This is a genomic window from Caulobacter sp. 05T431 (genome assembly GCF_056665975.1).
The window spans coordinates 1-114159 of the sequence record NZ_JBFTKU010000017.1; the positions used below are offsets into that span (position 1 = coordinate 1).

The window sequence follows — 114159 nt, forward strand, 5'->3', positions numbered from 1 at the left end:
TCTGAGCCCCGCTTCCCGCAACGATCCGATCGCCAGGCCGGCTCGGCCCCGCTCGGTTCCATCCCCATCGCCTGCTTGGGCCGGTACCAAGAGCCCTCCCCGTGATGGTGACGGGTTCAGTATGTGGGCGGTTCAAACCCTGGCGCGTTCGTGACGCTGCTTTTTCTGCAGGGCGTTGGGATTGTTGGGGTTCTTGGCGGCGTTCGCGGGGATAGAGGCGGCTCGATCCCCCTAAATCCCCTCTCTCTTAGAGAGAGGGAGGGGCCCGCCGCGAAGCGGTGGGAGGGTGAGTGGTTTCACCGCCGGCCGGCAAACCCCAAGACGTTCGACCTCGTTTTCGAGGCGTCAGAGGTAGCACGCCATGCCTAGCCGTCGTGAATCTTGGCGAACAGACGAAGGCCTGCCGAACGACCGCGCTTCATTCGGTGAGAGTGTAACCACTCACCCTCCCATGGCTTCGCCATGGGCCCCTCCCTCTCTCTAAGAGAGAGGGGTTCGGTGGACGTTCTTCAACATCCGCTCTGGGCCGAAAGCCGCCCTCCGCCCCACTTCACCACCCCAACCTCACCCAAAACCTAGCCACCGCCGCCACTTCCCCCTATACCGCGCGGCATGTTTGAAGGCCTCTCCCCCCTCGCCCGCGACGCTCGCGCCTGGCCGTTCGAGCAGGCGCGCGCCCTGCTCGCCCGCATCCTGCGCCTGCGTCTGACCGACGCCGAACGCGACCTCGCCTCCACGCTGATCAACAGCGGCAAGACCGACGAGGCCGTGAAGACCTTTCCGGCCCTGKCCAAACCGGTGATTCTGGAGACCGGCTACGGTCCGTCGGGCCTGCCGCACCTGGGCACCTTCGGCGAGGTGGCGCGCACGACCATGGTGCGCAGCGCCTTCCGCGCCCTGACCGACGACGCCATCCCCACGCGCCTGATCGCCTTCAGCGACGACATGGACGGCCTGCGCAAGGTTCCCGACAACATCGAGAACAAGCAGCCGCTGATCGAGGACCTGGGCAAGCCGCTGACCGTGGTCCGCGACCCGTTCGGCACCCACGACAGCTTCGGCGCCCACAACAACGCCCGCCTGCGCGCCTTCCTGGACGGCTTCGGCTTCGAGTACGAGTTCGTCTCCTCGACCGAGTGCTACAAGGGCGGCCTGTTCGACGCGACCCTGCTGACGGCCCTGGAGCGCTTCGACGCCATCCAGAAGGTGATGCTGCCGACGCTGGGCGAAGAGCGCCGCGCCACCTATTCGCCGTTCCTGCCGATCAGCCCCTCGACGGGCAAGGTGCTGCAGGTCCCGACCCTGGAGCGCAACGTCGACAAGGGCACGATCGTCTTCGAGGACGAGGACGGCTCCAAGGTCGAGGTCCCGGTGACCGGCGGCCACGTGAAGATGCAGTGGAAGCCCGACTGGGCCATGCGCTGGACGGCCCTGGGCGTCGACTACGAGATGAGCGGCAAGGACCTGATCGACTCGGTCAAGGCCAGCGCCCAGATCTGCAAGGCGTTGGGCGGCGTGCCGCCCGAGGGCTTCAACTACGAGCTCTTCCTCGACGAGAACTCGCAGAAGATCTCCAAGTCCAAGGGCAACGGCCTGTCGATGGAAGACTGGCTGCGCTACGGCGCGCCGGAGAGCCTGTCGTACTACATGTTCCAGAGCCCCAAGAGCGCCAAGAAGCTCTATTTCGACGTCATCCCCAAGGCGACGGACGAGTACCTGCAGCAGCTGGACGCCTATCCGCGCCAGGAGCCGGTCAAGCAGCTGGACAACCCCGTCTGGCACGTCCATTCGGGCCGCCCGCCGCAGTACGGCTCGCCGGTGTCGTTCAGCCTGATGCTGAACCTGGTCTCGGCCGCCAACGCCTCGGACAAGGCGATCCTGTGGGGCTTCCTGTCGCGCTACATCCCGGGCGCCACGCCCGAGAGCCAGCCGCTGCTGGACCGCCTGGCCGGCTACGCGATCAACTACTACGACGACTTCGTGAAGCCGACGAAGGCGTTCCGGGCGCCCGACGACAAGGAACGCGCGGCGATCGTCGACCTGCTGGCCCGCCTGAAGGCCCTGCCGGCCGACTGCCAGGACGCCGAGTTGATCCAGAACGAGGTGTTCGCGGTCGGCAAGGACCACGGCTTCGACCCGCTGCGCGCCTGGTTCCAGGCCCTGTACGAAGTGCTGCTGGGCCAGAGCCAGGGGCCGCGCTTCGGCTCGTTCGCGGCGATCTTCGGCCTGGACAGGACGACGGCGCTGATCGAGGAAAAGCTGGCCGGCTGACGCCCGCCGGACGAGCGAACCGGACAGGAGCGCCCGCGCGCTCCCGGTTCGGCGTTGACGACGACCGCGCCAGCGTCCACCCGCTGGGCTGAGCTGATCGGGGGAATAAGGGACTTGGGCGACACCATTCTCGTTGCGGGCGGCGCCGGATACATCGGCTCGCACACCTGCCTCCGCCTCGCCGAGGCCGGCTACACCCCCGTCGTCTACGACAACCTGTCGAACGGCTGGGAGTCGTTCGTCCAGTGGGGTCCGCTGGAAGTGGGCGACATCCGCGACGCGGCGCGGCTGGACGCGGTCCTGGCCAAGCACAAGCCTGTCGCGGTGATCCACTTCGCCGCCTTCATCGAGGTGGGCTTCTCGGTCGCCGAGCCGGGCGCGTTCTACGAGAACAATGTCGGCGGGACCCTGACCCTGATCGAGGCCGCTCGTCGGGCCGGGATCGACAAGCTGGTGTTCTCCTCGACCTGCGCCACCTACGGCGCGCCGGTCTATGTGCCGATGGACGAGAAGCATCCCCAGGCGCCGCTGAACCCCTACGGGCGCAGCAAGCTGATGGTCGAGCAGATCCTGCAGGACCTCGACCGCTACAAGGGCTTCCGCTCGGTGGCCCTGCGCTACTTCAACGCCGCCGGCGCGGACCCGGAAGGGCGGATCGGCGAGAAGCACGAACCCGAGACCCACGCCATCCCGCTGGCCATCGCCGCCGCCCGCGGCGAGCGGGACAAGTTCATGCTGTTCGGCGAGGACTACGACACCCGCGACGGCACCTGCGTGCGCGACTACATCCACATTCTCGACCTGGCGGACGCCCATGTGCTGGCCTTGAAGTGGCTGCTGGACGGCAAGGGCAGCGAGGTCTTCAACCTGGGCACCGGCACGGGCACCACGGTGCGCGAACTGGTCGGGGCTATCGAGCGGCGCTCCAACCGCCCCTTCCCCCTGGAGCCCGCGCCACGCCGCGACGGCGACGCGCCCAGCCTGGTGGCCGACAACACCAAGGCGCGCGACCGCCTGGGCTGGAGCCCCCGCTACGACCTGGACCAGATCATCGACCACGCCTGGGCCTGGCACGCCAACGGCGCCCTGGACTTGAAGCGCTGAGCCCAAGGCTGATCGGGGCCTGCGACACCATGCCCCGATAGATGAACAAGAGTTAAATTGTCGGTTAAGGGTCTGTCCGCAATTTGGAGTCTAGTCTGGTTGCGTCAAAACCAAGGTTAGTCTCATGGCTTGCTTCACCCTTCGCCCTTCGGACCGCTCGGAATTCGACTCGTTGCTCGGCGAACTGGCCGCCCAGTTCCCCGCCGCGCACGTCGAAGCCGCCCACAACGACAACTGGAAGTCCTATCGCGTCGACATCTCCTGCGACGCCCCGTGGGAAGGCGATCTGACCGCCTGGCTGCAAAGCAAGCACGCCAGCTGCCCGCGCACCTGATCTGAGATCCTGGGGCCTACTGGCTGGCCCACAGGATCCGGGCGATCCACACCACCTCGGCCAGGTCCAGCGCCTGGACCCGGCCGTCGCCGCCCAGGCAAGCCAGCTCGACGCTGCGGGCCGTGATCCGCGCCAGCTCCTTGATCAGCAAGTCCCCGCCGTTGGTCCGGACCACCACCCGGTCGCCCCGGCGCGGCTCGACCGACGGCGAGACCAGCAGGCGGTCGCCGTCGCGATAGACCGGCGCCAGGGCCTCGCCGGTGATCTCCAGGGCGTAGACGCCCTCGTCCCCCAGACCCGGAAAATCGATCTCGTCCCAGCCGGCCCCGGTCGGCGCCCCGGACTCGTCGAACAGGCCCTCGGCCCCGGCCTGGGCGAAGCCGATCAGCGGCACGACGCGCGGGCTGGGTCGCGGCGCGCGCTCGGTCAGGGCCGCGAATTCCGAAAAGCCGACCCCCGTCGCCTCCAGCACCTTGGCCAGGCTCTCGGTCGAGGGCCAGCGCGGGCGGGAGTCGCCCTCGCCGCGCTTGGAGCGGTTGAACGCGGTGGGATCCAGGCCCGCCATCTTGGCCATGGCCGACGGGCTCATGTCGAAACGCTCGGCCAGAGCGTCGATCGCGGTCCAGATCTCGGTATGCGACAGAGACGACATGGCTTGGGCCTCCTCGCCGTGATCCCGGAAAATATGCCTCAACTCTAGGAAAGTAAACCTATCGCCCTAAGGCCAAGTTGACGTTTACGTAAACGTTGACGACAGAATGTCGCGGGCATATGGTGATCGACGATAACCAACCGGCTCGGCCGCAGAAGTCGGGCCTGCCCAGGGAGGGTTCGAATGTTGGCAGACCTGCGACGCCCAGAGCGCACCTTTACAATCCGTCAGCTGTGCAACGAGTTCAAAGCCACGCCTCGCGCGCTGCGCTTCTATGAGGACAAGGGCCTGCTGACCCCGGCCCGCGAGGGCCTCAACCGCGTCTATTCCCACAAGGACCGCGTCCGCCTGCAGCTGATCCTGCGCGGCAAGCGCGTGGGCCTGTCGCTGTCGGAAATCCGCGAACTGCTGGACCTCTACGACGAGAACGACGACGGCGCGGCCCAGATGGCCCGGTCGCTGAAGAAGTTCCGCGAGCGCGCCACCGCGCTGGAGCAGCAGCGCGAGGACATCGACGGCGCCCTGATCGAACTGCGCGAAGCCTGCGCCCGCCTCGAGCGGCGCCTGGCCGAGATCCGCCCCGACCTGCTGCCCCGCGCGGCCGACTACGACCAGGTGCTGCGCGCCCGGCTGGACGGTCACGGCGATGCGGCAATGGGCAAGTAGACAAGATTCCGCGTTCTTCCTCCAAGACCGGAGCAAGACGCGGAGCCACCTCTCTCCTCCCCCGCTGATCCGCCACCGCCGATCTGACTGACCAGGACCGTTTCATGACCTACCAGCCGCCCGTTCGCGAACACGCCTTCATCCTGCGCGACGTGCTCAACATCGATCAGCACGGCAACCTGCCGGGCTTCGCCGACGCGCCGTTCGAGACCGTCGAGCAGATCCTCGAGGCCGCCGCCCAGTTCACCGGCGAGGTCCTGGCCCCGCTCAATCACGTGGGCGACAAGCAGGGCTGCGTCTGGAACAGCGACTTCACGGTCAAGACGCCGGACGGCTTCAAGGAGGCCTACAAGCAGCTGTGCGAAGGCGGCTGGACGGGCCTGGGCTCGGACCCGACCTATGGCGGCCAGGGCCTGCCCCACGTCGTCAACCTGGCCTTCAGCGAGATGTCGAGCTCGGCCAACATGGCCTTCTCGATGTATCCGGGCCTGGCCCACGGCGCCTATTCGGCCATCCACACCGGCGGCACCGACGAGCAGAAAGAGACCTACCTGCCCAAGATGATCTCGGGCGAGTGGACCGGCACCATGAACTTGACCGAGCCGCACTGCGGCACGGACCTGGGCCTGCTGCGCACCAAGGCCGTCCCGCAGGCGGACGGCACCTACAAGATCACCGGCCAGAAGATCTGGATCAGCGCCGGCGAGCACGACATGTCGGACAACATCGTCCACCTGGTGCTGGCCCGCATCGAGGGCGCTCCGGCCGGCGTGAAGGGCATCAGCCTGTTCATCGTGCCGAAGTTCTTCCCCAAGGCCGACGGCTCGGTCGGCGAGCGCAACGAGGGCGTCAAGTGCGTCGGCCTCGAGGAGAAGATGGGCATCCACGGCAACGCCACCTGCGTGATGCAGTATGACGACGCCGTCGGCCATCTGATCGGCGAGGAGAACAGCGGCCTGAAGCTGATGTTCGTGATGATGAACGAGGCCCGCCTGGGCGTCGGTCTCCAGGGCATCGCCCAGGCCGAGGCCGCCTACCAGGCCGCCGCCGCCTTCGCCAAGGACCGCCTGCAGGGCCGCTCGCTGACCGGCCCGAAGAACCCCGACGGCCCGGCCGACCCGATCCTGGTCCATCCGGACGTGCGCCGCATGCTGCTGCAGAGCAAGGCCCTGATCGAGGGCGGCCGCGCCTTCCTGTTCTGGACCGCCCTGCACGGCGACCTCGCCCACCACCATCCGGACGAGGCCGTGCGCACCAAGGCCGAGGACTATATGGGCCTGATGACGCCGGTGCTGAAAGGCTACCTGACCGACAAGGGCTTCCAGATCTGCTCGGACGCCATGCAGGTGCACGGCGGCAGCGGCTTCACCGAGCACTTCCCGGCCAGCCAGTACCTGCGCGACGTCCGCATCGCCCTGATCTACGAGGGCACCAACGGCGTCCAGGCGCTGGACCTGGTCGGCCGCAAGCTGGCGTCCAAGGGCGGCCGCGGCGTGATGACCTTCTTCCAGGAGATCGACCAGTTCATCGGCGAGAACGACGGCGACGCCGAGCTGAAGCCGTTCGTCGACGCCCTGGCCGGGGTGAAGGCCCAGCTGCAGGACGGCACCATGTGGCTGATGCAGAACGGCCTGCAGAACCCCGACAACGCCGGCGCGGCCTCGACCGACTACATGCACCTCTTCGGCCTGACGGGCCTGGCCTACATGTGGGCCCTGATGGTCAAGGCGGCCAACGCCAAGATCGCCGCCGGCTCGACCGATCCGTTCTTCACGACCAAGATCGTCACGGCGAAATTTTTCATCGAGCGCATCTTGCCTGACGCAGGGGCGCATCTGGCCAAGCTGAAGACCGGTTCGGCGACCCTGATGGCGCTGCCCGCGGAGGCCTTCTGATCATGAGCGTGCTCAACGTCGAAAAGCCGGCCTTCATGGCCGAAGAGGACATCGCGATCTTCGAGGACGCGGTCGGCAAGTTCTTCGACGAGCACGCTTCTGAAACGACCGTCGCGAAATGGCGCAAGAACCACTGCGTCGACCGCGATATGTGGACCAAGGCGGGAGAGGCCGGGCTGCTCGGCCTCTCCACGCCCGAGCAATACGGCGGGGCCGGCGGCGACTATCGCCACGAGGTCGTGCTGATGGAGCAGCTGGGCCGCAAGGGCGTCGACGGCTTCGGCATCAGCCTGCACAACGCCATCGTCATGCCGTACATCACCCACTACGGCACCGAGGAGCAGAAGCAGCGCTGGCTGCCGCGCCTGGCCACCGGCGAGCTGGTGGCGGCCATCGCCATGACCGAGCCGGGCGCCGGTTCGGACCTGCAGGCCATCAAGACCACGGCCAAGAAGGTCGGCAACCAGTACGTCATCAACGGCTCCAAGACCTTCATCACCAACGGCCAGACCGCCAACCTGATCATCGTGGTGGCCAAGACCGACGCGACCGCCGGGGCGCGCGGAACCTCGCTGCTGGTGGTCGAGACCGACGGGGCGGAAGGCTTCGAGCGCGGCCGCAACCTCGACAAGCTGGGCCAGGAGGCCCAGGACACCTCGGAGCTGTTCTTCAACGAGGTGAAGATCCCGACCGAGAACCTGCTGGGCACCGACGAGGGCCAGGGCTTCTTCCAGCTGATGGGCCAGCTGCCGCAGGAGCGGCTGAACATCGCCGTCCAGGGCATCGCCACTATCGAGCGGGCCCTGGAGCTGACCATCGCCTACGTCAAGGAGCGCAAGGCGTTCGGCAAGGCGATCCTCGACTTCCAGAACACCCAGTTCGTGCTGGCCGAATGCAAGACCGAGGGCACCGTCGCCCGCGTCTTCGTCAACCACTGCATCGAGCAGCACCTGGCCGGCAAGCTGGACGCCGCCACCGCCTCGATGGCCAAGTACTGGGTCAGCGACCTGGAGAACAAGATCGTCGACCGCTGCCTGCAGCTGTTCGGCGGCTTCGGCTTCATGAACGAATATCCGATCGCCCGGATGTACCGCGACAGCCGCGTGCAGCGCATCTACGGCGGCACCAACGAGATCATGAAGCTGCTGATCGCGAGGACGCTCTAGGCATGCTGATCGAAGCCGCCGTCGTCCTGTGCCTGACCAACGCGACCGATACGGCCGTGTCCGGACTGGTGCGCGACGGCCGCTCCAAGCTGACCTCGGCCAAGCTGGAAGGCACCAGCCTCAACTATCGCGAACCCCTGGCCGAGACCGCGTTCCCGGCCGTGGACGCCGGCCAGACCGGTTGCGCCGACGTCGACGGCATGACCCTGGCCAAGCCCCAGCTGGTGATCCGCGGCGGCCAGTCGGTCGGCGGCGGCCAGCATCACGGCGAGACGATCTGCCGCCCCACCCGACCGCTGAAGCCGGGCGAGCGCCTGACCTTCATCTACCGCAAGAGCTTCCTGGGCCCGCTGACCTGCAAGGAGACCCGCTGATGCCGTTGATCGTCGCGCCGCCGCCGCAACCGCCGCCCGCCCAGCACGCCGCCGCCCCGGCCGCGCCAGGCGCAGACAACCGCTCGGCGGTCGTCTGCGTGCGCGCCTCCGGTCCGCGTCCGTTGTTCTTCTCGGGCAAGCTGGTGGGCAAGAAACCCGGCGCGAAATTCCCCGGCGATTTCGAGCTGCCGCTGAAGGCCAATGTCGACCAGTGCAACAACCTGCTGCGCTCGAAGGTGGCCGACTGGTCGCTGCAGGTGACCACGCCCGGCTTCAAGGCCTGCTACCTGCCCGCACCCGAGTTCGGCCAGCGCGTCACCTACAGCGCCAAGGCCACGGCCCGCGGCCTGGCCTGCGCGCCGATCGCCAAGTCGCCCATCGGGACCTGGAAATAGGGAATGAGCCTGGGCCTAAGCCTTGTTGACGCTGTTCGCCTTGATCTGGGCCGCGCCGCGCGCGTCCAGGTCCTTGCGCGTGGCCTCCAGGCTGAGCGGGCCCAGCAGGGTGGCGTTGACCGCGTCCATGCCCGGGGCGGCGACGCCCGGCTTGCGAGCGATCAGGTAGCGCAGGGAGAGTCGCTCGTTGTCGGCCGCGTCCGGCTGGGTGCCGTGCAGGGTGCAGGCGTGCCACATGGCCGCGTAGCCGGTCTTGCCGGTCAGCAGGTGCTGGCGGGTCTGGACCTCGTGGCCGCGCCCGTCGCGGTACAGCCAGCCGGTCTCCCCGTTTTTGGCGGCGTTCTTGGTCAGGTCGTGCGGGAACAGCGTCCCGCCCAGCTTGTGGCTGTCCTCCAGCAGGAACAGCGGGGCGTCGTGCGTCCCCACGTCGTGCAGATAGATGTACAGCGTCAGGAAGTCGGCTTCCCGGTCCTTGTAGTCGATCAGGTCCTGGTGGAAGTCGATGCCGTAGAAATAGGTGATGTCGCGGAACGGCGGCCGCACATAGGCGCCCAGGTTGTTGACCGGGTTGCCGGCGATGCGGGCCTTCAGCCAGTCGGGCACGACGCTGGCCGGCACGCCGCAGATCAGTTTCTTGAGCAGAATCTCGTAGTCGTCGCCCAGCAGGGCCGTCACGGCCTCGACGATGGCGGGATCCTTCTCGACGAAGGCCAGGTCGTCCTCGAAACGCTCCAGCAGGTTCCTGCCGGGCGCGGGGTTCACCCCTATATATTGCGGGTCGGCGTCGAACTCGGCTTCCGACAGGAAGAGGTCCGCATCGAACGTCCGCAGCGCGCGGATCTTGGCCAGCAGGGCGCTCGCCGCCGMCGGGTCCACGCCGCCGCCGAACACATGATAGCCGCGCGCGATGAAGTCGCTCACMGCCGGGTGGGCCGCGTTCGCCGAGCGCTCAGCTGCCGTCATCGTCCTGATCTCCAATCCCCCGGAATCAGACGCCTTTTTGGTTAACGAACCATCCAAGCCTACGCAGGAAGGAGCCATACAATGGCCGACGCTTATATCTTCGACGCCGTGCGCACGCCGCGCGGCAAGGGCAAGAAGGACGGATCTCTGCACGAGATCACGGCCCTGTCCCTGGCCACCCAGGTTCTGGAAAACCTGCGCGACCGCAACGGCCTGGACACGTCCAAGGTCGACGACGTCGTCCTGGGCTGCGTCGCCCCCGTGGGCGAGCAGGGCAGCGACATCGCCCGCACCGCCGTCCTGACCGCCGACTACGCCGAGAGCGTCGCCGGCGTGCAGATCAACCGCTTCTGCGCCTCGGGCCTGGAAGCCGTGAACATGGCCGCGGCCAAGGTCGCTTCCGGTGAAGCCCAACTGACCATCGGCGGCGGCGTCGAGAGCATGAGCCGCGTGCCCATGGGCAGCGACGGCGGCGCCTGGCCGACGGACCCGTCCTCGGCGTTCAAGACCTACTTCATGCCGCAAGGCGTGTCGGCCGACCTGATCGCCACCCTCTACGGCTTCTCGCGCGACGATGTCGACGCCTACGCCGTGGAAAGCCAGAAGCGCGCGGCGGCCGCCTGGGCCGACGGCCGCTTCAAGAAATCGGTGATCGGCGTGAAGGACCAGCTGGGCCTGACCATCCTGGACCATGACGAGACCGTGCGCGGCGCCACCACCATGCAGACCCTGGCCTCGCTGAACCCGTCGTTCACGGGCATGGGCGAGATGGCCTTCGACGCGGTGGCCGTCCAGCGTTACCCGCAGGTCGAGCGCATGAACCACGTGCACCACGCCGGCAACAGCTCGGGCATCGTCGACGGCGCCGCCGGCGTGCTGATCGGCACCAAGGAAATGGGCGAGGCCCTGGGCCTGAAGGCCCGCGCCCGCATCAAGGGCGCGGCCTCGATCGGCAGCGAGCCCTCGATCATGCTGACCGGCCCGTCGCTGGTCACCGAGAAGCTGCTCAAGAAGCTGAAGATGGAGGTCAAGGACATCGACCTCTACGAGCTGAACGAGGCCTTCGCCGCCGTCGTCCTGCGCATGATGCAGGCGCTGGACATCCCGCACGACAAGATGAACGTCAACGGCGGCGCCATCGCCATGGGCCACCCGCTGGGCGCCACCGGCGCGATGATCCTGGGCACCATGGTCGACGAGCTGGAGCGCTCGGACAAGGAAACCGCCCTGATCACCCTGTGCGTCGGCGCCGGCATGGGCACCGCCACGGTCATCGAACGCGTCTAAGATCCAGGAACTAGAGACATGGAAAACTTCAAGATCGACGTCGATAGCGACGGCATCGCCCTGGTCACCTTCGACGTGCCCGGCCGCACGATGAACACCCTGACCGCCTCGGTGATCAAGGAAGTCGGCGAGGTGGTCGAGACCATCAAGTCCGACGCCGCCATCAAGGGCGCGGTGATCACCTCGGGCAAGACCAMTGGCTTCTGCGCCGGCGCCGACCTGGGCGAACTGGGCGGCGCGGGCGGGCTGGGCGGCGGCGCGGCGGGCGAAGAGGGCCTGAAGGCCGCCTTCGAGGCCGGCTTCGCCCTGAACAAGGCGTTCCGCGCCCTGGAAACCTGCGGCAAGCCGGTGGCCGCGGCCATCAACGGCCTGGCCATGGGCGGCGGGCTGGAGATCACCCTGGCCTGCCACTACCGCGTGGTGGCCGACAATCCGAAGATCCAGCTGGCCCTGCCGGAAGCCAAGGTCGGCCTGCTGCCGGGCGCCGGCGGCACCCAGCGCCTGCCGCGCCTGATGGGCGTGATGGCCGCCGCGCCGTACCTGCTGGAAGGCAAGTCGATGAAGCCGGCCGAGGCCCTGGCCAACAAGGTCGTGCACGAGGTCGTGCCGGCCGGGACCGAGGTCGAGGCCGCCAAGACCTGGATCAAGACCAAGGGCGACCCCGTCGCGCCGTGGGACAAGAAGGAGTTCAAGCTCCCCGGCGGCGGCCCCTACACGGCCGGCGGCAGCCAGGTGTTCATCATGGGCAACGCCATGCTGCGCAAGCAGACCTACGGCAATTATCCCGCCCAGCTGAACATCATGAAGGCGGTCTATGAGGGCACGCAGGTGCCGTTCGACGCCGCCCTGCGGATCGAGACCCGCTACTTCCTCAAGACGATGATGTCGCCCCAGGCCAAGGGCATGATCCGCACCCTGTTCCTGTCCCTGCAGGAACTGGGCAAGGGCTCGGGCCGTCCGGCCGGCGTGCCGCACTACGACGTCAAGAAGGTGGCCGTGCTGGGCGCCGGCATGATGGGCGCGGGCATCGCCTATGTCCAAGCCATGGCCGGCATCGAGACCGTGCTGATCGACCAGTCGCAGGAAGCCGCCGACAAGGGCAAGGGCTACGCCGAAGGCCTGGTCAAGAAGGCCGTCTCGCGCGGCAAGCTGACCCAGGAGAAGGGCGACGCCATCCTGGCCCTGATCCACCCGACCGCCGACTACGCCAACGTCAAGGGCAGCGACCTGGTCGTCGAGGCCGTGTTCGAGAACCGCGACGTCAAGGCGTCGGTCACCAAGCTGGCCGAAGCCCAGCTGGCCGACACCGCGATCTTCGGCTCCAACACCTCGACCCTGCCGATCACCGGCCTGGCCAAGGCCTCGGTCCGTCCGGCCTCGTTCATCGGCATCCACTTCTTCTCGCCGGTCGACAAGATGGGCCTGGTCGAGATCATCATGGGCGAGGAGACCAGCCAGGAAGCCCTGGCCAAGTCGATCGACTACGTCCTGAAGATCAAGAAGACCCCGATCGTCGTCAACGACAGCCGCGGCTTCTACACGTCGCGCTGCTTCGGCACCTTCGTGCAGGAAGGCATGGAGCTGCTGGCCGACGGCTACGCCCCGGCCATCATCGACAATGTCGGCCGGGCCACCGGCATGCCGCGCGGTCCGCTGGAAATGCACGACGACGTCGCGCTGGACCTCTCCTACAAGATCGCCCAGCAGACCAAGAAGGACCTCGGCGACAAGTACGAGGAGCGCCCCTTCACCACGATCATCGAGAAGATGGTCGAGGGCGAGGGCCGCTACGGCCGGAAGAACGGCAAGGGCTTCTACGACTATCCGGAGAACGGCCCCAAGACCCTGTGGCCGGGCTTGGCCCAGCTGGCGCCGACCAAGATCGCCGAGGTCGACAAGGCCGGCATCGAGGAAATCCGCACCCGGCTCCTCTACCGCCAGGCCGTGGAAGCCGCCCGCTGCTTCGAGGAAGGCGTCATCACCGATCCGCGCGAGGCCGACGTCGGCGCCATCCTGGGCTGGGGCTTCGCGCCCTGGACCGGCGGCCCGGTCAGCCTGATCGACGGCGTGGGCGTGGCCAAGTTCGTCGAGGCCTGCGACGCCCTGGCCCAGAAGTACGGCGCGCGCTTCGCCCCGCCGCAGCTGCTGCGCGACATGGCCGCCAAGGGCGAGACCTTCTACAGCCGCTTCGGCGTCAAGACGAAGGCCGCCGCCTAGCAGTCAGGTCCAGCGACAAACGGAAAGGCCCGGCGGCGACGCCGGGCCTTTTTGCTGCGCGAAACCGTTCGCGCACGGAGGGTGCGACAGTGCGCCGCGTAAGCTTTGCTGTAAGGAAGATGCGTTAGACCCTATGGTCTTCGGACCATGGGGGTCGGGGACGGACGATAAGAAGAATCCCGTTTTCTAGGTGGGAAACAGAAATTTCGCCGCTCCGCTTGGGGGCAAGAGACGCGGCGCGCTCACAGCATCGACGGACCGACCACGCGGCCTCGCGGGGGACGCCGGACAGCGCGCGCGACCGCGAATGGAGACGTTTTGACTTCGACCGAGATCTCGGAACGGACGCGAGGCAAGGCCTTCGGACTCTTCGCCGCCGGCGCTGCGCTTCACGCCGCGGCCCGCCCCGTCGCTCCGTCGCAACGCATCGCCATCTTGATCCACGACCTGCGCGGCGGCGGCGCCGAGCGCGTGGCGCTCAATCTCGCGAAGGGCATGATCGACGCCGGTCGGCAGGTGGACCTGGTGCTGGTCCGCGCCCAGGGCGAATACATGGACCAGATCCCAGCCGGCGTGCGGTTGATCGACCTGGACCAGCCGAACGTCTTTCGCGCCGTGCCGAGCTTGGTGGGTTATCTGCGTCGCGAGCGGCCCAAGGCGCTGCTGTCCAGCCTGACCCACGTCAACGTCGTCGCCCTGGTCGCCAAGACCCTGGCCGGAGGCCCCACGCGCGTCGCTGTCACCGAGCACAGCCAGATCAGCGACAAGGCCGCCGCGCTCAAGCGACCGCGTAGCCGGTTGCTGTACGGCTCGGTTCCCTTCATCTACCGCTTGGCGGACGCCGTGATCGCCGTCTCGCAAGGCACCGCCGACGACGTCTCCAGGTTCGCCCGCCTGCGCCGGAGCCCGGTGCGTTGCATCTACAATCCGGTCTACAGCGACGGCCTGGCCACGGCCGCGCAGGCGCCCGTCGATCACCCCTGGATGCAGCCGGGCGGAATCCCCGTGATCCTCGGGGCGGGACGCCTGCATCCGCAGAAGGGGTTCGACCTTCTGATGCGTGCGTTCGCGAAGGTCCGCGAAACCACGCCCTGCAAGCTCATCATCATGGGCGAAGGCGCGGAGCGGCCGAGACTCGAGGCGCTCGCCCGCGAACTCTCGATCACCGACGACGTCTCGCTGACGGGCTTCGTCGGCAATCCCTATGCGATGATGTCGCGCGCCTCGGTCTTCGCCATGAGTTCACGCTCCGAGGGCTTCTCCCTCGTCCTGCTCGAAGCCCTCGCCTGTGGAGTTCCCGTCGTCGCCACCGATTGCCCCAGCGGTCCCAGCGAGATCCTCGAAAAGGGACGCCATGGCCTGCTGGTGCCGATCGATGATCCCGAAACCCTGGCGGCGGGCATTCTGGCGGCCCTGAGCCACAAGCGCGGCGCGGGGATCGAGCGGGCCAAATCGTTCAGCACCCAGGTCGCGACACGCGCCTATCTCGACCTGCTGGGCGCCTAGCTGACCTCGCGCGCCAGGGCGGCCGCTTTCCGCGATCGCGACAGGGTGTTGATCCAGCGGCGCGCCGGCTGCTCAACAAGATAGAAGCTGGCGAGACCGAAGACGATCGCGAGGCCGAGCATCGCCAGCTTCGGATAGTGGTCGCGCAGCTTGTAGAACGGCTGCTGCCAAAGATAGAGCGAGAACGACCAGAGGCCGATCCGCACGATCAGCGGATGTTCGAGCACCGCCAGGACGAGGCGGTGAGCGGAGGGCAGGGTCACGACGGAGATCGCCAGGCACAGGGTGCCGCCCGTATATTTCACGATGTCGGGCACTGGCGCAGTGCTCAGCAACAGGCCCAGCAGACCCATCGCCACCGGCAGCCAGGCTGGCGTCGCCCTGGCCCGCAGATGCAGATAGACCGCCGCCCCGATGAAGATCGAAGCCACCCGCACGTCGGTGCGCCAGTAGACCTCGTAGTAGGAACCGCCCAGCATCGTCTGGACCGCGCCGTTGACGGCGCAGGCGATCGCCAGGGCGGCGATCAGCCATTTGACGTCCCAGCGCCCCCGCCGCGCGAAGACGGCCACGACGCCCAGCAGGACGTAGGCCCACTCCTCCACGCACAAGGACCAGATATGGTCGTAGATCGGCAGCCGAAGGTCGGGCGCGCCCAGGTAATTGATCGTGAAGGTCAGGGCGGCCACGATGTGCAGCAGGTCCACCCGCAACAGTCCCGTCAGGCCGAAGAGCAAGGCCGAGGCCAACACGAAGACGAACATCGCCGGCCAGATCCGCGCCACGCGACGTTTGAAGAATTCCGCCAGCGGGAAGCGTTCCACGAACAGAATCTCGGCCATCAGCCGACCGCTGAGGACGAAGAACAGCTCAACGCCGAACCGCGCGATCTGAATGCCGGGAATGCCGAAGTAGTGCCCGACAAAGACACTCAGGATCGCGGCCCCCCGCCATCCGTCCAGGAACAGCACCCTTTGCCGCCCATGAACCGCAGCGGGGATTGCGTTCGAGACGCTGTCGCTCATGCCGACTCCTGGGTTGGATCGCCCCCGGCGATTTCATCTCCTTAGATCAGCATGACTACCCGCGATAGCCGACGCGGCCCATTTCGAAGCCCCTTTTCAGAATTCATCCCCGGGCACGACGCTAAAGAGCGCGGCGGACTTAATTTGTAACCGTCGTATGTCAGTTTCAAATTCCGTCGCGTGCATTCTTATTGCTAAGCTTGTTTACGAGACCGGAACGGCTTCTCACTGGAAAGATTCATGGCCCAGCGAACCCGCCTAGGATGCGCCGTCCTGTTATTGATGCTGGCGGGATGCGATCGGCCGTCCTCGACCGCCTCAGACCCTATGCCCGCGCCGGTCGCCGAGGCCGCCCCCCTGGGCGACGCGGTCACCCAGGCGATCATGGGCTCGGCGGAACGCTCGCTGCAAAACCGCCACCCCGGCGCCGTGCTCGTGTTCGCCGATCAAGCGCTGAGCACGACGTCCCAGGAACGGACGATCTGCGGGCGATACGTCATCGTCAAACGTCACTGGCAGGGTCGACGCAGTTTCATCGCCAACGGCGCCGAGGTCAGCGTAGTCAGCCCCACGACCACGCGATGGAAGCAAACCTGCGACGGCGCCGAGCCCTTGCCGGGCGCGCTCACGGGATCGGCGGTCGACACGGCGGTCAACGCCGCCATCCCGCTGGCCGGACCTTGAGTGTCCGGTTTCACGCCGCGCAAGTCATCCCGGCGCCGTCCTCGCGGCTCGACTGAGTTTCCGTGGGCTCCCCATGACGTTTCGACCATCATCGTCGTCAGCCACGCGACGGCGCCTCGACGCTAAAGAAGTTTCTGAAGCAACCAGAAGCTTTCCAAGTCGCCATCAGCGTCAAGCTTAGGTMGCGACTTGCGGTGGAAGGATCTTAGGCTTTGCGCATATTGATGGGCGCTTTGGGATTTTTCGCTTTGTGGCCTGCCTTACCAGCGTCATAAGGCAAGGATAAAGGGTGGGAAACGTTGTCGCAGGGCGGTGAACATATTCACCCCAGCGACGCAACAATCAGGAATGGGCGGGCGTGGACGCCGTGGGCGACCTTCAGGTCGCGGCGAGGTTTCACGCCGATCATGCAGGCAGACCGCCTGCCTGGAACGCCCGGCACGGCGCGACAGGTCGCTGGCCGCAGTATTGAGGGTGAGAGACAGTATGCCGACGAACGCCCGGACGCCTGCCCCGCAAGCGCCTCTCGACACCGTTCCTATCGGCGGCTTCAACACCGTGATCGCCACCGCCGCCCAGTTCGCCGATCGCATGGTGGCGGACTGCCTGGCCGCGCGCGCCGACCGGAAAGCCGGCGCGCCCAGCACGCCGAAGCTGGCCTTCTCGTCCAACGGCCAGGGCGTGTCGCTCGCCGGCGCGGACCCCAGCTTCGCCGAAGTGATGAACACGGCCGATTTCGTGCACGCCGACGGGATGTCGGTGGTGTTCGCCTCGCGCCTGCCGGGCCGCAAACGCCTCCCCGAGCGCATCGCCACCACCGACTTCTTCCATGATGCGGCCAAAGCCGCCATGAAGGCCGACCTGAGCTTCTACATCCTGGGCGGCTCCGAAGCCCAGAATCTGGGCGCGTACGAGGCGATCCGCGCGCTCTATCCCTCCCTGCGCCTGTCCGGCCGCCGCAACGGCTATTTCAAGCGCGAGGAAGACGCCGAGGTCTGCGCCGAGATCGTCGCGGCCGGCACGGACGTCCTGTGGGTCGGCCTGGGCAAGCCCCTGCAGGAAAGGTGGTCCGTCGAGAACCGTGAGCGCCTGGCCGGCGTAGGCTGGCTGAAGACCTGCGGCGGCCTCTACGCCTTCCTGGCCGGCGAAGCGCGTCGTGCGCCCGACTGGGCTCAATCCATGGGTCTGGAATGGGCATGGCGGATGCTGCAGGAGCCCGGGCGTCTGGCTTGGCGGTACTTCGTCACCAATCCTCACGCCATCTATCTGATGCTGACCGCCGGCCCGCCGCCGGCCCGCTCCGCCAACGCCGAGGTCAACGGCTAGTGCTGGACAAGACGCCGCCTTCGACCGCGCCCGGTTCGCACCGGCTCGCCGTCCTGCTTCACGACCTGCGTGGCGGCGGCGCCGAACGCGTGTCGCTGAACCTCGTGCGAGGCATGGTCGATGCTGGCCGAGACGTCGATCTCGTCTTGGTCAGCGCCAAGGGCAAGTACCAGGACCTGATCCCCGCCGAGGCGCGGGTCATCGATCTGAACAAGTCGAACGTCTTCAAGGCCATTCCGGCCATGGTCCGCTACCTGCGGCGCGAGCGCCCCCKTGCGGTCCTGTCGGCCTTGACGCACATCAACATCGCCATCCTGATCGCCAAGCTGCTGGCGCGGGTCCCCACCCGGGTGGCGGTCGCCGAGCACAATCAGATCAGCCTCAAGGCCGCCAAGGCCAAGGGGCTGCGCGGTCGGTTGATCTATCGCCTCGTGCCCTTCCTCTACCCGTTCGCCGACGACGTGATCGGTGTTTCCAAGGGCGTGGCGACGGATGTCGAGGCGTTCAGCCGCCTGAAGAGCGGCCGCGTGCTCTGCGTCTACAATCCRGTCTACGACCAGTCGATGTCGGACGCTGCCGCCGCGCCCGTCGACCATCCCTGGCTGCAACCGGGGCAACCGCCGGTGCTGATCGCCGCGGGTCGACTGCACGAGCAGAAGGGTTTCGACGTCCTGTTGCACGCCCTGCGGATTGTGCGACGCACGACCGATTGCCGGCTGATCATCATGGGCGAAGGCGATCTGCGGCCGCAGTTGCAGGCCTTGGTCGAGGACCTGGACCTGACCGACCATGTGTCGTTGATCGGCTTCGTCGCCAACCCCTATGCGATGATGTCGCGCGCCAGCGTCTTCGTGCTCAGCTCGCGCTGGGAAGGCCTGCCCACCGTGCTGCTGGAGGCGATGGCCTGTGGCGCGCCCGTTGTCTCGACCGACTGCCCCAGCGGCCCCGATGAGATTCTCGAGGGCGGTCGGCACGGTCTGATGGTGCCGGTGGAAGATCCCGAGGCCCTGGCCGAAGCGATCGTCACGACCCTGAAGGGCGGGCGCGCCTCGGGCGTCGACTACGCCAAGAGCTTCAGCGTGGCCGCCTCGACCTCGGGCTATCTGAAGGTGCTCGAGCGATGATCGGGCAAGCACACGCCGAGCAGGGCGGCTTCAAGGTCAGATGGGAATACATCTTCTCGGTCGTGTCCCTGATGGTGCTGGCCGGGGCTTTCAACCCGTTCTTCTATGACCTTTTTGGCTCCAAATCGGCGGACTATTCCGATGTGAACCCGCTGCGGCTCGTGGTGACCACGGCCACCTACCTCATCGCGCTCGGCCTTGTGTTCTACAGAGGCGCCTTCTCGCGGCGTATCCTGGCCAACAATCTGTTTCTGTTGGCGATATTCCTGCTGCCCATGGTTTCGACGCTCTGGAGCGTCKACCCCGCGACGACATTCCGGCGCGCAGGCGCCTACATGTTGACCGGCGCCTTCGTCCTCTACTTGGTCAGCGCGATGCCGCCCGAAGAGCTCCTTCGACGCCTGGTGCTGGCGCTGTTCATCGGGGGCGTGGCCAGCCTGTTCTACGTCGCGATCTTCCCAAAATACGGCATCCATACCGGCGCCGCCCTCGGGGGAAGCTGGAAGGGCGTCTACGGGCACAAGAACGAACTGGGCCGAGTCGCTTCGATCGCCATCATCTCGGCGGGTTTCATGATCCCGCTGACCAAGGGCCAGAACCTGATGCGTCTGGCGACGATCGCGATCTACATGTTCCTCCTGCTGATGGCGCAGTCCAAGACCAACTACCTGATCGTGGCGTCCATGATCGGCATCGTCCCGATGATGAATTGGCTGCGCAACAAGCGCATCTCTTCCGGTCTGCGGCTGACGCTCTTCCTGCTGGCCGGAGCGGTGCTGATGCTGGCGGTCACCTACGGTTCCGACGCCATCCTGGCGTCGATCGGCCGCGACGCGACCTTCTCCGGCCGCAAGACGCTGTGGCGCGGCGTCAGCGCCATCATCGACGAGAAATACCCGATCTGGGGCGCCGGCTACGGCGCCTTCTTCACGACGGCCGGCGCGATCTGGGACCTGTCGCCCTACCTCAAATACTGGGAGGGCATTCCGAACCACGCGCACAGCGGGTTCCTGAACGCGCGCGCCAACCTGGGCATTCCGGGCGTCCTCCTGCTGATGGCGTTCGTCGTCCTGACCGCCCAGCGGCTGATCCGGAAATTGATGTCCGATCCCGATCGCAAGGTCTGGGCCGGCTTCTTCGCCCTGTTCTTCCTGTTCCTGGTGAACAATTTCTCCGAAAGCGTGGCCTTCAAGCACAGCGATGTCGCCTGGGTCATCGTCACCCTGATCTACGCCTATAGCAGCCCGCTGCGCGCCTCCGCCGTCGTGCCGGCGCGGCGGGCCTCAGCCGCCCTAGCGATCTCGACGAGGCGCCCGTGACCGACCCATCGAAGACGATCGCCGTCGTCGTCCCCCTGTACAACAAGGCGCCGCATATCGATCGCGCCATGCACTCCATCCTCAGCCAGACCTTGCCCMCCGATGAGATCATCATCGTGGACGACGCGTCGACCGACGACGGCCTGGCCAAGGTGGCGGCGATCCAGGATCCGCGCATCAAGGTCATCAAGCGCGACGCCCCCGGCCCCGGCGGCTACGCGGCCCGCAACGCGGGCATCGAGGCGGCTGCCTCGGAATGGATCGCCTTCCTCGACGCCGACGATTCCTGGACGCCGGAGGCGTGCGCCGAGGTTCGCCGGCTCATCGACCTGGCGGACGACGGGGTCAGTTGCCTGTTCACCGCCTACAACCGCGACTACGGCGACCGGGTCGTCAGCGCCAGCGGCTTCGCCGAGTTCTGCCCTGACGGCGTCCAGCGCCTGGACTTCGCCGGCTTCATCGACGCCTGGCTGAAGATCGGCCAGAGCCCGATGTGGACGTCGGCCGTCGTGGCGCGCCGTTCCTCGCTGATCGCGGCGGGCCTGTTTCCCGCCGGCAAATGCAATCGCGGCGGCGACAAGGACATGTGGCTGCGCCTGCTGACCGTCGGCGACGCCCTGTGCAGCTCGGTGGAGACCGCGACCTACCATCGCGATTCCGTCAACATGGTCACCAAGGTGACCAACACCAACCAGCGCCCCTATCTGTGCGGCACGCTAGCCGATCTGACCTCGTCCTACGACGCCGCGGTCGGCAAGCGGATCAAGCGCCTGATCAACTGGGAGATCTACAGCCATGCCCGCGAGGCCTGGCGGGCGGGCCATCGCCTGGATCCGGACCTGTACCAGGGCTTCAATATCCGCCAGGCGCCGGTGACCTACGCGCTGCTGACGACCATGGCGCATGCGCCGGGCTGGATGCTGAACGCCAGCCACGGCGCCAAGTCCCTGGTCCGCCGCATCAAACCCAAGAAGAGACGTGCCGCATGAGTAACCTTCGCGACCTGATCCTCGACTACGTCAAAGCGGCGCAGGGCAAGACCCTGCAGGGCGGCGAAGAGGCTGTGCTCGCTGCGTGCGACATCGCCTATTCGCGACATCTGATGGGCCTCCCGGCCTTCGAGAACGCCGCGGCCTTCGAGCAATACATCGCCCTCCTGGCCTCCTGCCGCCTGGCAGGGACCCCGGCCCGCGAAGCGCCGTCGCTGAACGTCCACCTGACGGCCTATGCCCTCGCCACGCTGAACCTGGCCGAGACACGGCACGGCGCGGCGGCCAAGGCCTTTGTCCAGAGCCAGGACTGGCGCTGGGACCTCCTCATCGACCCCGCGACCCTGCTGCCGCGCTGGCCCTGGAAATACACCCACCATTCGTGGCGGGTCAGCCACTGGGTCGGCGGCGCGCCCTCGATCATCAAATCCCTCTGGCGGATCGCGCCTGACCTGTGCGCCGCGCGCGGCGTGCCGGCGACAGCCGACGTGCTGGCCGCCTGCGATGCGTTGGTCGACGGCCGGACCGGCCTGCTGCGCACCTACAAGAGCGACCTGATCCAGTTTTGCTTCCGCCAACTCTATCGCCTGCGCCACGACCCCGATGCGGGCGACGTCGGCGGCATCGTGCACCTGCACTGGGTGAACTACGCCGAGGGGCGCCTGCCCTACAAAGCCCATGACGGTCTCTATGCCCGCAGCTGGAAGCTGATGCAGCGCAAGCCGTTCATCGAGAAAGTCCCCTACTGCCTGGACTTCGACATCGTCCAGATCGTCCGCACGACGGCGCCCGCCGGGGCGCCGCTGGCGCCGGAAGTCCTGGCTCGGGCGGGAGAGTACGCCGCCGACATCCTGACTTTCTTCCGAACCGGCCTGAATGAGGGATACGCGCTCCACAAGCTGCCTGGCGCGCTGGCAACCGTCCATGAATGCGCGCTGATCCGCAACGAGGCGCAGCCTCCGGAACTGGGCGCGGCTACCGTCGACATCATCAAAGACGCCTTTTGGATTTGAGCCTTACAGTGACCACGAAACCCAGAAAGCTCGTCGGCGTCATCTCCTTCATGAACGCCGCCGGCGCTCAGGAAGCGCTTCTGCGCCTGGCCCGGCAGATGCGCGCGCGCGGCCACGACATGGAGGTCTGGTTCCTCTACGAGGAAGACAGCATCCACGCCGACGAGCCCGGCATCCGCATCCTGGTGCGCAAGCCCAAGCTGTCGCCGCTGGAATATGTCTCGGTGTTCTTTCGGCTGTGCGGCGACCTGCGCAAGGCCAAGCCCGACGCCGTCGTCGGCTTCCTGCCGCTGGGCAACGTGTTCGGCCTGCTGGCGGCGGCGATCGCCGGCGTTCCCCTGCGCGTCGCGTCCCAGCGGGCCCCGGGCAACACCTTCGGCAAGGTGATGCGGATCGCCGACAAGATCCTGGGCGCCTCGCCGGTCTATGAGCGGATCATCTGCGTGTCGAACGCCGTCAAGGCGTCGTTCGCCGGCTATCCCGAGGCCTACAAGCGCAAGCTGTCGGTGGTCCACAACGGCATCGAGTGGACGCCTTCGCCGCTGGACAAGAAGGCCGCGCGCGAAGCCCTTGGCCTCCCGGCGGACAAGTTCCTGTTCGCCGCCATCGGCCGGATGAAGGCGCAGAAGAACTACGCGTTCCTCCTGAACGCCTTCGCCCGGACACGCGAAGGCGTGCTGGTCATCGCCGGCGACGGCGCCCTGCAGCCCAGCCTCGTGGCCCAGGCCGCCGAACTGGGCGTCAGCGATCGCATCATATTCTTGGGAGCCCTGGGACGCGCGGCGGTGCGCAACCTGCTGGCCGCGGCCGACGCCTTCGTCCAGAGCTCGCTCTACGAGGGGCAGAGCAACGCCGTCCTTGAGGCCATGCACCAGGGCCTGCCGATCATCGTCAGCGATATCCCCGAACAGCGTGAGACCGTGGCCGACGAGGACACCGGCGAGGTCGGAGCCCTCCTGCCGCCGCTGGGCGAAATCGACGCCTGGACCCAGGCCCTGGATTCGGTCGCCGCCGACCAGGCGCTACGCGCGCAGCTTTCGACCACGGCCCAGGCCATCGTCGTGCGGAAGTTCACCCTGACCCGCATGATCGACGGGTTCGAGGCCGTGCTCGCGCCGCCGACCAAGGCTGAGTAAAATCATGGTCGAGCGCCGCCGCCCGGTAAGGCGGCGGGCGACGGCCCCCACCACCAGAACGCCGCAGTAAACCAGCTCCACGGCTGGTCCATAGTGAAGAAGACAGCCCAATGAACCTGAAGAAGCAGTTCATCACCGGTTCGCTCTGGGTCGTCGTCGGGCGCGGCTCGTCCAACGCCATGAGCTTCGTGGTGTTCGCGGTGATCGCGCGGTTCCTGGGCCCGGCCGATTTCGGCCTGGTGGCCTTCGCGGCGATCTTCATCGACCTGTCGCGCGCCCTGGCGCTGTCCGGCATTCCCCAGGCCCTGATCCGTGGCGAGACATGGGACCAGAGGACCGCCTCGACCGCCTTCTGGCTGAACATCGCCTGCTCGGCCCTGCTGGCGCTGATCGTCAGCGCGGCCATCGGTCCGGTGCTCGGCATGTTCTACGGCCCGCAGATCATGGCCGTCATCGCGGCCCTGTCCCTGACCTTCGTGATCGAGTCGCTCAGCTCGGTCCACGAAGCCAACCTGCAGCGCTCGTTCGGCTATCGCGCCCTGGCCAACCGGACCTTGGTGGGCACGCTGGGCGGCGGTGTCGTGGGCGTGGCCATGGCCGTCAGCGGCTTCGGCGTCTGGGCGCTGGTCGGCAGCCGCCTGGCCAGTTCCACCATCCAGGCCGTCACGCTCTGGACCACGGTCAAATGGTCGCCATCCATGACGTTCTCCAAGAGCGAGGCCAAGTCGCTGATGTCGTACGGCGCCCACCTGGGCAGCTCGGCGATCGTCGGCAAGCTGAACCTGAAGACGGCCGAAATCGTCATCGGCATCTTCTCCAACACGGTCGGCGTCGGTCTCTACCGGGTCGGATCGCGCACCGTGACCATGATCAACGACGTCGTGGTGGCGCCGTTGCAGGCCACCGCCCTGACGGCCCTGTCGCGCGCCAACGAACGCGGGAACCTGGCCAACGCCTATCTGCGGATCATCAAGTCCTGCGGCCTCCTGGCCTTCCCGGTCTATTTTGGCACCGCGATGATCGCGCCGGACTTCACCACCCTGTTCTTCGGCGAGAAATGGGCCAGCACCGGCCAGATCATGTCCATGCTGGCGATCGGCGGCGCGGCCTCGACCATCCTGGCCTTCACCCACCCGGCCCTGGTGGCCGTGGGGCGCACCCGGTTCGTGTTCTGGAACAGCGTGCTGAACCTGGGCATCAACGTCGCCCTGGCCCTGGCCACCGTGCATTGGGGCGCGACGGCCGTGGCGTTCGGCTACAGCGTGCGGGCCTATATCGCCATTCCGTTCGCCCTTGCCTTCCTGCACAAGGCGATCGACGTGGACTTCATGAAGGCCATGCAGGCCGTGTTCCCGACCTTCCTGGCCGCCACCGTCATGGCCGGCGTGCTGTACCTGATGCGCGAACACCTGCTGACGGGCTTCCATCCCCTGCCGCGCATGCTGCTGATGGTCGCCGCGGGCGGCGTCCTCTACGCCGTCGCCCTGTTCGCCATCGGCCGCAAATTCGTCCTGGAGATCAAGGACGAGGTCATGCCGCTGCTGGCCGGTTTCAAGGCCAAAAAGCAGGCGCCCGCGAACATCGATGCCTGATCACCGAGCGCTCGCGAGCGTCACCGGGCCATAAATAGCGCCGGATTCATTGGCACGCTTAGGTCCTTGAAGACGCTTGATCCAACCTCAAGGTGAGGTCGATGTCACAGTACCGCTTGAAGCGTGGCGGCGCCCACGCCGCCCTGATCGCCACGACCCTCTGTTTGGCCGCCGCGCCGCCGGCCCTGGCGCGACAGGAGCCCGGGCCGCTCGTGGCGGGCTCCACCACCAAGGGCGGCCTGGTCGAGGGCTCCCAGGTCATCCACGTCACCAATCTGGACGACAGCGGTCCCGGCTCGCTGCGGGACGCGGTCGCCGTCCAGGGACCGCGGGTGATCGTTTTCGACGTGGGCGGCGCGATCAAGCTGGCCAGCGACCTGAAGCTGCAAAAGCCCTTCCTGACCATCGCCGGCCAGACCGCCCCCTCGCCCGGGATCAGCCTCTGGGGCGCCTCGCTGCGCGTGCGGACCCACGACGTCGTGATCCAGCACATCGCCGTCCGCGCCGGCCCCGGCGACACGCCCGCGATCAACGACAACCGCGACGCCATCAGCATCGACGGCAATCGCGCTTCGCCGCTGGATCAGCAGTCGTTCGAGGTTCGCCTGGAGAACGTGAGCGCCAGCTGGTCGGTCGATGAGGCCCTGAGCACCTGGTACGAAACCACCCACAACGTCACGATCCGGCACAGCATCGTGTCGGAAGCCCTGAACAACGCGGGCCATCCGAAGGGGCAGCATTCGATGGGACTGCTGGTGGGCACCAATGTCGGGCTGGTCGAGGTCACCGGCAACCTGCTGGCCAGCAACATGTTTCGCAACCCCGTGATGGGTAAGGGCGCGTCGGCCTATGTGGCCAACAACTACATCGTCAATCCAGGCCAGAACGCGATCCATTTCTACGAAACGGAATCCGACGAGGCGACGCACGCCACCCTCGTCAACAACGTGATCGAGGCCGGGCCCGACACCAAGCCCAGCCTGAACGCGATCCTGCTGCCCGCTCCGCCCGCCGGCGTCACGCCCGATGCGGTCTATGTTGACGGCAACTCCACGGAGCTCAGCGCCAAGGCGACGCCGCTCGCGATGGCGGCGGGGCAGGAGGCCGCCGAGAGCGCTCCCGTGGAAAGCGTGAGTTGGCGGTTGCTGCCGACMGATGCGGTCAAGGACGATGTACTGAAGTATGCCGGMGCCCGACCGGCTGACCGAGGTCCCACCGATCGCCGACTTCTGGCGGAGATCGCGACCAATTCCGAGCGGCTGGTCGACGCTCCGCCGGAAACCGCCGACGGGATCGAGCCCACCAAGCGGGTGGCGGACGTGCCGGACGATCCGTTCACCGTCGATTCCAACGGCGTTTCACGCCTTGAAACTTGGCTGTGCGCCGAACATTTCGCCGTCGGTGGGGCGCCGTCGAAGGATTGCCCAACCGCGCATTGATTGAGAGCTATCGCTAGACCGCGCCTATATGCGAAATTCATCAAAGTCGCCTAGTGAAGCGGTGACGACGTCTAAGGCTGGGGGGCCTAGTGAACTTCCGTACCGACATTAACGGCCTTAGAGCCGTGGCCGTTCTGCTGGTGGTGCTCTTCCACTTACGCACCCCGCTGTTTGGCGGCGGCTTCATCGGCGTCGACATCTTCTTCGTGATTTCCGGGTTCCTGATGACCCGGATCATTTTCGGCCGCCTCGACAAGGCCGCCTTCTCGCTCCTCCAGTTCTATTACGATCGGGCCGTGCGGATCATTCCCGCGCTGGCCGTGCTGGTCCTGAGCGTCCTGGCCTTCGGCCTGGTCTTCGTCGATCCCGAGGCTCTGGCCACTATGGCCAAGCACGGCGTTTCGGCTCTACTCTTCCTGTCCAATGTGCAGTTCTGGACGGAGTCCGGCTACTTCGATCGAAGCGCGGAAACGAAGTGGTTCCTGCACACCTGGTCGCTGTCGGTGGAATGGCAGTTCTACCTCGTCTATCCCGTCGTGCTGCTGGTCGCCTCGCGCTTCATTCGAGCGGTCCGGGCTCGTTACATCTTCCTGGCCATCGGACTTGTTCTGTCATTGGGCCTTTCGATCGTCACCGGGCTGCATTGGTCCGGTCGCGCCAATTCTTTCGGCTTCTTCATGCTGCCGACGCGGGCGTGGGAGATGATCGCGGGCGGCTTGGTGGCGGTGAATCCCGACCTTCTGTCGCGACTACGCGACCGGACACGGGCCTGGCTGCAAACACTGGGGCTCGCCGGCATTTTCCTGGGCCTGGCCCTGTTCACCCAGACTTCGCCCTGGCCGGCCTATGGCGCCGTCCTGCCCGTGGCCTCGACCGCCCTGGTCCTGTTGGCTCAATCGCCTAGATCGTTGCTGGGGCTCAAGCCGATGCAGTGGATCGGCTCGTCGTCCTATTCGATCTATCTCTGGCACTGGCCGCTGTGCGTCGCCCTGGCCTATTTCGATCTTCAACAGCCGGTCGCAAAGGTCGGAGCCTTCGTCCTGGCCCTGGGGCTGGGCTGGGCATCCTACCGGATGATCGAGCAGAACAGCCATCGGCTACTCAAGGCCGCATCCTTGCGGGGCGGCGCGGCGAGCATCGCCCTGGGCGGCGCCGTGCTGATTGCCGGATGCTTTGCGGTCAACCAAAGCCTCGGCTTTCCCAGCAGGGTGGCCGGCGATCGGGCCCTGTACGAGGACGCCTCAAAGGCCGATGGCGATCGCGCCTTCCCGTCCGGCCGGTGCGGCGGCCTTTCGCCGGTCACCGGCGCCGTGAAGCCATGCTCGGTCGGGACGCCGTCCGCGCGCGGCGACGTGATCGTCCTGGGCGATTCCTTCGCCGAGATGTGGTTCGCCAGGGCGCAGGCCCTGCAGCCCCAGCTCACGGATCACGCCGTGGTCTTCGTGACCAAGAACGGCTGCCCTCCCGTGCACGGCGTGGAGCGCACAGCACCCGGGTTCAATTGCGCCGCCTTCAACAAGGCCGCCTTCGCCGAGGCCCTGTCGCCTCGCTACAAGACCGTCGTCATCGCTTCGATGTGGACGTCGCATTTTCGCAGCGACCAGAATGTCGTGAACGTCGATCGCGACACCGCTCTGCGCCGCCTTGGCGAGGACGTGCATCGCTTGCGTGCGGCGGGGAAGACTGTCGTCGTCGTGACCACCTCCCCCTATCCGGGCGAAGAGATCACCGAACGCATCAAGGTCCTCGCGTTCCAGGGGCGGCCGGTCGATGCGCACTGGTCGTTCGACTTCGGCAAGGTATCGGCTCTCGCCCCCGGCGTGGACTCCGGACTTCGCCGGCTCAATGAGCCCGGCGTCACGGTCCTCGACCCGAGCGCCATCCTGTGCGCCGACGCGATCTGCCCGTTGATGGAAAACGGCAAGCCTATCTATTCCGACGCCGGCCACCTGCGGTCCAGCTTCACGGCCCGGCGCGGCGACTTCCTCGATCCGGCGTTCCTGGGCCGTCTCTAGGCGTCAGGTCGCCGGCAGGGGCTTGGGCCGCGCCGGCGCCAGGTGGCGCCGCCAGAGATCGCTGAAGAACACCATCAACCGACGCTCCAACACGATGTGGACGACGTAGCCGCCACCGATCATCAGGCCCACCAGGATCGGGAAATAGATCAGCGTGGCCAGGCCCGGGCTCAGGTGAAGCTTCAGGTAGACCTTGTCGACGATCCAGCCAATCAGCCAGTGGAACAGGTAGATCGAGTATGAGGCGTCGCCCAGCGCGGCCAGGGTCCGCCCCCAGGACGATGTCACCGGCGACCTCTTCTGTTCCGTCACCAGTCCGAACACGGCGACACCGCAGACAAGGCCGGCGAGCAGGACCTGGCTGGGAACGTTAGAGAGGGCCGCGGCGAAGGCCGGGGACACCATCCCGCCCGTGAACAGGACCGCCATGGCGATCCCCGAGAGCAGCAAGGCGCCCTTCGGACGCCAATGCTGGCTCGCGTAATAGACCGCCGCCCCGACCGCGAACTCGAAATAGCGCGGCCCCAGGAATTGGCCGACGTATCCCTGCACAGGGACCACGCCGAGCGTGTTGAGCAAGATCAACAGGCTCCACGCGGCGATCAGCACCAGGCCGATCCGTCGACTGAGGATCAGCAAAGCGAAGGCGGCGTAGAAGGAAATCTCGTAGACCAGGGTCCAGGCCACGCCGATGATCTGGCCGTTCGGCGGGTTGGGCAGCAGGAAGAAGCATCGGATCACGCTGCCCAGGTCGCGCGCGGACCCGTCGCCGGCGTCCGGAAAGACGAGATAGAGCGGCAGCACCGCCAGTAACAGCAGCCAATAGAGGGGATAGATCCGCGTTGCCCGGCGATATGCGTACCGGCCGAGCATTCGCGGCCGGCCGATATCAGCGTCGTGGATGTAACAGATGATGAAGCCGCTGATCACGAAGAACAGATCGACGCCCAGCCGGCCAAAATGGAAGACGCCGAGGGCCGCGATGTCCGGCGCGTGCTTCATCACCCGCTCGGACGCATGGAAGCAGCACACCGCGATGGCGGCCACGGCGCGGCCGCATTGTAGCCAATCGAGCCTCTGGCGGGCCGTTTCGAGCGGTGGGGTCTGCGAGAGTTCAACCATTCGACCCTCCTATCCTACGCTCCAGCGACGACTAGCGACCGTGGAAACTCGGCCACCACGCGGCGAACCGGCCCAGGCCTTCCTCCAGCTTCACCTTCGGCTTGTAGCCGGTCAGGGCGTTGAGCTTGGTGATGTCGGCATAGGTGGCCGTCACGTCGCCGGGCTGCATGGGGCGCATGATCTTCACCGCCTCGCGGCCGATGGCGTTCTCGAGCGTGGTGATCATGTCCATCAGGCCGACCGGATCGTTGTCGCCGATGTTGTAGATTTCATGGCCGCCGCGGGCCGGGGGATTGTCCAGGACGCCGACGATCCCGTCGACGATGTCGTCGATATAGGTGAAGTCGCGGGCCATCTTGCCCTCGCCATAGACCTCGATGGGCTCGCCCTTCAGGATCTTCTGGGTGAAGCCGTAATAGGCCATGTCGGGGCGCCCCCACGGGCCGTAGACGGTGAAGAACCGCAGGCCCGACATCGGGAAGCCGTAGAGCTTGGCGTAGCTGATGCTCATCAGCTCGTTGGCGCGCTTGGTGGCCGCGTAGAGCGACACCGGCGCATCGACCGCGTCGGTCTCCTTGAAGCCCGCGCCCTCGCCCGCCCCCAGGGACTGGGGGCGATCGCCGTAGACCGAGCTGGACGAGGCGTAGACCAGGTGGGTCACGCCGTTGTGGCGCGCGGCCTCCAGGATCGACAGGTGCCCGGCCAGGTTCGAGCGCTGGTAGGCGAACGGGTTGTCGATCGAGTAGCGCACCCCGGCCTGGGCGGCCAGGTGGACGATCCGCTTGGCCCCGCTGGACCGGACCAGCTCCATCACCGCCGCGTCGTCGGCGATGTCGAGGCGAACCATGGTGAACCCCGACCGCCCGTCGAGACGGGCGGCGCGGGCGGCCTTCAGGGCCGGGTCGTAGTAGTCGTTGAAGACGTCGATGCCGATCACCGTTTCCCCGCGCTCGAGCAGGCGTTCGGCGACATGCATGCCGATGAAGCCGGCGGCGCCGGTGACGATGATCGGCCCTTGGCTCATGCGCCGCGCCCGATGGAGGCGTAGGTGAAGCCGGCGCGGACCATTTCGGCCGGCTTGTAGACGTTGCGCAGGTCGACGACGACCGGGGCCTTGAGCAAGCCCTTCAGGCGCGTCAGGTCCAGGGCGCGGAACTGGTCCCACTCGGTGAGGATCAGCAGCACGTCGGCGTCCTGGGCGGCCTCGTAGGGACCCGAGACGAAGGTGACGCCCGGCATCATGTGCGAGGCTTCCTTGGCGCCTTCCGGATCGAAGGCCTGGACCTTGGCGCCCTTGGCCTGCAGGGCCGGCAGGATGTCGAGGCTGGGGGCGTCGCGCATGTCGTCGGTGTTGGGCTTGAAGGTCACGCCCAGCACGCCGACGGTCTTGCCGGTCAGGTCGTCCGTGCCCAGCACGGCGGCGACCTTCTCGGCCATGGCCTTCTTGCGGGAGTCGTTCACGGCGACCGTGGTCTCGATCAGCTTGGTCGGCGCGCCGTACTGCTGGGCGGTGCGCACCAGGGCGATGGTGTCCTTCGGGAAGCACGAGCCGCCATAGCCGGGACCGGCGTTCAGGAACTTGCCGCCGATCCGCTTGTCCAGGCCGATGCCCTTGGCCACCTGCTGGACGTCGGCCCCGACCTTCTCGCAGAGGTCGGCCATCTCGTTGATGAAGGTGATCTTCATCGCCAGGAAGGCGTTGGCCGCGTACTTKATCAGCTCGCTGGTGCGGCGGCCGGTGAAGACGATCGGCGTCTCGTTCAGCGACAGCGGGCGGTACAGCTCGCGCATCACCGCCTGGGCGCGCTCGTCCTCGGTGCCGACGACGACGCGGTCAGGACGCTTGAAGTCCTCGATCGCGGCGCCTTCGCGCAGGAATTCGGGGTTGGAGACCACGGCGAACTGGGCGTCCGGGCGGACCTTCTTGATGATCGCCTCGACCTCGTCGCCGGTGCCGACCGGCACGGTCGACTTGGTGACCACCACGGTGAAGTCCTCGATCAGGCCGGCGATCTCCTCGGCGGCCGCGTAGACGTAGGTCAGGTCCGCGTGGCCGTCGCCGCGGCGGGTGGGCGTGCCCACGGCGATGAACACCGCGTCGGCTTCCTTGATCGCCTGGGCGCCTTCCAGCGTGAAGAACAGGCGGCCTTCGCGGACGTTGCGGGCCACCAGGTCGTCCAGGCCCGGCTCGAAGATCGGGATCTCACCCTTCTCGAGGCGCTCGATCTTGCTCGGGTCCTTGTCGATGCAGGTCACCACGTGACCGAAGTCGGCGAAACACGCCCCAGACACCAAGCCAACATAGCCGGTGCCGATCATCGCTACGCGCATAGTATCCCCATTCAAAAACCCGCCCAATGCAGCGGGACAAAGCCAGTTAAGAACGTGGTCGCCCAACTCCGGGACGCGGACAACCGGAAACGCTCGGGAGGAGAGCGTGGGCTTTCAGCCCCCGGTGCGAGCGCTATGGGTTTGGGCGGACGAACCCAGTTGACAGGCAGACGCGAGATCGCGCCCGGGTGACTAGAAGAACCGCTCGCCGATGCGAATGGTGTCGCCGGGCGCGACCGTGGTGGACGGCGACAGCACCGTCTTCACCTCGGTCGTCGCGCCGTCGCGCTTGATGAAGACCTGCTTCTTGTCGGCGCGGTACGTGTAGCCGCCGGCGGTGGCCACGGCGTTCAGCACGGTCAGGCCCGACGTGTAGGGATAGGTGCCGGGCTTGGTCACCTCGCCGAGGATATAGAAGGGACGGAAGCCGAGGACTTCGGCGCTGACGCGAGGCTCCTTGAGGTAGCCGTCGCTGAGGGCCTTCTGCACCGCTTCCTGGAACTCGCCGACCTTGAGGCCGGCGGCCTTGACCTCGCCGACCAGCGGCAGGGAGACCAGGCCGCTGCCGGTCACAAAGAACTCACCCGACAGGTCGGGCTCGCCGTAGACCGTCACCCGAACCTTGTCGCCCGAACCGAGCCGGTAGTCGGTGTCGGTCGCCGTGGCGATCGTGGGCGCCGTGGCCGGGGCGACGGGCGCGGCCTGCGGCGGCGCGGCGGCGGGCGGCGGGAAGGGCGTCATGTCCTGCGCCAGGGCCGGAGCCGCCTGCAAGCTGATCAGGGCAATACCGAGCGACAGCGCCACGCGGTTCCAGAAACGCCGAGCAATAGTCATCGGTTAAGTGTTCTCAACATTACGTCAGTCCCTGTGACCGTCGTCATGACATGTGTATGTGACGACGACAAGGCGAAGCGCTAAACGCGAAGAGACTTTCGGGCCTGAAGCACAACCGGAGGACTCTCGGTCAAGCGAACGGCGGTCAGGACGCCCGTCGCATAGGCGCCGGTGTCGACATTGATCCGGTCACGCCCGAGGTACGGCTCGCTTTCCGGCGTGTGGCCGTGGACCACCACGCAGTCCAGCCGGTGCGGCAGGGTCAGGAAGTCATTGCGGATCCACAGCAGATCCTCGGACTCCTGCTGGTCCCAGGGCACGCCAGGTCGGACGCCCGCATGCACGAACAGATAGTCGCCGTAGCGGGCCGACAGCTCCAGTTCGCGCAGGAACCGGAGATGGTCGGCAGGCAGGTTTTCCCGGAACTGCGCCTGGACGTTCCGCCAGCTGTCGGCGTCGCCGCGCCCGGGTGGTCGCGTCACGTCGTACGAGGCCAGGGTTTCGCCGCCGCCGAACTCCGCCCAGGACGGCCCGACCTCCGGAGAGTCGAGGAACTGCAGCAGGGTCTGCTCGTGGTTGCCCATCAGGGTCCGGACCTCGAAGCCGCTGCCCCCGTCGGAAGCCTGCTTCAGCGCKATCAGCCGGTGGATGACCGCCTTCGAGGCCAGGCCCCGGTCGATGTAGTCGCCCACGAAGACCAGCACCGGCCGGATCGGCGGCGACAGGGCCGCGACGTCGTCGGCAATGGTTTCCAAGAGAGCGTCCAGAAGGTCGAGGCGGCCGTGGATGTCGCCGACAGCGTAAACGAGCCGCCCCCCCGTCGAGGCGGAGACCTTCTCGGCGGCGCGCGGCTTGGAACGGAGAAAATTGAAACGCATCGGTTGGCCAATCGGCGCGGCTGGGACGCACGGACGCCCGGTTCTACGGGCCGCAACTTGCCTCACCGCCTCGATGCAATCAACTGCGCAGCGAAGAAGGTAACCAAGAATAAACCACATTGAGAAAGACGCAATTCACGAAGCTCTAATTCGTCATTTACCAATAATATTGAAGTAACCAATTAGTTTTAAGTAGATATTACCACATCTTTTGACCCGATATTGAAAGCATAATTGGAAATTAGTCTCGCATTTCACAGCGAGACTTCGATGCGAATTCATCGTCAACTCGGCTATATCGCCGGCGCCGCGACCGCCCTGCTGATGGGCGCGAGCGCGCATGCGGGCGGTCGCCCGTTCATGCCGATGGGTGAGACGGTCGCGGCGCCGCCCGGCTACACCGACCTGTGCCAACGGGGCGAGGTCTCGTGCGGAACCCAGATCGCCGCGATCTCGGCGCCCGCCGCCCCGACCGGCGCGCTCGCGACGTCGTCGATCGGCGCCGGGCCCACGCCGCGCTTCGAGGCGCCCGCGGAGCCCTCGGCCGAACAGGACGCCGCGCCGATGCTCGAATTCGCCGTGCTGCGGGCCTATCGCCCCGCCGTCGACGACCAGTTCGCCTTCGCGGACGCGCGAATCCAGGCCGCCTTCGAAGCCGACGCCCGTCCCGCTACGCCCGCGGTGATCGAAACCGTCCCGGCCGCCCCGGCCCTGGTCGGCTCGGCGCAGATGCGCCTGGTCAACACGATCAATCGCGAAGTGAACCGCGACGTCCACAAGGCCACGGACTTCGATCTCTACGGCCTGCTGGAATATTGGTCGCTGCCGCGCGTCATCAACGGCAAGATGTACGGCGACTGCGAAGACTACGCGCTGGAGAAGCGTCGCCGCCTGATCGCCGCCGGCGTGCCGGAATCGGCGCTGTCGATGGCCGTGGCGGTGACGGCCCGCGGCGAAACCCACGCCGTGCTGGTGGTCAGCTTCGAGTCCGGCGACTGGGTGCTGGACAACCTGACCCCCTGGGCGACCCCCTGGGAAGACCTCAACTATCGCTGGGTCCAGCGCCAGGTCGCCGGTTCGTCGACCTGGACGGCGGTGGGCTGATCAAGACCGGGGCGGCGAGGCGAAAGCCCCGCCGCCCTTGCCCCTTCCGGGTACGGAAAACCAAGAAACCCCGCGGCGGCGCCRCGGGGTTTCTTGGTTCCAGGCCGTCCCGTGGGACAGCGGATATCCGGGTGTCAGAGGGCCAGGCGGACCAGGGCGGCCAGGCCGAACCACAGGCCGCCGGAGATCACCGCGGCCAGCGTCCAACCGATCAGCCGGGGCAGGCGGCGCGACGCCGCGGTCGAGACCGACGCCGTGTCGGCGATCATGGAAACGTCAGCGGGGATGGTGGACATGATGGTCGCTCCTCTGACTACGGAGCCTAGATGAGGAGCCCTAATTCCCGCCTAACGAACGTGATTTACGCACCTTCATCATAATCTATGGTTAAGGTGTTGTTTATAAGCGACGAGGCCGTTGCGTTGCGGTAGAGAGTCTCGGGGTTGCCTCTGAACCAGGGTCAGGGCGATATGCAGGGGATAGTGCAGTGAGCGGGAGCTTGAACACAGAAGTCATGCAGCACGCCGCGACTCCTTTCCTGCCGCGAGTGGCGGTCGATCCGTTCAAACGCCTTTTTGACTTTTTTACGGCACTTCTGTTGCTTGTGTTCTTCGCACCTGTGCTGTTGCTGACCGCACTACTGATAAAGCTGGAGTCTCCCGGCCCCGCTTTGTTTCGCCAGACGCGCGGTGGACTGAACGGTCGTCCGTTCACCATCTACAAGTTGCGTTCGATGCGCTGCGAAGAGAACGGCCCCAATGTGGTTCAGGCCCAGCGCGGCGACGATCGCATCACCCGGATCGGCAAGCTGATCCGCATGGCCAGCATCGACGAGCTGCCGCAACTGCTCAACGTCGTGAAGGGGGACATGTCCCTCGTCGGCCCGCGGCCGCACGCCCAGGCCCATGACGACTATTACGGCTCGCTGATCCCCAGCTACAACCAGCGCTTCATGGCCCGCCCGGGCCTGACCGGCCTGGCCCAGATCAAGGGCCTGCGCGGCGCCACCGGCGAGCTCGACGAGATGTCCGCCCGCGTGAAGGCCGACATCGACTATATCGACAACTGGACGCTGCTGACCGACCTGCGGATCATGCTGCTGACCGTGCCGCACCTGCTGCTGGCCGAGAACGCCTACTAGGCTTTCCACCCCACGCCAGGGCGGATCCGCGCCCAGGACGATCAAGGTAAGACAAGCGGCCCGACCTTCGCGAGGCGGGCCGTTTTGTGCGCCGCCGCGGCTCAGGGGGCGGGCGGCGCCATCCGCAGCAACGCGATCTGCAACGCCATGCCGACCCGTCCCGCGGGATCGTGCAGACGGTTGGCCATGGCCACGAACCGCGAGGGCTGGCCGCTGCGGCGCCATTCCGCCTTCAGATGATAGACCGTCTGCTCCCGAGCGTTCTGGCTCAGCCGCCCCCAGTGTTCATAGGCGAAGACCGTCCGCTGGTCGAACAGGCTGCTCTGCAGTGGCGCGACGGTGAACGACCGCTCCAGGGCTAGGGTCGCGGCGGAGTCGTCGCCGACACGGGCCTCGATCGACGCCCGCCGCAGCCACGCAGCGCCGGACGCGGGCGTGAGGTTCAGTTCGCGGTCGCTCAAGGCGCGCAGATGATCCAGCGCTTGCGGCTTGAAGCGCGGCTCGGTCAAGCCGGCCTCCACACCATGGGCCAGGGCTTCGGCGGGGGCGGTGGGCCAACCTGACAAGTCGCCCCCGAGGCGCGCGGCGACCAGGGGCGCGCCCGCCAGGATCGACGCCGTCAGGGTCGCTCCGGCGACGCCAATAATCGGCCATGGCAGGCGACGCGCGTCGGCCACGCTCTTCGTCGTCCGCCCCAGAGCCATGCTCGCCGTGACGCCCAGGATCGTGGCGCACAGCGCCTGAACGGCCGGCACCTGCAGGGCGAAATCGGTCACCCCGTGCACCAGGAAAACAATCGCCCCGCCGAGCACGGCCCGCGCCCAGACGCCTACGCCGCGGTCGGATCCACCCGCTTTCAGGATCGGCCAGATCAAGCTCGCGAACAGCGCCAGCATGACGACGGAGCCGACAATTCCGCCCTCCTCCAGCCATTGGAGGTACAGATTATGGGCGGCCCGCACGTCGTAGAGGACCGAAAGGGACTCCCCCGTCACGACCAGTTGGTTGACGGTCGGGAATGAACCCAAGCCCATGCCGCTCCAGGGCGAGGAGAGGAAGGCCTCCCAGTGCGGTTGGAAGATGATCGAGCGGACCTCGACGTCCCGGCCAGTGAGGTTGAACCGCTCCGCMAGATGCCCCGCGCTCCGGAGGGCCAGCATGGCGATGAGCAGGATGGCGACGGTGGCGATCATGCTCGCCCCGCCCTTCAGGCTCTGTCGCTGGGCGAAGATGTTCCAGACGAGAAACACGATCAGGCCAAGCAGCGAAGCGAGGACACCCGCGCGTGAGGCCGTCATCAGCAACACCGTGGCCAGCAGCGCCGTGGCGCCCAGCCAGGCCATGGCCTCGGGGTCTCCTCGTCGCAGGACGGTCAGGCCGGGATGGCGGCGAAAGCGTTGCATGGCCGCGGCCGTCGCCAGGAGCACGCCCCCGCCGAACACCGTGGCCGCGCTGTTGGGACTGAGCAGGGTGGCCGCCAGCCGACCGACCCGGCGCACCGTCACGTGGTCGACCAGGGCTACGACGGCGTAGGCCGAAAGGGCCGCGAGCCCCGCACGCAACAGCCAGGCGCCCCGCGGCTCGGACGCGCCAAGGATCCGAGCCGACACGAACAGCGCCGCCAGGCCGAAAAGCTGCAGGACGTTAAGCAAGAGCGCCGAGCGATCGACCGCCAAGCTGCCCATCCGCCCGGGCAGATAGGCCCAGACGGGATGAGCGCCGCCGGGGCCCAACGGAGTCAGCGGCCAGACGACCACGACGACCAGTAAGGCGAACAAGCCCGCCTGCGGCGCCAGGCCCKACAGCCCCGCCAGGTCTCGGCGCGCCCAGTCACAGGTGAGCAGAAGCCCGAGAAGATAGGCGGCGTAAAGGCCGGCGAAAACGGTGGCCGTCGCGATGTCGCTGGCCCCGAAGGCCACAACGGCCAGGAACACCAGCAACACCAAGGACAGCGTCGCGATCTTCTCGGATATGCTCAGGCGACGGACACGGCGTCGGGACGGTCGATCGCCGGTGGCGACCGGGCGCTCCCCGGTCGTGTCAGTCGGCATAGTACTTGCGGTAGCTCTTGTAATAGTAGTTCGCGTCGCCGTAGCCGTAGCGGCCCTGGGCCTTCAGATCGACCTGGGTCAGGGCCACGCCGGCCACGAACACGCCCTTGCCTTGCAGCAGGGCCAGGGCCGAGGTGATGGCCTTGACCGGCGTCTTCTTCCAGCGCGCCAGCATGACCACCGCGTCGGCCGACGGGGCCAGGATGCGGGTGTCGGCGATCGCCAGAAGCGGCGCGGTGTCGAGCAGCACCACGTCGAAACGTTGCCGCAGGTCCTGCAGAAGGCGCGCCATGGCCGCCGAGCCGAGGACGTCGCGGGGCGTGGTGGCGGACTTGGCCAACGGCAGGACCTTGGCGCCGCTCTGATCGGTGATCAGCGCCTGCTCCAGGGTCACCTGGCCGTTCAGGACCTCGATCAGGCCGACGGTCGGCGGTTCGGCGAGGAACCGGTTGATCGCGCTCTGGCGCAGGTCGCAATCGACCACCACCACATTGGCGCCGGAGGTAGCGAGCGTACGGGCCAGGGAGAAGGTGGTCGTCGTCTTGCCTTCGCCAGGCAGGGACGAGGTCACCGCGATCACCTTGGCCGGCTCGCCGATCTTGGCGAACAGCACGGCGGCGCGCAGCTTGCGGAAGCTTTCCGCGAAGCCCGACAACGGCTTGCTCAGCAGATAGTCAGCCGGGCTGACCCCGCGCGCCAGCTTGCCGTCGACGGCCGAGCTGAGCAGCGGAACCGAGCCCAGATAGGGCTGGCCCAGTCGACGCTCGACCTCGTCCTCGGTGAACAGGCCGGCCATCAGGATTTCGGCCAGGATGATCGCCATGAGACCCGCGCCGAGCGCGGCCGCCAGGCCGATCGCAAGGTTCAACGACGGCTTGGGATAGCTGGGGGCGGTCGGAATCTTGGCCTGCGAGACGACGCGGGCGTCAGGCTGTTCGATGCCTTGGCTGGCCGTCGTCTGCTTGAAGCGGGCCAGCAGCGACTCGTACAGCGTGCGGACCGATTCCGCCTTGCGCTCCAGCTCGCCCAGGCGAATGCCGGCGCGGTTGTTGCCCGCCAGGGTCCCCTTCGAGGCGGAAACGCTGCTGGCCATCGACCCCGTGCGCTGACGCGCGACCTGGGCCTGGGCCTCGAGGCTGGAAATGATACGGCGGATTTCGGCCTGGATCTGGCCGTCGATATCGGCCAGTTCGCGCTTGGCCTTGAGCAGGTCGGGGTGGCGCTCGCCATAGCGGCCGCTGAGGTCGGCGACCTTGGCGCTCTGCTCGGCGCGCTGCTTGCGCAGCTGCTGGACGACCGGTGAATTGAGCGACTCGCCAACGTCCTCGCCATTGCTGCCGCGGGCCAACTGGCTGCGGGCGATGGACAGACGGGCGTCGGTCTCGGCCTGGGCGGCGCGCGCCGAGGCCAGCTGCTGGTTGAGACCGGAAATCTCCTGCTCGGTCAGGGTAGCGCCTTCGGCGCTGAGCAGGTTGTTCGCGATCTTGTATTGCTGGACGTCCGCCTCGGCCTGCTGCAGCTGACCGCGAAGGTCCTGCACCCGGGTGTTGAGCCATTCATTGGCCTTGGCCGTGGCGTCGAACTTGGCCTCGAGCTGCTCGGTCAGATAGAGGTCGGCGAAGGCGTTGGCCAGTCGGGCCGCGCGCTCGGGATCGGGGTGGATGTAGTCGACCGAGATCAGATAGGTCAGGCCGGCGCGACGAACCTTCAGGCCGTCCAGCACGTTGTCGACGATCTTTTCCCGGAGACGCTGGGCTTCCACCGTGCCGGCGGCGGGCGTCGGGGCCGGGGACTTCTTGGCCCAGGGCAACAGCGCCTTCAGCCCCGTGGGCTTGGCGATAGAGGGATTGAAATAGGGGTCCTGGTCCAGCTTCAGCTGCGTCACGACCCGGTTGGCCAGCGAGCGCGAGCGCAGGACTTCGACCTCGGTGTCCATGGTCTGGGTGTCGGCGGGCAAACCGGACAGCACCGCGCTCATGTCAGTCACCTGCTCCTGGCGCGGATCCAGCATGACCTGAGCGGTGGCCGTATAGCGCGGGGTTTCCTGCAGCGTGAACAACAGCACCGCCACGAAAACCACCAAGGCCACCGTCGCGAACAAACGCAGGCGGCGGCGGAAGGTCGCGATCAGGACGTTGAGGTCAAGCGTCATCTCTCCAGCGCCGGGCGCTGGAGAGATTTGGGTCTCGTAAGCTGAGCCGTCCATGAACACTCTCAATAGCGCTGGGGCAGGGCCCCGGACGCTTCCTAGAACTGGAGCGCGACGGAGGCCGCGATCTTGTTATCGCTGAAGGAGGTCCCTCGGTTCGCACCGGAAGAATCCTGCTTCAGGTAAGTATAGGTCAGGAAAACCCCTACGCGGCGGTTAAGCAGATAGGCCACCGAGGCGCCGGCGCCCGTGCGCTTGTCGTCCCGATCGATCTTCTCATACGCATCCTTGCCGTAGCTGGCGTTGGCCGAGAGCAGGACGTTACGCAGCAATTCGTGGTCAATGTTGACCCCGATATTGTTCGAAATGTAGCCGGGCGAGCCCGTGGCGACGGCTTCCTCGATCGTCCGACCGCCGGTGGCGGTCACCGTCGTCAGCGCGGTCGGGAACCACTCGATCTTACCTTCGGCGCTGAAGCCGTCGATCTTGCCGTAGCTGGGCGTGTCGTAGGATTGCTTCATGTAGCCGACGGCGATGTCGCCGCGGATCACGTCCGTGAGCTCGAAATTGGAGCCGATCGTGGCGACGTAGCCGTCGGAATTGCGATCCGAGGTCGACAGGTCGTAGTCCTTGGTGTTGCCCAGGACCTGCACGAACACCGCCGTGTCGGGGCTGACGGCGTATTCCGCCTTGCCGCCGAAGTAGAATTCGTTGCGGTCGCGGAAATCCTGATCGACCGGCGCGCCGGCCAGGGTGGCGCCGTCATCATAGTTGTAGTCATAGTCCGACAGACGGCCGGTCAACCGCACGCGGTTGAATTCCTTCACGCCCGTCAGCTTGCTGGTGATCAGCTCGTATTCGATCGGCTTGGCCGACGAGACCGGCGACTGCGGCGAGGTGCGCGGCTCGGTCAGCTTCTGGTACTGAGCCGAACCCGAGATGTTCGCGCCGCGGACGATGTCCAGACGCCCGTTGACGCCGAGGGTATATTCCTCGGTGTTCTCGGTGTCGAAGTCCGAGTAACGGTTGATCGAGGCCGAGGCGAACGCGCCCAGGGCGTGACGCGACCAATTGGAGCGCGCGGCCACTTCGGGCTTAACGCGCCAGATCGTATCGGATTCCACCAGGACGTTGTTGGCGTAGATGTTGTCGTTGTGCTCGACGGACGCCGTCACCCGCGGATAGAGGGTGAAGCCGCCGGCCTTGATCCCGACCGCCTCGTAGTCCGGCCGCGGACGCTCACGAACGGTGACGTTCTTGTCGCGCTTGAAGTTCGACCCCAGGTCCTGCGCCGAAGCGCCATGAGGAACGGACACGGCCAAAAGTGCCGTGAAAGCCACGGACATCAAATATTTCATTGAGCAATCCCCACCTTCGGAAACTTCGATTTCCGTTAGGACGTCGCCATAAGGCACACACAAAAACCTAGGGCCCGAACACGGCCCGGACCGACTAGCCGCCGCAGTAAGCGGCGACCACGCCAGCGCACGGATCGAAAGCCGCCGGAGTGGTCCCGCCGCCACCGCCGCCAGCGCCCTGCAAGTTCACCAGCACGCTGACCGACGGCCCTCCGTCGATCGCGCCGGTCACCGTGGCCGACTGGCCGGTGGCGGCCAGCTGGGCGATGACCGCCGGGTCGCTGGCGACCATTTGCGCGAACTCGGGCGCCACGCTGGCGGCCACGGCGATCGCCACGCCGGCGCTGATCGTGCCGGCCTTGACCGCGGCGATCAGCGCCTGGGCCATCATTTCCGGCGTCGCGCCGCTGGTCGACAGCGCCTGGATCACCGCGCCCTGGATCGCGGACAGCTTGTCGGCGCTCGAGAGCGTGGAGAAGTTCGAGGCCGACGCGGCCGAGCGCGCGGCCGACGAGATCACGGCTTGCAACGAAGCGACCGTCGGCGCGGCGGGCGCCTGCGCCCAGACGGTGGCTTGGCCGACGGGAGCGACAACCATGGCCAACCCGACGACGATAGCGCTCAGATGACGCGATGACATGTCTATACCCCTCTTCAGAATTCATTAGCGGTATAATGCCGCAACCGCGAACACTCCAGCATTATCTGTGACTCGTTAGGAAAAGCGCGCCAAAGCGGCGAATCCCCGTGGTGTACGCTGCTTTTTCGTGCGTCCCGGGACTCTAGGCGTCGCTATCGGACAGCATAGACGCCCGCCGATACGTGCCAATGATCTTAACTTTTCGCCTGACGGGAACATTCCCCTCTCAAGCGACCTAAAACGCCGGGTCAAGCCTGCGGGACGATTTGCATGTACCCGACGACGAGCGTGAAGACCGGCGCCCGGCGGTCTCATTTTCGACGCCTTCTTAGCAGTCGCAGCATAATTGGCTCGATGCTCGGCCAGGCCAGGAGCGCGAGGAGAGCCAGAATGACCACGACCGCCAGCGACATGTCCGCACCTCGGAAAGCCTTGCTTTACTTAGCATGAGCGTGACCGCCGTTCGATGACGGCGCGGCCCCGCGCGCCTTTTGGCCGGCGGGAAGACGCGACGCGAGCCACAACCCTGGAGAACCGGACGGATTTTGATCAATTCCAGGCGGAACTTGCGTTCGCGCCTGCCGCAAACGGATGTTTCAGCCGGTGAGGCGGTCCGGCGGCGGCGCGTTTCAGGCTCGACTTCCAGCGGCCATGGTCCCGCCGCACCCCGCCGGTAGAGGTCGGCCGGGTGAAATCGAGTATCGCCTTGACCCACCCCGCCACGGATATGGACCGCCAAGCGCCGGCCGGCGGCGCCACGGGGTCTGCTCACGCCGTCGCCAGACCGCCCGCGCGGCGTTCGGGCCGCGGGCACGCCGCCCGGCGACGCTGGCTGGTCATCGGCGGTGCGTCGCTGATCTTCCACGGCCTGCTGGGCTGGGCGCTGCTGATCGCCGTGCCCGCGCCGCCTGTGCTTGTCGAGCCGCGCAGCGTCGTGGTCCAGCTGATGACGCCCGATCCGGCGCATACGCCGGAACATCCCGCCGCCGCCCGGCCCCAATCGGCGCCGCTGCACGTCCCGACCCTCCGGGCGCCGCCGCCCTCACCCCTGCCGGCCTTGGCGCCTTCGCCGGCTCCCGCCGCGTCCGGAGCCATCGTCGCCCCGCCCGGCTTCACCGCGCGCGGAACCCTGACCGGCGGCGGCGAGGCCCTGCGCCAGGCGGCCCGCGAGGGCGCGTGCACCGAGGCCGACATCGTCCACCTGACCAAGGCCGAACGCGACGCCTGCAACGAGGCGATCGGCGCCAAGCACAAGGACGGTCCGGCCCTCTACGCCGCCATCGACCCCGACAAGAAGGCGGCCTTCGACGGCGACTGCAAGAAGGACGACGACTGGTGCCTCTACCGCACGGGCAAGGGGCCCTATCCGGGCCTCTTCGCCCTGGGGCGGAAGAAGAAAATCAAGGGCTGGGACTAGGGCGCGCGCCCTAGAGCCCGACCTCGTCGTTCAGCGCCGTGATCTGCGGCTGGGCGGTGACGATCCGCACGCGCAGGCCTCTCGCCTTGCCGCCCGGGATCGACAGCTTCACCGAGGCGGTCTTGGGCAGCAGGTCCTTGGGCGCGCGCAGGGCCGGCACGGGCGCCGACGACAGCACCTTGCCGTCGGCCGAGACCAGCTCCAGCCGCGCCGCGGCGGCGTCCTGCGCCCCCAGGCTGTGCACCTTGACCGTGACGGTCCCGCCCTTGACCACCGCGTCGCCGCGACCGATCCCCAGGTCGGCCCGCTTGGCCGGATCGTCGCCCGCCGTCGCCAGCTTCATGTCGATGACCGTCGTCTGGCGCGGGGCCAGGACGACCCGGGTCCCCAGGCTGCGCTCGAAGGCGACCGAACGGGTCTCGCCCGAACCGTCGATGGCGTCGTCGCCGTCGGCGTCCACGCCCTGGGCCAGGCTCCACTGGCCCGGCGCGACGTTCCAGCCGGTCATGGTCGCCGTCACCGGATGGTCGGTCAGGTTATAGGCCACGACCTTGAAGCCCGTCTTGGTCGCGTCCTTGACCAGCACCGCCACGTCCGTGCCGTCGGCGCCGTCGAACCGCCAGGACACCACGTGCCCCGGGGTCATCTGGCCGCGCTTGTTGGCGATGCCGCCCAGGCGCGAGCGCTGCAGCACGTCGCTGGGCAGCTCCACGCGGTCGGACCACCAGTGCCCTTCCGTGTGCATATACATATGCTGGGCGTTCCACTGGATCTCGTCGGCATAGAGCGCCTCGAGGTACTTCTTGTCGCCCGTCAGGGTCCAGGCGGCGTAGCGCTCCAGCGCCCCGCCCTTGGCGGCCTGCTTCAGGATCGCGTCCTTGTTGGCCTCGCCCAGGTTCATGGCCGTCAGGGCGTTGTCGTTGATGCTCTGCAGCGACTTGATCCCGTTCTTGGCGATCCGCCAGTTGATCGGGGCCAGGTACTTGGGGTCGCCGGTCATGCGCCAGGCCGACCAGAAGATCTGGAACGGGCCGTCCGCGCCCGAGCCCTGCAGCACCGTACCGCCGCGCTCGGCGTCGCTGCGCCAGTTGATCTCGTTGGGCAGGGTCCCGTCGGGCTTGGCGTGGGCCAGGTAGCCGTCGGCCAGGCCGATCACCAGGTCGCGGGCGGTCGGGTCGCCGTTGTAGTCGCCGATCAGGATGGCCGGGTGGACCACGCCGAACGAGTACGGCTTCTGCCACTCCCACGGCCCCTCGCGGTACGACAGCGCGCCGCTGTACCAGTTGGTGTTGAAATGCACGTGGCCGGCCGGGTTCTTGTCGATCACCCGCGGCAGGGCCTTGACCGTGGTGAACAGCCGCTCGACCGCCAGCGGGTCGCCGTAGTTCACGTACATCGCCTCGGAGTTGCTGTTGATGCCTTCCTCGTAGGCGTGCAGCTCGTCGGTGACGATGGTCGACAGGCCGTCGGTGAACATGCCGTTCTTGTAGACGGCGTCGGTCAGGCGGTTGAGCGAGGCGGTCAGCTTCTCGGGCTGCACGCCCATCAGGGCCAGGCCCGGCCATTGCTGGGTCAGGTCGGTGTCGTCGGAGATGCCGCCGCCGAAGTCGCCGTACTCGACCTGGCGCTGGTCGATCCACCAGTCGACGAACTGGGTGACCTGCTTGAGGTCCTCGGTCTGGCGGAAGGCCCACAGGGGCGTGCCCGCCGGAGCCTTGGGTTGGTCGAAGGCCGGCCAGCCCTGGCTGCCATAGGTGATGTCGCCCCAGTATTCGCGGCCGATCTGGTTGTCGGGATCGACGCGCAGCAGGTCGGAGATGTCGGCGTAGAGGCGACGATAGAGGCCCTGGCGCTTGGACGTGGTGTGCTCCTCGACCAGGAACGCCCAGTTGTCCTTCACCTGGTTCAGGCGATCGGCGACGTGCTCGGCCTTGGCCTGGTCGCGGTCCTTCAGCACCAGGCGGATCTTGGCGCCGTCCAGGGCCTTGGCGTCGAAGTCGGGGCTGTCGGCGGCGATGGTTAGGTACAGGCTGTCGGGCGTCAGGATGCGGTCACGCAGGTCGAGCCACACGGTGCGGGCCTCGCCCGGCTTCACCGAGACGCTGACGTCGATCATGTTGCGGGCCGGCCAGATCGGGTCCTTGACCTGGATGTTCAGCGGGATCAGTCCGCCGTCTTCGGCCGTGACCTTCAGGGCCGGGATGTCGATGGCGATCCCGTCCAGGCCGTCGCGGGCGTTCTCCCAGCCATAGGCCCAGTTGCGGGCCAGAGCCTGGGCGGCCGGGGCGTCGCCGAAGCCCGAGGGGATCAGCACATGGACGATCGGCAGGCCCTTGGCCTCGCCGCCCGCGCGCTTGCGGCTGGGCGCGCCCTCGGGCAGGGCGACCACGGTCGAGCGTTCGGCCGCCGGGAAGCGGCCGGCGATGTAGCCGTTCAGGTCCTTGAGGTTCAGATAGTCCGGCGCGGCGTCGACCCGCACCGTGTAGGTCATCTTGAAGGCGTCCTTCGGCTCCTGGCCGGCCGACACATTATAGGCCCAGATCTCCTGGATCGGGGTCTCCTGGGCCACGTTGGTGAAGCTCAGCACCCCGCCCTTCAGCGGCTGGGCGAAGCTGGTGACCGTGCGCTGCTGGTCCTTGGCGCGCGTGGCGAGCTTGGMGCCCTTGTCACCATCGGAGGCGGCCCAGCTCAGCTCGCCATAGGCCGGGCCCTGGATCTCGACGCGGTTGACCGGTTCGTCGGGCAGGGCCAGACGCAGGGTCTTGCCGCCGTCGACATAGACGTTCCAGTCGGGCAGCTGGAAATAGTCGTTGCGGCCGGGCAGGCGCGAGCGGTTGTAGACGCCGGGCCAGGTGGTCTCGGAGATCCCGTCGGTCCCCTTCCACATCCACTCTTTGAGGTCCTTGGCGTCGGCGAACTCGACCTTGCGGATGCGGGTCGAGGCGTCGGCCAGGTAGGGCGGCAGGTCGGCGGGGCGGTTCCAGCCGTAGCGCTGGCGCCAGGCCGCGCGGATGGCCGGGTCGTCAAGGCTCACCGCCGGGTCGGCGGCCGCCGGAGTTTCGTTGCGGGCCAGGGCCGCGACGGCCGTGGCGTCCAGCGCCCGGTCGTAGACGCGGATTTCGTCCATGTCGCCGCCGCGCAGGAAGTTGTAGCGGCTCTGCACCTGGTGCGGGGCGACCACCCGGCCGGCGATGCCGAACTGGTCCAGACTGGCGTCATAGACCGCCCTGGTCTCCTTCTTCGCCACCGGCTTGCCGTCGACGAACAGCTGCACGCCCTGGGTCTCGTCCCAGGTGAAGGCCAGGTGGGTCCAGGCGTCCGGCGCCGGGGGCTTGTCCAGCTTGAACGACACCCGCGTGCGGGCCAGGCCGTTGTCGGTGACGAAGGCGTCGTAGCCGTGGCCGTTCCAGTCGATGCGCAGGAAGGCCATGTCCCAGCTGGTGTGGTCGGCGTAGCCCACGCGGAAGATCACAAAGGGCGCGACCCCGACCGGGTAGCCCGAGCGCCAGAAGAACGACAGCGTGCCGCGCTGGGCCTGGATGTTGCCGGGAGCGTTCCACGACAGGACGCCGTCGTCCTCGGCGTGCAGGCCCTTGCCGGCCTTGCCGTCGGCGATCGGGGTGACCTTGTCGGCGAAGTTGGGGATCGGGTCGCCGACGGCGACGTCCGCGTTCAGCCCCTTGTCGGCCGAGACGTGGAAAAGCAGGGCGGGCTGCTTGGCCTGCACCTGGGCCTGGGCCGCGCCGGCCAGGATCAAGGAACAGGCCGAGGCCAGGAAAAGCGCCTTGGTCACCTGATGTCACTCCCCAGACAGATCTTGTTGATCCCGTCCTAGCAGCCGTTGGCGACCGCCAGGTTAACCGGTGTCATTGCTTGTATCCTGGGTGATCGCGCTTCTCGGCGCCGCCCGCAAGAGGCGAAAGGCCGCGCCCCGGCCCCTTGCGGGTCGGGCCCAAACAAAAAGGGCCCCGTCCTGCGACGGGGCCCTTCTCGTTTCCGGTGGCTGCGAGGCCTACCAGGCCTTGCTGAGGGTCACGAAGGCGCGACGCTCGACTTCCAGGCCCGCCGTCTGGCGCTGGTGGCCGTCGGTCAGGTTCTGGCCGCTGACCGCCAGGGTGATCCCGTGGTCGAAGGTGCGGGCCACGCGGCCGCCCAGGGTCACGTAGTCTTCCACGGCGACCAGGGCGCCGGTCGACAGGTAGGCCTTGTGGTCGCCGGTGTAGTGGAAGAAGCCGTCGGCGGCCCACTGGGCGTTGGCCCAGCCGAACGAGACGTTGGCGCGGGTTTCCGGCGTGGTGGCCGAGAAGGCGGCCAGGCGGACCTGCGGCGAGAAGCCGGCGGCGGCCTCGTCGTCGACGTCGGTGAAGGTCCAGTCGCCGCTCCAATGGAAGCCGCCCTCGATCTTGCCCGAGGCCGTCAGTTCAACGCCCCACATCTTGCTGTCGCCGATGTTGCGGTAGCTGAGCAGCGGCAGGACGCCCGGCGCGGTCGGCATGACGTCGATCTGGCCCGAGGTGGGCTGACCCTTCACGTCTTCGGTCTTCTGGCGGAAGACGCTGACGCCGGCCTTGGCGTCCAGGCCCGGCAGCGGACGCTCGTAACCGATCTCGTAGTTGGTCACGATCGACGGCGCCAGGGTCGGGTTGCCGATCACGCCGACGGTGTACGGACCGGCCGTGGCGCGCAGCTGCACCGCGCCCAGGTCGACCAGGGTCGGAACCTGCACGCCGCGCGCGGCGGTGAGCTTGAAGGTGTCGGCCTGGGTCGGACGATAGACGGCGCCGAAGTTGTAGGACGCCTTCTTGATCGAGCGGTCCCAGTAGGCGTTGGTCACGGCCGGGTAGCCGGCCGGGAAGGTGCCTTCACGCGACAGCGACAGGTCGTCGTAGCGGCCGGCGGCGGTGACGGCCAGCTTGTCGCTGATCGCCCAGTTCCACATGCCCGAGACCGAGACGACCTCGTAGCTCAGCTGGCCGCCGGCCAGCGGGGCGGTGTTGACCTCGTTCTTGCGGTACTCGCCGCCGATGCGGAAGGTGTGGTTCGCGCCGATCTTGAACAGGTCCTGGACGCTGACGACGTCCAGCTTGTTCTCGAAGCGCGCCTTCTGGCTGGCGACCAGTTGCTTGGCGGTCAGGTTGGTCTCGTAGGCCGAGGCCTGCAGCAGGCCCAGCTTGGTGTCGGACGCCAGGGTCGCCTTGACCGAGGTCGTGACGTACTTGCTGGGCGAGTAGCTGTAGTTCGAGACCGCCTCGCTGACCTGGACGTTCGACCACGAGCCTTCGACTCGCAGTTCGGTCTTCTCGGTCAGCTGGGTGATGGTGTCGAGGTTGGCCGAGACCCGGGCGGGGTCGGTCACCTGGCCGGCCAGGACGGTCGAGCCGGCTCGGCTGTACTCGTCCATCTGGGCCGCGCCGGCCGACAGGCGGGCGAAGAAGCGGTCGCCCAGCTTCACCGACTTGACCACCGACAGTTCGCCGTAGCCGTTCGTGCCGCCCGTCAGGTTGATCGAGCCGGCGCTGTCGAACTTCGGGTTCTGGGTGATGATGTTGACCACGCCGCCCACGGCGTTGAAGCCGAACAGGGCGCTGTTGGGACCCTTGACGACTTCGATCTGGCGGATTTCCGACAGCTGCACCGGCAGGGTGGCCCAGGCGGTGTAGCCGTAGTGGTCCAGATAGACCTGGCGGCCGTTGATCAGGACCAGCAGGCGCGGCGACATCGCCTGGTCATAGCCGCGGACGCTGACGTCCGAGGCGCCAGCGCCCCAGTTCAGCACGTCCAGGCCGGCCACGCGGCTGAGGATGGTCGGCAGGTCGACGGCGCCCGAGCGCTTGATGTCGTCCTGGGAGATGATCTCCATGGCGACCGGCACTTCGGTCGAGCGCTGGGGCGAGCCCGTGGCGCTGGTGGTGACCGGCTCGTTGAACAGTTGCTCCATCGCGCCGTAGTCGATCGACTGGGCGTGGGCGGCCGAGGCGGCCATGGAGAGGATGAAGGTAGCCGAAACGCCGGCCAGGAGGGTCTTTTTCATGATTGGTTCTCTGGGCTCGGACGGGATCAGACTTCGCGGATCATCATGCGGAAGGCGGCCTTGAAGACCGCGCCGACGGCGGCGGCGGCCGCGCGGTTGACGACGATCTCGACCTTGGGATCGGCCGACACGCTCATCACGCAGGCGCCGCTGGTGGCGCACGAGGTGTCCGAGCCGATGGTGATGATCTTCTTGGCCTTGGCGGCCGCGCCGACGTTGACGCCGGTGGTGACGTAAAGGGCKGCGACGCCGCTGACGCTCGAGACGGCCGAGGCTTCGACCGGCTTGGCGGTCAGGGTCACGGCGCCGGCGCTCATGCCGCCGCCGATGGCGGCCATGACGGCGTTCTTCTCGGCGACCGAGGCGGGCTTGGACGGATCGAACACGACGCCCAGCACGGCTTTGCCGGTGGGGCCGTTCTCGAGGAAGGTCAGGGCCCGGCCGGCGACCTGCACGTCCTTGGCGGCGTCGGCGTGGGCGACGCTGAGCGGCGCGACGGCGAGGGTCAGAGCGCAGAGCGCGACAACGCCCCGAGTGTTTCTTTTCGACATTCTTGTATCCCCTGCCCGAAATTCTTCCGGGCTTCATGAGGGGGCTGATGTCGCGGGAGGCGTAAACAAGACCATAACCGGAAATCGGATAACGCCGATATATTCTTATGTAATGTGGCCGACATAGGAAATTATACTGGAATAAAGGCCCGATATATTCTGTATATGCCGCTGCCGTGGATTTCCAATACGGGTTTAAATATATCGCATCGCGATGCGACATGTTCTTCAACAGTTAAAGACAAGGCCACCCACCTCATCATGAACTTGGATTTCTGATGGGATGACATGTTCGGCGGCCATCAAATTCTGAAGGCCGGGCAAGCGGAGCCGTTGAATCCTCCGTCGACGGACATCTTGTCGCAGGACGGCGCGAACCCCCGGTCGCGACGTTCGGACGCGGCGCCTGGACGCGTGGACGACACGCGCGCAACCGAGGGGGGAGCCGGTCTTGGGCGGGTGATTCTGGAGATCGGGAGAAGTGGTGCCGCTTACAGGACTCGAACCTGTGACCCCCTCATTACGAATGAGGTGCTCTACCAGCTGAGCTAAAGCGGCGCGCTTCGTCTCCAGGCCCGATCTTCGGAAAGGAAGAGGCCCGGAAGACACTGGTGTTCCCGACGCCAAATCACCGACCCGGCGCGAGGAGGGGCCTATTTAGCGGCGCGAGGGCCGCTTGCCAAGCGTCGGCGTGCGCCTGTCTTGCGACGGGGCGCCGGAGCGGGTTGTTCCGGCTCCGGAGACGGGGCCGCGTCGAAGCCGGCGGGGTCGAGTCCCAACCCGATCCCGGGGTCGTCGGGGATGGGCATTAGCGCCCCGCCCGTCTCGGCCGCCCGGACGAAGGGCGTGGATTCGGCGTAGGCCGAGGGCAGCTGCGGCAGCTCGCTCATCGTGCGCTCGCGGCGCTCGAAACGCGGATGGATCAGCTCGCCCGTCTCGGCGTAGCTGACGGTCAGCCGCGCCCAGTCGTCGCGGGCGTAGGCGAAGGCGCGGCCTTCGGGGTCCAGGTCCGACCAGTCGGGCTCCTGCGGGGCGGCCACGCCCCGCGCCACCCAGGCGCGGGCCTCGTCGGCCTCGCCGCAGGCATAGGCGACGCGCGCCATCAGGCCGGCGATTCTTGCAGTCAGCTCTTCTTCAGGAAGCAGCCGGGCGGCGGCGCGGGCGGCGATCGGGTCGCCGCCGATCAGGGCGCTCTCCACCTTCAGCAGCCGGCTCTCGCGGGCCTCGGGCTTCAGATTGGCCAGGGACGCCAGGCGGGCGGCGCGCAGCTTGGGGGTCTCGCTGGTCTTCAGGTCGCGATAGGCCAGCCACAGGGCCGGGTGCGGGGCCTGCTTCCAGGCGGTCTCGATCAGGGTCCCGGCCTTGGCGGCCTTGCCGTCGGCGGCCTGCAGCCGGGCGGCCATCACCACGCCCGGCGCGAACTCGGGCTTGAGCCTGGCGGCCTGGGTCGCGAAGTCCAGGGCCTGGGCCAGGACCTTGGGATGGTCGGACTCCTCCAGGTCGGCGGCCGAGGCGGCCAGCAGGGCCGCACGGGCCCGCTCGGCGACCAGCGGCGGGACGATCTTGCGGTCCAGGGCGCCGCGCACCAGCTCCAGGGCGGCGGGCCAGTCGCCGGCCTCCAGCCGCGCCTCCAGCAGGGCGCGCCAGGCCCAGCGGGCGGTCTTGGCCAGGCCGTAGGCGGTCTCGGCGTGACGCAGGGCTAGGGCCTTGTCGCCCTCGGCCAGGGCGGTCTGCATCAGGCCGCGCAGCCCCGCCAGGCGCATCTCGGGAAAGCCCAGCATGGCGTTGTAGGCCTGGCGCGCGGCGACATGGTCGCCCGCCGCCTCGGCGGCCTGGGCGGCCAGGACGCGGACCAGGGCCGGGGCGTCCTCGGCCAGTTCCGAGGCCTTCTGGGCCAGGCGGCGCGCCTCGGAGCCGTCGCCGGCCGCCACGGCCAGGAAGCCGCGCGACAGGGCCTCGACGCCCTGCTTGCGCTTGGCCTCGGCCCGGGCGCGGGCGGCGCGCTGCGGCGCCTCGACCACCCACAGCAGGCCGCGCCACAGGATGGTGGCCAGGAGGGCGGTGAACAGGGTCAGCAGGGCGGCGGCCGCCGCCGTCATCTCGACGCGCCAGCCCATCCAGTCGAGGCTGGCCGCGCCCGGCTCGCCGGTCAGGGCGACCACCGCCACGGCGATGGCGGCGACCACGAAGAAGACGAACGCCGCCCGGATCATGGAGCCACCGGCGCGGGGGCGACCGTCTGGGCGCGGGTCACCTGGACCAGGCCGGCCAGGGCGTCGGCCCGGATCGCGGCGATGTGGCGGTCGATCTCGATCCGGCGCTCGGCGGCGGCGCGCCAGGGCGCCAGCACGGTCTGGGCGGCGGGCGGAAGGGTCTCCAGATCGGTCAGGGCGCCTTCGATGTCGCCCTCGTTCAGCAGCTTCTGGGCCCGCGCCAGCACCGCGTCCGGCGTATTGCCCTGGGTCGCGCCGACCTGGCGGATCGAGACGACGCTGGACAGGGCGTGGCGCAGCCGTGCCAGGAAGTCGGCGTTGCGGCCGGGGTCGCGGGCGGCGACGGCGGTGCGGCCGGCCAGGGTCTCGAACTCGTCGGCCAGGCCCGCGCGGGTGGGCGCGCCCTGCTGGGCCAGGCGGCCCAGGGCGCGCAGGTCCGGCGACAGGGGCAGGACCCGCTCCAGGCCGGCCAGCTCCTCGGCGAACGGCCGGGCGGTGCGGGCGGCGTCGGCCAGGGTGGCGGCGGCCAGGGCCGCGCCGGCGGCGTCCAGCGCCCGCTGCTGCCCGGTCTCGAGCACGGCGACCCGGCCCTCCAGCTGGGCCACGTCCTCGGACGCCGGYGGCGKAGCCTGGGCGATGCTGGGCGCGCCGTACAGCGGCTGGCCTGGGCCGGCCTGGGCCGAGGCCGACGCGCCGGCGGCCGGCTGCGCGGCCGGAGGCGGCGTCTTGCCGCCCGAGAACCAGGACGGACCGAATCGCGCCAGGGCCGCGCCGGCCGCCACGCAGATGAACCCGAAGGCGATCAGCGCCCAGAAGCCTGGCCCCAGGAGGCGGCGGCGGCCATACAGCGCCGGGTCGCGCGGGGCGTCGGATTCAACGGGATCGGTCGCGAGCGTCATGCGCCATTCGTGCCCCACGCCGCCGCGCCGCGCAATGTTCAGCTTAGGCCGTCAGCAGGTCCAGCAGCGCGGTTTCGGTCGGGTGCGGCGCGGACGTCACGGAGTCCAGCCGCCCGGTTTGCACGAGCGTCTCGAGCGGCGCGCCCACGGACGGCGACAGGCACAGGGCTCGAAGACTGGGCGCTGGGCGAGCTTGCAGCACCCGCGCCAGCTTGCGCGCCGCGCGGGGCGAATAGAGCAGGACCGCGGCCATCGTCCCCAGCTGGGCCAGGGTGGCGGGTTGCGGGTCGCGCTCGACCGTTTCGTAGACCGCGACCTGTCGAGCGGTCAGGCCGGCCGCGACCAGGGGCGAGACGAGGTCGCCGGCGGGCTCCAGGGCGCTGGGATGCAGCACCGCGCCGCCGATCCGGTCCTTCCGGCCCACGATCAACGCCGCGAGGGCGCCGACGTCGCCGTCGGCCGAAAGCACCTCGGTGAAGCCGGCCTCGCGCGCGGCCCGGGCGGTGCGCTCGCCGACCGCGAAGGCCGGCCGGCTCCTGTCGGCGCACAGGCGGGCGAAGGCCTCCACGCCGTTGACGCTGGTGAAGGCCAGGGCCGCCACCCCCTCCAGGTCGATCGACGGCGACAGGGGGACCACCGCCAGCAGCGGATCCACCAACGGCGGCAGGCCCATGGCCGTCAGGCGCGCGGCGGTCTCCTCGGCGCCCGGTGAGGCGCGGGTGATCCAGATCCGCGGCGCCGCCGCCACCATCCGCCTACTCGGTCAGGATGAGGGCGGGGCCGCCCTCGGCGCGGACGGCGGCGCCCAGCTCCAGGCCCAGGGTCCGGGCCTCGTCGGCGGCGTCCTCGCTGGACAGCGTGACCGAGCCCTCGCGACGGAAACGCATGGCGCCGTCCGGGGTCAGGGCTTCGACGATCAGGGTCAAGTCCAGGCCGTCCAGCCGGGCGTGGGCGCCGACGGCCGTGCGGCACGAGCCTTCCAGGGCGTAGAGCGCGCCGCGCTCGGCGGCGACGGCCAGGGTGGTGGCCTGGCAGCGCACGGCCTGCAGCCACGGCAGATCGACATCCTCGGCGCGGGTYTCGATGACCAGGGCGCCCTGGCCGGGGGCCGGCGGGGCGGCCAGGGGGTCGAGCCAGCTCTTGGTCAGATGGCCCAGGCCCAGGCGGTTCAAGCCCGACTGGGCCAGCAGGATGGCGTCGGCCTCGCCGCGCTCCAGCTTGGCCAGGCGCGTGTCGACATTGCCGCGCAGCATCACGACCTCGAGGTCGGGACGCACGTGCAGGGCCTGCGCTTGCCGCCGAAGCGAGGCGGTGCCCAGGCGCGCGCCTTTGGGCAGGTCTTCCAGGCGCTCGCAGGCGTGGCTGATGAAGGCGTCGCGCGGGTCCTCGCGCTCGGGCGTGGCCGCCAGGACGAGGCCGGGCGGCAGGACGGCGGGCATGTCCTTCAGCGAATGGATGGCGCAGTCGATGCGGCCGTCCAGCAGGGCCTCCTCGATCTCCTTGGTGAACAGGCCCTTGCCGCCGATCTCCATCAGGCGACGGTCCTGGATGCGGTCGCCGCTGGTGACGATCGGGATCAGCTGGGCGAAGGCCTCGATGTCGCCCGCGCCGTCCCAGCCGAGCGCCTTGGCGATGCGGGCCTGCATCAGGCCGGACTGGGCCAGCGACAGCTTGGAGCCGCGCGCGCCGATACGGATGGGTTGCCGGGACAAGGTTCGAACGTTACCTGCAAGATCGAAAGACGCCTTCGCTGCTACAGGAGCGGCGAAGCGCCCGCAACCGAATGACCCCCTTAAGGAAAATGGGCCTCACCGTACTCGGACTGGAAACCAGCTGCGACGAGACCGCCGCGTCCGTCGTGCGGCGGGACGAGGACGGCCGCGTCACGGTGCTGTCGTCGATCGTCGGCACCCAGTTCGAGCAGCACGCCCCGTTCGGCGGGGTGGTGCCCGAGATCGCCGCCCGCGCCCATGTCGAGGCCATCGACGCGGTGGCCGCGGAGGCGATGCGCGCGGCCGGGATCGGCTTCGACGGACTGGACGGCGTGGCCGCCACGGCCGGGCCGGGCCTGGTGGGCGGGGTGATGGTGGGCCTGGCGTTCGGCAAGGCCGTGGCCCTGGCCCGCGACCTGCCGCTGGTGGCGGTCAACCACCTGGAGGGCCACGCCGTGTCGGCCCGGCTGGGGGCGTCGATCGACTATCCGTTCCTGCTGCTGCTGGTCTCCGGCGGGCATTGCCAGCTGCTGGAAGTGGCTGGGGTCGGGGCCTGCACCCGCCTGGGCACCACGATCGACGACGCGGCCGGCGAGGCCTTCGACAAGATCGCCAAGAGCCTGGGCCTGCCCTATCCCGGCGGCCCGGCCCTGGAGAAACTGGCGGCCAGCGGCGATCCCTCCAAATTCGACCTGCCCCGCGCCCTGCTGGGCCGCAAGGACTGCGACTTCTCGTTCTCGGGCCTGAAGACAGCCGCCGCGCGGCTGGCCGAGAAGATCACGGATGAGCGGCAACGCGCCGACCTGGCCGCCTCGGTCCAGTTCGCCATCGCCCGCCAGCTGTCGGAACGCACCGACCGGGCGATGAAGGCCTATGCCGAGCGCCATGCCGGCCAGACGCTGCGCTTCGTCGTGGCCGGCGGGGTGGCGGCCAACGGCGCGGTGCGGGCGGCCCTGCAGAAGAACTGCGCCGACAACGGTTTCAGCTTCGACGCCCCACCCCTGGCCTATTGCACCGACAACGCCGCCATGATCGCCCTGGCCGGGGCCGAGCGGCTGGCGGTCGGGATCTCTGACGATCTGGACGCCGTGGCGCGTCCGCGTTGGCCGTTGGACGAGGCCGCCGCGTTATCCAATCCGAGCAACAGTTTCGGTCGCAAGGGAGCCAAGGCATGACCTTCAAGCACGTGGGTGTCGTTGGCGCCGGCGCCTGGGGCACGGCGTTGGCCCAAGTCGCGGCCCGGGCCGGCCTGAAGGTCGCGATCCAGGCGCGCGAGCCCGAGGTGGTCGAGGCGATCAACGCCCGGCGCGAGAACAGCGTCTTCCTGCCCGGGATCGCCATCGAGCCGTCGGTGACCGCCGTGGCGGACATGGCGGGCCTGGCCGACTGCGACCTGATCCTGGCCGTCCCGCCCGCCCAGCACCTGCGCTCGGCCATGGCTGCCCTGAAGCCGCACCTGAAACCCGGCGTCCCGGTGGTGCTGTGCTCCAAGGGCGTCGAGCAGGGCTCGCTGAAGCTGATGACCGAGGTGGCGGCCGAGGCCCTGCCGGGCGTCGACATCGCCGTGCTGTCGGGCCCCAGCTTCGCCGCCGAGGTGGCCAAGGGCCTGCCCGCCGCCGCCACCCTGGCCTGCGAGGACGAGACGCTGGGCAAGCGCATCGTCGAGGCCATCGCCATCCCGACCTTCCGCCCCTACTGGGCCGCCGACGTGATCGGGGCCGAGGCCGGCGGGGCGGTGAAGAACGTGCTGGCCATCGCCTGCGGCATCTCCGAGGGCAAGGGCCTGGGCCGCAACGCCCACGCCGCCCTGATCACCCGCGGCTTCGCCGAGTTGACCCGCCTGGCCGTGGCGGCCGGCKGCAAGGCCGAGACCGTCGCCGGCCTGTGCGGCCTGGGCGACCTGGTCCTGACCTGCTCGTCCAGCCAATCGCGCAACATGAGCGTCGGCCTGGCCCTGGGCGCCGGACAGACCCTGGAGCAAGCCCTGGCCGGCAAGGTCTCGGTGGCCGAGGGCGTGGCCTCGGCTCCCGCCGTCCGCGCCCTGGCCCGCAAGCTGGGCGTCGAGACCCCGATCTGCGAGGCCGTCGCCGCCATCCTGGCCGGCGAGGTCGATGTCGACAGCGCCATCCTGGGTTTGCTTTCCAGGCCGCTGAAGGCCGAGGTCTAGGGCGACGAAGGGGACACACACTCGCTCCACCGCCCTTGATCATCCTGCTCGGACAGACGCGCGAGTGTGTGTCCCCATCTCCATCCTGAAAAGGAACACCATGCCGCTGTTCGCCATCGTCTGCCGGGACAAACCCGACGCGCTCGAGACCCGCCTGGCCACCCGGCCCGAGCATCTGGAATACCTGGCCCAGTCCAAGGTCCTGAAGCTGGCCGGCGCCCTGCTGGGCGACGACGGCAATCCGGTGGGCTCGATCCTGATCGTCGAGGCCGACGACATCTCGGCCGCCCAGGCACAGGCCGACAACGACCCCTACACCAAGGCCGACATCTTCGAGAGCGTCACGATCAATCCGTGGCGGCTGGCGGTAGGTAGCGTTTGAGCCGAACCGACCCCGACAACCCCGCGCGCCCCGCCGGCGGCACGGTCCTGTGCCCGCTGGACGAGATCGCCTCGCCCGGCGCGCGGGGCTTCCGGTTCCGCGTCGACGAGGCCGTGTTCGCGGGCTTCGTGGTCCGCAGGGGCCAGGCCGTGGTGGGCTATGTCGACAGCTGCCCGCACGCCGGCTGGCCCCTGGCCGGGCCGAACGGGCGGTTCCTGACCCGTGAGAACGACCTGATCCTGTGCGCCGGCCACGCGGCCCTGTTCCGCATCGAGGACGGGGCGATGGTGGCCGGCCCCTGCCAGGACGTGGCCCTGACGCCCTGGCCCGTGCGGGTGGCGGACGGCGCCGTCGTCACCGTCTGAAAGAACGCCGGTCGCCAAACCCCACGGCCACGGTTAGGGTCCGCCCCAAGGGACAGGGGCGCGACATGGACATCATTCTGCTGCAGCCGGGCGATCCGGATATCGTCTACACCCCGGACGTCCCCCGGATCGACGGCCTGCCCGCCGCCGTGATCGGCGGCTTCGATCCTCGCCTGTGCGTCCAGCTGACCGCCTTCGGCCAGGACCTGAAGGCGCCCGCCTCGCCGACCGCGCCGCCGGCCACGGCCTTCACGGTGATCAAGCCCGTCGACGCCCTGTCGGTGAAGCTCTACGAGTGTTGCCTGCGGGGCCGCCCCCTGGGCGAGGGCCACGATCGTCCCAGCTGGCTGCATCGGGTCAGCAACGGCGTCCTGGCGCTCAGCATCGCCCTGCGCGACGCGGTGATCGCCGACATCCAGCTGCAGGCCCAGGCCGACGGCTCGACGGTCGAGCGCCTGACCCTGGCCCCCTCCGAGATGCTGTGGAGCTACTATGCGCCCGGCGCCGGCACGCTGCACACCGGCTGGAGCACCCTGCAGAACCGGCCGATCGCCAGCTTCACCTGACCGTTCCTTAACCCCTTGCCGCTAGGCTTCCTCGACGCAAACGGGGAAGCCGCGCCATGGCCGACGGGTCCAATCCGAATTTCGACGCCGACCTGACCGACGCCGAGGACGCCCGCGGCGCCGGCGACAAGCTGCGCTCGCTGACCAAGATCAACCCGCGCTTCGCCGCCGCCCTGGCCCGCACGATGCTGGCCAAGCGCGACCATGCGGTGGTCGACGCCTTCAACGCCCACAGCGAAAAGACCGGCTACGAGTTCACCTCGGGCTGGGCCTCGAACAACATCCCGTTCGTTACGCCCCTGCTGCGCGACTTCGCCGGCAAGCGCGGCGACGCGGCGATCCGTTATCTGGAGATCGGGGCCTATGAGGGCCGCAACCTGGCCTTCATGGACTGGCTGATCCCCGGGCGCCTGGACGTTACCGTGATCGACCCCTGGTTCGACGAGGCCCTGAACCCGGAAGAGAAGTACCACGCGGTCGAGCCGCGCTTCCGCCGCAACATGGCCAAGACGGGCTTCCGCTCGATGACGGCCCACAAGGGCTTCTCGACCTACGAGCTGCCCAAGATGCTGGCGGCCGGCGAGCAGTTCGATCTGATCTATGTCGACGGCAGCCACACGGCTCTCGCCGTGCTGATCGACCTGTGCTTCTGCGCCGGCCTGCTCAGCGTGGGCGGCATGATGGTGCTGGACGACTACTGGCACGACATCAGCGAGATCGGCGGGCCGGGCGTGAAGCAGGCCACCGACCAGTTCTTCAACGCCTTCGGCCGCTATTTCGAGATCACCGCGGTGTACCGCCAGGTGGCCCTGACCAAGATCGCCGAGATCCCGCGCTAGACCCTGACCTCCGCCGAGAACTCGGCCAGGTCCTCGATCAGCGACTTGGCCGCCTGGGCCACCAGCGCCCCGCCCTTCTCGGGCGTGGCCTGGGCCGGGTCGGAGCCCATGCGGCCGTCGGCGTAGCGGGCGCGGAAGTCCAGGGCCTCGCGGATCGGGCCGGTGGGCGCGATCTTCGGCGAATAGTCGACGGCCTTGATGCTGTCCGGATAGCCCCACTGGGTCACCGCGATCTCCGACGGCGTCGCATGGCTGCCGTGGCCGGTCGGGAACTGCTGGTTGGCCAGGCCCATCACGCCCTTGAGGTCCCACCAGTTCTTCAGCTTCAGGGCGAACGGCGCGCGCTCCTTGCGGAAGCTGTACTCGGCGTAGATCTCGGAGAAGGCCGCCTCGATCGAGGCGACGTTGCCGCCGTGGCCGTTGAGGAAATAGATCTTCTCGAAGCCGTGGGCGCCCAGCGAGCGCACCCAGTCGCCGATTGCGGCGATGAAGGTCGAGGGCCGCAGGAAGATCGTGCCCGGGAAGGCCAGGTGGTGCTGGGCCATGCCGACATTGAAGGTCGGGGCCACCAGCACCGTGTCCGACTGCTTCGAAGCCTCGTGCGAGATGATCTCCGGGCACAGCCAGTCGGTGCCCAGCAGGCCCGTCGGCCCATGCTGCTCGTTGGAGCCGATCGGCACCACCACCGTCTTCGACGTCGCCAGGTAGGCCTCGATCTCGGGCCAGGTCGAAAGGGCGAGCAGCATGACTGGAAACTCCGCGAGAAATCCTGGACGGCGCTGGGGGAAGCGCGCGCCTACAAATTGGGGACGGCTTTACGCCCATCCCAGGGTGAAGCCGACCCCATTCTTGCGGCCAGGAGAGACAGCCATGACGCTCAAGCTCGGCGACATCGCGCCCGACTTCACCCAGGACACCACCGAAGGCCCGATCCACTTCCACGACTGGGCCGACGGCAAGTGGGTGGTGCTGTTCTCGCACCCCAAGGACTTCACCCCCGTCTGCACCACCGAGCTGGGGACCGTCGCCCGTCTGAAGCCCGAGTTCGACAAGCGCGGCGTCAAGGTGATCGGCCTGTCGGTCGACCCGGTGGACAACCACGCCCGGTGGGCCGCCGACATCGCCGAGACGCAGGGGACAGCCCCGAACTTCCCGATGATCGGCGACACCGATCTCTCGGTCTCCAAGCTCTACGGCATGCTGCCGGCCGACACGGCGGGCGGCTCGGACGGCCGGACCGCCGCCAACAACGCCACGGTGCGCAACGTCTTCATCATCGCGCCCGACAAGACCATCAAGCTGATCCTGGTCTATCCGATGACCACGGGCCGGAACTTCGACGAGATCCTGCGGGTCATCGACTCGATGCAGCTGACCGCCGCCCACAAGGTGGCCACCCCGGCCGACTGGAAGCAGGGCCAGGACGTGATCATCGTGCCCGCCGTCAGCGACGAGGACGCCAAGACCCTGTTCCCGGCCGGCTGGACCGCCCACAAGCCCTATCTGCGGACGACCAAGCAGCCGGGGTGACCACAAAGCCGGGGCGCGGTGGAGATTTTCCATTGGTCTTCTTGCGCCCCGCCCCTCGCCGCGCATAACTCCGCCGCAACGAGACCAAGGGAGTGACGGCGTGAGCGACGGACAGGTTTTTCCGGTTCCCGACGACTGGGCGGGCAAGGCCCATATCGACGCCGCCGGCTTTGAGGCCGCGCTGGCGCGGGTCGAGGCCGACCCCGAGGGCTATTGGCGCGACCTGGCCGGGCGGCTGGACTGGATCCAGGCTCCGACCAAGATCAAGGACGTCTCCTACGCCAAGGACGACTTCCGCATCCACTGGTACGCCGACGGCGTGCTGAACGTCAGCGCCAACTGCATCGACCGCCACCTGCCGCACCGCAAGGACGACGTGGCCCTGGTGTTCGAGGGCGATGAGCCCGGCGTGTCGTTCAAGGTCACCTACGGCGAGCTGCACGAGCAGGTCTGCCGGATGGCCAACGTGCTGAAGGCCGAGGGCGTCCAGAAGGGCGACCGGGTCACCATCTACCTGCCGATGATCCCCCTGGCGGCCGTGGCCATGCTGGCCTGCGCCCGGATCGGGGCGATCCACTCGGTGGTGTTCGGCGGCTTCTCGCCGGACTCGATCGCCGGCCGCATCCAGGACTGCGCCTCGCGCTTCGTGATCACCGCCGACGAGGGGCGCCGGGGCGGCAAGCGGGTGCCGCTGAAGGCCAATATCGACAAGGCCCTGGAGCACTGTCCCTGGGTGGGCAAGGTTCTGATGGTGCGCTGGACGGGCGCCGACGTGCCGCTGGTCCACGGCCGCGACATCGTCTGGGACGACGTCAAGGACGGCGTCTCGGCCGACTGCGAACCCGAGCCGATGAACGCCGAGGACCCGCTGTTCATCCTCTACACCTCCGGCTCGACGGGGAAGCCCAAGGGCGTGCTGCACACCACCGGCGGCTACCTGGCCTGGGCCAGCTGGACCCACGAGGTCGTGTTCGACTACCGGCCCGGCGAGGTGTTCTGGTGCACGGCCGACGTGGGCTGGGTCACCGGCCACAGCTACGTCGTCTACGGCCCGCTGGCCAACGGCGGGACCAGCCTGATCTTCGAAGGCGTGCCCAACTATCCGACTCCCGCCCGCTTCTGGGAGGTGGTCGACAAGCACAAGGTCGAGATTTTCTACACCGCCCCCACGGCCCTGCGCGCCCTGATGCGCGAAGGCGACGACTGGGTCACCAGGAACGACCTGTCGTGCCTGCGCCTGCTGGGCAGCGTCGGCGAGCCGATCAATCCCGAGGCCTGGCTCTGGTACCACCGCGTGGTCGGCAAGGACCGCCTGCCGATCGTCGACACCTGGTGGCAGACCGAGACCGGGGGCATCCTCGTTTCGCCCCTGCCCGGCGCCACGGCCCTGAAGCCCGGCTCGGCCACCAAGCCCCTGCCGGGCGTCAAGCTCCAGCTGGTCGACGCCGAGGGCAAGGTCCTGGAGGGGGCCACCGAAGGCAACCTGGTGATCACCGACAGCTGGCCGGGCCAGATGCGCACGGTCTACGGCGACCACGGCCGGTTCTTCGACACCTACTTCTCGGCCTATCCGGGCAAGTACTTCACCGGCGACGGCTGCCGCCGCGACGCGGACGGCTACTACTGGATCACCGGCCGGGTCGACGACGTGATCAACGTCTCGGGCCACCGCCTGGGCACCGCCGAGATCGAGAGCGCCCTGGTCGCCCACGACACGGTCGCCGAGGCCGCCGTTGTCGGCTATCCGCACGACATCAAGGGCCAGGGCGTCTACGCCTATGTGACGCTGAAGGCAGGCGTCGAGGCCACCGACCAGCTGCGCAAGGACCTGATCCTCTGGGTGCGCCAGGAGATCGGCCCGTTCGCCGCGCCGGACGTGCTGCAATGGGCGCCGGGCCTGCCCAAGACCCGCTCGGGCAAGATCATGCGCCGCATCCTGCGCAAGATCGCCGAGAACGAGCTGGGCAGCCTGGGCGACACCTCGACCCTGGCCGACCCGTCGGTGGTCGACGACCTGGTGAAAAATAGGGCCAAGGCCTGATGCGCCAGGGGCGGAAACTCGGCTAGGCTCGACCTCATGCCTGGCCGAGCCTTCGTCGTCGCGTTCCTCGTCCTGGCGGCCCCCGCGGCCGCCATGGCCCGCGACAACAGGCCCCTGGAGCCCAACCCCGACTGGTTGCGCAAGATCGAGAGCGGCGAGGTCGCGCTGGAGGCCCACACCGACCCCAGCGGCCGGGGCGGCCAAGTGCGGGCGATGATCGACATCGCCGCCCCGCCCGAGACGGTCTGGGCCGCCATCCTCGACTGCGACCGCGCCGCCCGGATGACCCCCAGCGTCAAGCGCTGCACGGTGCTGTCGCGCGAGGCCGGCGGGCGGGTGGAGCTGCGCGAGCACGTGGTCAAGTGGAGCTTCCTGCTGCCGGCCCTGCACTCCACCTCGCGCCTGACCCTGGAGCCCTATCGCCGCATCGCCTTCCGCTGCGAGGCGGGCGACATCAAGGATTGCGAGGGCCAGTGGCTGCTGGAGCCGCGCGAGGGCGGCAAGGCCACGCGCGTGACCTACGAGAACCGGGCCACCGCCCCCTTCGGCCTGCCCAACGGCGTGACGACCATGGCCATGCGCCGCGACGTGCCCGCCGCCCTGCGGGCCCTGCGCCGCGAAAGCGTGGCGGCGGCGCGATGAACGACCTGATGCTGTTCGACGGGGTCTGCAACCTGTGCTCGGGCTCGGTCCGGACGGTGCTGGCCATCGACCGCAAGGGCCTGATCCGCTTCACCCCGATCCAGTCGGCGTACGGACGCGAACTGGCCCTGGCGCATGGGATCGATCCGGACCAACCGACCAGCTTCCTGTTCCTCGATGGGGGTCGGGCCCTGGAGAAGAGCGCGGCGATCCTGGCCCTGCTGCGGCGGCTGGGCTGGCCCTGGTCGTGGCTGGCGGTGATCGAGGTGCTGCCCAGGCCCTGGCTGGACGGCGCCTACGACTGGCTGGCCGCCAACCGCTACCGGCTGATGGGCAAGCGCTCGACCTGCATGCTGCCCACGCCCGAGCAGAAGGCCCGTTTCGTGCTGGAGCCGCCGCTTCGATGAGCGACGGCTCCAGACGCATCGTCCTGGTGGGCGCCAGCGGCGTCTTCGGCCGGCGCCTGGCGGCGATGATCGCCCGCTGGCCGGATGTCGTCCTGGTGCTGGCGGCCCGCGACCTGGCCCGGCTGGAAGCCGTGGCCGCCGAGCTGGCCGCGACCGGGCCAGCCGCGAGGATCGAGCTCGCCCGGCTGGATCGCCTGGACCCGGCGAACCTGCCGGCCCTGGCCCCGTGGGCGGTGGTCGACGCCGCCGGACCGTTCCAGGGCCAGGACCAAGCCTTCCCCCGCGCCGTGCTGGCGGTGCGCGCCCACTATGTCGACCTGGCCGACGCCCGCGACTTCGTGGCCGGCTTCCCGGCGGCGCTGGACGAGGCGGCGCGCGCCGCCGGGCGATGGGCGATCACCGGCGCCAGCTCGACCCCGGCCCTCAGCCACGCCGCGCTCAATGTCCTGACCGCCGGTTGGACCCGGATCGACCGGGTGGAGGCCGCCATCTCGCCGGGCGCGCGAGCGCCCCGAGGACTCTCGGTGGTCCGCGCCATCCTGGCCTGGGCCGGCGCGCCGGTGCGGGTGTTCTCCGAAGGCCATTGGACCACGCGCCCCGGCTGGAGCGGCCCGCGCCGCATCGCCTTCCCGGGCCTGGGCCGGCGCTGGACCAGCCTGGCCGAGACGCCGGACCTCGACCTGCTGCCCGCCCGCTTCCACGTCCGCCGTGACGCCATCTTCCGGGCCGGACTGGAGCTGCCCATCCTGCACCTGGGCCTCTGGGCGCTGAGTCTGCTTCGGCGGATGCGCCTGGTCTCGACGCTGGAGCCCTTGGCCGTGCTGCTGGGCGGGGCGGCGGGCCTGGTCGCGCCGCTGGGCTCGGACCGCGGCGGCATGGTGGTCGAGGCCGAGGGGCTGGACGCGGACGGCGTCCATCGCTTGGCGCGCTGGGGCCTGTGCGCCGAGGCCGGCGCGGGACCGCACACCCCGGCCGCCCCGGCGGCGGCGGTGCTGCGGGCCCTGCTGGACGGCCGGCTGGGCCAGCCCCGCGCCACKCCCTGCGTCGGCCTGGTCGATCTCGACGCCATCCTGCACGAGCTGCGCGACCTGCCGATCCGCGCCGGGCTGGAGCGCCAGCGTCCGGACACGCCCGGCCTTTTCCCCCGCCTGCTGGGCGAGGCCTGGCCGGCCCTGCCCGAGGGGGTCCGCCGCGCCCATGCCGGCGTCGCCCCCGTCACCCTGACCGGACAGGCCCGAGGTCGCGGCGCGCCCGGCCTGCCCGCCCTGGTCCGCCGCCTGCAGGGCATGCCGCCGGCCGGGCTCCACGCGACGACGGTGACGATCACGCCGGCGGAGGACGGCGAGCGCTGGACCCGCCGGTTCGGCGACCGCACCTTCGGCTCGGTGATCCGGCCGACCCCGGGCGACCCCTGGACCTTCGAGGAGACCGTCGCGCCCCTGACCTTCCGGTTCACCGCCGCGCCCTATCCGGGCGGCTTCTCGTGGGTGTTCGACGGCTGGCGCGTGGGCCCCCTTTCCCTGCCCCGCGCCTGGGCGCCGCGCGTGCGGGCCCGGACCTTCGCGCGCGCCGGCAGTTATCGCTTCCGCGTCCTGGTCGCCCATCCGTGGCTGGGCGTGATCTTCGGCTATGCCGGACGGCTTTCATGACAAGACGGTAAGCTTGGCGCCCCGGTACCGGATGCTAGGGTCGCGCCTTGCCGTTTCCGGAGCGCCGTCCCTCATGATCCGTCCCGCCGCCAAGGCCGCCCTCGTCGCGCTGGCCCTCTCGACCACCGCCCTTTCCCCGCTGGCCCACGCCCAGGCCCCTACGGCGCCCGCCAGCGCCGGCGTGGCCGTGCCGCCGATCGTCTACAAGCAGCGCACCCTTCCGAACGGGCTGAAGATCTACACCTCGCGCGACGCGACCACGCCGAACGTGACGGTGCAGGTCTGGTACGGGGTGGGCAGCAAGGACGACCCCGAGGGCCGCTCGGGCTTCGCGCACCTCTTCGAACACCTGATGTTCAAGTCGACGCGCAACATGCCCAACGAGTTCTTCGACCGGCTGACCGAGGACGTGGGCGGGTTCAACAACGCCTCCACCTACGACGACTTCACCAACTACTACGAGGTCGTTCCGGCCAACCACCTGCAGCGGCTGCTGTGGGCCGAGAGCGAGCGCCTGGGTTCGCTGGTCATCGACGAGGCGGTGTTCAAGTCCGAGCGCGACGTGGTCAAGGAAGAGCTGCGCCAGCGCGTGCTGGCCAATCCCTACGGCCGGTTCTTCGCCCTGAACATCACCAAGGCGTCGTTCGACAAGCACCCCTACCACCGCCCCGGCATCGGCTCGATCGAGGAGCTGGACGCCGCCACCGTCGACGACGTACGCGCCTTCCACCAGGAATACTACCGCCCCGACAACGCCGCCCTGATCGTGGTCGGCAATTTCGACGAGGCGCAGCTGAACGCCTGGATCGACCAGTATTTCGCGCCGCTGAAGGCCCCCGCCGCGCCGATCAAGCAGGTGACCGTGGTCGAGCCGGCCCGCGCCGCCTCCAAGGTCGTCACGACCTACGGCCCCAACGTGCCGCTGCCGGCCGTGGCCATGACCTGGCTGGCCCCGGCCGCCGCCGATCCGGACGTCCCCGCCCTGGCGGTGCTGGACGCCATCCTGTCGGCCGGCAAGTCGTCGCGCCTGTATGACAGCCTGGTCTACGACCAGAAGATCGCCCAATCGATCTTCTCCTCGGCCCCCAACAACGCCCAGCCGGGCCTGTTCTACGTCGGCGCCATCATGGCCGGCGGCAAGACGGTCGAGCAGGGCGAGGCCTCGCTGAGCGCCCAGGTCGCCAAGCTGCGCACGACCCCGCCCACCGAGGCCGAACTGGCCGAGGCCAAGGCCGGGCTGCTGGCCGACGCCGTGCGCGGCCGCGAGACCATCGACGGCCGCGCCTTCKCCCTGGGTTACGCCCTGCGCACGGAAGGCGACGCCGAACGGGCCAACACCGACCTGGCCGCCCTGCAGGCGGTGACCGCCGCCGACGTTCAGCGCGTGGCCGCCAAGTACCTGGCCGACGACCGCAAGGTGACGGTCCGCTACCTGCCGGAGTCGGCCAAGCCGGCCGGCGCGCCCGATCCGTTCCCCGCCCCGCCGAAGGTGGCCTCGGTGACCTACAGCGGCCCGGTCACCGCCCTGGCCCCGGAAGGCCAGCGCGTGGCCCCGCCGGCCCCGAGCGCGCCGGTTTCGCCGGTCCTGCCCTCGCCCGTCGAGAAGACCCTGGCCAACGGCCTGCGGGTGATCGTCGCCAAGTCCAGCGACCTGCCGCTGATCACCGCCGACCTGACCGTGCGCGGCGGCTCGGGCTCGGACCCGGCCGGCCTGGCGGGCGTCTCGGCCATGACCGCCGAGCTGCTGACCGAGGGCACCAAGACCCGCACCGCCACCCAGGTGGCCGCCGCCACCGAGGCCCTGGGCGCCGATCTGGAGGCCGGTTCGGGCTGGGAGGCCTCGTCCCTGACCCTCAGCGTCATCGCCGACAAGGCCCCGCAGGGCCTGGCGATCATGGCCGACGTCGCCCAGAACCCGACCTTCAAGGCCGACGAACTGGAGCGCGTGAAGACCGAGGCCCTGGACGGCCTGTCGGTCAGCTACCAGCGCCCGGGCGCCGTCGCCGGCTTCGTCGTGCCCACCGTGATCTACGCCGGCTCGGGCTTCGGCCATGTGGCGGGCGGCACGCCCGGCTCGCTGCCGAAGATCCAGCGCGACGCCCTGGTCAAGACCCACGCCGCCAACTGGCGCCCGGACAACGCTATCCTGGTGCTGACCGGCGACCTGACGCCCGAACAGGGCTTTGCCTTGGCGCAAGACGCGTTCGGCGGCTGGGCCAAGCCCGCCGGCCCGCCGCCGGCCCCGGTCAAGGGTCCGACCGGCTACACGGCCAAGAACGTCATCGTCGACCTGCCGGGCACCGGCCAGGCCGCGGTCACGGTGACCAAGCCGGCCATCCTGCGCGCCGACCCGCGCTACTACGCCGGCCTGGTGGCCAACGGCGTGCTGGGCGGCGGCTATTCCTCGCGCCTGAACCAGGAGATCCGCATCAAGCGCGGCCTGTCGTACGGCGCCGGTTCCAGCCTGTCGCCGCGCGCGGCCATCGGCGGCTTCTCGGCCAGCGTCCAGACCAAGAACGAGTCCGCCGCCCAGGTAGTGGGCCTGATCAAGGCCGAGCTGACCCGCCTGGCGGCCGAACCGGCCTCGAACGCCGAGCTGGCGGCCCGCAAGTCGGTGCTGGTCGGCGACTTCGGCCGCGACCTGGGCACCTCGGGCGGCCTGGCCGACATCCTGGGCAATCTGGCGATCTACGGCGTGCCGCTGAACGAGATCCAGGCCTATACCGGCAAGGTCGAGGCGGTCAGCCCCGCCGACGTCCAGGCCTTCTCCAAGGCCGTGCTCGACCCCGCCCAGGCCAGCGTGATCGTGGTCGGCGACGCCAAGACCATGGGCCCCGACGTGAAGACGGCCCTGCCCGGCGCGGTGCAGATCCCGATCGACCAGCTGGACCTGGACAGCCCGACCCTGAAGAAGGCTCTCGCACCCAAGAAGCCGGCGCCCAAAAAGGCCAAGTAGCCTCGAAGCCCGAAGGGGACCTGCCAAGGGCATGTCCCCTTCGGGGGGCTCGGGCTATGGAGGCTCTGGGGGCAACGCGTTCGGAGCACCAGATGAGCGACCAGATCAGCATCCCCGAACCGACGGACCAGATGGCCTCGCCGTCGTACCGGCTGGCGGCGCTGGACCAGGACTTCCTGCTGGGCGAGTCCATGCGGGGCGTGCGGTTCCTGCTGGAGTTCGCCAAGGCCGACGAGGCGCTAAAGGCCTGGGGCGTGCGCTCGACGATCGTGGTGTTCGGCAGCGCCCGGGTCCGCGAGGACGGTCCCGGAAGCCAGGCGCGCTGGTACGCCGAGGCCCGGCGGTTCGGCCGCATCGCGTCGGAGCGCGGCGGAGCCATCCACGCCAGCGACGGGGCGCGCGACAACGTCATCGCCACGGGCGGCGGCCCCGGCGTGATGGAGGCGGCCAATCGGGGGGCCTTCGACGCCGGCGCGCCCTCGGTGGGCTTCAACATCACCCTGCCCCACGAGCAGCGGCCCAATCCCTACGCCACGCCCGACCTGTCGTTCCGCTTCCACTACTTCGCCATGCGCAAGATGCACCTGGCGATGCGGGCCAACGCCCTGGTGGTGTTCCCCGGCGGCTTCGGCACCTTCGACGAGCTGTTCGAGATCCTGACCCTGCGCCAGACCGACAAGGCGCCGCGCATCCCCATCGTGCTGTTCGACGAGGCCTATTGGCGCTCGGTGGTCAATTTCGACGCCCTGGTCGAGCACGGCATGATCAACGCCGCCGACCTGGAGCTCTTCCGCTTCGCCGAGAGCGCCGAGACGGTATGGTCCAGCCTGCTGGCCTGCGGCCTCAAGCCCGGCGAGTCCATCGAACTGGAACCCGAACAGACGCCGCCGACGGAGCCCGCCGCCGCATGACCGAAGTCGACGTCGCCATCATCGGCGCGGGGGCCGCGGGTCTCGCCGCCGCCGCGGCCCTGGCCGACGCGCCGCTGGACGTGGTGGTGCTGGAGGCCCAGGACCGGATCGGCGGCCGCGCCCACACCGTCCCCCTGGCCGGCCTGCATCTGGACCTGGGCTGCGAGTGGCTGCACTCGGCCGACCACAATCCCCTGGTCGAGAAGATCGCCGCCACCGGCCTGACCATCGACAAGACGCCCCCGCCCTGGGCCCATCCGGAGGCCACCGCCAATTTCACCGCCGAGGAGCGCCAGACCTATCACGCGGCCTTCGCGAGCCTGGACGAGCGGGTGGAGGCGGCGGCGCGCGAGGCGGGCGACAGGGCGGTCTCCGAACTGCTGGAGCCCGGCGACCGCTGGACCCCGCTGCTGAACGCCTTCAGCGCCTATTACAACGGCGCGGAGTTCGACCAGGTCTCGGTCCAGGACTACGCCGCCTATGACGACAGCGAGCTGAACTGGCGGGTGGCCGAGGGCTACGGCGCGGGGATCGCCGGGCTGGCCCCGCACGGCGTGCGGATCATCGATGGCTGTCCGGTGTCGGTGCTGCGCCACGACGGGCCGCGCCTGAGCCTGGAGACGCCCCGGGGGGTGGTCCAGGCCCGGGCGGCCATAATCTGCGTTTCCACGGCCGTCCTGGCGGCCGGAGCCTTGCGCATCCTGCCCGACCTGCCCGCCAAGCTGGCCGCCGCCGAGGGCCTGCCCCTGGGCCTGGCCGACAAGGTGTTCCTGAGCCTGCACGAGCCGGAAGCCTTCAGGCCCGAGTCTATGGTCTTCGGCGCCACCGACCGCACGGCGACGGGGTCCTATCACCTGCGCCCGTTGGGGCGGCCGATCATCGAGGCCTTCTTCGGCGGGGCCCACGCCCGCGCGCTGGAGGCCGAGGGCCCCGGCGCGACGGCGGCCTTCGCGATCGAGGAGCTGGTCGGGGTCTTCGGCTCGGGCCTGCGCGACCGGGTGTCGGTGCTGGCCAAGACCGCCTGGGCGTCCGATCCCTGGGCCCGGGGCTCCTATTCCCACGCCCTGCCCGGCCGCGCCGGCGAGCGCGCCGTGCTGGCCGCCCCAGTGGACGGGCGGCTGTTCTTCGCCGGCGAGGCCTGCTCGGCGCATTCGTTCTCGACGGCGCACGGGGCGTGGGAGACGGGGGAACGAGCGGCGCGGGAAGTGCTGGCGGCGTTGGGGGTCTAACACCAAAACTCCGCTCATCCCGGCGAATGCCGGGACCCAGATCCTATGGCCGAGTGGATGATTGGAAAGGCTCAGCGCTCATGGCGTCAGCCACACCGTCATTCCATCTGGGTCCCGGCATTCGCCGGGATGAGCGGATCAAAGGGTCAGGCCTTCGACTTGGCCAGCAGATCGCGGATCTCGGTCAGCAGCTTCTCCTCCGGCGTCGGGGCCGGCGGGGCTTCGGGCGCGGGATCGGCGGCTTCGGCGCGGCGGATCTGGTTGACCAGCTTGACCAGCAGGAACACCACCACCGCCACGATCAGGAACTGGATCACGGTGTTGATGAAGGCGCCGTACTGGATCGAGACCAGCTCGACCGTCTCGGTCGCCGGGTTCTCGGGCCGGAGCACCCACTGCAGCTTGGAGAAGTCCAGCCCGCCGGTCGCCAGGCCGATGGGCGGCATGATCACCCCGTCGACCAGGCTCTTGACGATCGAGTTGAAGGCCGCGCCGATGATCACGCCGACGGCCAGGTCGATGACGTTGCCGCGCGCGATGAACTCGCGGAATTCCTTGACGATGCTCATGCAGGACCTCTTCCGACTAGGGTCGGAAGAGCTGAACGCGTTCGCCCCTGGGGGTCAAGCGCCCCGGGATCGACGGGCGGGGGTCTATTCGTCGGCGTTCAGGCGGCCGCGCAGTTCCTTGCCGCTCTTGAAGAACGGCACGTGCTTGGCGCGCACGTCGACGGTCTCGCCGGTGCGGGGGTTGCGGCCGGCTCGGGCCGGGCGCGAGCGCACCGAAAGGGCGCCGAAGCMGCGGAGCTCCACGCGGCCCCCCTCTTCCAGCGCACCGATCATGCGTTCGAGAATGACGCCGACGACGCGCTCGACATCCTTCTGGGTCAGGTGCGGATTCTCGTTCGCGAGCCTGGCGATGAGTTCGGACTTGATCATCGATATCCCCGACGCGTCAAAGCAGCCCTAGGGGGAGAGGGCCCGACGCGCGTGCGACCTTTGCCCAAGGAGACCTGAGTCTTCAAGGGGAAAGCTTGCCTAACGCGGGCTTTTAAGTCGGGCAGGCGACAGGCCAAGGCGACCTCAAAGTCCCTTCGGCGCCCGGACGATCTTGGCTTCCGAAGCGGCCTTGCGCAGCTGCCGGTTGGTCTCCTCGACCGCCGCGAACGGGATTTCGCGGACCTGGCTGGAGGTCGTCCGCTCGAACCGGGCGACCCCGCCGGACAGCGCGCTGGTCTGGACGCTGCGGGCGCCGGCGATCGTCTCGTCGCTGTTGGGTCCCTTGACGCTGAACCCCGCGCCGCCGCGCGGCAGGGCGATCTCGGTCACCGACCGCGAGGAGGTGGGATAGGCCACGGCGTAGGGCGCGTCGCTGTTGGGGCCCGGCTCGCGGCGCGGGAAGGCCTTGGCCTGGCCGTCCCCCGTGCCGGGGATCTGGAACTCGCGTACGCCCAGGTCGTCGTTGAGGCGCCAGTCCAGGGTCGCGTCACCTGTCAGGACCAGGGTCAGAGCCCCGTCGTCGGCGCGCGACCAGTCGACGGTCTTGAACTCGATCCAGCTGAGCCCTGAGGACAGGCCCTGCTTGAGGGTGCGCTCGACGTCGGGGCGGCTGGCGGTCTCGGTCATCCGCGCCATCAACCGCGCGGCGTCGCCGCGGACGATCATGGTCAGCTTGGTGGGAGCCGGCGCGTCGAATCCGGCCGAGGCGTCGATGTGCAAGGTCATCTCGTTTTCCGGCGCGGCCAGCGGCGGCTGCACGATCTCGACCAGGCCGGTCCCGCCCGCCTGGATCGGCAGGCCCCAGCGGAAGGCGGGCGGACGCAGGGTCGAAAGGCCGCCGCGATCCCCAGTGCGGGTGCCGTCCAGCCAGTAGGCGACGCCGTCGATATGGGCCCGCACCAGGACGTGGTTGAACTGTGCGACGGCGGGCGTGCGCTGGTCCAGGCCGTCGCCGCCGCCCATCGACACCAGGACCGGCTCGGCCTGGACGCCCAGTTCGCGCAGCAGGGCCAACAGCAGGGCCGTCTTGGCCTTGCAGTCGCCGAACCGCCGCGACCAGGTCAGGTCGGCCGGAGTGGGGCGATAGCCGCCGTCGCCCATGCCCAGGAACAGGTATCGGGTCTTGTCCTCGACCAATTGCAGGGCGGCGAAGGCGCGGACCTTGGGATCCGGGCTGGCGGCCGCGATCGCCGCCGCCTCGGCCTTCAGCGGCGAGGACGCCGACAGGGTCGAGGCCTCGGCGAACAGCGGCGCCATACGAGCCGAGATCTCGTCCCAGCTGCGGAAGGTCGAGGCCTCCAGCTGGCCCACGCGGAGGAACCGCGCCGGCGCGCCGATCGGCGGCTTGGGCGCGGTGACGTTGGCGGCGTCGACCAGCAGCTCATGGGTCTTGCCGGCGGTCATGACCTTCGGCTCGGGGAAGCCGGGCGTCGCCTTCCAGGCCATGGGGACGCCGTCGGGCCAGATCAGCCGCACGCGATAGCGCGACGCCACGCCCGACCAGGCCATGCGCTCGGAATCGTTGCTGGCCCCGCCAAACAGCGGCTCGCTGTGCTTGAGGCTGTAGGACCAGTCGACGACGTCGCCGACCTGCAGGTCGTTGATCTGGATGCTGGCGGTCATCCGCCCGTCCAGCATGGCCCGCTCCATGTTCTTCTCGCGCCGGAGGACCAGGACGTCCTTGCCGTTCTTGAGCAGGTCGATCGTCTGGCCGTTCCGCACGATGGTCAGGCCGTGCAGGGTCAGGGTCTCGCGATCGGGGTCCCAGGTCATCGACCGCGAGCCCGACGAGGCCAGGCCCTCGGGCTTGGTGATCCGCACGACCCGGCGGTTGTAGTAGGTGATGCCCTGGGCGTCGGCGAAGGCCTGGTTGTCGTCCAGCAGGGTCTGGATGGCCGGCGGCGGGGTCTCGTCGGGCGCGGCGGGGATCGGGGCCGGCTGCACCCACTTGGCCGGCGGGGCGTAGATCGGCTTGTCGTCCGCCAGGGCCGCGCCCGCGCCGAACAGGCCCCAGGCGAGGATCGCGGCCGCAGCCGCCAAGGATTTCAGCACGACGACGCCCCCAAAGCCACGCGGCGCGTACACTCGCACCACAACCTTAAGCCGTCGTAGCAAGCTTACGGGCAAAAGAAAACGGCGGCCGGATCGCTCCGGCCGCCGTCTCTAAGCTCTAGTCTTCGCAGGTAGGCGAAGCTTAGTCCTTGGTGGCCCGCTCGCGCAGGGCCGCGCCCAGGATGTCGCCCAGCGAAGCGCCGGAGTCCGACGAGCCGAACTGCTCGATGGCTTCCTTCTCTTCGGCCATTTCCAGCGACTTGATCGACATCGAGACGCGGCGAGCCGCCTTGTCGATGTTGGTGATCTGAGCGTCGACGCGATCACCCACGGCGAAGCGCTCGGGGCGCTGTTCCTGGCGGTCGCGCGACAGGTCCGACTTGCGGATGAACGCGGTCATCTGGGCGTCGTCCTCGCCGAAGCGCACTTCGATGCCGCCGGTCGTGACTTCGGTCACGGTGACGGTCACGGTCTGGCCCTTGCGGTAGGTGTCGCCCGACATCGGATCGCCGCCCAGCTGCTTGATGCCCAGCGAGATGCGTTCCTTCTCGACGTCGACGTCCAGGACCTTGGCCTTGACGATGTCGCCCTTCTTGTAGCGGGCCATGGCTTCTTCGCCCGACGCGCTCCAGTCGATGTCCGACAGGTGCACCATGCCGTCGATGTCGTTGTCGAGGCCGATGAACAGACCGAATTCGGTCGCGTTCTTGACTTCGCCTTCGACGGTCGAGCCGACCGGGTGGGTTTCCAGGAAGGAATCCCACGGGTTGGCCAGGGCCTGCTTCAGGCCCAGCGAAACGCGGCGCTTGGACGGATCGACGTCCAGCACGACCACGTCGACTTCCTGCGAGGTCGAGACGATCTTGCCGGGGTGGACGTTCTTCTTGGTCCAGGACATTTCCGAGACGTGCACCAGGCCTTCAACGCCGGCTTCCAGCTCCACGAAGGCGCCGTAGTCGGTGATGTTGGTGATGCGGCCCGTGAACTTGGCGCCGACCGGATACTTGGCTTCAACGCCGTCCCACGGATCCGACTGCAGCTGCTTCATGCCGAGGCTGATGCGCTGGGTGTCCGGGTTGATCTTGACGATCTGGACCTTCACGGTGTCGCCCACGGCGAGCACCTGGCTCGGGTGGTTGACGCGCTTCCAGCTCATGTCGGTGACGTGCAGCAGGCCGTCGATGCCGCCCAGGTCGACGAACGCACCGTAGTCGGTGATGTTCTTGACGACGCCTTCGCGGATTTCACCCTCTTGCAGCTGCGACACCAGTTCGGTGCGCTGCTCGGCGCGGGCTTCTTCCAGGATGGCGCGACGCGAGACGACGATGTTGCCGCGCGGACGGTCCATCTTGAGGATGGCGAAGGGCTGTTCCTTGCCCATGAGCGGGCCGACGTCGCGCACCGGGCGGATGTCGACTTGCGAGCCGGGCAGGAAGGCCGAGGCGCCGCCCAGGTCGACGGTGAAGCCGCCCTTGACGCGACCGACGATGGCGCCGAGCACGGGCTCGTTCTTGGCGTAGACGCCTTCCAGACGGGTCCAGGCTTCTTCGCGCTTGGCCTTTTCGCGGCTGATAACCGCTTCGCCCAGGGCGTTTTCCAGGCGTTCCAGGAAGACTTCGACGGTGTCGCCGATCTTCACGGTGGCCTTGCCGGCTTCGTCGACGCCGAATTCCTTCAGCTGGACGCGGCCTTCGGTCTTCAGACCGACGTCGATGATCGCGAAGTCCTTCTCGATCCCAACGACCTTGCCCTTGACGACGGTGCCTTCAGCGAAGTCGCGGCCGCCCATGGAGTCGTTGAGGAGCGCTTCGAAATCGTCGCGCGTGGGGTTGAAGCTCATATCGTCAGCCATGCTGATCTTTGGTCTCTAGGTTGTGGGAAGCCCTGCGGTGAGCGCCGTCGGGTGACGGTTCTCGGGATTCCGGGTTGTGAGATTTTCGGATGCGAACCGCCGTGTCCTGAACGGCGGCGAGGCGGGCGGTGGATTAGCCCTTGGGGTTTCCCCACCGGGCGCGCGCCGTCTCGACGATGCGGCGGGCCGCATCGAAGGCCTGGGATATAGTCATTTCCGACGTATCAAGCAAGACGGCGTCGGGAGCCTGCGTCATCGGCGCGCTGGCCCGGCCGCCGTCGCGCTCGTCACGTTTCCGGATGTCGGCCAGGATCTCGTCGAAGGTCACGGCCTCGCCCTGGCCGACCAGCTGCTTCCAGCGGCGGTCGGCGCGGACCTCGGGCGAGGCGGTGACATAGAGCTTGGCCGGGGCCTCGGGGGCGATGACCGTGCCGATGTCGCGGCCGTCGATCACGCTGCCGGGCTCGCGCAGGGCGAAGTCGCGCTGCAGGTCGAACAGGGCCGAGCGGACGCCCGGATGCACGGCTACGCGGCTGGCGGCCTCGCCGGCCTGACGGGTGCGGACAGCCGGGTTCTCTAGCTCGGCCAGGTCCAGGCCCCGCGCCGCCGCCTCGGCGACCGCCGCGTCGTCCAGGTCGCCGTGGGCATCCAGCAGGCGCACGCCCACGGCCCGGTAGAGCAGGCCGGTGTCCAGCATMGGATAGCCGTAGAGCTCGGCCAGGCGCGAGGCGAGCGTGCCCTTGCCCGAGGCGGCGGGACCGTCGACGGCGATGACGAAAGCCATCGCCCTAGGCCTCGGCGATCGAACCGCCCAGGCCGCGCATCAGCTCGGCGAAGCCGGGGAAGCTGGTGGCGATCATGCCGGGCTCGTCGATCTCGACGGGCTGCTGGGCGGCCATGCCCAGGATCAGGTGGCTCATGGCGATGCGGTGATCGCCGTGGGTGATCACCTTGCCGCCGCCCCGAACGGGATGGTTGGCGCGGGCCGTGCCGATCACGGTCATGCCCTCGGGCTCTTCCTCGACGGTGACGCCGCAGGCCTTGAGGCCCGCCGCCGTCAGGGCGATGCGGTCGCTTTCCTTGACGCGCATCTCGCCGATGCCGCGCATCACGGTCGAGCCCTCGGCGAAGGCCGCGGCCACCGCCAGGATCGGATATTCGTCGATCATCGCCGGGGCGCGCTCGGGCGGAACGACGACGCCCTTCATATCGGGCGAATAGCGGGCGGTGATGTCGCCGACCTGTTCGCCGCTGGACTCGCGGACGTTCGCGATGACCAGGTCCGCGCCCATCTCCCGCAGGGTGGTGAACAGGCCGGTGCGCAGCTCGTTGAGCATCACGCCCTCGACCGTCACCTCCGAGCCGGGGACGATCAGGCCGGCCACCAGCGGGAAGGCCGCCGACGACGGGTCGCCCGGCACGGCCACGTGGGTCCCGGTCAGCTTCTGGCCGGCGGGCAGGCGGATGTGACGCGCGCCGTCGCGATCCTCGACGATCACCTCGGCCCCGAAGGCGCGCAGCATGCGCTCGGTGTGGTCGCGGGTGGCTTCCGGCTCGATCACCTCGACCCCGCCCTCGGCGTGCAGGCCGGCCAGCAGCACGGCCGACTTCACCTGGGCCGAGGCCATCGGAAGCTTGTAGGACAGGCCGCGAAGGTTGCCGCCCTTCAGGGTCAGCGGAAGGCGACCCTTGTCGCGGCCCAGCCAGGTGGCGCCCATGCGGGCCAGCGGGTCCAGGACCCGGCCCATCGGACGGCCGCGCAGGGAATTGTCACCGGTGAAGGTGGCGCAGAGGGGGAAGCCCGCCGCCGCGCCCATGATCAGGCGCACGCCGGTGCCGGCGTTGCCGCAGTCGACCACGTCCGACGGCTCGACGAAGCCGCCCTGGCCCTCGATCCGCCAGCGACCCACGCCCTCCTGCTCGACCCGCGCGCCGAAGTGACGCATGGCCTGGGCGGTCGCCAGGACGTCGGCGCCCTCCAGCAGACCCTCGACCGTGGTGGTGCCCGACGCCAGGGCGCCCAGGATCATCGAACGGTGCGAAATCGACTTGTCACCGGGGGCCCGAACGGTTCCACGCAAGGCTCCGCCGGGCGTGCTCTTCAGTCCAGCCGTCGTCATGCCGAAACCGGCTCCTTGGTCATGGTGGTTTTCGCGAGGGGTTTGCTTTTGACAGCGGCCCCTCGTCATGGCAAGTGACCGGCCGCTTTTCCCATCTGGATCAAAGGGTCGCCGCCTTGGCCAATCCCGAATTGGGCGCAAAACAGATTTGCCCCAACTGCCAATCGAAGTTCTACGATCTGAACCGCCGTCCGGCCGTGTGCCCGAAATGCGGTGAGACGTTCGATCCGGAAGAGGCGCTGAAGTCGCGCCGCGTGCGCGCCCGCGCCGTCACGCCGGATTACGACGCCGACGACGAGAAGGAAGTCGTCGCGCCCAAGGAGGTCGACGGCTACGAGGACGAGGTCGATGAGACCCCGGAAATCGACGAGGCCGCCGAGGAAGTCGTCGAGACCGACGACGACGACAGCGATCCCACCGTCGCGCCGGCTCCGGGCGGCGACGACCTGGGCGTCGACTTCTCGGAAGACGAGGACCTCGCCGAGGACGAAGCCGACGACGTTCCGTTCCTCGAGGACGAAGACGAGGACGACGTCCTCGACGACGAAATCGAAGGCCTGCCGGGCGCGGACGACGACGACTGAGGTCGTCCGCCTCCTTCGGAAAATTGATCGAACAACGGTCCGAAAAATTTTCCGAAAAAAGTTCGCMGGGAGGGTTGATCCAAAAATCCTCCCGGCATAGGTTCCGCGCCTCTTCGGGGGCCACCCACTGGGAACCGCCGGAGACACTGAGGAATACCAACGCTTCCCGCCGGGAAAACTTGGGAAAACCTTGGGGCTATAGCTCAGCTGGTAGAGCGCTTGAATGGCATTCAAGAGGTCAGCGGTTCGACTCCGCTTAGCTCCACCAAGACGGCCGCTTCCCTAAAGGGAGCGGCCGTTTCCATGTCCGGCGCCCGGTTCGGCGGCGCCTGGACGCCCAAGACCTTCCCCACAAAAAACGACTCCGTCCTGCATCGGTTTACCGGTCAGAGTGCTTCCGTGTTCGGAGGCTTGTTCATGCGACCCATCAAACCGTTCTCCCGTCCCGCCCTCGCCGCCGCGGTCCTGCTCGTGGCGGGTCCGGCCCTGGCCCAGACCGAGCCGTCCAAGGTCCAGCAGATCGGGGAGGACGCCTCGAAGGTGGCCGCCTCGCCGCTCAAGGACGTGGGCGTGATCAAGGACAAGATCCCGCAGGTGCTGATCGACGCCCGCAAGGACGCCTACGCCCTGCCCTCGCCGCTGAGCTGCAAGACCATCTTCGACGCGGTCGACGCCCTGGACGCCGAGCTGCAGCCCGACCTCGACGCCGAGTCGACCAAGCTCAAGACCGGCATGTCGGCGACCGAGATCGGCGAGACGGTGGTCCACGGCCTCACCCCCCTGCGCTCCTGGGTCCGCAAGCTGAGCGGGGCCGAGAAGAACGCCAACGAGGTCCAGGCGGCGATCCTGGCCGGCTCGATCCGGCGCGGCTACCTGAAGGGCGTGGGCCTGCAGATGCACTGCAAGCCGCCGGCGGCCCCGCTGGGCGTGGCCTTGCCGACGGCGCCCAAGCCGGTGAGCAAGCCCGCGGCCAAGCCGAAGAAGCGCTAGCTTTTCGATCCGCTCATCCCGGCGAATGCCGGGACCCAGATGGAATGGCGGTGTAGCTGACGCCACGAACGCTGAGCTTTTCCGGCCCACCTCCCGGTTATGGATCTGGGTCCCGGCATTCGCCGGGATGAGCGGTTTTATGTTCACGCGCCCCACAGCCTCAACGCCTCCTCGGCCACCACGTCCGGATACTCCTCCGGCCAGAACAGCTTGGCCTTGGGCAGACGACGCACGCCCTTGGCGTTCGGCAGGATCGCGGCCAGGTAGTCGGGGCTGCGCTTGTCGAAGATGTCGTCGGCCATGCCCCAGACGATGCGGGTCGGGACCGTGCACCGGCGCAGGGCCGCCTCGATCCCCGCCAGCGGATTGGGGTCCAGCCCCAGGGTGTAGGCGTTGACCAGGGCCTTGCTGGCCGCCGTGGCCACCAGCGGGCCGAAATACATGGCGATCGCCGCGTCGGTGGGCTGGCTGGGATCGGAGAAGCACATGCCGCCGAAACCTTCCGGCGACCGCGCCAGCTTGGGGTCCTTGAACCAGGGGACCAGCCACTGGTCGGGATAGGTCCCCTCGCGCGCCAGGGCCAGCACCGGCTGCAGGGCCGGCGGCGGGCTGTCGGGCTCGACGTCGCAATTGGTCAGCAGCAGAGTGCGGACCCGGTCCGGGAAGCGGGTGACGAAGATCTGGGCCACCGCTCCGCCGCTATCGTTGGCCACCAAGTCGACCGTGGCGATCTTCAGGGCGTCGAGGAAGGCCGCCAGCATGTTCGCCTGGTCGGACGGCGTCACGCCCTGCCCCGGCGCCACGCGGGTGAAGCCCAGGCCCATGGAGTCGGGGGCGATGCAGCGGCGATGGGGCGACAGCCGGTCGAAGGCCCCGCGCCACTGGAAGCCGTTCAGCGGGAAGCCGTGCAGGAACAGGGCGACGGGACCCGCGCCGCGCTCGACATAGGCGATGTCGCCGAACCGGGTGGGCAGGAATCGGCGGTCGGCGTTCCAAGCCCGCGCCGCCTGGGCGTCGTCCTCCGCGCGGGGCAAGGCGCCCTCCGCCCGCGCCGCGCCGGCCGCGGCCAGGGTGGCGGCGACGGTCAGGAACTGTCGTCTTTGCATGGTCCGATCCTCGTGGCGGGGGCGAGAGGCCCCGTTTCAGGCCACGACTAGAACCGGCGGATCGCCTGCTCCATGACCTGCCAGGTTATGGAGATCATGCCCCGCTCGGTTAGGGTCAGGTCATGAACACGATTACCTCTCCTCCGCCGCGCTCCGCCCCCGCCGGGGTCGAGCATCCCCTGGGCGACCTGCTGCGCCAGTGGCGCGCCGCCCGGCGCATGAGCCAGATGGACCTGGCGCTGGAGGCCGGGATCTCGACCCGCCACCTCAGCTATGTCGAGACCGGCAAGGCCCGGCCCAGTCGGGAGCTGGTGGCCCTGCTGGCCGGGGCGCTGGACATGCCCATGCGTGACCGCAACGCCCTGCTGGTGGTGGCCGGCTACGCGCCCGGCTATCGCGAGACCCCGCTGTCGGACCCGCAGATGACCCTGGTGCGGCGGGCCATCGAACTCATCCTGGCCCAGCACGAGCCCTTCCCCGCCTTCGTGGTCAATCGCCACTGGGACGTGATGATGGCCAGCCAAGGGCTTTTGCGGGTGTTCGGCTGGCTGCGCGACGGGGCCCAGCCGCACGGCAACATCATGCGCCAAGTCTTCGACCCGGCCGACATGCGGCCCTTCGTCGAGAACTGGGAGGAGGTGGCCGGCGACCTGATCGGCCACCTGCATCACGAGGCGGCCACCGACAAGACCTCCCGCGCCCTGCTGGACGAGGTGCTGGCCTATCCCGACGTGCCGACCCGCTGGGAGCACCGCGAACTGGGGGCCACGCCCCTGCCGTTGATGACCGTGACCTTCCGCAAGGGCGACCGGCGACTGACCTTCTTCTCGACCCTGACCACCTTCGGCACGTCGCGCGACATCACGCTGGAGGAGCTGCGGATCGAGTGCATGTACCCGGCCGACGACGAGACGGCGGCGTTCTGTCGAAGCCTGGCCGAAAAGGACGCCTAGGCCTCGATACAACCTCTGGCGCCGAACTTGCTGCGTTCGCCTCGACAGGAGGACGAGCGATGGACATCAGCGCCAACGGCGGGGCGGCCGCCGACCTGCGGGCCTTCCTGCGCGAAACCCGGCGCTCGCTCCCGAAGTCCTACGATATCGCCGGCGGGGCGATGCAACTCGCGGTCAAGGACCAGGTGTTCAAGGCCTTCGACGCCGACCAGGACGGCAAGGTCTCGGCGGACGAGATCGCCAAGCTCGGCAAGAACGGCCAGGACAAGCTTGCCGACAAGCAGGCCCTGGTCGCGGCGTTCGACCGCAACGGCGACGGCGCCCTGGACGTCGGCGAGTTCGGCGCGTCCAGGCTGCTGGACCGCGAAAACCTGCAAGCCCTGCTGGGCGTCCAGGACGAGGCCGGCGTCGCGGGTTGGCTGGTCTCGCGCGCGGACGCCGACGGCGACGGCGCGCTGTCCCTCGATGAATACGCCACCATCGCCTCGGCCAGGGTCGGCTCCGGCCGGATCGGCGCGGACGGCAAGGCGATCTGGGACTCGGTCGAGAAGGTCAACGCCGACAGGTTCGGCTGGACCGACGCCGACAAGGACGGGCGACTGTCCGTCGACGAACTGGCGGCCAAGCTCGCGGCGGCGCCGGAAATCCGCCGGATCGGCGATTCCGGCCAGGTCGTCGGCGTCCTGAGCGCGGCGGCCGACGGCGATGGCGACGGCGGACTGTCGGCCGAGGAGATGGCGGCGGCGGCCAAGGCCCAGGACCTGGACGCAGGACCCGTCGACGACCTGATGCGGTCGGCCGATCGCGACGGCGACGCGAAGCTGTCCGTCGACGAGCTGCGCGCGGCGATCCAGGAGCAGCCGCGGCTCTTCAAGCTGGGCGCCGCCGACGACCCCAGGGCGCCGACGGCCGGCGAGATCCTGCTGGCGCGCCTGCTGCGGTCGACCATGGACAGCTTGAGCGACCGCACAGCCTCCGAGCTGGGCGGCGCCCTGAACCGGACGGCCTAGGCCCCCCGCGCCACGAACCAGCCGTTGCGGAAGCCCTGGTCGGCCTTGCCGTAGGTGAAGGCTTCGCCTTCGGGCGTGGTGAAGCGGCCCCCGGCGGCGGCCAGGATGGCGTGGCCGGCGGCGGTGTCCCACTCCATGGTCGGCCCGTGGCGCGGATAGATGTCGGCCGCGCCCTCGGCGATGCGGACCAGCTTGATCGAGCTGTCCATCGGCGCGCGCAGGGAGAAGCCGTACTGGGCCGCCAGCTCGGCCGCCTTTTCTTCCTTCATGGTGTGGCTGACCAGGGCCAGGGGCTGGCCCTCCGGCCACGGCCGGGCCTGGACCCGGGTCTCGGCGCCGCCCGGCCCCTCGCGCTTGAGCACGCCTTCGGCCGAGGTGAACCAGACCTCGCCGGTCGCCGGGGCGCAGATCGCGCCGGCCACGGGGACGCCATGATCGATCAGGCCGATATTGACCGTGAAGTTGGGATCGCCGCGCACGAAGGCCTTGGTGCCGTCGACCGGGTCGACCAGGAAGAAGCGCGGACCGACGGACTCGGGCGTGCCGAACTCGCTGGCGTGCTCCTCCGAGATCGCGGTGATGTCCGGGAAGCGCTCGGCCAGCCGGGCCAGGATCAGCCGCTCGCCGGCCTTGTCGGCCTCGGTCACCGGGCTCTCGTCGGCCTTGCGGACCACGTCCAGCTCGGTGCGCCAGAACGGCAGGATGACCTCCGCAGCCGCCTCGACGATCGTCGCCAGGTCGCGGCCCATGTCGGCCAGGTTCGCAGGGATCATTCAGCTGCCTCTAGGATCGTCACCGACGAACCGCAGGGTGACGCGCGTCGCGTCGATCGTCTGCTTGCCGGCGTCTTCAAAATTGACGGTCACGCGATGGCCGATCACCGACTGCACCTGGCCCAGGCCCCAGTCGGGGCGGTCCGGATGGCGCACGAGGACGCCGGGTTCGATGAAGGGATCCATGACGGGCCCCTGATAGGCCGCCCTCCCCCCGGAAACCAGCCCCGTTTCGTCCACCCCCTTCTCTTCAGGCGCCGTTTGCCAAACTTACAAATCACGCCAAAGATCGCGCCATGACCGACGCCGACGCTCCCGCCGCCCCTGCTGACGCTCCCGAGCTGAACGTCAACGGCCCCGACTTCGCCGCCCTGGTGGCCGCGCGCCTCTGTCACGACTTCATCAGCCCGGCCAGCGCCATCGTCTCGGGCCTGGACCTGCTKGAAGACCCGTCGGCCCAGGACATGCGCGAAGACGCCATGAGCCTGATCTCGTCCAGCGCCCGCAAGCTGGCCGATCTTCTTCAGTTCACCCGCGTGGCGTTCGGCGCGTCCGCATCGGCCGAGAACTTCGACTCCCGCGAGCTGGAGAAGCTGGCCCAGGGCGTGTTCGCCCATGTGCGCCCGACCCTGGAGTGGGCGATCCCGCCGTCGACCATGAACAAGGCCAGCGCCCGCGCCATCCTCAACATCGCCCAGATCGCCGCCAGCGCCCTGCCGGCCGGCGGCAAGGCGACGCTGCGGGCCGTGGTCACGGGCGACCGGGTGGCGATCACCGCCGACGCCGCCGGCCCGCGCGCCCGCCTGCGTCCCGAGATCCTGGCCGGCCTGAAGGGCGAACCCCTGGCCGAAGGCCTGGGCGGCCCCTGGGTGCAGGCGGCCTATCTGAGCGCCCTGGTCCGCGCGGCCGGCGGCCAGATCGGCGTCGAGCTGGGCGAGGACCAGGTCACCCTGGCCGCCTGGGTCCCGGCCTGATCTTTCTCCCCCGACCCTTTTTCTGGCGATAAACCCCGCGGAACGGCCTCGCCGTCACCGCTCCTTAACACCCTCGGCGGCAAGCTGGGGGGATTGGAGTGGAGCGTGCCGTGAAGACCTGTCTCGTCGTCGACGACAGCCGGGTGATCCGCAAAGTCGCCCGGCGCGTCCTGGAAGACATAGGCTTCGAGATCGCCGAGGCCGCGGATGGCTTGGAAGCCCTGGCCTGGTGCCGGGCCGCGATGCCTGACGCCGTGCTCCTGGACTGGAACATGCCGGTGATGAACGGGATCGAGTTCCTGCGCCATCTGCGCCAGGAGCCGGGCGGCCAGGGTCCCACCGTCGTCTTCTGCACCGTCGAGAACAAGATCGAGGCCATCCGCGAGGCGCTGGACGCCGGGGCGGACGAATACATCATGAAGCCGTTCGACGGCGACATCATCGCGGCGAAGTTCGCCGAGGCGGGCCTGCTGTGACGCCCGAGGACATGGACCTGCTGTCCGCCCTGGCCCGCCAGCGCGCCGGCCTGCGGATCGAGAGCGACAAGGCCTATCTGGTCGAGAGCCGGCTCAACCCCCTGGCCCGCCGCGAGGGCTTCGAGTCGATCGAGGCCATGATCGCCGCCCTGCGCGCCCACCGCGAGGAACGGCTGATCTGGGCGGTCGTCGAGGCCCTGACCCTGAACGAGACCGCGTTCTTCCGCGACCGCGAGGTCTTCGCCCAGCTGCGCGACGAACTGCTGCCGACCCTGTCCAAGCTGGCGCCGAAGCGGCCGATCCGGATCTGGAGCGCCGCCTGCTCGACCGGCCAGGAGGTCTACTCCCTGGCCATGACCGCCGAGGAGTCCCGCGACCTGGCGCCCGGCGCCCGGTTCGAGTTCTTCGGCTCCGACCTGTCCGACCGCTGCCTGGAGAAGGCCCAGAGCGGCCTCTACACCCAGTTCGAGGTGCAGCGCGGCCTGCCCATCCGCCTGCTGGTCAAGCACTTCGAGAACCAGGACGAGATGTGGGCGATCAGCCCGCGCATCCGCCAGGCCGTGCGCTGGCGGCGGATCAACCTGCTGGCCGACCTGTCCTCGATGGGCAAGTTCGACGTCATCCTGCTGCGCAACGTCCTGCCGGGCCTGGACCCCAGCGTGCATGGCCGGGTGATCGAGAGCCTGGCCGCGCGTCTCGAGGACGACGGCGTGCTGCTGGTCGGCAGCGGCGAGTCCCTGGAGGGCGTCACCGGCGCCGTGCGGGCCATCGCCGGACGCTCGGGCCTGTTCACCCGTGCCGCGGCCTGACGCCCGCTAAGCCTGGGCCGTCCCCAGTTTCGCGCCCCGCTCGCGCCAGAACGCCAGCATCCGATCCCAGGCGGTTTCCGGTTCGCGGTCGGGCAGCGCCTTGACCAGCTTGCGATAGAGGGTCTGGACCGGCCCCGGCGCCGTCAGCGCCGCGGAGAGGTCCAGGGCCTCGATCATCGCCGCGGCCTCCTTGCGATAGTCGACGGCCAGCTTGCCGGCGTGCGGCGCGGGCGTGCGGCAGTCGCCGAAGTCCAGCTTCACCCCCGTCAGCACCTCGATCGCGGTGGACATGGTGCGGGCGTATTGCGGATCGCTGCCCAGGCGGTCGACGTCGATCACCAAGTCGGCGCGCGGCAGGGCCGCCACGTAGGACAGGACATAGACCGCCAGGAAGGCCGCGAACGAGGTTCGGGCGGGCGCGCGCTTGAACCGCTTGCGCACGGCCTGGATGCGCTCGAACAGGTCGCCCTTGCCCGCCGTCAGCCCCAGCCGCCTGGCCCCGGCCTCGCCGCCGGCCGTCTCCGACAGGATCACGTACTGGCAAAGCTCGAAATAGGTCGGCCGGGGCCGCTTGCGCAGAGAATAGAACGAGCGCCACTGCTGCACCGGGTCGCGGATCAGCACGATGTGGGTACCGCMGAACCGCCGCCGCAGCCAGCCGATGCGGCCCAGGGTCCGGCAGCAGGCCAGCACCGGCGTGCGGTCCTCCCGTCGCGCGGCCTCGATCAGGGTCTCGACATAGGCGGCCTGGCCGGAATCCTCCTGATCGACCGGCAGGAAATAGTCGTCCAGGGCCAGGCGCGTCTCGAAGCCGTGGACGCCGCCCTCGGGCTTGAGCAGATCGGAGAACTCCGACAGGTAGGGCAGGCCTTCGTTCGGGTGGCGCAGTCCGCTGGTGGAGGGCCGCTCGCGCTCGATCCATTCGGGCGTCAGCCGCGCCAGCTGCTCGTGCCAGGGCTCGTAATAGGCCATCACCTCGGGGACGGCGCGGAAGCGATGCCAGACATAGGTGCTGGAGCAACGCCAGCCGCTGTGGACGAAGATCGGCGCTGAGGACGGACGCGGCAAACCGGAGCTCTCACCCGTGGAAAGGACCTCCAAGGTGAAGCCTCCGCTTGGCGGGCGGATATCGATCCAGGCTGGATTTCGACGAGATTTGTAACTGATGCGCCACGCGCGAGATCGATTGTCACGAAACCCCGCCGCCCGTTACGGGATCGTCTTCAAATTGCATTTCTGCAATAAAATCTAAAGTAGAACTGACCTCGAAAGCCCGCGCAAAAAAGCCCGCCGATCCAGAGATCGGCGGGCTTGATCCCGGAGTCGGCGTAGCCGGCTCTGGAGCTTAAAGCTTTGGACTACTTGGCGTCCTTGGCCGTGTCGCTGACGGCGTTGCCGGCCGACGAGACGTCCTTGCCGGCGCCTTCGACGGTGTTGCAGGCGGCGACGGTGAGGCTGGCGGCCAGGGCGGCCAGGATGATGAGCTTACGCATGGGTCTTCTCCGGTGACCGCCCCAAGTGGGCGTCTGAGGTGTTGCCCCAGTTGAACGTGGGCGGCCCAGCTAGGTTCCGGTCGTTCCCGGCTCGGCCGACGGAGCCTCGGGGGTCGGAAAGACAAGGCGCACCAGGAGCCCCCCGGCCGGCGAGGTGTCGAACAGCAGCTTGCCGCGCAACTGCCGGGCGAAGGCGGTCATCAGGGTTCGACCCACCCCCTCGACCGGCCCCTTGGGCGCGCCGGGGCCGTCGTCGCCGATCGCCAGCTCGGCCTCTTCCCCGCGTACGAAGAAGTCGACCGTCAGCGTGCCGCCGCGTTCGGCTAGGGCGTGCTTCTGGGCGTTGGTGATGGCCTCGACCGCGAACAGGGCCAGGGGCGCCAGCCGGTCGGGGTCGATGACCAGCGGGTCGGCGTGGACCTCGGTGCGGATCGGACCGCCGGTCGACATGTCGCCGGCCAGCAGCAGGGCCGTCAGCTCCTCCAGGAACGGGCGCAGATCCACCCGCTTGAGGTCGGGGCCCTGGTAGAGCGCGCGGTAGATCTGGGCCAGGGCGGTGATCCGCTGGCGGGTGTCGTTCAGGGCCGTGCGGGCGGCGGGATCCGTCAGGGCCCGCTGCTGCATGTTCAGCAGGCTGGAGATGATCTGCAGGTTGTTCTTCACCCGGTGATGGATCTCGCGCATCAACGCGTCCTTCTCGCCCAGGCTGTCGCGCAGCGAGGCGTCGCGGGCGACGATGCCGGCGGCCATGTCGTCGAGGGTGGCGGCCAGTTCGCGGATCTCCGGCGGCGCGCGCTCGGCCTGCAGGGGACGCACGGTGAAGCGGCCGCGGGCGTAGATGGCCGCGACCCGGCGCAGGTAGACGATCCAGCGGATCACCGCCTGCTCGGTGGCGTAGAGCACGGCCGCCAGGGCCAGGACGAAGGCCAGCAGCGGGGCCAGCAGGCGCAGCATCGGGTTCAGCCAGGCCCACGAGGCGATGCCTGGGGCCTTGGCCGACAGGATGACGAACACCTCCTGGCCGACCAGGGGCGCGGCCGAGAAGTCGCGCGGCCGCCCGTCGGCGTCCCGGCCGGACCAAAGGGCCGAGCCGCTCTTCACCGCCTGCTCCCGCCAGGCCATGGTCGGCGTGCCGAACGCCCGCCGGTTCGTGGCGGCGAAGACATGGCCCTCGGAATCGGCCAGGGCCACCTCGGCCCCGCCCGGCAGATAGCGGTTGGCCGTCTCCGGCTGGATGGTCGACAGGGTCAGGACGGCGGACATGGCGCCGTCGAAGCGGCCGTCGCGGGTCTCGGCGCGCACCGCCGTCAGCACGGCGGGCTCGTCCGCGTAGTCGACGCCCGGGATGCTGGCCACCACCATGTGCGACCCGGCGGCCAGCCGCTGGAACCAGCGGCGGTTGGCGCGGGTGGGATCGGGCGGAGTGGTGCCGGCGGCGCAGGACACCCGGCCGTAGGCGTCGAACCGGATCAGGTTGGCGTAGCCCGGCAGGCGCTCCTTCACCGTGTCCAGCCGCTGGGCGCACTCCAGCCCGACCGAGCCTGGGCCCAGGGTCTGGAGCAGGACGCCGGCGGCCTCGATACGGGCGCGGGCGATCGCGGCGCTGCGCCCGGCCGCCAGCTCCAGGCTCTGGCGGCGCGAATCCGCCTCGGCCTTAAAGGCGAACACCGATTGCAGGACGCCCAGGATCAGGACGGGCAAGAGCGCGAGGAACAGCGCGCCGGCCAGTCGGACCCGGATGGACCCGACCGCCCCGGCCCCTCGCCCGAGAAGAGACTTCACCGCAGGGTGCTCAGTCTCTCCGCGTCGGCCAGGATGGCGTACATGGCGTCGCCGGCGGCGGCGCCGTCGCGGTCATAGGCGCCGGCCTCGAGAATGGCCTGCAGGGCGCGCCGCGCGCGGCTGACCCGGCTCTTCACCGTACCCACGGCGCAGCCGCAGATCTCGGCCGCCTCCTCGTAGGCGAAGCCGCCGGCGCCGACCAGGATCAGGGCTTCGCGCTGCTCGGGCGGCAGCATGGCCAGGCTGAGCCGCAGCTCGTCCAGCGCCACCGGCGCCTCGGGGTCGTCGACCGCCACCAGGGTGCGTTCGGCCGCTTCCTGGTCGAGCTGGCTCTGGCGCCAGGAGCGCCGCTTCTCGGAATAGAACTGGTTGCGCAGGATCATGAAGGTCCAGGCCTTCATGTTGGTGCCCAGCTGGAAGCTGGCGCGGGCGTCCCAGGMCTTCATCATGGCGTCCTGCGCCAAGTCGTCGGCGGCGGTGGGATCGCCCGTCAGGGTCCTGGCGAAGGCCCGCAGGTGCGGGATGAGCGTGACGAGTTCCTTCTTGAAGGTCCCGTCGCGGGCCGGGTCGAATGGCGAGCGGCCGACTTGCGCTTCGCTCATGCTCACCGCTCTCCCGAAGGCGTCTCGGCCTTACGCAGGATGTCCAGAAACTCGTCGGGGACAGGCTCGTTCACGACCTCGTCGAACATCTGACGAAGCTTGACGCCGATAGCCTGCTGACGGAGCCGCGCCTCGTCTAGCGCGGCGGCCCCTTTGCGGTGATCTTCCATGGGTACGTGTTCGATCATGTCCTCGACGCCGACAAGACGCGGCGCCCGCCCCCTTTGGCCGAATGAGTGTACGCCGGATGACAACGTCGGATTCCGTATGGGGTTCCACAAGCTTGGGCATATGATGGCAAAATTCTTCTGACTTCGGAACCTGTCATGGAACCCGGGTTCGAGGGTTGCGTTTATGTTCGGATGGCCGAACGGCGTAGCTTCACCGCACCCCCGGCTTTTTTGTACCCGAAGACACTCACACGGGAGGGGTCATGAGTCTTCTTGCCCGGCTGGCGCCGCATCTGCCTTACGTTCGTCGCTACGCGCGCGCCCTGACCGGCGATCAGACGACCGGCGACCACTATGTCCGCGTCGCGCTCGAGGCCCTGGCGGCCGGCGAGCGGTCGCTGGACGCCAACCTGTCGCCGCGCGTCGCCCTGTATCGCGTCTTCCACGCMATCTGGCTGTCCTCGGGCGCCCAGCTGGAAGCGCGGCGCGACGACCAGTCCAACGCCGCCGACGACGCCTCGCAGCGTCTGATGCGCATCGCCCCGCGCTCTCGCCAGGCGTTCCTGCTGACCGCCCTGGAAGGCTTCACCCCGACCGAGGCCTCGCAGATTCTCGACTGCGACTTCGCCGAGGTCGAGCGGCTGATCGCCGAGGCCCAGAGCGAGATCGACGCCGAACTGGCCACCGAGGTCCTGATCATCGAGGACGAACCGGTGATCGCGGCCGACATCGAGGCCCTGGTCCGCGAACTGGGCCATGACGTCATCGACATCGCGGCCACCCGCGGCGAGGCGGTCGACGCCGTGTCCCGCCGCACGCCGGGCCTGGTGCTGGCCGACATCCAGCTGGCCGACGGCTCGTCGGGCATCGACGCGGTCAAGGACATCCTGGCGCGTCTGGACGTGCCGGTGATCTTCATCACCGCCTTCCCCGAGCGCCTGCTGACCGGCGAGCGCCCGGAACCGACCTTCCTGATCACCAAGCCCTTCCAGCCGGAAACGGTAAAGGCGGCGATCGGCCAGGCGCTGTTCTTCCATCCGCGGCGGACCCAGAAGGCCGCCTGATCCGCGTCAGGCCCTGAAAAGATCAAGGCCCCGGTGCGAACCGGGGCCTTTTTCTTTCTGGCGGTCGCACCGCCCGTCCTCAGCGGAGGTCAGCCGGCCGGCGTCTGCTTCACCGGCGCCTGCTCGGTCGAATACTGCTGGGCTTCGCCCTGGGTCGTGGCGCCCTTGGTGTGCTCGACCGACGCCAGGTCGCCCGAGCGCAGGCCCCAGGCGCCGAACAGCGCGGCGGCGGCCAGGACGGTCGAGATGACCAGCACCCAGAACACATGCTTGCCCCAGCGGCCCTGGCGGGCGCGGGTGGCGTTGACGGCGGGATGATGCTGTTCGAGATCTGCGGGCATGAGGGCCTCCTTAGCGGGCGGCGGAATAGGACCCGACGTCCGGCGCCGCCGGTCCGCTGGGAGCGAGGTTGTCGTTGAAGCGCTGGAGGAGCCCCGCCGAGGCCGCGACCGCGGCGATCACCGCCAGGGCCGCCACGCGATTGCGCCGGACCTTCTGTCGGCGCGTCAGCGCGCTTTCGAAGGCCAATCCACCGTGTTCGGTCTGAAAGGTGCGGATCACGACGTTGCTCCCCAGGGCGAGGCCGGGCGGCCTCCTGGAAAATCAACGTCCCTTCCCTGGCGACGTTCCCTTCGGCCCTCGCTGGAAGGGGGTCGCGGGGTCGTGAAAAAATAATCGCCGGAGAGGCGAAAAAAGTTTCGATCGGCGGGAACCCGGTCGGGGGAGCCACGTTTTCGATTTGCGGAGGCGGCGACGCCCCCCCGACTTGAGGCTGGTGAAAGCCAGCCTGTCGCCTCCGCACCCCCCTCTTTTGCCCTTCAGGCGGACCCTTTCGGATCCGCCTTTTTTGATGCGCCGAGGGGAAGCCGCGGCTAGTGCAGCTTTCCGTCCAGATCGAACCGGATGTCGGCGCGTCGCCGCAGGGGGCGGGCCTCGCCGTCGCTGGTGGTGGCCCCGGCGTCGCCGGCCGCTCCCACGTCGAATTCCACGTTGGMGTAGCCCATCTTCGCCAGCGCGCGCGTCACCGTGTCGGCCCGCTGCTTGGACACCGCCAGGCTGGCGTCCGGCGAGCCCACGGCGTCGGCCAGTCCGATCACCCGCACCGAGGCCACCTTGCAGCCCGTGGCCAGGGCGTCGGCGCCCTTGAGCACCGAGCGCGCCTCGTTGGTCAGCTTGGCCGACTTGCTCTCGAAATAGATCTGGACCGAGAAGTCCTCGCAGCTGGGCGCGGTCTGCACGATCTGGGACCTGGACTTGGGCCAGGGGCTCTTGCTCGCGCATCCCGCCACCAGGCCGCCCAGAACCACCGCGCCGACGATCGCCATTCCGACTTTCTTCATCGCTTGCCCTCTCTGACGTCACGGCGCGCAAAAGGCGGCCGACACGAGTCGACCGCCTTTACGAAGGTTCAGGCCAGGCCCGACTTAACGGGGGCTGCCGTCTTCCCAGTAGTAACGACCGCTGCGCGAGTCATAGTAGTAATACCGTCCGGCGCGCTCGTCATAGTACTGACGGCGATTGACGTTGGTCGCGCCGCAGCCGCCGTCCTCGCGGCAGCCCTTCACGGCGCCGACGGTGCCGCCCAGGGCCGCGCCGACCAGGGCGCCGGTGGAGGCGCTGCCGCCGCCCACATTGTTGCCGACCACCGCGCCCGCCAGGGCGCCGAGGGCCGCGCCGCCCGCGGCGTTGCGTTCCGTGTTTCCCGTGGCGGTGCAAGCGCTGGCCAGCACGCCGACGCCCAAGAGGGCGATCAAAGTCTTGTTCATCGTGGCTCTCCGTTCGAGCTTGTCCCAGCCACGCAAACGACCTCGCCGCGCCAACGGTTCCGGGAACCGCGATCAAGCGCCGCCGTTTCTTTCGAGCCTTCCCCGCGCGACCGCGCCTTTCTGGAATTTCGCATGCGAGTGGAAGTCGTCACCAACATCGCCTCCGGTTCGGTCGGCAAGGACGCCCCGGCCCAGGCCGAGGCCATCCTGGCCGAGCACGGCGTCACGGGAAGGGTCCACGCCCCCAGCGAAGGCGAGCTGAACGCCTGCCTGCGCGACGCTCTGGACGCCAAGCCCGACGCCATCCTGGTGGTCGCGGGCGACGGCACGGCCCGGGCGGCGGCCGAGATGGCCGGACCCGACGGCCCGATGATCGCGCCCCTGCCCGGCGGCACGATGAACATGCTGCCCCATGCGCTGTACGGCCCCATCCCGTGGCCCCAGGCCATGGCGGAGTGCCTGCAGGGCGGCCGGGAGCGGATGATCTCGGGCGGCGAGATCAACGGCCGGGTGTTCTTCGTCGCCGCCATCCTGGGCAGCCCCGCCCTGTGGGCCGACGCCCGCGAGGCGGCGCGGGCCGGGCGGGCCGACCTGGCCCTGCTGCGCGCCCAGCGGGCCCTGCGCCGCGCCTTCTCCAGCCGGCTGCGCTACGTCCTGGACGGCCGCCCCAAGGGCAAGACCGAAGCGCTGAGCCTGATGACGCCCCTGGTCTCGGCCGACCTGAGTTCCGAGGAGCAGGCCCTGGAAGCCGCCGCCCTGGACCCGGCCGGCGCGCTCGACATCTTCCGTCTGGGCGTCAACACCGTGGCCGGCAACTGGCGCAACGACCCGTCGGTGGTCGTCGGCCGCTGCCGGATCGGCAAGGTCTGGGCGGGCGGGCGGATCCCGGCCATCCTCGACGGCGAGCCGGTGCGCCTGGACGACACGGTTAGCATCCGCTTCCGCCCCAAGGCCTTCCGCGCCCTGGTTCCCGAGGCTGGGGCGCCCGCCAAATGAAGCCGCTGAAGCTGGTCCAGGTCTCCGACATCCATTTCGGGGGCGAGCACAAGGACGCCGTCGAGGCGGCCGTCGCGCGCATCCACGCCGAGCGCCCCGACCTGGTGATCGCCGCCGGCGACCTGACCAAGGACGGCAAGGTGGAAGAGTTCGACGCCGCCCTGGCCTGGCTGAACCGCCTGCCCCAGCCGCGCCTGGTCTCGCCCGGCAATCACGACGTCCCGTTCGCCGGGCCGCGCGAGATCCTGACCCGCCTGGTCGCGCCCTGGCGGCGCTACGAGGACCGGTTCGGCGCGCGGATGAACAGCGACTGGGACGATCCCCGCGCCACGGTGGTCACCCTGAACTCGGCCCGCGCCTTCCAGCTGCGGGCCAACTGGTCCAAGGGCGCTGTGTCGCGCCGCCAGGTCCGTGACGTCTGCGCCGACCTGAAGGGCGCCGCGCCGGGGGCCCTGAAGATCGTGGTCTGCCACCATCCACTGATCGAGATGCTCGGCGGCCCCATGACCGCCAAGGTGCACGGCGGCACGGCGGCCGCCCAGGTCTTCGCCCAGGCGGGCGTCGACCTGGTCCTGACCGGCCACATCCATGCGCCGTTCGTGCATCCCTATCCGTTCTCGGACGGCTGCACCCAGGCGGTCGGCTCGGGCACCCTGTCGGTGCGCGAGCGCGGCGTGCCGCCCAGCTTCAACGTGATCGAGGTCGACGACGTCGACATCCGCATCACCGCCCTGGCCTTCGAGCGGACCCAGTTCGTCACCTTCCGGACCTGGTCGGTGCCGCGCCGCTGCGTCCCCAAGCCCCCAAACGAAAACGGCGCGACCGAAGTCGCGCCGCTCAAGGTCTGAGGCCCGAGAACCCTTAGGCGGGTTCGGGATAGGTCCAGGCCGCGCCCTGGCCCTTGGCCGCGGCGAACTGGGCGTCGGCGAACGCCCAGTTGGGCAGGACGTCGAACCAGGCTTCCAGGAAGCCCTTCCGGTTGTTCTGGTGGTCCAGATAGTAGGCGTGCTCCCAGACGTCGCAGACCAGCAGCGGCGTGATGCCGTCCTTGGTCAGGGTGTCGTCGGCGTCGTGGGTCGAGATCACCACCAGCTTGCCGCCCTGGACGGCCAGCCAGACCCAGCCCGAACCGAAGTGGCCGACGCCCTCGGCGACGAACTTTTCCTTCAAACCGGCCAGATCGCCGAAGGCGTCGGCGATGGCCGCCGACAGCTCGGCGCCCGGACCGGCCTTGTCGGCGCTCATGCACTCCCAGAAGAACTGGTGGTTCCAGATCTGGGCGGCGTTGTTGAACACCTTGCCGGGGCTGGCCTCGCGGATCACCGCTTCCAACGGGCGCTTGTCGCCTTCCGGCAGCAGGCCGTTGAGGGCGTTCACATAGGCCGCGTGGTGCTTGTCGTGGTGGAAATGAAGCGTGTTGGCCGAGATGGTCGGCTCCAGGGCTTCATAGGCGTAGGGGAGGTCGGGGAGTTTGAACATGATCGCTCCAGGGCAAAACGCCCCCGGGAGATGGGCGGGGAGGCCCAGAAAACCAGGGGCGGGAAAGCTCGTCTTGTCGAAAGTCGCCTGGACTCGCGCTTAGCGCGGGGGCGGCTTCTGGGAATCCAGCAGCGCCTTGGCGACGATCGCGGCCAGGGCCGGATTGCGGAAGGCGATGATCCCGGCCGCCAGGCCGGCGCCGACGGTCAGGATCGGACGCTCCTTGACCATCTCGATGGCCTTCTCGGCGAAGGCCAGCGCATCCGGCGCGGGCGGCGGACGATGCCGTTCCTCCGCCTTGAAGGCGGCGATCAGGCCGGCGACGCCGACGATGGCCGCGGCCACGGCGGCGACCACGGCGGCCGCTCCGGCGGCGCCGAGGTGGGGCGCCAGAACCGCGAACAGCGCGAAGGCGGCGGAGACCACGCTCACAGCAGCGGCCGCGGCGATCGCCGCGGCCGCTGCCAGGGTCGTCAGAGTCTTCCCGAAGATCACTTGTCGCGGCCGCCGCGGTTTCCGGCCAGCAGCAGGCCCAGCAGGACGCCGACGCCCAGGCCGGCCAGGGTGGCGGTGATCGGGCGCTCGCGAACGCGCTCGCTGACATAGCGGCTGGCCTCGTCGACCGACTGGCCGGCGGTGTCGGTGTAGGTGCGGGTCTGGGCGCGCAGGGTCTCGAGACCCTGGGTCAGGGACGCCTCTATGCGCTTGGCGGCGTCGGACAGGTTGGCCTTGGCCGAGGCGGCGGCCTCGCTGAGATTGGCGCGGGCGGCGCTGGCCGCTTCGCCGAAGCTGCGCTCGGCGTGATCGAAGGCCGCGCCGGCGTTCGACGAGGCCTTGCTTGCTTCATTCAGGGCGGGGTTCAGGCTGTTGTCGGGCATGAGGATCTCCGGTTCGCGGCTCGGGCTTGTGGGGGGCGGGCAGCGCGAAGCTGCGCCCGCACAACGCAATGCCGACGCGACAAGTTCCATTGTAGCGTCAAGGTTGGAGCTTCACCACAGGTGATCTTCGACGGGATCGGGGAGCTTGGCCTTTATCGATCTCGCGCCCTGCGCGAACCCGGTCTATGTTCGAATCATGGACGATGCGGGCGGAACGCTGGCAGATGATCAGGAGGCGCGGCGGCTGCGCGCCCTCGACGCGCTTCGCGCCTTCGACGGCGACCCGGTCGACCCTCGTTTCGACAGGATCGTCCGCCTGGCCTCGCGCCTGTTCGCCGCCCCCCGCGCGGCCATCCGCCTGATCGGCAAGGACCGGATTTTCCTGAAGGCCAGGGTCGGCTTCGACCATGTGGAGGAGCCGCGCCCCGCCGGCCTGTCCGACCGGCTGCGCGAGACCGGCGTGGTCTCCAGCCACGACCTGGCCGACGATCCGGACCAGCCCCTGCGGCCCTGGCGCGCCGACAGCCGCTTCTTCGCCTGCGCGCCGCTGAAGACGGCCTCGGGCGAGATCGTCGGCCTGCTCACCGTCGAGGACCCCGCCCCGCGCGAGGCCGTCGACCCCGGCCTCGCCGACGCCCTGGCCGACCTGGCCGCCCTGGCGATGGAAGAGCTGCTGCACGACGCCGAGACGGCGCGCAACGTCGCCGAGCGCACGCTGGACAGCGAACGCATCGCCCTGGCCCTGCACGCCGCCAACCTGGGCGAATTCGTCTGGGACATCGTGGCCGACACCGTCCGGGTCAGCGCCCGGATGGCCAGCATCACGGAACTGCCCGAGGGCGTGACCCCCGCCGAGGGCGGCGAGGCCCTGTACGGCTTCGTGCATCCTGACGAGCGCGACGAGATCCGCGACGAGGTCGAGACCCAGCTGCGGACGCAAGGGCGCTACGAGGTCGAGTTCCGGCGGGTGTCGTCCGACCCGAACCGCGTGATCTGGAACCGCGTGGCCGGCCTGCTGGTCAAGGACGCGGCCGGCAAGCCGCTGCGGCTGATCGGCGTAGTCCAGGACGTCACGGCCCGCCGCGACGCCGACGAACAGCGCGAGAACCTGGTCATCGAGCTGGACCACCGCATCAAGAACATCCTGGCGGCCGTGCAGTCGGTGGCCGGCCAGTCGGCCCGCAAGGCCTCGTCGCTGGACGGCTTCCTCAAGGCCTTCAACGGCCGGCTCAAGGCGATGAGCTCGGCCCACGACCTGCTCAGCGCCGCCCGCTGGCGCGGCGCCACCCTGGCCCGGATCGCGGCGGCGGAGCTGGGCGGCCTGGCCCCCAACCAGACCCGCTGGGACGGTCCGGAACTGTTCCTGACGCCCCGCGCGGCGGCCGCCCTGTCGCTGACCCTGCACGAGCTGGCGGTCAACGCCGTGAAGTACGGCTCGCTGTCGGTCGAGAGCGGCCGGGTCGAGGTGGTCTGGCGCGCGGCTCCGGGGGGCGGCTTCAATCTGGAATGGCTGGAGACCGGCGGGCCGATGACCACCCCGCCCGAGGTCCGCGGCTTCGGCATGACCCTGATCGAGGACGTGGTCGGGCGCGAGCTGGGCGGCCAGGCGACCGTCGACTACAAGCGCAGCGGCGTCACGGCCCGGATCCACGCCGCCGCCGACGCCCTGGTCGACGAACCCGAGCCCGACGCCCCGGTCGCGGCGCCCGACGAGCGCATCGTCGAGACCGTGGGCGGCGGCGACGACAGCTTCAAGGCCGGCGACATCGCGGGCCTGAAGGTGCTGATCGTCGAGGACTCCTTGCTGCTGGCCATGGAGCTGGAGGCGGGGCTGGAGGACTCCGGCGTCGAGGTGGTGGGCTGCGCGGCCGAGCTGGCCGAGGCCCTGCAGATGCTGGAGCTGTCGTTCGACGCCGCCGTGCTGGACGCCGACCTCAACGGCCAGTCGGTGGCCCCGGTCGCCGAGGTGCTGCGCCGCGAGGGCCGTCCCTTCGTGTTCGCCACCGGCTATGCCGACAAGGCCGCCCCGATGGGCTTCGACGCCCCGATCGTGCGCAAGCCCTACAACGTCCACCAGATCGCCCGGGCCCTGGCGTCGGTGACGGGGCGGTAGGCTCCGCCTGTTACGGCGGACGAAAGCGGTCGGGTGGGGGCAAGTGCTCACCGGCACGATCTCTCGCTCTCACGCGATCTCTCGCTGAGGGTATGGAAAGGGCTGCGGAGCGCCGGACATCGTCCGGAAGAAATTAGAGAATACCGTTTCGACGAAGCCCGTTCGCTCCGCGCGGTCGTTATCCGCAAGCTCTCGACGCTAGGCCCTGTTGGAGCCGCGCCTTGTCGCCCGCGACGGGCGGGCCAGGCCAACGCGCCTGATCCCGGACCGCGGGCGTCGTCCGCCCGCCTGCTGCTTCATCGACCTTCAGTCACGTCGTATCTGTGGACCACGCCCGACCGGCACCAGAGACTGAAGTTTGGGTCCCGCCTCTACTCAAGCAGAAGGGCCCGCCGACGGAGCTTCCCGCTCGATCGCCCCTCGCCGCCGCATCGGTCGCTGGCCATGCGCCCTTTCCCGCGTCGAGGTGGGACGATTATGCGGCCGCCGGGAAACCCTGCGGGGAATAAAGATTTAGCACAGGGATTTCAGCGGCTTGTCCGCCGCGAGGCCGGGGACATGCGCTCGCGCGTGTCCCCAAGACCAGGCTCCGTGCGAAATCTGGGGACACGCGCAAGCGCATGTCCCCGACCTGTCACCCCGGCAGCCCCTCGAACATCTCCAGCCCCTCCGGGACCACCGCCCAGTCCGGCCGTCCCTTGACGAAGATCGCCACCGTCGGGCGGAACGCCGTCGGGTCGTCCAGCGAGCCGGCATAGATCGTGTGGGAATCCGTCTCGCCGACCGGACCGCCGAACACCAGGCTGGCGCAGACGGGGCAGGTGTTGCGCACGGCGGGCGTGCCGCGCGCCGAAACGCTGGCGAAGGTCCGCGTCGGGCCGCTGAAGGTCAGGTCCTTAGCCGCGAAGGCCATGAACGGGATGAAGCCCGAGCCCGAGGCCTTGCGGCAGTCGCCGCAGTAGCAATGGCCCATGTACAGCGGCGCGCCCCGCGCCTCGTAGCGCAAGGCCCCGCACAGGCAGCCTCCGGCATGCAGCGGCGCGTCCATCCTAGATCACTCCCTTGGCCCGCAGGCCGGCTATGGTCTCGTCCGACAGCTTGGCCACGTCGCGCAGCACCGCGTCGGTGTGCTGGCCCAGGGCCGGCCCCGGCCAGCGGACCCCGCCGGGGGTGTCGGACAGCTTGGGGAAGGCGTTCTGCATCTTCACCGTGCCGAACACCGGGTGGGCGACCTCGACGATCGACTCGCGGGCGGCGAACTGGGGGTCCTTCAGCATGTCCGGCGCGCGATAGACCCGGCCGACGGCCAGGCCGGCGTCCTCCAGCAGGGGCAGAAGCGCCTCGATGTCGTGCTCGACCGTCCAGCCGCCGATCGTGGCGTCCAGCTGGGTCTGGTTGACGCCCCGGGCGGCGTGGTCGCGATAGCGCTCGTCGGTGGCCAGTTCGGGCCGGCCCATGGCGTCGCACAGGCGCTTGAACAGGGTGTCCTGGTTGGCGCCGATCAGGATCAGCTCGCCGCTGCGGGTGGGATAGACGTTGGACGGGGCGATGCCGGGCAGGATCGCGCCGGATCGCTCGCGGACATAGCCCGACAGGTCGTATTCGGTGATCAGGTTCTCCATCACCGTCAGCACGCTTTCGTAGATCGCCGCGTCGACCACCTGGCCCTTGCCGGTGTGCTGGCGGGCGTGCAGGGCCATCATCACGCCCAGGGCGGCGTTCAGCCCCGCCAGGCTGTCGCCGATCGAGATGCCCGCCCGGGCCGGAGGCCGGTCGGCCTCGCCGGTGATGTGGCGGAGGCCCCCCATCGCCTCGCCGATCAGGGCGTAGCCGGCGCGGTGCGAATAGGGACCGGTCTGGCCGAAGCCCGAGACCCGGGCCATGACCAGGCCGGGATTGGTGCGGGCGAGATCCTCGTAGCCCATGCCCCACTTCTCCAGCGTGCCGGGGCGGAAGTTCTCGACCACCACGTCGGCCGTGTCGATCAGGGCGCGGGCCACCTCGCGGCCCTCCGGGGCGCGCAGGTCCAGGGTCACCGAGGTCTTGTTGCGGCCGATCACCGGCCACCAGGGCGAATGGCCCTTGGGCTTGGTGCGGCCCCACTGGCGCATCGGGTCGCCGGCCTTGGGGTCTTCCAGCTTGATCACCTCGGCGCCGAAATCGCCCAGCACCTGGCCGCAGAAGGGCCCCGCGATCAGCGATCCCATCTCGACGACCCGCAAGCCGTTCAGCGGCGCTTCGGCCATGCCCACACTCCCCTTTTCGCCCCGCGGGCGCTCACGGAACCATCACGGCGACGTGAAGTTTTCTATGCCTCGGCGCAAGCGCGGCGCCTTCGGACACTCAACGTTCTAGAAAAACGCGCAGGGAAAGAAAGCCATGACCCGTAAGCTTCTCATCGTCGGCGCCGCCATCGCGGCCCTCAGCGTCGCGGCCTGCAACCAGAAACCCGACGAGACCAAGGGCGCCGCCACCCCCGCCGAACAGGCCGCCACGCCCGACGCCAACCCCGCCGCCACCGTCCCGACCCCGTCGGACGAGACCAAGGCCGACGTGTTCGTCGCCAAGGCCGCCGCCAGCGACATGTTCGAGATCGAAGCCGGCAAGCTGGTCGCCAAGCGTTCGACCAATCCCGACGTCAAGAAGTTCGCCGCCGCGATGGTGAAGGCGCACACCAAGACGACGGAAGACCTGAAGGCCGCCATCGCCGCCTCGGGCGCGTCGATCGCCCCGCCGACCGCCCTGCCTGAAGACCTGCAAGGCAAGCTCGACGACCTGACCAAGGCCGACGCCAAGGACTTCGACAAGAAGTACGCCGACAGCCAGGTCGACGCCCACCAAGCGGCCCTGAACCTGCTGCAGCGCTACGCCCAGGACGGCGACACCCCCGCCATCAAGGCCTTCGCCGCCGCCACGGCCCCGGCCGTGCAGGAGCACCTGAACATGGCCGAGGGCCTGAAGAACGGCTTCGACACCGGCAAGGACGTGGCCAAGGCCGAGGAAAAGGTCGCCAAGGAAAAGGCCGGAAACTAGGTCCGACCAAAGGGACGCGCCTGACGGCGCGGACCCGTCTCAAGGAATCGCGTAGGCGACCGTCGCCCTGGCGGCGGCTCGCTCGCGCGATTCCGACCAGATCAGCACGTCGACCGTGGCGATGCGCCGGCCCAGCTTGAGCAGGGTCGCCTCGGCGTAGAGGTCGCCCGGCTTGGCCCCGCGCAGGAAGTGGATGGTCAGGGACGAGGTCACGGCCATGGCCACCTCGCCGATATGGGCCAGGATCACCGCATAGGCCGCCGAGTCGGCCATGGCCATCTGGGTCGGCCCCGAGATCAGCCCGCCCGGCCGCAGGGCCCGGCTGGCGAAGGCCTGGCGCATCAGCACCCGCCCCGGCTCGGCCTCGAGCACCACCGGCAGATGGGGCCCCGCCTCCGGGAAGGCCTTGGCCAGGAAGACGTTCAGCGCCGCCGCGTCCAGCCTCAACGCCTCCGCGCTCGGCCCGTCGCCGCTCATCGCATCTCGACCTTGGCGACGTTGTCGTCGCCGTTGCGGTCGATGACGAAGTTGTAGGGGTCGACGCCGGCGACCTTGGGCAGGGTCGTGGTGACGAAATTCAGGGTCTGGGTCCCCGACCGGATCGGCCGACGTTCGAAGGCCACCACCTTGTCGGCCCCGAAGCCCTTCTTGCCCGGCTCCAGGGTGAACAGGCCGATGTCCATCGGCTCGCTCATCGGCGCCTCGGCCTCCTGGCCGCGGCCCTGAGCGTAGAGCTTGCGGGCCGTGACCGTCAGGGTGACGTCGTAGCGGCCGTCGGGCCGCTTGTGGGCCGTGGCCGCCGTGGTCTTCAGGTCATAGAGGGTGATCTTCTCGAACAGGTCGGTGATCAGGGCCTGCTTGTCGGCGGGGACCTCGGCGCGCAGGGCGGCCAGGAAGTCCAGGGTGGTGGGATAGGGCGCGCCCTTGAAGGCGTGGTCGGCGATCAGCTTGCGCAGGGCGCGGTTGACCGTCTCCTCGCCCACCTCGTGCTGCAGCCGGTACATGACCAGCGAACCCTTGCGGTAGTGGATGTACGGCTGGTTCTCGACCCGGGCCAGGGGCTGCTCCTCCAGCGGGTCGCCGCCACGGGCGCGCAGATAGCTGTTCAGCTCGAACTTCAGGAACTTGCGGATCTGGGCCTCGCCGTACATCCGCTTCATGACCATCAGCGCCGAGTACTGGGCGAAGGTCTCGCTCAGCATCGTGCCGCCCTGCTGGTCGGCCCCGATCACCTGGTGGGCCCACCACTGGTGGCCGATCTCGTGGGCGCCGACATAGGTGACCATGTCGATCTTCTCGGGATCGTCGTACTTGGCGATGAAGAACAGGTTCTCCGACCACGGGATGGTGTTGGCGAACGACTGGGCGAAGTCGGCGTAGCCCGGGAACTCCTGGAACCGCAGCTGGCGGAACTGGTAGGGGCTGAAATTGGCCTGGTAGTAGTCCAGCGAGGCCTTCATCCCGGTCTTCATCCGCTCGATGTTCCACGGATGGTGCGGGTCGTAATAGATCGCCAGGTCCACGCCCTTGTAGCGGTCGCGGGCCACGGCGTAGCGGGCCGACTGGATCGACAGATAGGGCAGGATCGGGGCCTCGGTCACGAACCGCGCCGTGCGTCGGTCGCCCTGGACCTGGTTGGAGACCTCGTAGCCCGGCGCGATCGGCGTCTGGTCGGCGTCGGTGGTGACGGTGATGTCCGACGACACGAAGTCGGCGTCATGGCGCAGGCCGTTGAACTGGCGGCTGGCGATGTCGCCCAGCTTGGGCATGCGGCGCTCGGGCGGCAAGCCGTACTTGCGGCGCTTGGCGCGATCCTGCAGCAGGCCGTCGCGGCTCATGCCCAGCATCGGCGCGATCTCGGTGTTGTCGATGAAGGTCCCGTTGTCGACCACCCGGGTGTCGTCGCCCCGGTTGCGGAAGCCCCTCTGGGCGCGCTCGGTGATGAAGCTCATCATCCGCCGCTCGCCCGGTTTCATCGGCGTGTCGAAGGCGAAGATCCGGTAGTTGAAGCGGTCATAGGTCTGCTTGGAGCGGGCCCCTTCGATCGACAGCCCCTTGACCTTCAGGTCGCGGTCGAAGCGGACGTGGATCTCCTTCAGCGTCTCGCCGCTGCGGTTCTCCAGGGTGTAGACGCCCTTGGTGTCGATGCGCGGATCGTGCGGATGCAGGTCGACGTCCAGCTTCATCGCCACGATCTTGGGCTGCGGCGTGTTCTCGAAGCGCAGCAGGGTCTTCTCGTAGTCGGCCTGCCACTTTTCGTTGTCGATGCGGGTGCGGTAGACGTTCCAGACGTTGGTGTTGACGTAGATGAACGCCCCGCTGGCCGCGAACAGCACGGCGGCGGCGGCGAAGGTCAGCCCGGCCTTGCCGGTCAGGCGCTGGGGCAGGCGGCGCAGGCGCGGCCACAGGCGGGTCTCGGTCCCGCGCCGCCACAGGGCGTAGGCCAGCACCACCAGTCCGGCGGCGAAGGCGCTCCAATAGACCCGCACCCACCAGGCGCCGATCCAGAACTTGCCCAGGCGGTTGATGTCGGAGGTGGGGACCATCGGCCCCACCAGCCCGCCGCCGCCGTAGTTGTAKAGGCGGTGCTCCCAGCCGAGGTTGGAGAAGGTCATGCCGGCCACGATGTAGAGCACCATCAGGCCCCAGCCGACGAACTTGTGCGGGCTCAGCACCTGCAGGAACACCGCCAGCACGGCCGTCAGCACCAGGCTCACCGACATCGGCGCGACGTACCACAGCAGGTACTTGTCGAACTCGAAGCCGAAATAGCCGTGCGCCGCCTGGCTGATCACGGCGGCCAGCACGCTGACCAGCAGGGTCGAGATCAGCACCAGCGAGATCGCCGCCACCTTGGGCGCGACGAAGGCCCAGTCGGCGACGGGCGTGGAGTCGATGATCTCGTGGGTCTTGCGGTCGCGCTCGCGCCAGACCAGCTCGCCCGCGTAGTAGATCGAGATGATCACCGGGATCAGGGTGAACGAGCCGATCAGCGGGTTCAGCAGCATCCGGGTCAGCGGATAGATCGAGCCGCCGTAGCTGGTGTCGTCGGTGGCGAACCACAGCGAACCGGCCGCGTTGAACAGGCCCAGCGCCAGCAGCACGAAATAGGCCGGGCTCTTGAACACCTGGCCCATGTCCAGCCGGGTGCGGGCGACCAGCTGGGCCCAGGCCCACCGACCGTCGAAGCGGGGATGGACCGGGGCGGCCAGGATCGCCGGCGCCGTCTCGGCCGCGGCCTCGGCCCGCTTCTGGCGGCGACGGGCCTTGCGCGCCTTGCCCGACAACTCGGGCGACTGCAGGCGGAAGCCGAAATGCGCCGCCACCAGGAAGACGACCGACAGCGCCAGGACGAAGACGCGGTTGAACAGCAGCACCCCGTCCAGGGGCGGGACGACCGTGTTGCGCTCGCTGACCGTCCAGTACTTGCTGACCAGGCCGTAGGCCGAGCCGCCCAGCGGCTCCCACAGGGCCACGGCGTGCTCGAACTCCGGCTTGTTCAGGGCGATGTTGGCCACCACCCAGACCACCAGGAAGGCGATCACCCCGACATAGGTCCACATCATCGACCGGGTCACCGTGGCCAGGGCGAAGAACATGGTCGAGGTCAGGATCAGGGTCGGCAGGGCGACCACGCCGTAGGCGAACAGGTAGGCGTCCCAGCGGTTGGGACCCAGCAGCTCGCTGTCGACCCACGGCATGTGCGAGCCCAGCCAGATGGCGGCCGGCACCACCAGGAACGAGATCGCCGCGGCCAGCAGCGCCCCCGTGAAGCGGCCGTACAGGTAGTCGAACTTGGTCAGGCGCGTGGCCCGCAGGATGGGCCCGAAACCCGTCTCGTCGTCGCGCACCACCACGTTCGAGACGAAGGCCGTGGTCACGAACATGTAGAACAACGAGAAGACGATGCAGGCCTGGGCCAGGGCGTAGGGGCCGTTGCGATGGTCGCTGGGCCCCAGGCCGATCGAGAAGTTGCTGACCGTGGTGATGGCGAAGGCCAGCAGGAAGAAGATGACCGCCACCACCCAGAAGACGGGCGACTTCAGCTGGTAGCGCAGTTCGAAGCCCGCGATCTTGCCAAACATCCGGACGCCCTCAGGCCGCGCGACGGGTCGTGGAGAGGGTCGAGAAGTAGACGTCCTCCAGCCCGCCCCCGACCTGGACGAAGCCGGCCCCCGGGTCCCGGTCGGCCAGGACGTGGATCACCGTGCGGCCGCCCAGCAGGCGGGTCGAGATCACCTGGTGATGCGCCTTGGCCGCCTCGAGCTCGGCCTTGTCGATGACCTTCTTCCAGATGCGGCCGTCCAGCTGGCGCACCAGGTCGGCGGGGGCGCCTTCCTTGACGATCCGGCCGTTGCAGATGATCGCCATGGCCTGGCAGAGGTCGGAGACGTCCTCGACGATGTGGGTGGACAGGATCACCACCACGTTCTCGCCGATCTCGGCCAGCAGGTTCAGGAAGCGGTTGCGCTCCTCGGGGTCGAGGCCGGCGGTGGGCTCGTCGACGATGATCAGGCGCGGATCGCCGATCAGGGCCTGGGCGATGCCGAAGCGCTGGCGCATGCCGCCCGAGAAGCCGGCGATGGCCTTCTTGCGCACGTCCCACAGATTGACCTGGTTGAGCAGGCTCTCGACCACGGCCTTGCGGTCCTTGCCGTCGGCGATGCCCTTCAGCACGGCCATGTGGTCGAGCATGTCGTAGGCGCTGACGCGGGGATAGACGCCGAAGTCCTGCGGCAGGTAGCCCAGGGTGCGGCGCAGCTGGTCGGGCGACTTCAGCACGTCGATGTCGCCGAACCGGATATGGCCCGACGTGGGGGCCTGCAGGGTGGCGACCGTGCGCATCAGGGTCGACTTGCCGGCGCCGTTCGGACCCAGCAGGCCGTACATGCCGCCGGGTATCGTCAGGTTGACCTCGTCGAGGGCCTTCACGCCGTTGGCGTAGACGTGAGTCAGGTTCTCGATGATCAGCATCGTCGGTCCCGGGCCCCTTCGACGTTGGCGTGGCGGGTTTTCGCCACAATTGCCTACCCGTCATGCCTTGTCGTCGCAGGTCGGGGCAAGTGAAAGAACGTTTAGACGCGCGGCATGGCCGTCGTGTTGCAGGATCATGTCCTCGCGAAGGTGACTTTTGGCGAAGCGGGTTTGGGTCTAATCAGGCGCCATGACGCACTTCGCCTTCCCCCCGCCCGCCCAATCCACGGTTCCGGTCGAAGGGAGCGATTCCGTCTTCCCCGTCCGCCGGATCCTCTGCGTCGGCCGCAACTACGCCGCCCACGCCCGCGAGATGGGGGCCGACACCCGCGATCCGCCGTTCTTCTTCGCCAAGCCGGCCGATGCGGTGGTGGTGGGCGACAAGGTCCCCTACCCGGTCGCCACCCACGACCTGCACCACGAGATCGAGCTGGTGGTCGCCCTGAAGTCGGGCGGCGCCAACATCGCCGTCGAAGAGGCCATGAGCCACATCTTCGGCTACGCGGTCGGGGTCGACCTGACCCGCCGCGACCTGCAGGCCGCCGCCAAGGCCAAGAGCCATCCCTGGGACGCCGCCAAGGGCTTCGACGCCAGCGCCCCGATCAGCGCCATCGTCCCGGCCGACAAGGCCCACCCCGACGGGGCGATCACCCTGACCGTCGACGGCCAGCCGCGCCAGGCCGGCCAGATCGCCGACATGATCTGGACGATCCCCGAGATCATCGCCGAGGCCTCCAAGCTGTGGACCCTGGCGGCCGGCGACCTGATCTTCACCGGCACCCCCGAGGGCGTGGCCGCCATCGGTCGCGGCGACCGGGTCGATGGCGCGGTCGAGGGCGTCGGCCGGCTGACCTTCACCCTGGTCTAGGAGCGCGGCGATGAAGCTCGTCCTGCACGGCGCCTGGCGGTCCAGCGCCGCCTACCGGGTGCGGATCGGCCTGAACCTCAAGGGCCTGGCCTATGAGACCGCGCCGGTGAACCTGGTCGACAACCAGCACCAAGCCCCCGCCTTCGCGACCCTGAACCCGCAGAAGCTGGTGCCGGCCCTGGAGGTCGACGGCCGGGTGCTGACCCAGAGCCTGGCCATCCTGGACTGGCTGGAGGAAGCCTGTCCCGAGCCCGCCCTGCTGCCGGCCGACCCGCTGGCCCGCGCCCAGGCCCGGGCCATGGCCCAGGTCATCGCCTGCGACATCCACCCGGTGAACAACCTGCGCATCCTGCGGGCCCTGACCGGCCTGGGCGTCGACGAGCCCGGCCGCGAGGCCTGGATCCAGCGCTGGATCATCGACGGCTTCCAGGCCCTGGAAGCCATGATCATCGAGCACGGCGGCCAGTACGCCTTCGGCGACACGCCCGGCCTGGTCGATTGCTGCCTGGTCCCGCAGGTCTATAACGCCGAGCGGTTCAAGACCGACCTGTCGCCGTTCCCCGCCCTGCGCGCGGTCGCCGCCCGCGCCCTCGAACACCCGGCCTTCGCCGCCGCCCATCCCAACCAACAGCCGGACGCCATCCATGCTTGAAGACCTGAAGAGCAACAACCTGGCCTGGTCGCTGCGCAAGACCGAGGCCGATCCCCAGTTCTTCAAGCGCCTGGAGGGCCAGCAGAGCCCCGAATACCTGTGGATCGGCTGCAGCGACAGCCGCGTGCCCGCCAACGAGATCGTCGGCCTGGACCCGGGCGAGCTGTTCGTCCACCGCAACGTCGCCAACCTGGCCCCGCCGCAGGACGCCAACTACCTGTCGGTGCTGCAGTTCGCGGTCGACGTGCTGAAGGTCAAGCACATCATGGTCGTGGGCCACTACGGCTGCGGCGGCGTGGCGGCGGCCATCGACGGCAAACGCCGAGGGCTGGTCGACCACTGGCTGCACCCGATCCGTGAGGTCCACGCCGAGCACAAGCACGAGCTGGAGGCCATCGGCGACGAGAAGTCGATGCTCAACCGCCTGTGCGAGCTGAACGTCGCCCGCCAGGTGCGCAACGTCGCCGCCGACGTCTTCGTCCAGGACGCCTGGGCGCGCGGCCAATCGCTGGCCGTGCACGGCTGGGTCTATTCGCTGTCGAACGGCCTGGTGACGGACCTGGAAGTCGGCATCTCTAGCCTCGAGGACTACCAGAAGGCGGTCGGCGGGCCCTGCTGAGCGGCGCCGCCCCTGCGGCGCGGAGCGGCCTAGCCGCCGAGCGCCGGACCGCCCAGGACCGCGGCCCGGGCGAAAACCGCCAGCACCAGGATCAGGCTCAGCGGGAACAGGACCCGCACCGCGATCACCAGGCGCGACACCAGCCGATCGCCGATTTGCGCGTGGCGGCCGCTGAACACGAAGCCGAGCACCGCCCAGAGGTCGCCCGGCGCGATCGACCATTGCCGGAACTCGAGGCTCGGCGCGTCGAGACCAGGCCGCTGGACCTTCAGCCGCCCCAGGCGGAACCCCACGCTGAACAACGAGGCCAAATAGGCCACGACGATCAGCCAGGTGACGCCGAACTGGACGATGAAATCGAAGGGGATCATGGGCGCTCCAAGGTCAGGTCCCGGATAGGAAGGCTCCAGGCCAAGCTTGTCAAAGAGGCGCGGCTTCCACCCGGAACACCTTGCCCGTCGCCGGCTCGCGGATCAGATCCACCCGGGCCCCGTCCCAGTGGTAGTCCAGATGGCGGCCCTGGACGGGGTTCGCGGCCAGGTCGGGATAGAACAAGCCCACGCACTGGCCGCCCGGATGGCGTTGGCTGGGATAGACCACCCCCTCCGAGCCGGCGGCGCGCAGCCCCGCGCCCAGGGCCTGGCCCGGGCCGTAGTCGTCCGGATCCAGCGCCGGGGCGAAGGCCGGATCGCCGCCGCGCAGGTCGTGCAGGGCGGCGCGCACGTCCAGCACGATCTCGCGGAACTGCGAGGTCCAGCCCGGCGCCTGGGCGGTGGCGGCCATGAACAGTCCGTGGTGGTGGATCGTCTCCGACAGGGCGACCTCGAAGCGTTCGGCCACGTACAGCACCCCGTACGCCCCGGCGCTGAACCGGCTGGGCCGGTCGGAGCTGACATGGGTGAACGGCGCCATCAGGTAGCTGGCCCCGGCGCCCGCCACCCAGCGGTCCTGGGGCACCAGGTCCAAGTTGCCGAGGGTCTCCATCAGGCGCGGATTGGTCTTCTGCTCGGCGGCGATCAGCAGCGGCCAGTCGGCGGGATCGGCGATGTCCTCGAACAGGTCGATCGGCGGCCAGGCGCTGCGGATGACGCGGACCGCCCCGCGCCAGGACACCGGCGCGCGCGGGATCTTCGCCAAATCGATCACCAGGCCCCGCGCTCGGCGTCCAGGTAGCGGCGCACCCGCATCAGGTCGGTCAGCTCGCCGCCCAGCATCACCCGCAGGGCCGAGCGCCCGCCGAATGCGGCGTTGGGAGCCTTGATCCAGGCGTAGCCGCGCTGGGGCTCCTGGAAGATCAGCCGCAGGGCCTTGTGGACGCCCATCAGGTTCGACAGCCGGGCCTTGCCGTCGCGGTTGATCCGCCCGATCTCGCCGGCCTTCCAGCGGCGATAGGTGCGCACCGGCTGGTCCAGCAGGATCGCGGCCTCGTCGTCGGTCACGCCCCAAAGCTTCAACAGGTTGACCGCGGCGCGGAACATGGCGGCGGCTTCGGCGTCCGAGATCGGCTCGGGCGCGAAGGCCTTGGGTTCGGTGTCGACCAGGGTGACGAGGGACATCGGATTACCTCTTTGGCCGAATATAGCAATTCTACTGCCAAATGGCAACTTTCAGCCGGTCGGCGCCTTGATGCGCACCCGCGCCGAGGCCGCGCGGCCCTGGCCGTCCACCACCTTCAGCCGGTAGAAGCCCGGCGCGGCCGGACGCCAGATCACCTTGCCGCTGACCGGGTCGGCCGACAGGGGCGCGCCGGCCACGTACCAGGTCAGGTCCTCGCCGCCCGCCGCCATGACCAGGCCGCGCGAGCCGGCGCCGACGCTGTCGACCTGCACGGTGGCGCCGTCGGGCGGGAAGATCAGGCGGGGACCTTCCGAGGCCTGCCGCAGGCGCTGCAGGGCGCCCGGCGCGGCCTTGGGCGCGATGGGCCGGGGCGCGATCGTCGGGGCGTCTATGACGTCGGCCACGTCGAACAGCAGGGGCAGGGCCGCGTCGCGTCCGGTCAGGCCGCCGCGCGCCCCGCCGTCGGCCCGGCCCGTCCAGACGATGATGGCGTAGCCGCCGACYACCCCCGCCGCCACGGCGTCGCGGAAGCCGTACGAGGTGCCGGTCTTGAAGGCCATGGCCGGCCCGCCCCGGGTCAGGGCCGAGGGGGCGCGGCCGCGTGGGGCTGGGGCCTCGCGCAGGATGTCCAGCACTTGGGCGGCGGCCTCGGGCCGGACGATGCGGGTCCCGCCCTGGTGTTCGCGCTGCTTGGCCTCGGCCTCCGTGAAGGCCAGGGGCTTGGCCACGCCGCCGTCGCCGAGGGCCGCATAGAGCACGGCCATGTCGCGCGGCGTGATCCCCGCCCCGCCCAGGGCCAGGGCCAGGCCCGAGCCCTCGCGCGCCGTCTTTGGCCGCACCAGCTTCACGCCCCCGCTCTCCAGCCGCGCGGCGAAGGCGTCGGGGCCGATCTTCTCCAGGGTGGCCACGGCCGGGACGTTCAGCGAATAGGCCAGGGCCTCGCGGGCCGTGACCTTGTCATGGAACACGTGGTCGAAGTTCTCGGGCTGGTAGTCGGCGAAGCGGGTGGCGGCGTCGTCGATCTGGGTGTCCGGCGCCAGGGCTCCGTCGTCGAAGGCGAAGGCATAGATGAAGGGCTTCAAGGCCGAGCCGGGCGAACGCACGGCCCGGGTCAGGTCGATCCAGCCGCCGGGGCGCTGGCGCCCCGCCGAGCCGACCAGGGCCCGCACCGCCCGGCCCTTGATCTGGACCACCAGGATGGCGGCGGTKACGTCCGGCCCTTGGGCGGCGGCGACCGCGGCGGCCATCGGCTCGAGGCGCGCCTGGAGGTCGGCGTCGATCGTCGAGACCACGCTGGGCTGGCTGGGCGGCGCCGCCAGGGCCAGCTCGCCCGCCGCGTGCCAGGCCAGGGCCGGGAACGAGGCGCGCCTGGGCAGGGGTTCGGCGTCCGCCTCGCTGGCGGCGGCCTCGGTCAGGACGTGGGCGCGGACCATCTTGTCCAGCACCGCGCGACGGGCGGCGCGGGCGGCCTCGGGGTGGCGGTCGGGACGGCGGGCTTCGGGCGACTGCGGCAGGGCGATCAGCAGGGCCTGCTCGCCGTCGGTCAGGCTGGTGGGCTCATGGCCGAAATAGGCCAGGCTGGCGGCCCGCACCCCCTCCAGGTTTCCGCCGTAGGGCGCCAGGGTCAGGTAGAGGGCCAGGGTCTGGTCCTTGGTCAGCCGGGCCTCCAGCTGAGCGGCGCGGACCATCTCGATCAGCTTGGAGGGGAGGTTGCGCGGCCGGGGCTCAAGCAGGCGCGCGGTCTGCATGGTCAGGGTCGAGGCCCCCGAGGTGACGCGGCCATGGATCGCCGCCGAGCCGATCGCCCGGGCCAGGGCCAGGGGATCGACGCCCAGGTGGCGACGGAACCGGGCGTCCTCGACGGCGATCAGGCGCTTCTGAAACGTCTTGTCGGTGCGCTGGAGGTCCGCCCGCACCCGCCAGCGTCCGTCCTCGACCGGCAGAGCGCGCAGCCAGGCGCCGCGATGGTCCAGCACCACGGGCGACGAGCGCCGGGCGCGGGCCATGTCGGGCGGAAAGGCAGCGTTCAGGGCGAACAGCACGACCTGGAGGGCGAGGAAGCCGACCAGGACGCGGGTGAGGCGGGGGATGGTGAACATCGAAACTTCAGCTTCACGCCGTCATCCCCCGCCTTGTCCGGGGGATGACGGACGTTTGGGTTACTGCCCCGGCGCCACGGTGATCCGCCCGGCGTCCGACCGCGCGTTCAGGCTGGGCCGGTACATGTCCTTGGCTGTCGCCCCGGGCAGGAAGAACTCGCCCGGCGTCACGGCCCGCGCCACATAGGCCATGGCGAACGGCTTCTCGCCGCCCAGGTCCAGCGCGGCGATGTAGCGGTCGTCGCGGCTTTCCTGGACGTCGGGGTTGGTCAGCTCGCCCAGGAACTTGAACGGACCGTTCTGGGCGTCGTCGGCGCCCAGGGTGGTCTCGATCTCGAAGCCGGCCGGTAGGGCGTCGTCGACCACCAGGGCGGTCGAACGGGCCTGCATCGAGCGGCCGGTGACGAGCACGATCACCCGGTCGCCCTGGTGGATCTGGCTGGGATCGATCGCCCCGCCGCTCATCGAGAACAGCCGCTTGGACACCGACAGGCCGTTGGCCGCCGCGCCCGGCGCCGCCACCGGCGTGCCGCGCACGCTGACCGTCCGCCACAGGGCGCCCTTGCCCCTGTTGGTGAAGTGGGCGTCCGACAGCTTGCCCACCGCCCAGCGTGGGGCCCCGCCGGCGGGCGGCAGGGCGGTGGCGCCCTGGGCGTCGACGGTGATCGGACCGGCCGCCTTCAGCAGCTGGTAGGCCGCCGACAGCACCGCCGCCTGCTCCTGGGTGTTGAGGGCGTCGGGGTCCCGGACCACGTTCTCCAGACGGCCCTGCAGCTGGCGGGCGATGTCGCCCTGGCCGGCCTGGACCGCGAGGGCGGTCACGGCCGCGACGTCGCGCAGCGGGCTCTGGTACCAGTCGCTGTCGTCGCGCCAGCCCAGCGACTTGACCGCCTGGCGCATGGCCGAGCGGGCCCGGGCCTGGTCGCCCATCAGGGCCAGGCCGGCCGCCACCTGGGCCTTGGCCAGGGGCTGGTCCTCGTCCTTCATCTGCACGTCGTGCCACCAGCGCAGCCGCGCCAGGTCGCCGCGTCCGGCCTTGGCCATCACATAGAGGGCGTAGGCCGAGGCGCGCCGGCGCATGCGCTCGGTGGCCTTCTTGGAGTCGTCGGGCGTGCGGCCCCACCACTCCGGATATTCCAGCCGGTAGGACACCGAGCTCCAGCCGTCGGGACGGCTGATCTGGCGCATGGCGTTCAGGGCCTTGTCCATCGCCTCGTCCGGCACGGCGATCCCCTGGGCCTTGGCCTCGACCAGGAAGTCGGTGGCGTAGGCGCCCAGCCAGGCGTCGGCCTCGCCGTCGCCCACCCGCCACAGCCCGAAGGCCCCGTCCAGGGTCTGGCGGTCCAGCAGCTTGCCCACCGCCGCCGACAGGATCGCCGGATTGCGCTTGAGCTTGGGATCGCTGGACAGGCTCTGGGCGTACAGCAGCGGATAGGCGGTCGAGACCATCTGCTCGGTGCAGCCATAGGGATAGCGCTGCAGGGCCACCGCGATCGCCGACGGGTCGAAGCCCCGGAACGGCGAGTAGCTGACCTGCAGGGTGATGTCCCCGGCCGCCAGGCCCGACAGCAGCTGGGCGTCGGGTGTGTAGCTCATGCCCGGCTGCTGCAGCTCGGTGGTGGTGCGCACCACGTCGCCCCAGCCCAGGCGGGTCTGGATCGGATAGTCCTTGGCCGTCTGGAAGCCGGGGCCGGCCACCTTGAAGCCGACCTTGCCGATGCCGGTGACGTTGGGGGCCAGGAACGGGATCTTCTCGGCGATCCTCTGGCCCAGGACCAGGGTGATCACCTTCTTGAAGGCCACGGCGATGCCGTTGGTGGCGTTGGCCTCGACCGTATAGGCCCCGGCCTTGCCCTCCACGTTATGCAGCTCCAGCGTCGCCATCGGCTTGTCGCCGGGGGCCAGGAAGCGCGGCAGGTTCAGATCGGCCACCACCGGCTGGCGCACGGTCATGGCCTTGGAGCCCGAGCCGACGGCGGTGTCGGTCCAGGCCACGGCCATGATCCGCAGCTCGCCGTTGAAGTCGGCCGCCGGCAGCTTGACCACCGCCTTGCCGTCGAGGCCGGTCTCGACCACGCCGGACCACAGGGCCACGGTCTTGATCGGCGTCACCGTCAGTCCCTCGCCGCCCAGTTCGTCGGCGCCGAAATTGACGTTGGCCGGCGCGCCCATGTTCGGGTCCAGCAGGCGACCGTAGTCGTCGCGGTAGTTCAGGGTCAGGGCCCGCTTGCCGAAGTACCACTTGGCCGGGTCGGGGCTGTCCTGGCGGGTCAGGCGCAGGATGCCCTCGTCCACCGCCGCGATCGTCACCTTGGCCTTCTGGCCGAAGCCCAGGCCGTTGACCTTGATCGGCACGTCGACCGGCGCCTTGGAGTCCAGCTTCACCGGCGTGTCGATGTCGACCGTCAGCTTCCGGCCCTTGGGGTCCAGCGGGACATAGATCAGGCCCAGGGCCCGCTTGGGCTTGGGCGAGCTGACCGGGTCGCGCGGCTGGATGACGGTGACCATCACATAGGCCCCGCCGCCCCAGGCGGCCGAGGTCTTCAGGCGCACGGTCGTGCCGTTCTCGCCGACGCTGAGGGTCTTGAAGTCGATCAGCCGGTCGGTGGCCACCGCCACCTGGGCTTGGCCGGCATAGGGCGACTTCAGGGTGATCTCCACCGTGTCGCCCTGGGCGTAGGCCTTGGTCCCGGCGCTGACCCGCACGAAG

At 69.0% G+C, this 114159-nt stretch carries 105 protein-coding genes and 2 tRNA genes (1 of these 107 only partly in view); 54 read left to right on the plus strand and 53 right to left on the minus strand.

Annotated elements, in window-relative coordinates:
* The first annotated feature begins 612 nt into the window (after window positions 1–612).
* From AC1U89_RS15965 to AC1U89_RS15975, 3 genes are all read left to right on the plus strand, one after another.
* Window positions 613–2271, plus strand: coding sequence for a lysine--tRNA ligase (locus AC1U89_RS15965; RefSeq protein WP_479900675.1), 1659 nt, complete (start codon window positions 613–615; stop codon window positions 2269–2271).
* Between the two features lie 114 nt (window positions 2272–2385).
* Window positions 2386–3375: a UDP-glucose 4-epimerase GalE gene (gene galE / locus AC1U89_RS15970; protein ID WP_479900676.1), complete on the plus strand. Its 990-nt coding sequence runs from the start codon at window positions 2386–2388 to the stop codon at window positions 3373–3375.
* 124 nt (window positions 3376–3499) lie between these two features.
* Window positions 3500–3709, plus strand: a complete 210-nt coding sequence (locus tag AC1U89_RS15975; protein ID WP_029910636.1) for a hypothetical protein — start codon at window positions 3500–3502, stop codon at window positions 3707–3709.
* A gap of 16 nt (window positions 3710–3725) precedes the next feature.
* On the opposite strand, the gene AC1U89_RS15980 is transcribed toward AC1U89_RS15975, so the two are convergent.
* Complete coding sequence (locus tag AC1U89_RS15980) at window positions 3726–4361, minus strand: S24 family peptidase (RefSeq protein ID WP_479900677.1); 636 nt, start codon at window positions 4359–4361, stop codon at window positions 3726–3728.
* Between the two features lie 186 nt (window positions 4362–4547).
* Between AC1U89_RS15980 and AC1U89_RS15985 the strand changes: the two genes are divergently transcribed.
* From AC1U89_RS15985 to AC1U89_RS16005, 5 genes are all read left to right on the plus strand, one after another.
* Window positions 4548–5027 carry a MerR family transcriptional regulator gene (locus AC1U89_RS15985; RefSeq protein WP_035018330.1) on the plus strand — a complete coding sequence of 160 codons (480 nt, stop codon included), beginning with the start codon at window positions 4548–4550 and terminating at the stop codon, window positions 5025–5027.
* 104 nt (window positions 5028–5131) lie between these two features.
* Window positions 5132–6922 carry an acyl-CoA dehydrogenase C-terminal domain-containing protein gene (locus AC1U89_RS15990; RefSeq protein WP_479900678.1) on the plus strand — a complete coding sequence of 597 codons (1791 nt, stop codon included), beginning with the start codon at window positions 5132–5134 and terminating at the stop codon, window positions 6920–6922.
* 2 nt (window positions 6923–6924) lie between these two features.
* A complete protein-coding gene (locus AC1U89_RS15995) occupies window positions 6925–8088 on the plus strand; it encodes an acyl-CoA dehydrogenase family protein (RefSeq protein WP_479900679.1) in 1164 nt (387 codons plus the stop codon).
* A 2-nt stretch (window positions 8089–8090) separates the two neighbouring features.
* The gene (locus AC1U89_RS16000; RefSeq protein WP_479900680.1) at window positions 8091–8462 is read left to right on the plus strand and encodes a hypothetical protein; all 372 of its coding nucleotides are present in this window, start codon (window positions 8091–8093) and stop codon (window positions 8460–8462) included.
* Window positions 8462–8857: a hypothetical protein gene (locus tag AC1U89_RS16005; protein WP_479900681.1), complete on the plus strand. Its 396-nt coding sequence runs from the start codon at window positions 8462–8464 to the stop codon at window positions 8855–8857. Before AC1U89_RS16000 ends, AC1U89_RS16005 begins: the two co-directional genes overlap by 1 nt.
* A gap of 15 nt (window positions 8858–8872) precedes the next feature.
* Here the strand turns inward: AC1U89_RS16005 and AC1U89_RS16010 are convergent, their stop codons facing one another.
* Entirely contained in the window at window positions 8873–9820 is a 948-nt protein-coding gene (locus tag AC1U89_RS16010) for a phytanoyl-CoA dioxygenase family protein (protein ID WP_479900682.1), read from the minus strand.
* A gap of 81 nt (window positions 9821–9901) precedes the next feature.
* On the opposite strand from AC1U89_RS16010, the gene AC1U89_RS16015 reads away from it, so the two are divergent.
* The 3 genes from AC1U89_RS16015 (at window position 9902) to AC1U89_RS16025 (ending at window position 14830) form a co-directional block, all read left to right on the plus strand.
* On the plus strand, window positions 9902–11107 hold the full coding sequence (locus AC1U89_RS16015; RefSeq protein ID WP_029910610.1) for an acetyl-CoA C-acetyltransferase: 1206 nt from the start codon (window positions 9902–9904) through the stop codon (window positions 11105–11107).
* An 18-nt stretch (window positions 11108–11125) separates the two neighbouring features.
* A complete protein-coding gene (locus tag AC1U89_RS16020) occupies window positions 11126–13324 on the plus strand; it encodes a 3-hydroxyacyl-CoA dehydrogenase NAD-binding domain-containing protein (protein WP_479900683.1) in 2199 nt (732 codons plus the stop codon).
* 318 nt (window positions 13325–13642) lie between these two features.
* Window positions 13643–14830, plus strand: a complete 1188-nt coding sequence (locus AC1U89_RS16025; protein ID WP_479900684.1) for a glycosyltransferase — start codon at window positions 13643–13645, stop codon at window positions 14828–14830.
* Here AC1U89_RS16025 and AC1U89_RS16030 read toward each other — a convergent pair.
* The gene (locus AC1U89_RS16030; protein WP_479900685.1) at window positions 14827–15855 is read right to left on the minus strand and encodes an acyltransferase family protein; all 1029 of its coding nucleotides are present in this window, start codon (window positions 15853–15855) and stop codon (window positions 14827–14829) included. The two genes, AC1U89_RS16025 and AC1U89_RS16030, sit on opposite strands and share 4 nt — an antisense overlap.
* Window positions 15856–16095: 240 nt before the next feature.
* On the opposite strand from AC1U89_RS16030, the gene AC1U89_RS16035 reads away from it, so the two are divergent.
* The 10 genes from AC1U89_RS16035 to AC1U89_RS16080 all read left to right on the plus strand — a co-directional run bounded on the left by AC1U89_RS16035 (window position 16096) and on the right by AC1U89_RS16080 (window position 28492).
* Window positions 16096–16539 (plus strand): hypothetical protein, encoded by a 444-nt coding sequence (locus AC1U89_RS16035; RefSeq protein WP_479900686.1) that lies wholly within the window; start codon window positions 16096–16098, stop codon window positions 16537–16539.
* Window positions 16540–17025: 486 nt separating this feature from the next.
* A complete protein-coding gene (locus tag AC1U89_RS16040; RefSeq protein ID WP_479900687.1) occupies window positions 17026–17865 on the plus strand; it encodes a WecB/TagA/CpsF family glycosyltransferase in 840 nt (279 codons plus the stop codon).
* Complete coding sequence (locus tag AC1U89_RS16045; protein WP_479900688.1) at window positions 17865–18989, plus strand: glycosyltransferase; 1125 nt, start codon at window positions 17865–17867, stop codon at window positions 18987–18989. Before AC1U89_RS16040 ends, AC1U89_RS16045 begins: the two co-directional genes overlap by 1 nt.
* Entirely contained in the window at window positions 18986–20308 is a 1323-nt protein-coding gene (locus tag AC1U89_RS16050) for an O-antigen ligase family protein (protein WP_479900689.1), read from the plus strand. The genes AC1U89_RS16045 and AC1U89_RS16050 overlap by 4 nt, the downstream gene beginning before the upstream one ends.
* Window positions 20305–21297: a glycosyltransferase gene (locus AC1U89_RS16055; RefSeq protein ID WP_479900690.1), complete on the plus strand. Its 993-nt coding sequence runs from the start codon at window positions 20305–20307 to the stop codon at window positions 21295–21297. The genes AC1U89_RS16050 and AC1U89_RS16055 overlap by 4 nt, the downstream gene beginning before the upstream one ends.
* The gene (locus AC1U89_RS16060) at window positions 21294–22310 is read left to right on the plus strand and encodes a hypothetical protein (RefSeq protein WP_479900691.1); all 1017 of its coding nucleotides are present in this window, start codon (window positions 21294–21296) and stop codon (window positions 22308–22310) included. The genes AC1U89_RS16055 and AC1U89_RS16060 overlap by 4 nt, the downstream gene beginning before the upstream one ends.
* 50 nt (window positions 22311–22360) lie before the next feature.
* Window positions 22361–23446, plus strand: a complete 1086-nt coding sequence (locus AC1U89_RS16065) for a glycosyltransferase family 4 protein (protein ID WP_479900692.1) — start codon at window positions 22361–22363, stop codon at window positions 23444–23446.
* 110 nt (window positions 23447–23556) lie between these two features.
* A complete protein-coding gene (locus AC1U89_RS16070; RefSeq protein ID WP_479900693.1) occupies window positions 23557–25038 on the plus strand; it encodes a lipopolysaccharide biosynthesis protein in 1482 nt (493 codons plus the stop codon).
* Window positions 25039–25139: 101 nt separating this feature from the next.
* Window positions 25140–26477 carry a hypothetical protein gene (locus tag AC1U89_RS16075; RefSeq protein ID WP_479900694.1) on the plus strand — a complete coding sequence of 446 codons (1338 nt, stop codon included), beginning with the start codon at window positions 25140–25142 and terminating at the stop codon, window positions 26475–26477.
* 89 nt (window positions 26478–26566) lie between these two features.
* The gene (locus tag AC1U89_RS16080; protein ID WP_479900695.1) at window positions 26567–28492 is read left to right on the plus strand and encodes an acyltransferase family protein; all 1926 of its coding nucleotides are present in this window, start codon (window positions 26567–26569) and stop codon (window positions 28490–28492) included.
* A 3-nt stretch (window positions 28493–28495) separates the two neighbouring features.
* Here AC1U89_RS16080 and AC1U89_RS16085 read toward each other — a convergent pair whose 3' ends face one another.
* The 5 genes from AC1U89_RS16085 to AC1U89_RS16105 form a co-directional block, all read right to left on the minus strand.
* The gene (locus AC1U89_RS16085) at window positions 28496–29614 is read right to left on the minus strand and encodes an acyltransferase family protein (RefSeq protein WP_479900696.1); all 1119 of its coding nucleotides are present in this window, start codon (window positions 29612–29614) and stop codon (window positions 28496–28498) included.
* Between the two features lie 31 nt (window positions 29615–29645).
* Window positions 29646–30638: an NAD-dependent epimerase/dehydratase family protein gene (locus AC1U89_RS16090; RefSeq protein ID WP_479900697.1), complete on the minus strand. Its 993-nt coding sequence runs from the start codon at window positions 30636–30638 to the stop codon at window positions 29646–29648.
* Window positions 30635–31945, minus strand: a complete 1311-nt coding sequence (locus tag AC1U89_RS16095) for a UDP-glucose dehydrogenase family protein (protein WP_479900698.1) — start codon at window positions 31943–31945, stop codon at window positions 30635–30637. Before AC1U89_RS16095 ends, AC1U89_RS16090 begins: the two co-directional genes overlap by 4 nt.
* Before the next feature lie 192 nt (window positions 31946–32137).
* Complete coding sequence (locus tag AC1U89_RS16100) at window positions 32138–32779, minus strand: polysaccharide biosynthesis/export family protein (protein WP_479900699.1); 642 nt, start codon at window positions 32777–32779, stop codon at window positions 32138–32140.
* Between the two features lie 80 nt (window positions 32780–32859).
* The gene (locus AC1U89_RS16105; RefSeq protein WP_479900700.1) at window positions 32860–33657 is read right to left on the minus strand and encodes a metallophosphoesterase family protein; all 798 of its coding nucleotides are present in this window, start codon (window positions 33655–33657) and stop codon (window positions 32860–32862) included.
* A 270-nt stretch (window positions 33658–33927) separates the two neighbouring features.
* Here AC1U89_RS16105 and AC1U89_RS16110 point away from each other — a divergent pair, with 270 nt between their 5' ends.
* Window positions 33928–34761, plus strand: a complete 834-nt coding sequence (locus tag AC1U89_RS16110) for a transglutaminase-like cysteine peptidase (protein ID WP_479900701.1) — start codon at window positions 33928–33930, stop codon at window positions 34759–34761.
* 134 nt (window positions 34762–34895) lie between these two features.
* Here AC1U89_RS16110 and AC1U89_RS16115 read toward each other — a convergent pair whose 3' ends face one another.
* Window positions 34896–35057, minus strand: coding sequence for a hypothetical protein (locus tag AC1U89_RS16115; protein WP_479900702.1), 162 nt, complete (start codon window positions 35055–35057; stop codon window positions 34896–34898).
* Window positions 35058–35275: 218 nt separating this feature from the next.
* Here AC1U89_RS16115 and AC1U89_RS16120 point away from each other — a divergent pair, with 218 nt between their 5' ends.
* Window positions 35276–35902, plus strand: coding sequence for a sugar transferase (locus AC1U89_RS16120; protein WP_479900703.1), 627 nt, complete (start codon window positions 35276–35278; stop codon window positions 35900–35902).
* Between the two features lie 101 nt (window positions 35903–36003).
* Here AC1U89_RS16120 and AC1U89_RS16125 read toward each other — a convergent pair whose 3' ends face one another.
* The 4 genes from AC1U89_RS16125 to AC1U89_RS16140 all read right to left on the minus strand — a co-directional run bounded on the left by AC1U89_RS16125 (window position 36004) and on the right by AC1U89_RS16140 (window position 42058).
* Window positions 36004–37953, minus strand: a complete 1950-nt coding sequence (locus AC1U89_RS16125) for an O-antigen ligase family protein (protein ID WP_479900704.1) — start codon at window positions 37951–37953, stop codon at window positions 36004–36006.
* Entirely contained in the window at window positions 37943–40159 is a 2217-nt protein-coding gene (locus tag AC1U89_RS16130; RefSeq protein WP_479900705.1) for a GumC family protein, read from the minus strand. Before AC1U89_RS16130 ends, AC1U89_RS16125 begins: the two co-directional genes overlap by 11 nt.
* Window positions 40160–40200: 41 nt before the next feature.
* Window positions 40201–41418, minus strand: a complete 1218-nt coding sequence (locus AC1U89_RS16135) for an outer membrane beta-barrel protein (RefSeq protein ID WP_479900706.1) — start codon at window positions 41416–41418, stop codon at window positions 40201–40203.
* A gap of 136 nt (window positions 41419–41554) precedes the next feature.
* Window positions 41555–42058 carry a hypothetical protein gene (locus tag AC1U89_RS16140; protein WP_479900707.1) on the minus strand — a complete coding sequence of 168 codons (504 nt, stop codon included), beginning with the start codon at window positions 42056–42058 and terminating at the stop codon, window positions 41555–41557.
* A 748-nt stretch (window positions 42059–42806) separates the two neighbouring features.
* On the opposite strand from AC1U89_RS16140, the gene AC1U89_RS16145 reads away from it, so the two are divergent.
* Entirely contained in the window at window positions 42807–43517 is a 711-nt protein-coding gene (locus tag AC1U89_RS16145) for a hypothetical protein (RefSeq protein WP_479900708.1), read from the plus strand.
* Between the two features lie 10 nt (window positions 43518–43527).
* Here the strand turns inward: AC1U89_RS16145 and AC1U89_RS16150 are convergent, their stop codons facing one another.
* The 8 genes from AC1U89_RS16150 to hemC form a co-directional block, all read right to left on the minus strand.
* Window positions 43528–47310 carry a LamG-like jellyroll fold domain-containing protein gene (locus tag AC1U89_RS16150; protein WP_479900709.1) on the minus strand — a complete coding sequence of 1261 codons (3783 nt, stop codon included), beginning with the start codon at window positions 47308–47310 and terminating at the stop codon, window positions 43528–43530.
* Window positions 47311–47529: 219 nt separating this feature from the next.
* Window positions 47530–49548: a TonB-dependent receptor plug domain-containing protein gene (locus AC1U89_RS16155; protein ID WP_479900710.1), complete on the minus strand. Its 2019-nt coding sequence runs from the start codon at window positions 49546–49548 to the stop codon at window positions 47530–47532.
* A 26-nt stretch (window positions 49549–49574) separates the two neighbouring features.
* Window positions 49575–50099: a hypothetical protein gene (locus AC1U89_RS16160; RefSeq protein WP_479900711.1), complete on the minus strand. Its 525-nt coding sequence runs from the start codon at window positions 50097–50099 to the stop codon at window positions 49575–49577.
* A gap of 482 nt (window positions 50100–50581) precedes the next feature.
* A tRNA-Thr gene (locus AC1U89_RS16165) sits at window positions 50582–50657 on the minus strand.
* 95 nt (window positions 50658–50752) lie between these two features.
* Entirely contained in the window at window positions 50753–52312 is a 1560-nt protein-coding gene (locus tag AC1U89_RS16170) for a heme biosynthesis HemY N-terminal domain-containing protein (RefSeq protein ID WP_479900712.1), read from the minus strand.
* Window positions 52309–53211 carry a COG4223 family protein gene (locus AC1U89_RS16175; protein ID WP_479900713.1) on the minus strand — a complete coding sequence of 301 codons (903 nt, stop codon included), beginning with the start codon at window positions 53209–53211 and terminating at the stop codon, window positions 52309–52311. Before AC1U89_RS16175 ends, AC1U89_RS16170 begins: the two co-directional genes overlap by 4 nt.
* A 43-nt stretch (window positions 53212–53254) precedes the next feature.
* Window positions 53255–53962, minus strand: a complete 708-nt coding sequence (locus tag AC1U89_RS16180; protein ID WP_479900714.1) for a uroporphyrinogen-III synthase — start codon at window positions 53960–53962, stop codon at window positions 53255–53257.
* Window positions 53963–53966: 4 nt separating this feature from the next.
* Entirely contained in the window at window positions 53967–54923 is a 957-nt protein-coding gene (hemC, locus tag AC1U89_RS16185; RefSeq protein WP_479900715.1) for a hydroxymethylbilane synthase, read from the minus strand.
* Between the two features lie 71 nt (window positions 54924–54994).
* Here hemC and tsaD point away from each other — a divergent pair, with 71 nt between their 5' ends.
* The 6 genes from tsaD (at window position 54995) to AC1U89_RS16215 (ending at window position 59242) form a co-directional block, all read left to right on the plus strand.
* Entirely contained in the window at window positions 54995–56098 is a 1104-nt protein-coding gene (tsaD, locus tag AC1U89_RS16190; RefSeq protein WP_479900716.1) for a tRNA (adenosine(37)-N6)-threonylcarbamoyltransferase complex transferase subunit TsaD, read from the plus strand.
* Window positions 56095–57090, plus strand: a complete 996-nt coding sequence (locus AC1U89_RS16195; RefSeq protein ID WP_479900717.1) for an NAD(P)H-dependent glycerol-3-phosphate dehydrogenase — start codon at window positions 56095–56097, stop codon at window positions 57088–57090. Before tsaD ends, AC1U89_RS16195 begins: the two co-directional genes overlap by 4 nt.
* Before the next feature lie 100 nt (window positions 57091–57190).
* Window positions 57191–57472: a YciI family protein gene (locus tag AC1U89_RS16200; RefSeq protein ID WP_479900718.1), complete on the plus strand. Its 282-nt coding sequence runs from the start codon at window positions 57191–57193 to the stop codon at window positions 57470–57472.
* The gene (locus AC1U89_RS16205) at window positions 57469–57837 is read left to right on the plus strand and encodes a Rieske (2Fe-2S) protein (protein WP_479900719.1); all 369 of its coding nucleotides are present in this window, start codon (window positions 57469–57471) and stop codon (window positions 57835–57837) included. The genes AC1U89_RS16200 and AC1U89_RS16205 overlap by 4 nt, the downstream gene beginning before the upstream one ends.
* 65 nt (window positions 57838–57902) lie before the next feature.
* Window positions 57903–58403: a hypothetical protein gene (locus AC1U89_RS16210; RefSeq protein WP_479900720.1), complete on the plus strand. Its 501-nt coding sequence runs from the start codon at window positions 57903–57905 to the stop codon at window positions 58401–58403.
* Window positions 58404–58459: 56 nt separating this feature from the next.
* Window positions 58460–59242, plus strand: coding sequence for a class I SAM-dependent methyltransferase (locus tag AC1U89_RS16215; protein WP_479900721.1), 783 nt, complete (start codon window positions 58460–58462; stop codon window positions 59240–59242).
* On the opposite strand, the gene AC1U89_RS16220 is transcribed toward AC1U89_RS16215, so the two are convergent.
* A complete protein-coding gene (locus tag AC1U89_RS16220) occupies window positions 59239–59988 on the minus strand; it encodes a creatininase family protein (RefSeq protein ID WP_479900722.1) in 750 nt (249 codons plus the stop codon). The genes AC1U89_RS16215 and AC1U89_RS16220 overlap by 4 nt on opposite strands.
* 124 nt (window positions 59989–60112) lie before the next feature.
* Here AC1U89_RS16220 and AC1U89_RS16225 point away from each other — a divergent pair, with 124 nt between their 5' ends.
* The 8 genes from AC1U89_RS16225 (at window position 60113) to AC1U89_RS16260 (ending at window position 70607) form a co-directional block, all read left to right on the plus strand.
* Entirely contained in the window at window positions 60113–60772 is a 660-nt protein-coding gene (locus AC1U89_RS16225; RefSeq protein ID WP_479900723.1) for a peroxiredoxin, read from the plus strand.
* Between the two features lie 100 nt (window positions 60773–60872).
* Complete coding sequence (gene acs, locus AC1U89_RS16230; RefSeq protein ID WP_479900724.1) at window positions 60873–62813, plus strand: acetate--CoA ligase; 1941 nt, start codon at window positions 60873–60875, stop codon at window positions 62811–62813.
* 36 nt (window positions 62814–62849) lie between these two features.
* Window positions 62850–63455, plus strand: a complete 606-nt coding sequence (locus AC1U89_RS16235) for an SRPBCC family protein (RefSeq protein WP_479900725.1) — start codon at window positions 62850–62852, stop codon at window positions 63453–63455.
* On the plus strand, window positions 63452–63862 hold the full coding sequence (locus AC1U89_RS16240; RefSeq protein WP_479900726.1) for a thiol-disulfide oxidoreductase DCC family protein: 411 nt from the start codon (window positions 63452–63454) through the stop codon (window positions 63860–63862). Before AC1U89_RS16235 ends, AC1U89_RS16240 begins: the two co-directional genes overlap by 4 nt.
* Window positions 63859–65511 (plus strand): DUF4166 domain-containing protein, encoded by a 1653-nt coding sequence (locus AC1U89_RS16245; protein WP_479900727.1) that lies wholly within the window; start codon window positions 63859–63861, stop codon window positions 65509–65511. The genes AC1U89_RS16240 and AC1U89_RS16245 overlap by 4 nt, the downstream gene beginning before the upstream one ends.
* Before the next feature lie 73 nt (window positions 65512–65584).
* Window positions 65585–68467, plus strand: a complete 2883-nt coding sequence (locus AC1U89_RS16250) for a M16 family metallopeptidase (RefSeq protein WP_479900728.1) — start codon at window positions 65585–65587, stop codon at window positions 68465–68467.
* A 92-nt stretch (window positions 68468–68559) separates the two neighbouring features.
* Complete coding sequence (locus AC1U89_RS16255) at window positions 68560–69378, plus strand: LOG family protein (RefSeq protein ID WP_479900729.1); 819 nt, start codon at window positions 68560–68562, stop codon at window positions 69376–69378.
* Window positions 69375–70607, plus strand: coding sequence for a flavin monoamine oxidase family protein (locus AC1U89_RS16260; protein WP_479900730.1), 1233 nt, complete (start codon window positions 69375–69377; stop codon window positions 70605–70607). Before AC1U89_RS16255 ends, AC1U89_RS16260 begins: the two co-directional genes overlap by 4 nt.
* 146 nt (window positions 70608–70753) lie before the next feature.
* Here AC1U89_RS16260 and mscL read toward each other — a convergent pair whose 3' ends face one another.
* The 6 genes from mscL to aroA all read right to left on the minus strand — a co-directional run bounded on the left by mscL (window position 70754) and on the right by aroA (window position 77629).
* Window positions 70754–71176: a large-conductance mechanosensitive channel protein MscL gene (gene mscL, locus AC1U89_RS16265; protein ID WP_479900731.1), complete on the minus strand. Its 423-nt coding sequence runs from the start codon at window positions 71174–71176 to the stop codon at window positions 70754–70756.
* An 84-nt stretch (window positions 71177–71260) separates the two neighbouring features.
* Window positions 71261–71545 (minus strand): integration host factor subunit beta, encoded by a 285-nt coding sequence (locus AC1U89_RS16270; RefSeq protein ID WP_479900732.1) that lies wholly within the window; start codon window positions 71543–71545, stop codon window positions 71261–71263.
* Between the two features lie 144 nt (window positions 71546–71689).
* Window positions 71690–73657 carry a DUF3857 domain-containing protein gene (locus AC1U89_RS16275; RefSeq protein ID WP_479900733.1) on the minus strand — a complete coding sequence of 656 codons (1968 nt, stop codon included), beginning with the start codon at window positions 73655–73657 and terminating at the stop codon, window positions 71690–71692.
* Between the two features lie 142 nt (window positions 73658–73799).
* Entirely contained in the window at window positions 73800–75509 is a 1710-nt protein-coding gene (gene rpsA / locus AC1U89_RS16280; protein ID WP_479900734.1) for a 30S ribosomal protein S1, read from the minus strand.
* Between the two features lie 133 nt (window positions 75510–75642).
* The gene (cmk, locus tag AC1U89_RS16285; RefSeq protein WP_479900735.1) at window positions 75643–76293 is read right to left on the minus strand and encodes a (d)CMP kinase; all 651 of its coding nucleotides are present in this window, start codon (window positions 76291–76293) and stop codon (window positions 75643–75645) included.
* A 4-nt stretch (window positions 76294–76297) separates the two neighbouring features.
* Window positions 76298–77629, minus strand: a complete 1332-nt coding sequence (aroA, locus tag AC1U89_RS16290; RefSeq protein WP_479900736.1) for a 3-phosphoshikimate 1-carboxyvinyltransferase — start codon at window positions 77627–77629, stop codon at window positions 76298–76300.
* 116 nt (window positions 77630–77745) lie between these two features.
* Here aroA and AC1U89_RS16295 point away from each other — a divergent pair, with 116 nt between their 5' ends.
* The 3 genes from AC1U89_RS16295 to AC1U89_RS16305 all read left to right on the plus strand — a co-directional run bounded on the left by AC1U89_RS16295 (window position 77746) and on the right by AC1U89_RS16305 (window position 79203).
* Window positions 77746–78213: a TIGR02300 family protein gene (locus AC1U89_RS16295; protein ID WP_479900737.1), complete on the plus strand. Its 468-nt coding sequence runs from the start codon at window positions 77746–77748 to the stop codon at window positions 78211–78213.
* 192 nt (window positions 78214–78405) lie between these two features.
* Window positions 78406–78481 (plus strand) — tRNA-Ala (locus AC1U89_RS16300).
* 149 nt (window positions 78482–78630) lie between these two features.
* Window positions 78631–79203 carry a hypothetical protein gene (locus tag AC1U89_RS16305; protein WP_479900738.1) on the plus strand — a complete coding sequence of 191 codons (573 nt, stop codon included), beginning with the start codon at window positions 78631–78633 and terminating at the stop codon, window positions 79201–79203.
* 143 nt (window positions 79204–79346) lie between these two features.
* Here the strand turns inward: AC1U89_RS16305 and AC1U89_RS16310 are convergent, their stop codons facing one another.
* Window positions 79347–80309: an alpha/beta fold hydrolase gene (locus AC1U89_RS16310; RefSeq protein ID WP_479900739.1), complete on the minus strand. Its 963-nt coding sequence runs from the start codon at window positions 80307–80309 to the stop codon at window positions 79347–79349.
* Between the two features lie 122 nt (window positions 80310–80431).
* On the opposite strand from AC1U89_RS16310, the gene AC1U89_RS16315 reads away from it, so the two are divergent.
* Both AC1U89_RS16315 and AC1U89_RS16320 read left to right on the plus strand, forming a co-directional pair.
* Window positions 80432–81262 (plus strand): helix-turn-helix domain-containing protein, encoded by an 831-nt coding sequence (locus tag AC1U89_RS16315; RefSeq protein ID WP_479900740.1) that lies wholly within the window; start codon window positions 80432–80434, stop codon window positions 81260–81262.
* Between the two features lie 59 nt (window positions 81263–81321).
* The gene (locus AC1U89_RS16320; protein ID WP_479900741.1) at window positions 81322–82272 is read left to right on the plus strand and encodes an EF-hand domain-containing protein; all 951 of its coding nucleotides are present in this window, start codon (window positions 81322–81324) and stop codon (window positions 82270–82272) included.
* On the opposite strand, the gene cysQ is transcribed toward AC1U89_RS16320, so the two are convergent.
* On the minus strand, window positions 82269–83045 hold the full coding sequence (gene cysQ / locus AC1U89_RS16325) for a 3'(2'),5'-bisphosphate nucleotidase CysQ (RefSeq protein WP_479900742.1): 777 nt from the start codon (window positions 83043–83045) through the stop codon (window positions 82269–82271). The two genes, AC1U89_RS16320 and cysQ, sit on opposite strands and share 4 nt — an antisense overlap.
* Complete coding sequence (locus AC1U89_RS16330) at window positions 83046–83231, minus strand: DUF3553 domain-containing protein (RefSeq protein ID WP_479900743.1); 186 nt, start codon at window positions 83229–83231, stop codon at window positions 83046–83048. It lies immediately after the preceding gene.
* A gap of 110 nt (window positions 83232–83341) precedes the next feature.
* Here AC1U89_RS16330 and chpT point away from each other — a divergent pair, with 110 nt between their 5' ends.
* The 3 genes from chpT (at window position 83342) to AC1U89_RS16345 (ending at window position 85304) form a co-directional block, all read left to right on the plus strand.
* A complete protein-coding gene (gene chpT, locus AC1U89_RS16335) occupies window positions 83342–84019 on the plus strand; it encodes a histidine phosphotransferase ChpT (protein WP_479900744.1) in 678 nt (225 codons plus the stop codon).
* A gap of 98 nt (window positions 84020–84117) precedes the next feature.
* Window positions 84118–84495: a response regulator gene (locus AC1U89_RS16340; protein ID WP_197026670.1), complete on the plus strand. Its 378-nt coding sequence runs from the start codon at window positions 84118–84120 to the stop codon at window positions 84493–84495.
* On the plus strand, window positions 84492–85304 hold the full coding sequence (locus tag AC1U89_RS16345) for a CheR family methyltransferase (protein WP_479900745.1): 813 nt from the start codon (window positions 84492–84494) through the stop codon (window positions 85302–85304). Before AC1U89_RS16340 ends, AC1U89_RS16345 begins: the two co-directional genes overlap by 4 nt.
* A gap of 6 nt (window positions 85305–85310) precedes the next feature.
* Here the strand turns inward: AC1U89_RS16345 and AC1U89_RS16350 are convergent, their stop codons facing one another.
* The 5 genes from AC1U89_RS16350 to nepR all read right to left on the minus strand — a co-directional run bounded on the left by AC1U89_RS16350 (window position 85311) and on the right by nepR (window position 89369).
* Window positions 85311–86372 carry a hypothetical protein gene (locus AC1U89_RS16350; protein WP_479900746.1) on the minus strand — a complete coding sequence of 354 codons (1062 nt, stop codon included), beginning with the start codon at window positions 86370–86372 and terminating at the stop codon, window positions 85311–85313.
* Window positions 86373–86662: 290 nt separating this feature from the next.
* A complete protein-coding gene (locus tag AC1U89_RS16355) occupies window positions 86663–86797 on the minus strand; it encodes an entericidin A/B family lipoprotein (RefSeq protein ID WP_479900747.1) in 135 nt (44 codons plus the stop codon).
* Window positions 86798–86866: 69 nt separating this feature from the next.
* Window positions 86867–88579 carry a sensor histidine kinase PhyK gene (phyK, locus tag AC1U89_RS16360; protein ID WP_479900748.1) on the minus strand — a complete coding sequence of 571 codons (1713 nt, stop codon included), beginning with the start codon at window positions 88577–88579 and terminating at the stop codon, window positions 86867–86869.
* Window positions 88576–89181 (minus strand): sigma-70 family RNA polymerase sigma factor, encoded by a 606-nt coding sequence (locus AC1U89_RS16365; protein ID WP_479900749.1) that lies wholly within the window; start codon window positions 89179–89181, stop codon window positions 88576–88578. Before AC1U89_RS16365 ends, phyK begins: the two co-directional genes overlap by 4 nt.
* Before the next feature lie 2 nt (window positions 89182–89183).
* Window positions 89184–89369, minus strand: a complete 186-nt coding sequence (gene nepR, locus AC1U89_RS16370) for an anti-sigma T factor NepR (RefSeq protein WP_028040104.1) — start codon at window positions 89367–89369, stop codon at window positions 89184–89186.
* A 245-nt stretch (window positions 89370–89614) separates the two neighbouring features.
* Between nepR and phyR the strand changes: the two genes are divergently transcribed.
* On the plus strand, window positions 89615–90415 hold the full coding sequence (phyR, locus tag AC1U89_RS16375) for an anti-anti sigma factor/receiver protein PhyR (RefSeq protein WP_029910462.1): 801 nt from the start codon (window positions 89615–89617) through the stop codon (window positions 90413–90415).
* Between the two features lie 89 nt (window positions 90416–90504).
* Here the strand turns inward: phyR and AC1U89_RS16380 are convergent, their stop codons facing one another.
* The 4 genes from AC1U89_RS16380 to AC1U89_RS16395 form a co-directional block, all read right to left on the minus strand.
* Window positions 90505–90756 carry a hypothetical protein gene (locus tag AC1U89_RS16380; RefSeq protein WP_479900750.1) on the minus strand — a complete coding sequence of 84 codons (252 nt, stop codon included), beginning with the start codon at window positions 90754–90756 and terminating at the stop codon, window positions 90505–90507.
* A 10-nt stretch (window positions 90757–90766) separates the two neighbouring features.
* Window positions 90767–90976 (minus strand): hypothetical protein, encoded by a 210-nt coding sequence (locus AC1U89_RS16385; RefSeq protein WP_479900751.1) that lies wholly within the window; start codon window positions 90974–90976, stop codon window positions 90767–90769.
* Window positions 90977–91287: 311 nt separating this feature from the next.
* Entirely contained in the window at window positions 91288–91755 is a 468-nt protein-coding gene (locus AC1U89_RS16390) for an OmpA family protein (protein ID WP_479900752.1), read from the minus strand.
* Window positions 91756–91839: 84 nt separating this feature from the next.
* Window positions 91840–92181 (minus strand): YMGG-like glycine zipper-containing protein, encoded by a 342-nt coding sequence (locus AC1U89_RS16395; protein WP_477035039.1) that lies wholly within the window; start codon window positions 92179–92181, stop codon window positions 91840–91842.
* Window positions 92182–92313: 132 nt separating this feature from the next.
* Between AC1U89_RS16395 and AC1U89_RS16400 the strand changes: the two genes are divergently transcribed.
* Together AC1U89_RS16400 and AC1U89_RS16405 are read left to right on the plus strand one after the other, a co-directional pair.
* Window positions 92314–93177, plus strand: coding sequence for a diacylglycerol/lipid kinase family protein (locus AC1U89_RS16400; protein WP_479900753.1), 864 nt, complete (start codon window positions 92314–92316; stop codon window positions 93175–93177).
* Window positions 93174–94025, plus strand: coding sequence for a metallophosphoesterase family protein (locus AC1U89_RS16405; RefSeq protein ID WP_479900754.1), 852 nt, complete (start codon window positions 93174–93176; stop codon window positions 94023–94025). Before AC1U89_RS16400 ends, AC1U89_RS16405 begins: the two co-directional genes overlap by 4 nt.
* Window positions 94026–94038: 13 nt before the next feature.
* On the opposite strand, the gene AC1U89_RS16410 is transcribed toward AC1U89_RS16405, so the two are convergent.
* The 3 genes from AC1U89_RS16410 to AC1U89_RS16420 all read right to left on the minus strand — a co-directional run bounded on the left by AC1U89_RS16410 (window position 94039) and on the right by AC1U89_RS16420 (window position 95534).
* Window positions 94039–94656: a superoxide dismutase gene (locus AC1U89_RS16410; protein ID WP_479900755.1), complete on the minus strand. Its 618-nt coding sequence runs from the start codon at window positions 94654–94656 to the stop codon at window positions 94039–94041.
* A gap of 99 nt (window positions 94657–94755) precedes the next feature.
* Entirely contained in the window at window positions 94756–95088 is a 333-nt protein-coding gene (locus tag AC1U89_RS16415; RefSeq protein WP_479900756.1) for a hypothetical protein, read from the minus strand.
* 59 nt (window positions 95089–95147) lie between these two features.
* Window positions 95148–95534, minus strand: coding sequence for a hypothetical protein (locus AC1U89_RS16420; protein ID WP_479900757.1), 387 nt, complete (start codon window positions 95532–95534; stop codon window positions 95148–95150).
* Window positions 95535–95730: 196 nt separating this feature from the next.
* Here AC1U89_RS16420 and AC1U89_RS16425 point away from each other — a divergent pair, with 196 nt between their 5' ends.
* The gene (locus AC1U89_RS16425; protein ID WP_479900758.1) at window positions 95731–97647 is read left to right on the plus strand and encodes an HWE histidine kinase domain-containing protein; all 1917 of its coding nucleotides are present in this window, start codon (window positions 95731–95733) and stop codon (window positions 97645–97647) included.
* A 634-nt stretch (window positions 97648–98281) separates the two neighbouring features.
* Here AC1U89_RS16425 and AC1U89_RS16430 read toward each other — a convergent pair.
* Window positions 98282–98695 (minus strand): GFA family protein, encoded by a 414-nt coding sequence (locus tag AC1U89_RS16430; protein ID WP_479900759.1) that lies wholly within the window; start codon window positions 98693–98695, stop codon window positions 98282–98284.
* A 1-nt stretch (window position 98696) separates the two neighbouring features.
* Window positions 98697–99893, minus strand: a complete 1197-nt coding sequence (locus tag AC1U89_RS16435; RefSeq protein WP_479900760.1) for a CaiB/BaiF CoA transferase family protein — start codon at window positions 99891–99893, stop codon at window positions 98697–98699.
* A 133-nt stretch (window positions 99894–100026) separates the two neighbouring features.
* Between AC1U89_RS16435 and AC1U89_RS16440 the strand changes: the two genes are divergently transcribed.
* A complete protein-coding gene (locus AC1U89_RS16440; protein WP_479900761.1) occupies window positions 100027–100680 on the plus strand; it encodes a DUF4142 domain-containing protein in 654 nt (217 codons plus the stop codon).
* Window positions 100681–100719: 39 nt separating this feature from the next.
* Here AC1U89_RS16440 and AC1U89_RS16445 read toward each other — a convergent pair whose 3' ends face one another.
* The 3 genes from AC1U89_RS16445 to AC1U89_RS16455 are packed head-to-tail and all read right to left on the minus strand — an operon-like array spanning window position 100720 to window position 105654.
* The gene (locus AC1U89_RS16445) at window positions 100720–101157 is read right to left on the minus strand and encodes a PaaI family thioesterase (RefSeq protein ID WP_479900762.1); all 438 of its coding nucleotides are present in this window, start codon (window positions 101155–101157) and stop codon (window positions 100720–100722) included.
* Entirely contained in the window at window positions 101154–104765 is a 3612-nt protein-coding gene (locus AC1U89_RS16450; RefSeq protein ID WP_479900763.1) for an ABC transporter permease/M1 family aminopeptidase, read from the minus strand. Before AC1U89_RS16450 ends, AC1U89_RS16445 begins: the two co-directional genes overlap by 4 nt.
* A 10-nt stretch (window positions 104766–104775) precedes the next feature.
* Complete coding sequence (locus tag AC1U89_RS16455; protein WP_479900764.1) at window positions 104776–105654, minus strand: ABC transporter ATP-binding protein; 879 nt, start codon at window positions 105652–105654, stop codon at window positions 104776–104778.
* 190 nt (window positions 105655–105844) lie between these two features.
* Between AC1U89_RS16455 and AC1U89_RS16460 the strand changes: the two genes are divergently transcribed.
* The 3 genes from AC1U89_RS16460 to AC1U89_RS16470 are packed head-to-tail and all read left to right on the plus strand — an operon-like array spanning window position 105845 to window position 107793.
* Complete coding sequence (locus AC1U89_RS16460; protein ID WP_479900765.1) at window positions 105845–106522, plus strand: fumarylacetoacetate hydrolase family protein; 678 nt, start codon at window positions 105845–105847, stop codon at window positions 106520–106522.
* A 10-nt stretch (window positions 106523–106532) separates the two neighbouring features.
* Window positions 106533–107174 (plus strand): maleylacetoacetate isomerase, encoded by a 642-nt coding sequence (gene maiA / locus AC1U89_RS16465; RefSeq protein WP_479900766.1) that lies wholly within the window; start codon window positions 106533–106535, stop codon window positions 107172–107174.
* Window positions 107167–107793 (plus strand): carbonic anhydrase, encoded by a 627-nt coding sequence (locus AC1U89_RS16470; RefSeq protein ID WP_479900767.1) that lies wholly within the window; start codon window positions 107167–107169, stop codon window positions 107791–107793. Before maiA ends, AC1U89_RS16470 begins: the two co-directional genes overlap by 8 nt.
* A 29-nt stretch (window positions 107794–107822) precedes the next feature.
* On the opposite strand, the gene AC1U89_RS16475 is transcribed toward AC1U89_RS16470, so the two are convergent.
* The 5 genes in view from AC1U89_RS16475 to AC1U89_RS16495 are tightly spaced (at most 60 nt apart) and all read right to left on the minus strand, a layout consistent with a single transcriptional unit that may run on beyond the window.
* Window positions 107823–108164, minus strand: a complete 342-nt coding sequence (locus tag AC1U89_RS16475) for a hypothetical protein (RefSeq protein ID WP_479900768.1) — start codon at window positions 108162–108164, stop codon at window positions 107823–107825.
* Window positions 108165–108213: 49 nt separating this feature from the next.
* Entirely contained in the window at window positions 108214–108939 is a 726-nt protein-coding gene (locus AC1U89_RS16480) for an RES family NAD+ phosphorylase (protein WP_479900769.1), read from the minus strand.
* Window positions 108936–109349 carry an antitoxin Xre-like helix-turn-helix domain-containing protein gene (locus tag AC1U89_RS16485; protein WP_479900770.1) on the minus strand — a complete coding sequence of 138 codons (414 nt, stop codon included), beginning with the start codon at window positions 109347–109349 and terminating at the stop codon, window positions 108936–108938. Before AC1U89_RS16485 ends, AC1U89_RS16480 begins: the two co-directional genes overlap by 4 nt.
* 51 nt (window positions 109350–109400) lie before the next feature.
* Complete coding sequence (pbpC, locus tag AC1U89_RS16490; protein WP_479900771.1) at window positions 109401–111449, minus strand: penicillin-binding protein 1C; 2049 nt, start codon at window positions 111447–111449, stop codon at window positions 109401–109403.
* 60 nt (window positions 111450–111509) lie between these two features.
* Window positions 111510–114159 carry the 3' portion of an alpha-2-macroglobulin family protein gene (locus tag AC1U89_RS16495; RefSeq protein WP_479900772.1) on the minus strand. 2396 nt of this gene lie beyond the right edge of the window, so 2650 of the gene's 5046 nt are visible here — the last part of the coding sequence; its start codon lies beyond the right edge, outside the window; it ends in the stop codon at window positions 111510–111512.

Excerpts from the sequence above, each read along its gene's own strand:
- AC1U89_RS16155 (WP_479900710.1), bottom strand. The coding sequence starts at position 49,548 with ATGAAAAAGACCCTCCTGGCCGGCGTTTCGGCTACCTTCATCCTCTCC.
- AC1U89_RS16040 (WP_479900687.1), top strand. The coding sequence starts at position 17,026 with ATGCCGACGAACGCCCGGACGCCTGCCCCGCAAGCGCCTCTCGACACC.
- AC1U89_RS16440 (WP_479900761.1), top strand. The coding sequence starts at position 100,027 with ATGACCCGTAAGCTTCTCATCGTCGGCGCCGCCATCGCGGCCCTCAGC.
- AC1U89_RS16215 (WP_479900721.1), top strand. The coding sequence starts at position 58,460 with ATGGCCGACGGGTCCAATCCGAATTTCGACGCCGACCTGACCGACGCC.
- AC1U89_RS16430 (WP_479900759.1), bottom strand. The coding sequence starts at position 98,695 with ATGGACGCGCCGCTGCATGCCGGAGGCTGCCTGTGCGGGGCCTTGCGC.
- AC1U89_RS16000 (WP_479900680.1), top strand. The coding sequence starts at position 8,091 with ATGCTGATCGAAGCCGCCGTCGTCCTGTGCCTGACCAACGCGACCGAT.
- AC1U89_RS16470 (WP_479900767.1), top strand. The coding sequence starts at position 107,167 with ATGCTTGAAGACCTGAAGAGCAACAACCTGGCCTGGTCGCTGCGCAAG.
- AC1U89_RS16110 (WP_479900701.1), top strand. The coding sequence starts at position 33,928 with ATGCGAATTCATCGTCAACTCGGCTATATCGCCGGCGCCGCGACCGCC.
- AC1U89_RS16260 (WP_479900730.1), top strand. The coding sequence starts at position 69,375 with ATGACCGAAGTCGACGTCGCCATCATCGGCGCGGGGGCCGCGGGTCTC.
- AC1U89_RS16120 (WP_479900703.1), top strand. The coding sequence starts at position 35,276 with ATGCAGCACGCCGCGACTCCTTTCCTGCCGCGAGTGGCGGTCGATCCG.
- AC1U89_RS16210 (WP_479900720.1), top strand. The coding sequence starts at position 57,903 with ATGGACATCATTCTGCTGCAGCCGGGCGATCCGGATATCGTCTACACC.
- AC1U89_RS15980 (WP_479900677.1), bottom strand. The coding sequence starts at position 4,361 with ATGTCGTCTCTGTCGCATACCGAGATCTGGACCGCGATCGACGCTCTG.
- AC1U89_RS16405 (WP_479900754.1), top strand. The coding sequence starts at position 93,174 with ATGAAGCCGCTGAAGCTGGTCCAGGTCTCCGACATCCATTTCGGGGGC.
- aroA (WP_479900736.1), bottom strand. The coding sequence starts at position 77,629 with ATGACGACGGCTGGACTGAAGAGCACGCCCGGCGGAGCCTTGCGTGGA.
- rpsA (WP_479900734.1), bottom strand. The coding sequence starts at position 75,509 with ATGGCTGACGATATGAGCTTCAACCCCACGCGCGACGATTTCGAAGCG.
- AC1U89_RS16455 (WP_479900764.1), bottom strand. The coding sequence starts at position 105,654 with ATGCTGATCATCGAGAACCTGACTCACGTCTACGCCAACGGCGTGAAG.
- AC1U89_RS15995 (WP_479900679.1), top strand. The coding sequence starts at position 6,925 with ATGAGCGTGCTCAACGTCGAAAAGCCGGCCTTCATGGCCGAAGAGGAC.
- AC1U89_RS16320 (WP_479900741.1), top strand. The coding sequence starts at position 81,322 with ATGGACATCAGCGCCAACGGCGGGGCGGCCGCCGACCTGCGGGCCTTC.
- AC1U89_RS16400 (WP_479900753.1), top strand. The coding sequence starts at position 92,314 with ATGCGAGTGGAAGTCGTCACCAACATCGCCTCCGGTTCGGTCGGCAAG.
- AC1U89_RS16310 (WP_479900739.1), bottom strand. The coding sequence starts at position 80,309 with ATGCAAAGACGACAGTTCCTGACCGTCGCCGCCACCCTGGCCGCGGCC.
- AC1U89_RS16435 (WP_479900760.1), bottom strand. The coding sequence starts at position 99,893 with ATGGCCGAAGCGCCGCTGAACGGCTTGCGGGTCGTCGAGATGGGATCG.
- AC1U89_RS16090 (WP_479900697.1), bottom strand. The coding sequence starts at position 30,638 with ATGAGCCAAGGGCCGATCATCGTCACCGGCGCCGCCGGCTTCATCGGC.
- tsaD (WP_479900716.1), top strand. The coding sequence starts at position 54,995 with ATGACCCCCTTAAGGAAAATGGGCCTCACCGTACTCGGACTGGAAACC.
- AC1U89_RS16485 (WP_479900770.1), bottom strand. The coding sequence starts at position 109,349 with ATGTCCCTCGTCACCCTGGTCGACACCGAACCCAAGGCCTTCGCGCCC.
- AC1U89_RS16070 (WP_479900693.1), top strand. The coding sequence starts at position 23,557 with ATGAACCTGAAGAAGCAGTTCATCACCGGTTCGCTCTGGGTCGTCGTC.
- AC1U89_RS16100 (WP_479900699.1), bottom strand. The coding sequence starts at position 32,779 with ATGACTATTGCTCGGCGTTTCTGGAACCGCGTGGCGCTGTCGCTCGGT.
- AC1U89_RS16005 (WP_479900681.1), top strand. The coding sequence starts at position 8,462 with ATGCCGTTGATCGTCGCGCCGCCGCCGCAACCGCCGCCCGCCCAGCAC.
- AC1U89_RS16220 (WP_479900722.1), bottom strand. The coding sequence starts at position 59,988 with ATGCTGCTCGCCCTTTCGACCTGGCCCGAGATCGAGGCCTACCTGGCG.
- AC1U89_RS16015 (WP_029910610.1), top strand. The coding sequence starts at position 9,902 with ATGGCCGACGCTTATATCTTCGACGCCGTGCGCACGCCGCGCGGCAAG.
- cysQ (WP_479900742.1), bottom strand. The coding sequence starts at position 83,045 with ATGATCCCTGCGAACCTGGCCGACATGGGCCGCGACCTGGCGACGATC.
- AC1U89_RS16420 (WP_479900757.1), bottom strand. The coding sequence starts at position 95,534 with ATGCCCGACAACAGCCTGAACCCCGCCCTGAATGAAGCAAGCAAGGCC.
- AC1U89_RS16115 (WP_479900702.1), bottom strand. The coding sequence starts at position 35,057 with ATGTCCACCATCCCCGCTGACGTTTCCATGATCGCCGACACGGCGTCG.
- AC1U89_RS16065 (WP_479900692.1), top strand. The coding sequence starts at position 22,361 with ATGAACGCCGCCGGCGCTCAGGAAGCGCTTCTGCGCCTGGCCCGGCAG.
- AC1U89_RS16380 (WP_479900750.1), bottom strand. The coding sequence starts at position 90,756 with ATGCCCGCAGATCTCGAACAGCATCATCCCGCCGTCAACGCCACCCGC.
- AC1U89_RS16060 (WP_479900691.1), top strand. The coding sequence starts at position 21,294 with ATGAGTAACCTTCGCGACCTGATCCTCGACTACGTCAAAGCGGCGCAG.
- AC1U89_RS16130 (WP_479900705.1), bottom strand. The coding sequence starts at position 40,159 with ATGGACGGCTCAGCTTACGAGACCCAAATCTCTCCAGCGCCCGGCGCT.
- AC1U89_RS16035 (WP_479900686.1), top strand. The coding sequence starts at position 16,096 with ATGGCCCAGCGAACCCGCCTAGGATGCGCCGTCCTGTTATTGATGCTG.
- AC1U89_RS16170 (WP_479900712.1), bottom strand. The coding sequence starts at position 52,312 with ATGATCCGGGCGGCGTTCGTCTTCTTCGTGGTCGCCGCCATCGCCGTG.
- AC1U89_RS15975 (WP_029910636.1), top strand. The coding sequence starts at position 3,500 with ATGGCTTGCTTCACCCTTCGCCCTTCGGACCGCTCGGAATTCGACTCG.
- AC1U89_RS16225 (WP_479900723.1), top strand. The coding sequence starts at position 60,113 with ATGACGCTCAAGCTCGGCGACATCGCGCCCGACTTCACCCAGGACACC.
- AC1U89_RS16305 (WP_479900738.1), top strand. The coding sequence starts at position 78,631 with ATGCGACCCATCAAACCGTTCTCCCGTCCCGCCCTCGCCGCCGCGGTC.
- AC1U89_RS16240 (WP_479900726.1), top strand. The coding sequence starts at position 63,452 with ATGAACGACCTGATGCTGTTCGACGGGGTCTGCAACCTGTGCTCGGGC.
- AC1U89_RS16460 (WP_479900765.1), top strand. The coding sequence starts at position 105,845 with ATGACGCACTTCGCCTTCCCCCCGCCCGCCCAATCCACGGTTCCGGTC.
- AC1U89_RS15990 (WP_479900678.1), top strand. The coding sequence starts at position 5,132 with ATGACCTACCAGCCGCCCGTTCGCGAACACGCCTTCATCCTGCGCGAC.
- AC1U89_RS16330 (WP_479900743.1), bottom strand. The coding sequence starts at position 83,231 with ATGGATCCCTTCATCGAACCCGGCGTCCTCGTGCGCCATCCGGACCGC.
- AC1U89_RS16180 (WP_479900714.1), bottom strand. The coding sequence starts at position 53,962 with ATGGTGGCGGCGGCGCCGCGGATCTGGATCACCCGCGCCTCACCGGGC.
- mscL (WP_479900731.1), bottom strand. The coding sequence starts at position 71,176 with ATGAGCATCGTCAAGGAATTCCGCGAGTTCATCGCGCGCGGCAACGTC.
- AC1U89_RS16085 (WP_479900696.1), bottom strand. The coding sequence starts at position 29,614 with ATGGTTGAACTCTCGCAGACCCCACCGCTCGAAACGGCCCGCCAGAGG.
- AC1U89_RS16140 (WP_479900707.1), bottom strand. The coding sequence starts at position 42,058 with ATGGTTGTCGCTCCCGTCGGCCAAGCCACCGTCTGGGCGCAGGCGCCC.
- AC1U89_RS16315 (WP_479900740.1), top strand. The coding sequence starts at position 80,432 with ATGAACACGATTACCTCTCCTCCGCCGCGCTCCGCCCCCGCCGGGGTC.
- AC1U89_RS16425 (WP_479900758.1), top strand. The coding sequence starts at position 95,731 with ATGGACGATGCGGGCGGAACGCTGGCAGATGATCAGGAGGCGCGGCGG.
- AC1U89_RS16475 (WP_479900768.1), bottom strand. The coding sequence starts at position 108,164 with ATGATCCCCTTCGATTTCATCGTCCAGTTCGGCGTCACCTGGCTGATC.
- AC1U89_RS16355 (WP_479900747.1), bottom strand. The coding sequence starts at position 86,797 with ATGCGTAAGCTCATCATCCTGGCCGCCCTGGCCGCCAGCCTCACCGTC.
- AC1U89_RS16200 (WP_479900718.1), top strand. The coding sequence starts at position 57,191 with ATGCCGCTGTTCGCCATCGTCTGCCGGGACAAACCCGACGCGCTCGAG.
- AC1U89_RS16395 (WP_477035039.1), bottom strand. The coding sequence starts at position 92,181 with ATGAACAAGACTTTGATCGCCCTCTTGGGCGTCGGCGTGCTGGCCAGC.
- AC1U89_RS16030 (WP_479900685.1), bottom strand. The coding sequence starts at position 15,855 with ATGAGCGACAGCGTCTCGAACGCAATCCCCGCTGCGGTTCATGGGCGG.
- nepR (WP_028040104.1), bottom strand. The coding sequence starts at position 89,369 with ATGATCGAACACGTACCCATGGAAGATCACCGCAAAGGGGCCGCCGCG.
- AC1U89_RS16410 (WP_479900755.1), bottom strand. The coding sequence starts at position 94,656 with ATGTTCAAACTCCCCGACCTCCCCTACGCCTATGAAGCCCTGGAGCCG.
- AC1U89_RS16255 (WP_479900729.1), top strand. The coding sequence starts at position 68,560 with ATGAGCGACCAGATCAGCATCCCCGAACCGACGGACCAGATGGCCTCG.
- AC1U89_RS16445 (WP_479900762.1), bottom strand. The coding sequence starts at position 101,157 with ATGAGCGGCGACGGGCCGAGCGCGGAGGCGTTGAGGCTGGACGCGGCG.
- AC1U89_RS16235 (WP_479900725.1), top strand. The coding sequence starts at position 62,850 with ATGCCTGGCCGAGCCTTCGTCGTCGCGTTCCTCGTCCTGGCGGCCCCC.
- maiA (WP_479900766.1), top strand. The coding sequence starts at position 106,533 with ATGAAGCTCGTCCTGCACGGCGCCTGGCGGTCCAGCGCCGCCTACCGG.